The organism is Variovorax sp. 10L421 (assembly GCF_056395365.1).
This window is the reverse complement of record NZ_JBFTJJ010000019.1, coordinates 1-103,324: the sequence shown is the minus strand read 5'-3', so window position 1 is coordinate 103,324 and position 103,324 is coordinate 1. Positions and strand designations below refer to the sequence as shown.

At 67.9% G+C, this 103,324-nt stretch carries 106 protein-coding genes and 1 pseudogene; 50 read left to right on the top strand and 57 right to left on the bottom strand.

The genetic code is table 11. The annotated features are described in order from the left end of the window. The 4 genes from AC1DFC_RS22060 to AC1DFC_RS22045 form a co-directional block, all read left to right on the top strand. A partial coding sequence (locus AC1DFC_RS22060) for an ATP-binding cassette domain-containing protein (protein WP_478179996.1) occupies positions 1-468 on the top strand: 468 nt, incomplete at its 5' end. A 112-nt stretch (positions 469-580) separates the two neighbouring features. Beyond that, positions 581-2,074, top strand: coding sequence for an ABC transporter substrate-binding protein (locus AC1DFC_RS22055; RefSeq protein WP_478179995.1), 1,494 nt, complete (start codon positions 581-583; stop codon positions 2,072-2,074). 214 nt (positions 2,075-2,288) lie between these two features. Next, positions 2,289-3,776 (top strand): ABC transporter substrate-binding protein, encoded by a 1,488-nt coding sequence (locus tag AC1DFC_RS22050; protein WP_413314405.1) that lies wholly within the window; start codon positions 2,289-2,291, stop codon positions 3,774-3,776. Further along, on the top strand, positions 3,767-5,167 hold the full coding sequence (locus AC1DFC_RS22045) for an amidase (RefSeq protein ID WP_413314404.1): 1,401 nt from the start codon (positions 3,767-3,769) through the stop codon (positions 5,165-5,167). The genes AC1DFC_RS22050 and AC1DFC_RS22045 overlap by 10 nt, the downstream gene beginning before the upstream one ends. Positions 5,168-5,176: 9 nt before the next feature. Here AC1DFC_RS22045 and AC1DFC_RS22040 read toward each other — a convergent pair whose 3' ends face one another. Next, the gene (locus tag AC1DFC_RS22040) at positions 5,177-5,803 is read right to left on the bottom strand and encodes a YitT family protein (protein WP_007836291.1); all 627 of its coding nucleotides are present in this window, start codon (positions 5,801-5,803) and stop codon (positions 5,177-5,179) included. Between the two features lie 44 nt (positions 5,804-5,847). After that, positions 5,848-6,708 carry a LysR family transcriptional regulator gene (locus AC1DFC_RS22035; RefSeq protein ID WP_007836293.1) on the bottom strand — a complete coding sequence of 287 codons (861 nt, stop codon included), beginning with the start codon at positions 6,706-6,708 and terminating at the stop codon, positions 5,848-5,850. A gap of 112 nt (positions 6,709-6,820) precedes the next feature. On the opposite strand from AC1DFC_RS22035, the gene AC1DFC_RS22030 reads away from it, so the two are divergent. The 3 genes from AC1DFC_RS22030 (at position 6,821) to AC1DFC_RS22020 (ending at position 10,356) form a co-directional block, all read left to right on the top strand. Further along, positions 6,821-7,219 (top strand): tautomerase family protein, encoded by a 399-nt coding sequence (locus AC1DFC_RS22030; protein ID WP_413333950.1) that lies wholly within the window; start codon positions 6,821-6,823, stop codon positions 7,217-7,219. Positions 7,220-7,264: 45 nt separating this feature from the next. After that, a complete protein-coding gene (locus tag AC1DFC_RS22025; RefSeq protein WP_413333948.1) occupies positions 7,265-8,623 on the top strand; it encodes a tetratricopeptide repeat protein in 1,359 nt (452 codons plus the stop codon). A gap of 137 nt (positions 8,624-8,760) precedes the next feature. Next, positions 8,761-10,356 carry an N-acyl-D-amino-acid deacylase family protein gene (locus AC1DFC_RS22020; protein WP_478179994.1) on the top strand — a complete coding sequence of 532 codons (1,596 nt, stop codon included), beginning with the start codon at positions 8,761-8,763 and terminating at the stop codon, positions 10,354-10,356. A gap of 9 nt (positions 10,357-10,365) precedes the next feature. Here AC1DFC_RS22020 and AC1DFC_RS22015 read toward each other — a convergent pair whose 3' ends face one another. Then, positions 10,366-11,064: a histidine phosphatase family protein gene (locus tag AC1DFC_RS22015; RefSeq protein ID WP_478179993.1), complete on the bottom strand. Its 699-nt coding sequence runs from the start codon at positions 11,062-11,064 to the stop codon at positions 10,366-10,368. 41 nt (positions 11,065-11,105) lie between these two features. On the opposite strand from AC1DFC_RS22015, the gene AC1DFC_RS22010 reads away from it, so the two are divergent. Then, on the top strand, positions 11,106-11,816 hold the full coding sequence (locus tag AC1DFC_RS22010) for an alpha/beta fold hydrolase (protein WP_007836302.1): 711 nt from the start codon (positions 11,106-11,108) through the stop codon (positions 11,814-11,816). Between the two features lie 14 nt (positions 11,817-11,830). On the opposite strand, the gene pcp is transcribed toward AC1DFC_RS22010, so the two are convergent. The 7 genes from pcp to AC1DFC_RS21975 all read right to left on the bottom strand — a co-directional run bounded on the left by pcp (position 11,831) and on the right by AC1DFC_RS21975 (position 16,921). Next, positions 11,831-12,493: a pyroglutamyl-peptidase I gene (pcp, locus tag AC1DFC_RS22005; RefSeq protein WP_007836304.1), complete on the bottom strand. Its 663-nt coding sequence runs from the start codon at positions 12,491-12,493 to the stop codon at positions 11,831-11,833. Between the two features lie 25 nt (positions 12,494-12,518). Beyond that, positions 12,519-13,259, bottom strand: a complete 741-nt coding sequence (gene pxpA, locus AC1DFC_RS22000; RefSeq protein WP_413333942.1) for a 5-oxoprolinase subunit PxpA — start codon at positions 13,257-13,259, stop codon at positions 12,519-12,521. A gap of 35 nt (positions 13,260-13,294) precedes the next feature. Continuing rightward, positions 13,295-14,293, bottom strand: a complete 999-nt coding sequence (locus tag AC1DFC_RS21995; protein WP_413333940.1) for a 5-oxoprolinase subunit C family protein — start codon at positions 14,291-14,293, stop codon at positions 13,295-13,297. Next, on the bottom strand, positions 14,290-14,937 hold the full coding sequence (gene pxpB, locus AC1DFC_RS21990; protein WP_413333984.1) for a 5-oxoprolinase subunit PxpB: 648 nt from the start codon (positions 14,935-14,937) through the stop codon (positions 14,290-14,292). Before pxpB ends, AC1DFC_RS21995 begins: the two co-directional genes overlap by 4 nt. A 113-nt stretch (positions 14,938-15,050) precedes the next feature. Then, a complete protein-coding gene (gene coaD, locus AC1DFC_RS21985; RefSeq protein ID WP_007836315.1) occupies positions 15,051-15,554 on the bottom strand; it encodes a pantetheine-phosphate adenylyltransferase in 504 nt (167 codons plus the stop codon). 43 nt (positions 15,555-15,597) lie between these two features. Beyond that, on the bottom strand, positions 15,598-16,251 hold the full coding sequence (locus AC1DFC_RS21980; protein ID WP_413333938.1) for an RsmD family RNA methyltransferase: 654 nt from the start codon (positions 16,249-16,251) through the stop codon (positions 15,598-15,600). A gap of 34 nt (positions 16,252-16,285) precedes the next feature. Beyond that, the gene (locus AC1DFC_RS21975) at positions 16,286-16,921 is read right to left on the bottom strand and encodes a LysE/ArgO family amino acid transporter (protein WP_007836318.1); all 636 of its coding nucleotides are present in this window, start codon (positions 16,919-16,921) and stop codon (positions 16,286-16,288) included. Between the two features lie 75 nt (positions 16,922-16,996). Here AC1DFC_RS21975 and AC1DFC_RS21970 point away from each other — a divergent pair, with 75 nt between their 5' ends. Beyond that, positions 16,997-17,911: a LysR family transcriptional regulator ArgP gene (locus AC1DFC_RS21970; RefSeq protein ID WP_413333935.1), complete on the top strand. Its 915-nt coding sequence runs from the start codon at positions 16,997-16,999 to the stop codon at positions 17,909-17,911. 10 nt (positions 17,912-17,921) lie between these two features. Here AC1DFC_RS21970 and AC1DFC_RS21965 read toward each other — a convergent pair whose 3' ends face one another. After that, the gene (locus AC1DFC_RS21965) at positions 17,922-19,292 is read right to left on the bottom strand and encodes a M16 family metallopeptidase (protein WP_413333933.1); all 1,371 of its coding nucleotides are present in this window, start codon (positions 19,290-19,292) and stop codon (positions 17,922-17,924) included. Between the two features lie 18 nt (positions 19,293-19,310). Further along, positions 19,311-20,750, bottom strand: coding sequence for a M16 family metallopeptidase (locus tag AC1DFC_RS21960; protein WP_413333930.1), 1,440 nt, complete (start codon positions 20,748-20,750; stop codon positions 19,311-19,313). 29 nt (positions 20,751-20,779) lie between these two features. On the opposite strand from AC1DFC_RS21960, the gene ftsY reads away from it, so the two are divergent. Next, the gene (gene ftsY, locus AC1DFC_RS21955; RefSeq protein WP_413333928.1) at positions 20,780-21,988 is read left to right on the top strand and encodes a signal recognition particle-docking protein FtsY; all 1,209 of its coding nucleotides are present in this window, start codon (positions 20,780-20,782) and stop codon (positions 21,986-21,988) included. A gap of 87 nt (positions 21,989-22,075) precedes the next feature. On the opposite strand, the gene AC1DFC_RS21950 is transcribed toward ftsY, so the two are convergent. The 3 genes from AC1DFC_RS21950 to AC1DFC_RS21940 all read right to left on the bottom strand — a co-directional run bounded on the left by AC1DFC_RS21950 (position 22,076) and on the right by AC1DFC_RS21940 (position 25,837). Beyond that, complete coding sequence (locus tag AC1DFC_RS21950) at positions 22,076-23,116, bottom strand: hypothetical protein (RefSeq protein ID WP_478179992.1); 1,041 nt, start codon at positions 23,114-23,116, stop codon at positions 22,076-22,078. A gap of 169 nt (positions 23,117-23,285) precedes the next feature. Continuing rightward, complete coding sequence (locus AC1DFC_RS21945) at positions 23,286-25,115, bottom strand: ATP-binding response regulator (RefSeq protein WP_413333924.1); 1,830 nt, start codon at positions 25,113-25,115, stop codon at positions 23,286-23,288. 2 nt (positions 25,116-25,117) lie between these two features. After that, entirely contained in the window at positions 25,118-25,837 is a 720-nt protein-coding gene (locus tag AC1DFC_RS21940; protein WP_007836328.1) for a response regulator transcription factor, read from the bottom strand. Between the two features lie 181 nt (positions 25,838-26,018). Here AC1DFC_RS21940 and AC1DFC_RS21935 point away from each other — a divergent pair, with 181 nt between their 5' ends. Together AC1DFC_RS21935 and rpoH are read left to right on the top strand one after the other, a co-directional pair. Then, entirely contained in the window at positions 26,019-26,483 is a 465-nt protein-coding gene (locus tag AC1DFC_RS21935) for an Mpo1 family 2-hydroxy fatty acid dioxygenase (protein WP_007836331.1), read from the top strand. Positions 26,484-26,580: 97 nt separating this feature from the next. Further along, positions 26,581-27,522 (top strand): RNA polymerase sigma factor RpoH, encoded by a 942-nt coding sequence (gene rpoH, locus AC1DFC_RS21930; protein ID WP_007836332.1) that lies wholly within the window; start codon positions 26,581-26,583, stop codon positions 27,520-27,522. A gap of 43 nt (positions 27,523-27,565) precedes the next feature. Here rpoH and AC1DFC_RS21925 read toward each other — a convergent pair whose 3' ends face one another. Genes AC1DFC_RS21925 through AC1DFC_RS21900 form a run of 6 tightly spaced genes read right to left on the bottom strand, consistent with a single transcriptional unit; the run spans position 27,566 to position 32,696 of the window. Then, complete coding sequence (locus AC1DFC_RS21925; RefSeq protein ID WP_237726142.1) at positions 27,566-28,393, bottom strand: DNA alkylation repair protein; 828 nt, start codon at positions 28,391-28,393, stop codon at positions 27,566-27,568. Between the two features lie 10 nt (positions 28,394-28,403). After that, the gene (locus tag AC1DFC_RS21920; protein WP_007836335.1) at positions 28,404-29,021 is read right to left on the bottom strand and encodes an SCO family protein; all 618 of its coding nucleotides are present in this window, start codon (positions 29,019-29,021) and stop codon (positions 28,404-28,406) included. Between the two features lie 10 nt (positions 29,022-29,031). Beyond that, on the bottom strand, positions 29,032-29,937 hold the full coding sequence (gene cyoE, locus AC1DFC_RS21915; protein WP_478179991.1) for a heme o synthase: 906 nt from the start codon (positions 29,935-29,937) through the stop codon (positions 29,032-29,034). After that, positions 29,934-31,154 carry a COX15/CtaA family protein gene (locus AC1DFC_RS21910; protein ID WP_007836346.1) on the bottom strand — a complete coding sequence of 407 codons (1,221 nt, stop codon included), beginning with the start codon at positions 31,152-31,154 and terminating at the stop codon, positions 29,934-29,936. The genes cyoE and AC1DFC_RS21910 overlap by 4 nt, the downstream gene beginning before the upstream one ends. Before the next feature lie 17 nt (positions 31,155-31,171). After that, entirely contained in the window at positions 31,172-31,852 is a 681-nt protein-coding gene (locus AC1DFC_RS21905) for a hypothetical protein (protein ID WP_007836347.1), read from the bottom strand. Beyond that, on the bottom strand, positions 31,839-32,696 hold the full coding sequence (locus AC1DFC_RS21900) for an SURF1 family protein (protein WP_478179990.1): 858 nt from the start codon (positions 32,694-32,696) through the stop codon (positions 31,839-31,841). The genes AC1DFC_RS21905 and AC1DFC_RS21900 overlap by 14 nt, the downstream gene beginning before the upstream one ends. A gap of 27 nt (positions 32,697-32,723) precedes the next feature. Between AC1DFC_RS21900 and AC1DFC_RS21895 the strand changes: the two genes are divergently transcribed. Next, positions 32,724-32,954: a twin transmembrane helix small protein gene (locus AC1DFC_RS21895; protein WP_007836352.1), complete on the top strand. Its 231-nt coding sequence runs from the start codon at positions 32,724-32,726 to the stop codon at positions 32,952-32,954. Positions 32,955-33,034: 80 nt separating this feature from the next. Here AC1DFC_RS21895 and AC1DFC_RS21890 read toward each other — a convergent pair whose 3' ends face one another. From AC1DFC_RS21890 to AC1DFC_RS21855, 8 genes are all read right to left on the bottom strand, one after another. After that, positions 33,035-33,916 carry a cytochrome c oxidase subunit 3 gene (locus tag AC1DFC_RS21890; RefSeq protein ID WP_007836354.1) on the bottom strand — a complete coding sequence of 294 codons (882 nt, stop codon included), beginning with the start codon at positions 33,914-33,916 and terminating at the stop codon, positions 33,035-33,037. A 63-nt stretch (positions 33,917-33,979) separates the two neighbouring features. Further along, positions 33,980-34,195: a DUF2970 domain-containing protein gene (locus tag AC1DFC_RS21885; RefSeq protein WP_007836356.1), complete on the bottom strand. Its 216-nt coding sequence runs from the start codon at positions 34,193-34,195 to the stop codon at positions 33,980-33,982. After that, positions 34,192-34,818: a cytochrome c oxidase assembly protein gene (locus AC1DFC_RS21880; protein WP_478179989.1), complete on the bottom strand. Its 627-nt coding sequence runs from the start codon at positions 34,816-34,818 to the stop codon at positions 34,192-34,194. Before AC1DFC_RS21880 ends, AC1DFC_RS21885 begins: the two co-directional genes overlap by 4 nt. A gap of 29 nt (positions 34,819-34,847) precedes the next feature. Further along, positions 34,848-34,964, bottom strand: a complete 117-nt coding sequence (locus tag AC1DFC_RS21875; protein WP_007836360.1) for a cytochrome oxidase small assembly protein — start codon at positions 34,962-34,964, stop codon at positions 34,848-34,850. Positions 34,965-34,978: 14 nt separating this feature from the next. After that, a complete protein-coding gene (gene ctaD / locus AC1DFC_RS21870; RefSeq protein ID WP_478179988.1) occupies positions 34,979-36,619 on the bottom strand; it encodes a cytochrome c oxidase subunit I in 1,641 nt (546 codons plus the stop codon). A gap of 43 nt (positions 36,620-36,662) precedes the next feature. Further along, positions 36,663-37,841 carry a cytochrome c oxidase subunit II gene (coxB, locus tag AC1DFC_RS21865; protein ID WP_007836364.1) on the bottom strand — a complete coding sequence of 393 codons (1,179 nt, stop codon included), beginning with the start codon at positions 37,839-37,841 and terminating at the stop codon, positions 36,663-36,665. A gap of 59 nt (positions 37,842-37,900) precedes the next feature. After that, positions 37,901-38,377, bottom strand: a complete 477-nt coding sequence (locus AC1DFC_RS21860; RefSeq protein ID WP_042673895.1) for a DUF2244 domain-containing protein — start codon at positions 38,375-38,377, stop codon at positions 37,901-37,903. A 199-nt stretch (positions 38,378-38,576) separates the two neighbouring features. After that, positions 38,577-39,491, bottom strand: a complete 915-nt coding sequence (locus AC1DFC_RS21855; RefSeq protein WP_478179987.1) for a class I SAM-dependent methyltransferase — start codon at positions 39,489-39,491, stop codon at positions 38,577-38,579. A 53-nt stretch (positions 39,492-39,544) separates the two neighbouring features. Between AC1DFC_RS21855 and AC1DFC_RS21850 the strand changes: the two genes are divergently transcribed. Then, entirely contained in the window at positions 39,545-40,240 is a 696-nt protein-coding gene (locus tag AC1DFC_RS21850) for a phosphoribosyltransferase family protein (protein ID WP_478179986.1), read from the top strand. Positions 40,241-40,271: 31 nt separating this feature from the next. Continuing rightward, positions 40,272-40,733, top strand: coding sequence for a tRNA (uridine(34)/cytosine(34)/5-carboxymethylaminomethyluridine(34)-2'-O)-methyltransferase TrmL (gene trmL, locus AC1DFC_RS21845; protein WP_007836375.1), 462 nt, complete (start codon positions 40,272-40,274; stop codon positions 40,731-40,733). A gap of 20 nt (positions 40,734-40,753) precedes the next feature. On the opposite strand, the gene AC1DFC_RS21840 is transcribed toward trmL, so the two are convergent. Together AC1DFC_RS21840 and AC1DFC_RS21835 are read right to left on the bottom strand one after the other, a co-directional pair. Next, a complete protein-coding gene (locus AC1DFC_RS21840) occupies positions 40,754-41,215 on the bottom strand; it encodes a MaoC family dehydratase (RefSeq protein ID WP_007836376.1) in 462 nt (153 codons plus the stop codon). Between the two features lie 80 nt (positions 41,216-41,295). Beyond that, a complete protein-coding gene (locus AC1DFC_RS21835) occupies positions 41,296-41,916 on the bottom strand; it encodes a ParA family protein (RefSeq protein WP_007836377.1) in 621 nt (206 codons plus the stop codon). 93 nt (positions 41,917-42,009) lie between these two features. Here AC1DFC_RS21835 and kefF point away from each other — a divergent pair, with 93 nt between their 5' ends. The 7 genes from kefF to AC1DFC_RS21800 all read left to right on the top strand — a co-directional run bounded on the left by kefF (position 42,010) and on the right by AC1DFC_RS21800 (position 49,390). Continuing rightward, complete coding sequence (kefF, locus tag AC1DFC_RS21830) at positions 42,010-42,729, top strand: glutathione-regulated potassium-efflux system oxidoreductase KefF (protein ID WP_478179985.1); 720 nt, start codon at positions 42,010-42,012, stop codon at positions 42,727-42,729. After that, positions 42,730-44,592: a glutathione-regulated potassium-efflux system protein KefC gene (kefC, locus tag AC1DFC_RS21825; protein ID WP_413333602.1), complete on the top strand. Its 1,863-nt coding sequence runs from the start codon at positions 42,730-42,732 to the stop codon at positions 44,590-44,592. It abuts the gene before it with no gap. 229 nt (positions 44,593-44,821) lie between these two features. Then, positions 44,822-46,159 (top strand): MFS transporter, encoded by a 1,338-nt coding sequence (locus tag AC1DFC_RS21820; protein ID WP_413333604.1) that lies wholly within the window; start codon positions 44,822-44,824, stop codon positions 46,157-46,159. Positions 46,160-46,201: 42 nt separating this feature from the next. Further along, complete coding sequence (locus AC1DFC_RS21815) at positions 46,202-47,257, top strand: aromatic ring-hydroxylating dioxygenase subunit alpha (RefSeq protein ID WP_413314378.1); 1,056 nt, start codon at positions 46,202-46,204, stop codon at positions 47,255-47,257. Continuing rightward, positions 47,254-48,219, top strand: coding sequence for a PDR/VanB family oxidoreductase (locus tag AC1DFC_RS21810; protein WP_007836382.1), 966 nt, complete (start codon positions 47,254-47,256; stop codon positions 48,217-48,219). The genes AC1DFC_RS21815 and AC1DFC_RS21810 overlap by 4 nt, the downstream gene beginning before the upstream one ends. Positions 48,220-48,291: 72 nt before the next feature. Continuing rightward, complete coding sequence (locus AC1DFC_RS21805) at positions 48,292-48,759, top strand: MarR family winged helix-turn-helix transcriptional regulator (protein WP_413333606.1); 468 nt, start codon at positions 48,292-48,294, stop codon at positions 48,757-48,759. Between the two features lie 127 nt (positions 48,760-48,886). After that, complete coding sequence (locus AC1DFC_RS21800; protein WP_007836387.1) at positions 48,887-49,390, top strand: MarR family winged helix-turn-helix transcriptional regulator; 504 nt, start codon at positions 48,887-48,889, stop codon at positions 49,388-49,390. Positions 49,391-49,454: 64 nt separating this feature from the next. Here the strand turns inward: AC1DFC_RS21800 and AC1DFC_RS21795 are convergent, their stop codons facing one another. The 3 genes from AC1DFC_RS21795 to AC1DFC_RS21785 all read right to left on the bottom strand — a co-directional run bounded on the left by AC1DFC_RS21795 (position 49,455) and on the right by AC1DFC_RS21785 (position 53,551). After that, positions 49,455-51,026, bottom strand: a complete 1,572-nt coding sequence (locus tag AC1DFC_RS21795; RefSeq protein WP_007836391.1) for an acyl CoA:acetate/3-ketoacid CoA transferase — start codon at positions 51,024-51,026, stop codon at positions 49,455-49,457. Between the two features lie 62 nt (positions 51,027-51,088). After that, complete coding sequence (locus tag AC1DFC_RS21790; protein ID WP_478179984.1) at positions 51,089-52,336, bottom strand: thiolase family protein; 1,248 nt, start codon at positions 52,334-52,336, stop codon at positions 51,089-51,091. Positions 52,337-52,339: 3 nt separating this feature from the next. Next, positions 52,340-53,551 carry a thiolase family protein gene (locus AC1DFC_RS21785; protein WP_007836393.1) on the bottom strand — a complete coding sequence of 404 codons (1,212 nt, stop codon included), beginning with the start codon at positions 53,549-53,551 and terminating at the stop codon, positions 52,340-52,342. 156 nt (positions 53,552-53,707) lie between these two features. Between AC1DFC_RS21785 and AC1DFC_RS21780 the strand changes: the two genes are divergently transcribed. From AC1DFC_RS21780 to AC1DFC_RS21735, 10 genes are all read left to right on the top strand, one after another. After that, positions 53,708-54,493, top strand: a complete 786-nt coding sequence (locus AC1DFC_RS21780; protein ID WP_007836394.1) for a crotonase/enoyl-CoA hydratase family protein — start codon at positions 53,708-53,710, stop codon at positions 54,491-54,493. A gap of 28 nt (positions 54,494-54,521) precedes the next feature. Further along, the gene (locus tag AC1DFC_RS21775) at positions 54,522-56,390 is read left to right on the top strand and encodes a feruloyl-CoA synthase (protein WP_478179983.1); all 1,869 of its coding nucleotides are present in this window, start codon (positions 54,522-54,524) and stop codon (positions 56,388-56,390) included. 22 nt (positions 56,391-56,412) lie between these two features. After that, positions 56,413-57,177 (top strand): SDR family NAD(P)-dependent oxidoreductase, encoded by a 765-nt coding sequence (locus AC1DFC_RS21770; RefSeq protein WP_007836396.1) that lies wholly within the window; start codon positions 56,413-56,415, stop codon positions 57,175-57,177. Positions 57,178-57,220: 43 nt separating this feature from the next. After that, the gene (locus AC1DFC_RS21765; protein ID WP_478179982.1) at positions 57,221-58,360 is read left to right on the top strand and encodes an ABC transporter substrate-binding protein; all 1,140 of its coding nucleotides are present in this window, start codon (positions 57,221-57,223) and stop codon (positions 58,358-58,360) included. A gap of 25 nt (positions 58,361-58,385) precedes the next feature. Then, positions 58,386-59,426 carry a branched-chain amino acid ABC transporter permease gene (locus AC1DFC_RS21760; RefSeq protein ID WP_478179981.1) on the top strand — a complete coding sequence of 347 codons (1,041 nt, stop codon included), beginning with the start codon at positions 58,386-58,388 and terminating at the stop codon, positions 59,424-59,426. A gap of 333 nt (positions 59,427-59,759) precedes the next feature. Continuing rightward, positions 59,760-61,571 (top strand): branched-chain amino acid ABC transporter ATP-binding protein/permease, encoded by a 1,812-nt coding sequence (locus AC1DFC_RS21755; protein ID WP_478179980.1) that lies wholly within the window; start codon positions 59,760-59,762, stop codon positions 61,569-61,571. Between the two features lies 1 nt (position 61,572). Next, on the top strand, positions 61,573-62,310 hold the full coding sequence (locus AC1DFC_RS21750; RefSeq protein ID WP_478179979.1) for an ABC transporter ATP-binding protein: 738 nt from the start codon (positions 61,573-61,575) through the stop codon (positions 62,308-62,310). A 35-nt stretch (positions 62,311-62,345) separates the two neighbouring features. Further along, complete coding sequence (locus AC1DFC_RS21745; protein ID WP_478179978.1) at positions 62,346-64,085, top strand: tannase/feruloyl esterase family alpha/beta hydrolase; 1,740 nt, start codon at positions 62,346-62,348, stop codon at positions 64,083-64,085. A gap of 14 nt (positions 64,086-64,099) precedes the next feature. Next, positions 64,100-65,824, top strand: a complete 1,725-nt coding sequence (locus AC1DFC_RS21740) for an acyl-CoA dehydrogenase family protein (RefSeq protein ID WP_478179977.1) — start codon at positions 64,100-64,102, stop codon at positions 65,822-65,824. Positions 65,825-65,883: 59 nt separating this feature from the next. After that, entirely contained in the window at positions 65,884-66,375 is a 492-nt protein-coding gene (locus tag AC1DFC_RS21735; RefSeq protein WP_007833157.1) for a MarR family winged helix-turn-helix transcriptional regulator, read from the top strand. A 21-nt stretch (positions 66,376-66,396) separates the two neighbouring features. On the opposite strand, the gene AC1DFC_RS21730 is transcribed toward AC1DFC_RS21735, so the two are convergent. Next, positions 66,397-67,050 carry a TetR/AcrR family transcriptional regulator gene (locus AC1DFC_RS21730; protein WP_007833156.1) on the bottom strand — a complete coding sequence of 218 codons (654 nt, stop codon included), beginning with the start codon at positions 67,048-67,050 and terminating at the stop codon, positions 66,397-66,399. Positions 67,051-67,182: 132 nt separating this feature from the next. Between AC1DFC_RS21730 and AC1DFC_RS21725 the strand changes: the two genes are divergently transcribed. The 5 genes from AC1DFC_RS21725 to AC1DFC_RS21705 all read left to right on the top strand — a co-directional run bounded on the left by AC1DFC_RS21725 (position 67,183) and on the right by AC1DFC_RS21705 (position 70,564). Then, positions 67,183-67,620 carry a VOC family protein gene (locus AC1DFC_RS21725; RefSeq protein WP_007833155.1) on the top strand — a complete coding sequence of 146 codons (438 nt, stop codon included), beginning with the start codon at positions 67,183-67,185 and terminating at the stop codon, positions 67,618-67,620. A 40-nt stretch (positions 67,621-67,660) separates the two neighbouring features. After that, positions 67,661-68,188 (top strand): SRPBCC family protein, encoded by a 528-nt coding sequence (locus tag AC1DFC_RS21720; RefSeq protein ID WP_007833154.1) that lies wholly within the window; start codon positions 67,661-67,663, stop codon positions 68,186-68,188. Positions 68,189-68,206: 18 nt separating this feature from the next. Next, positions 68,207-68,626, top strand: a complete 420-nt coding sequence (locus AC1DFC_RS21715) for a VOC family protein (protein ID WP_007833153.1) — start codon at positions 68,207-68,209, stop codon at positions 68,624-68,626. Positions 68,627-68,661: 35 nt separating this feature from the next. Continuing rightward, positions 68,662-70,131, top strand: a complete 1,470-nt coding sequence (locus AC1DFC_RS21710; protein ID WP_007833152.1) for a DHA2 family efflux MFS transporter permease subunit — start codon at positions 68,662-68,664, stop codon at positions 70,129-70,131. A gap of 73 nt (positions 70,132-70,204) precedes the next feature. Continuing rightward, positions 70,205-70,564: a DUF1428 domain-containing protein gene (locus AC1DFC_RS21705; RefSeq protein ID WP_007833150.1), complete on the top strand. Its 360-nt coding sequence runs from the start codon at positions 70,205-70,207 to the stop codon at positions 70,562-70,564. A 100-nt stretch (positions 70,565-70,664) separates the two neighbouring features. Here the strand turns inward: AC1DFC_RS21705 and AC1DFC_RS21700 are convergent, their stop codons facing one another. Continuing rightward, positions 70,665-71,423, bottom strand: a complete 759-nt coding sequence (locus AC1DFC_RS21700; RefSeq protein WP_007833149.1) for a sulfite exporter TauE/SafE family protein — start codon at positions 71,421-71,423, stop codon at positions 70,665-70,667. 74 nt (positions 71,424-71,497) lie between these two features. Further along, positions 71,498-72,337 carry an intradiol ring-cleavage dioxygenase gene (locus AC1DFC_RS21695; RefSeq protein WP_007833148.1) on the bottom strand — a complete coding sequence of 280 codons (840 nt, stop codon included), beginning with the start codon at positions 72,335-72,337 and terminating at the stop codon, positions 71,498-71,500. 171 nt (positions 72,338-72,508) lie between these two features. Between AC1DFC_RS21695 and AC1DFC_RS21690 the strand changes: the two genes are divergently transcribed. Together AC1DFC_RS21690 and AC1DFC_RS21685 are read left to right on the top strand one after the other, a co-directional pair. Further along, positions 72,509-73,438: a LysR family transcriptional regulator gene (locus AC1DFC_RS21690; protein ID WP_478179976.1), complete on the top strand. Its 930-nt coding sequence runs from the start codon at positions 72,509-72,511 to the stop codon at positions 73,436-73,438. A 115-nt stretch (positions 73,439-73,553) separates the two neighbouring features. Then, the gene (locus tag AC1DFC_RS21685; protein WP_478179975.1) at positions 73,554-74,021 is read left to right on the top strand and encodes a DoxX family protein; all 468 of its coding nucleotides are present in this window, start codon (positions 73,554-73,556) and stop codon (positions 74,019-74,021) included. Between the two features lie 118 nt (positions 74,022-74,139). On the opposite strand, the gene AC1DFC_RS21680 is transcribed toward AC1DFC_RS21685, so the two are convergent. After that, complete coding sequence (locus tag AC1DFC_RS21680) at positions 74,140-74,883, bottom strand: Crp/Fnr family transcriptional regulator (RefSeq protein WP_413315749.1); 744 nt, start codon at positions 74,881-74,883, stop codon at positions 74,140-74,142. A 29-nt stretch (positions 74,884-74,912) separates the two neighbouring features. Between AC1DFC_RS21680 and AC1DFC_RS21675 the strand changes: the two genes are divergently transcribed. Both AC1DFC_RS21675 and AC1DFC_RS21670 read left to right on the top strand, forming a co-directional pair. Further along, positions 74,913-76,571: an adenylate/guanylate cyclase domain-containing protein gene (locus AC1DFC_RS21675; protein ID WP_413333635.1), complete on the top strand. Its 1,659-nt coding sequence runs from the start codon at positions 74,913-74,915 to the stop codon at positions 76,569-76,571. 111 nt (positions 76,572-76,682) lie between these two features. Continuing rightward, entirely contained in the window at positions 76,683-77,039 is a 357-nt protein-coding gene (locus AC1DFC_RS21670) for an alpha/beta hydrolase (RefSeq protein WP_478179974.1), read from the top strand. 27 nt (positions 77,040-77,066) lie between these two features. Here the strand turns inward: AC1DFC_RS21670 and AC1DFC_RS21665 are convergent, their stop codons facing one another. The 7 genes from AC1DFC_RS21665 to AC1DFC_RS21635 all read right to left on the bottom strand — a co-directional run bounded on the left by AC1DFC_RS21665 (position 77,067) and on the right by AC1DFC_RS21635 (position 84,539). Then, positions 77,067-78,128: a maleylacetate reductase gene (locus AC1DFC_RS21665; RefSeq protein WP_413333638.1), complete on the bottom strand. Its 1,062-nt coding sequence runs from the start codon at positions 78,126-78,128 to the stop codon at positions 77,067-77,069. Between the two features lie 136 nt (positions 78,129-78,264). Then, positions 78,265-79,302: an RNA 3'-terminal phosphate cyclase gene (gene rtcA, locus AC1DFC_RS21660; RefSeq protein ID WP_413333640.1), complete on the bottom strand. Its 1,038-nt coding sequence runs from the start codon at positions 79,300-79,302 to the stop codon at positions 78,265-78,267. Further along, positions 79,295-80,143, bottom strand: coding sequence for a nucleotidyltransferase domain-containing protein (locus AC1DFC_RS21655; protein WP_042673864.1), 849 nt, complete (start codon positions 80,141-80,143; stop codon positions 79,295-79,297). Before AC1DFC_RS21655 ends, rtcA begins: the two co-directional genes overlap by 8 nt. A 26-nt stretch (positions 80,144-80,169) precedes the next feature. Beyond that, positions 80,170-81,129 carry a ribonuclease Z gene (locus tag AC1DFC_RS21650; protein WP_478179973.1) on the bottom strand — a complete coding sequence of 320 codons (960 nt, stop codon included), beginning with the start codon at positions 81,127-81,129 and terminating at the stop codon, positions 80,170-80,172. Positions 81,130-81,134: 5 nt separating this feature from the next. Next, positions 81,135-81,776 (bottom strand): zinc-ribbon domain containing protein, encoded by a 642-nt coding sequence (locus tag AC1DFC_RS21645; protein WP_478179972.1) that lies wholly within the window; start codon positions 81,774-81,776, stop codon positions 81,135-81,137. Positions 81,777-81,873: 97 nt separating this feature from the next. Further along, positions 81,874-83,097, bottom strand: a complete 1,224-nt coding sequence (locus tag AC1DFC_RS21640; RefSeq protein WP_007836187.1) for an RtcB family protein — start codon at positions 83,095-83,097, stop codon at positions 81,874-81,876. 290 nt (positions 83,098-83,387) lie between these two features. Then, positions 83,388-84,539: a slipin family protein gene (locus tag AC1DFC_RS21635; RefSeq protein WP_478179971.1), complete on the bottom strand. Its 1,152-nt coding sequence runs from the start codon at positions 84,537-84,539 to the stop codon at positions 83,388-83,390. 704 nt (positions 84,540-85,243) lie between these two features. Between AC1DFC_RS21635 and rtcR the strand changes: the two genes are divergently transcribed. From rtcR to AC1DFC_RS21600, 7 genes and pseudogenes are all read left to right on the top strand, one after another. Then, positions 85,244-86,851 (top strand): RNA repair transcriptional activator RtcR, encoded by a 1,608-nt coding sequence (gene rtcR, locus AC1DFC_RS21630; protein ID WP_478179970.1) that lies wholly within the window; start codon positions 85,244-85,246, stop codon positions 86,849-86,851. Continuing rightward, positions 86,817-87,335, top strand: a pseudogene (locus AC1DFC_RS21625) (2'-5' RNA ligase family protein); the annotation flags it as partial. The gene rtcR and the pseudogene AC1DFC_RS21625, both read left to right, overlap by 35 nt. 60 nt (positions 87,336-87,395) lie before the next feature. Continuing rightward, positions 87,396-87,725 (top strand): low molecular weight protein tyrosine phosphatase family protein, encoded by a 330-nt coding sequence (locus AC1DFC_RS21620; protein ID WP_042673875.1) that lies wholly within the window; start codon positions 87,396-87,398, stop codon positions 87,723-87,725. A 6-nt stretch (positions 87,726-87,731) separates the two neighbouring features. After that, entirely contained in the window at positions 87,732-88,304 is a 573-nt protein-coding gene (locus AC1DFC_RS21615; RefSeq protein WP_478179969.1) for a 3'-5' exonuclease family protein, read from the top strand. Continuing rightward, the gene (locus AC1DFC_RS21610) at positions 88,301-89,161 is read left to right on the top strand and encodes an alpha/beta hydrolase (protein ID WP_478179968.1); all 861 of its coding nucleotides are present in this window, start codon (positions 88,301-88,303) and stop codon (positions 89,159-89,161) included. Before AC1DFC_RS21615 ends, AC1DFC_RS21610 begins: the two co-directional genes overlap by 4 nt. An 8-nt stretch (positions 89,162-89,169) precedes the next feature. Further along, entirely contained in the window at positions 89,170-90,117 is a 948-nt protein-coding gene (gene lhpI, locus AC1DFC_RS21605; RefSeq protein ID WP_478179967.1) for a bifunctional Delta(1)-pyrroline-2-carboxylate/Delta(1)-piperideine-2-carboxylate reductase, read from the top strand. 133 nt (positions 90,118-90,250) lie between these two features. After that, positions 90,251-90,481 (top strand): hypothetical protein, encoded by a 231-nt coding sequence (locus AC1DFC_RS21600; RefSeq protein WP_478179966.1) that lies wholly within the window; start codon positions 90,251-90,253, stop codon positions 90,479-90,481. A 26-nt stretch (positions 90,482-90,507) separates the two neighbouring features. Here the strand turns inward: AC1DFC_RS21600 and AC1DFC_RS21595 are convergent, their stop codons facing one another. Together AC1DFC_RS21595 and AC1DFC_RS21590 are read right to left on the bottom strand one after the other, a co-directional pair. After that, entirely contained in the window at positions 90,508-90,870 is a 363-nt protein-coding gene (locus tag AC1DFC_RS21595; protein WP_007836203.1) for a hypothetical protein, read from the bottom strand. A 12-nt stretch (positions 90,871-90,882) separates the two neighbouring features. After that, positions 90,883-91,584: a TetR/AcrR family transcriptional regulator gene (locus AC1DFC_RS21590; RefSeq protein WP_478179965.1), complete on the bottom strand. Its 702-nt coding sequence runs from the start codon at positions 91,582-91,584 to the stop codon at positions 90,883-90,885. A gap of 102 nt (positions 91,585-91,686) precedes the next feature. Between AC1DFC_RS21590 and AC1DFC_RS21585 the strand changes: the two genes are divergently transcribed. Then, positions 91,687-92,199 (top strand): DinB family protein, encoded by a 513-nt coding sequence (locus AC1DFC_RS21585; protein ID WP_007836206.1) that lies wholly within the window; start codon positions 91,687-91,689, stop codon positions 92,197-92,199. A 42-nt stretch (positions 92,200-92,241) separates the two neighbouring features. Here AC1DFC_RS21585 and pcaF read toward each other — a convergent pair whose 3' ends face one another. The 3 genes from pcaF to AC1DFC_RS21570 are packed head-to-tail and all read right to left on the bottom strand — an operon-like array spanning position 92,242 to position 94,841. Further along, entirely contained in the window at positions 92,242-93,447 is a 1,206-nt protein-coding gene (gene pcaF, locus AC1DFC_RS21580) for a 3-oxoadipyl-CoA thiolase (protein ID WP_007836207.1), read from the bottom strand. Positions 93,448-93,495: 48 nt separating this feature from the next. Then, positions 93,496-94,143 carry a 3-oxoacid CoA-transferase subunit B gene (locus AC1DFC_RS21575; protein ID WP_007836208.1) on the bottom strand — a complete coding sequence of 216 codons (648 nt, stop codon included), beginning with the start codon at positions 94,141-94,143 and terminating at the stop codon, positions 93,496-93,498. Continuing rightward, positions 94,140-94,841 (bottom strand): 3-oxoacid CoA-transferase subunit A, encoded by a 702-nt coding sequence (locus tag AC1DFC_RS21570; RefSeq protein ID WP_007836209.1) that lies wholly within the window; start codon positions 94,839-94,841, stop codon positions 94,140-94,142. Before AC1DFC_RS21570 ends, AC1DFC_RS21575 begins: the two co-directional genes overlap by 4 nt. A 130-nt stretch (positions 94,842-94,971) precedes the next feature. Here AC1DFC_RS21570 and AC1DFC_RS21565 point away from each other — a divergent pair, with 130 nt between their 5' ends. Beyond that, positions 94,972-95,757, top strand: a complete 786-nt coding sequence (locus AC1DFC_RS21565) for an IclR family transcriptional regulator domain-containing protein (protein WP_413333656.1) — start codon at positions 94,972-94,974, stop codon at positions 95,755-95,757. Positions 95,758-95,883: 126 nt separating this feature from the next. Here AC1DFC_RS21565 and AC1DFC_RS21560 read toward each other — a convergent pair whose 3' ends face one another. The 7 genes from AC1DFC_RS21560 to AC1DFC_RS21530 form a co-directional block, all read right to left on the bottom strand. Next, positions 95,884-96,891: a Bug family tripartite tricarboxylate transporter substrate binding protein gene (locus AC1DFC_RS21560; RefSeq protein ID WP_413333658.1), complete on the bottom strand. Its 1,008-nt coding sequence runs from the start codon at positions 96,889-96,891 to the stop codon at positions 95,884-95,886. 147 nt (positions 96,892-97,038) lie between these two features. After that, a complete protein-coding gene (locus AC1DFC_RS21555; RefSeq protein ID WP_237726139.1) occupies positions 97,039-98,052 on the bottom strand; it encodes a branched-chain amino acid ABC transporter permease in 1,014 nt (337 codons plus the stop codon). Between the two features lie 14 nt (positions 98,053-98,066). Then, positions 98,067-98,930, bottom strand: a complete 864-nt coding sequence (locus tag AC1DFC_RS21550) for a branched-chain amino acid ABC transporter permease (protein WP_007836217.1) — start codon at positions 98,928-98,930, stop codon at positions 98,067-98,069. Further along, on the bottom strand, positions 98,923-99,639 hold the full coding sequence (locus tag AC1DFC_RS21545; RefSeq protein WP_478179964.1) for an ABC transporter ATP-binding protein: 717 nt from the start codon (positions 99,637-99,639) through the stop codon (positions 98,923-98,925). Before AC1DFC_RS21545 ends, AC1DFC_RS21550 begins: the two co-directional genes overlap by 8 nt. A gap of 130 nt (positions 99,640-99,769) precedes the next feature. Beyond that, positions 99,770-100,489 carry an ABC transporter ATP-binding protein gene (locus tag AC1DFC_RS21540; protein ID WP_413336330.1) on the bottom strand — a complete coding sequence of 240 codons (720 nt, stop codon included), beginning with the start codon at positions 100,487-100,489 and terminating at the stop codon, positions 99,770-99,772. A 12-nt stretch (positions 100,490-100,501) separates the two neighbouring features. Further along, positions 100,502-101,755, bottom strand: coding sequence for an ABC transporter substrate-binding protein (locus AC1DFC_RS21535; RefSeq protein WP_478179963.1), 1,254 nt, complete (start codon positions 101,753-101,755; stop codon positions 100,502-100,504). 44 nt (positions 101,756-101,799) lie between these two features. Next, positions 101,800-103,263 carry an aldehyde dehydrogenase family protein gene (locus AC1DFC_RS21530; protein WP_413336332.1) on the bottom strand — a complete coding sequence of 488 codons (1,464 nt, stop codon included), beginning with the start codon at positions 103,261-103,263 and terminating at the stop codon, positions 101,800-101,802. Between the last annotated feature and the right edge of the window lie 61 nt (positions 103,264-103,324).

The following is a 103,324-nucleotide window of genomic DNA, read 5'->3' as shown; positions in this document are numbered from 1 at the left end:
GCCGAGCCCCTCGAGGCGCTGGCCGAAACGAGCCGCGCCGTGCAGCGCGAGCGTGCCAACGAGGCGCTCGCCGCAGTCGGCCTGCGCACCACCGACATGGACAAGTACCCGCACGAGTTCTCGGGCGGCCAGCGCCAGCGCATTGCGATTGCACGGGCGCTGATCACGCGCCCCAAGCTCATCGTGGCCGACGAGCCTGTCAGCGCGCTCGACGTTTCGGTGCAGGCCCAGGTGCTCAACCTCATGCAGGACCTGCAGCAGCAGTTCGGCATCAGCTACCTGCTCATCAGCCACGACCTCGCGGTGGTCAACCACCTGTGCGATGAAGTGTGCGTGGTGTGGAAGGGCAAGATCGTCGAGCAGGGTCCGCCCGCCGAACTCTTCCATCACGCGCAGCATCCCTACACGCGCACGCTGCTCGACGCGGTGCCGCGCACGCCCGCGGGCGGCACGCTGCTGGCCGCCTGACACCGAAGCGTCGTCCGCCGCCTCTAGGATGAGTGGGTCATAAGCATCTGGTTGCGCGGACGCACCGGTCTCGCGGATGATGCCTGCCCCCCTGTTCCGAGGACACCGCTTCATGCTCAAACGACGCACCCTGCTCGCCACCGGCGCCGCAGCCCTGGCCCCGCTCGCAGTGCCGATCGACGCCTTCGCGCAAAAGAAGAAGGACGCGCTGGTGCTCGGTCTCACGCTGGAGCCCACGGGGCTCGACCCCACGGCCAAGGCCGGCGCCGAGATCGCCGAGGTGGTGCTCTACACCGTCTTCGAAACGCTCACCAAGATCAACGCCGACGGCAGCGTCACCCCGCTGCTGGCCGAAAGCTGGGAAATTTCGCCTGACCTGAAAACCTACACCTTCAGGCTCAAGCGCGGCGTGAAGTTCCAGAACGGCGAGCCGTTCGACGCGCAGACCGTCAAGTTCTCGTTCGACCGCGCCGCCGCCGCCAACAGCACCAACAAGGACAAGCGCACCTTCGCCAACATCGCGACGCAGGTAGTCGACGAACACACCGTGGTGCTGATCACGAAGGAGGTCGAGCCCGACCTGCTGTTCCTGCTCGGGCAGGCCTCTGCGATCCAGGTCGAGCCGAAAACGATCGAGACCAACGCCACCAAGCCTGTCGGCACCGGCCCCTACAAGCTCGACAGCTGGGCCAAGGGATCGGGCATCGTGCTCGCCAGGTGGAACGGCTGGCGCAATGCCGACACGGTGCAGATCCGCAAGGCCGGCTTCCGCTTCATCTCCGAGCCGGCTGCGCAGACCGCCGCGCTGCTCTCGGGCGACGTCGACCTGTTTCCGCACGCCTCGGTGTCGCGCAGCCTGCCGCAGTTCCAGAACGACAAGCGCTTCCAGGTGGTCTTCAACGCCTCGCGCGGAAAGACCATCCTCGCCATCAACAACAGGCGCAAGCCGCTGGACGACGTGCGCGTGCGCCGCGCCATCGCCGCGGCCATCGACCGCAAGGCTGTGATCGAGGCTGCAGCGGACGGCCGCGGCGTGGCCATCGGCAGCCACTACGTGCCGGGCGCGCCGGGCTATGTCGACACCACCGGCGTCAACCCCTACAACGTCGAGCGCGCAAGGCAGCTGCTGGCCGAAGCCGGCGTGAAGACGCCGCTCGAACTCGAGCTGGTGCTGCCGCCCCCGCCCTATGCGCGCCAGGGCGGCGAGCTGATCGCCGCGCAGCTGGCCAAGGTGGGCATCGTCGCGAAGATCCAGAACGTCGAGTGGGCGCAATGGATCAGCGGCACCTACGGCAACAGGAACTACGACCTCTCGCTGATCCTGCACGTCGAGCCCTTCGACCTCGTGAACTACACCAAGCCCGAGTACTACTGGGGCTACCAGTCGGCGAAGTTCAACGAGATCTTCGACAAGGCGCGCAACGCGGCGCGCCCCGCCGACCGCCTGCGCTACCTCGGCGATGCGCAGCGGCTGCTGGCGGAAGATGCGGCCAATGTCTTCCTGTACCAGCCGCAGTTCATCACCGTCGCCGCGCGCAACCTGCGCGGGCTTTGGAAAGACACGCCGATCTTCGTGAACGACATCGCGGCGCTGTCCTGGGCTTGATCCGGACGGCCTCGCCTACGGGAACGTCCCGAGGAAAAACCGCCTCGCGGACCGCGCGGCGGCGCACCCGCTGCGAGAGAATGACCGGCTGCGCACGTGGCATCTTTCGTGCTGCGTGTCGTGTCTTTCGCGGCGTCGCGCCTCCCTTCGGGGCATGGCACACGCCGGAGCAGTCGTCATTCGAACCTGGCTTGTCTATCCGGAGATCACACGTATGTTGAACCGCCGCACCCTTCTCACCACCGCCGGTGCCACCGTTGCGCTGGCCACCCCGCTCGCCGGCATGGCGCAGGGCCGGAAGGACGCCATCGTGATCGGCATGGCGCTCGAGCCGCCGGGGCTCGACCCGACCACCGGCGCGGCCGCCGCCATCGCCGAGGTCGTGCACTACAACATCCTCGAGACGCTCACCAAGATCAACGCCGACGGCAGCGTCACGCCGCTGCTGGCCGAGAGCTGGGAGGTCTCGCCCGACCTGAAGACCTACACCTTCAAGCTGCGGCGCGGCGTGAAGTACCAGAACGGCGAGCCCTTCAACGCCGCCGCCGTCAAGTTCTCCTTCGACCGCGCCGGCGGCGAGAAGAGCACCAACAAGGACAAGCGCACCTTCGCCAACCTCGCGACGCAGGTGGTGGACGACTACACCGTCGTCGTCATCAACAAGGAGATCGACCCCGACCTGCCCTTCGTGCTGGGCCAGGCCACGGCCGTGATCGTCGAACCCAAGAGCGCCGAGACCAACGCCAGCAAACCGGTCGGCACCGGCCCCTACAAGCTGGACAACTGGGCCAAGGGCTCGTCGCTCACGCTGAGCAAGTGGGAGGGCTTCCGCAGCCCCGCCACCGCGAAGATCAACAAGGTGACGTTCCGCTTCATCTCCGACACGGCCGCGCAGGCCGCCGCCATGCTGTCGGGCGACGTCGACGTGTTCGCGCGCATCGGCACGCGCGTGGTGCCGCAGTTCAAGGCGAACCCGCAGTTCCAGGTCATCCTGGCAGGTTCGCGCGCCAAGACCATCCTGTCGATCAACAACAGGAAGAAGCCGCTCGACGACGTGCGCGTGCGCCGCGCCATCCTTGCGGCCATCGATCGCAAGGCCGTGATCGAAGGCGCGGCCGACGGCTTCGGCGTGCCCATCGGCAGCCACTACGTGCCGGGCGCGGCGGGCTATGTCGACACCACGGGCATCAACCCCTTCGACGTCGAGAAGGCCAAGAAGCTGCTGGCCGAGGCCGGCGTGAAGACGCCGCTCGAACTGACGATGACGCTGCCGCCGCCGCCCTATGCGCGCCAGGGCGGCGAGGTGATCGTGGCCCAGCTCGCCAAGATCGGCATCGTGGTGAAGATTCAGAACGTCGAATGGGCGCAATGGCTCAGCGGCACCTACGGCAACAAGGACTACGACCTGTCGATCATTTCGCACGTCGAGCCCTTCGACCTCGGCAACTATGCCAAGCCGGACTACTACTGGGGCTACCAGTCGAAGGCCTTCAACGCGCTGTTCGACAAGATCAAGTCCACCGGCAATGCGGCCGAGCGCAACAAGCTGCTCGGCGACGCACAGAAGATGCTGGCCACCGACGCGGCCAACGGCTTCCTGTACCAGCCGCAGTTCCCCACTGTCGCGAAGAAGAACGTCAAGGGCATCTGGAAAGAGAACCCGATCTTCGTGAACGACCTGTCGGCACTGTCGTGGGGCTGAGCGACCTGTCCGTCCAGGAGCTTGCCGCTGCCTACCGCAGCCGCGAACTCTCGCCGGTGGAAGTCACGCAGGCCGTGATCGCGCAAGTGGAACGCTGGGAGCCGCACTTGCAGGCCACCTGGCTGTTCCGGCCCGAGGCCGCGCTCGAACAGGCGCGCGCCTCGGAAGCGCGCTGGCAGCGCGGCGATGCGCTCGGCCCGCTCGATGGCGTGCCCGCGACCATCAAGGAAAACATCGCCACGCGCGGCGACCCGATGCCAGCCGGCACCGCCGCGGTCGACCTGAAGCCCGCTGCGGCCGACGCGCCGCCAGCCGCGCGCCTCAAGGAAGCCGGTGCGGTGATCGTGAGCAAGACCACCATGCCGGACTACGGCATGCTGTCCTCGGGGCTGTCGAGCTTTCACACACTGGCGCGCAACCCGTGGGACTTGCGCCTGACGCCGGGCGGCTCCAGCGCAGGAGCTGGCGCCGCGGCGGCTGCCGGCTACGGCCCGCTGCACCTGGGCACGGACATCGGCGGGTCGCTGCGCCTGCCCGCGAGCTGGTGCGGCATCTTCACGCTGAAACCGAGCCTGGGGCGCATTCCGATCGACCCGCCCTACATGGGCCGCGCCGCTGGGCCGATGACCCGCACGGTGGGCGACGCGGCGCTGATGATGCAGGCGCTGTCCCGGCCCGACGCGCGCGACAGCATGAGCCTGCCGCCGCAGGACATCGCCTGGGCAGGCTTCGACGTGGCACCGGACCATCTGCGCGGCCTGCGCATCGGGCTGCTGCTCGACGCGGGCTGCGGACTGGCGGTCGAGCCCGAGATCCAGGCAGCGGTGGAAAACGCCGCGCGGCTGCTCGAGAAGGCCGGCGCGGTGATCGAGCCGATGCAGCCGTTCATGTCGCAGGCCATGCTCGACGGCATGGACCACTTCTGGCGCATGCGCTCGCTGGTGGACATGAAGGGCCTGCGCGCCGACCAGCGCGCGAAGGTGCTGCCGTACATCCGCGAATGGGCGGAGAGTGCGGCCGAGTTCAGCGGCGAGCATGTGTTCCGCGGCTTCAGCCAGTTCCACGCCACGCGCGTCGCCGCCGTGGCTGCATGCGCGCGCTTCGACTACGTGATTTCGCCCGTGTCGCCGAACATGCCCGCGGCAGCCGAAGCGCCCTCACCCACGAACGATCCCCTGCGTCCGCTGGAGCACATCGGGTTCACGGTGCCGTTCAACATGTCGGAGCAACCGGCGGCTTCGGTGAACTGCGGTTACTCGGCGAGTGGATTGCCGATCGGGCTGCAGATTGCCGGCCAGCGCTTCGACGACCTCGGGGTGCTGCGCGTGTCGCGCGCCTTCGAGCAGATCCGCGAACCGCAGCGGCCCTGGCCGTTGCCGCCCGGCCGCTGACGGGAAGCGTCAGGTCGCCGCATACCGCCCCGGCTTGTGGTTGATCCAGAGAAAAAGCCCCATCACCACGGCAGCCAGCACCGACCACCCGACCCGCTGCGGCGGAATCACGAACAGGGCGAGCAGCACCACCGTGCAGTCGATGCCGATCTGCACTTTGCCCGCGGGCCAGCCACGCTTTTCCTGCAGGTACAGCGTGAGCACCGTCGCGCCGCCCAGGCTGGCGCGGTGGCGGGCGAGGAACAGGCAGCCGGTGCCCAGCAGCAGGCCGCCGAGCACGGCCGCGAAGGCCGGGTGCAGGGAGTCGATGGACAGGTAGCGCGGCGCCAGGTCGGTCATCACCGAGAGCAATGCGATGGCCGAGAAGGTCTTGACCGTGAACGCGCGGCCCATGTGGCGCCAGGCGAACCAGTAGAACGGCAGGTTGACCAGGAAGAACAGCTTTCCGAAGCTCAGGCCGGTGGCGTAGTGCAGGAGAAACGCGACGCCGGCCGTGCCGCCTGTAAGCAGCCCCGCCTGGCCGAACAGCATCATCGCGATGGCGACGAACAGCGTGCCCGAGAAAATGGCCTGTGCGTCGTCGAAGCGGGTGTGGCGCAGCAGATTCGGCGCAGTTGTGGGAGGTGGCGCATCCATGACAGGGGCTGACGCAAATCCCGCGCCACCCCTGGAGAGATTCTTCACATCAGGTGGGTTGCCAGCATCTCCCTCGCCCGGGTCACGAATGCGGTTTCGCCCTTGCGCCCCGACAGGAGCTGGAAAGCGACACGCGGCAGGGCCGGCAGACCGTGCGGTGCCGCCAGCCGCGTCACGCCGTCGCTGATCGAGGACTCGTTGAGGCAGGCAACGCCCAGCCCCGCGGCCAGCGCGGACTGCAGGCCCGCGACACCCGACGCGACGTGCGCGAGCGCATAGGGCACGCGCCGGCGCCGCAGCAGCGCCACGGTGAACTGATGCAGCGAGCAGGTGTCGGGCAAGGCCAGCAGCCGCACCGGCTCCCCGCGCGCGAGCCGCATGCCCTCCGCGCCGAGCCACACCAGCGATTCGCGCCGCAGCACCGCGCCCCGGGCCTGCGGCGTGGAAGCCCCCGCGATGTTCATCGCAAGGCCCACGTCGAAATCGCCGTGCGCATAGGCCGCCCGCAGCGCATCGCTCTTCAGGATGCTGACGTGCAGCCGCACCTGCGGATAGCTCTCGCCGAGCCGCCCCAGCAGCCGCGTCAGGTCGCCGGGGCGGAAGTAGTCGGTGACCGCGAGGCGTAGCTCGCCCTGCAGCGTCTCGCCGTGCAGGTCGCGAAATGCTTCGTCGCTCAGCGCGAGGATGCGCCGCGCATAGCCCAGCAGCCGCACACCCGCCTCGGTGGGGGCCACGCCTGCCTTGCTGCGCGTGAGCAGCGACTGCCCTGCCCGCTCTTCCAACTTGCGGATCTGCTCGCTCACCGACGACTGCGAGAGGAAGACGCGCGGCGCGGCCGCCGTGAGGCTGCCAGCGTCGACGACGGCGGCCAGCGTGCGCAGTTGCTCCAGGTCGAATCCCTGCATGGTCAATCCATCCGTTTATCCGATGTAATTCATCATATCTTCCCGCTTTTCCGATGACCAGAAGGCTCCCACAATCACCCCATCGACAACCCATCCATCCAAGGAGCCAGTCATGCCCCACATCGTCGTCCACCTCTCCGGCCAACCCGACGCCGACCTCACCCGCAAGACCGTCGACGCCCTCGCCGAGCTCACCCAGAGCGTGCTGGGCAAGCAATTGCCAGTGATCGCCATCACCGTGCAGTACATCGCCGCCGACGCCTGGTTCATCGGCGGCCAGTCTTTGGCCTCGCTCGGCAAGTCTGCGTTCCACCTCGACATCAGCGTCACCGACGAGACCAACACCAAGGCCGAGAAGGCGCGCTACCTGCGCGAGGTGCATGCGGCCATGGCGAAGATCCGGCCGGACCTGCACGAGGTGTCGTACATCCACGTGATCGATGCACGCGGCGCGGCCTACGGCTACGGCGGCAAGACGCAGGAGTACCGCCACCAGCAGGCCGGCGTCTGACGACGGATCGTTGAAGCATCGCCGGGGGCATGGCACGATGCCGCCATGCCCCCCGGAAAAACGCTCGCCGACAGCCTCGGCAACCCGCTCACCCTCGACGACCCCGCCAGCCTGCCGCTGGTCGACGACTTCGTCATGGGCTTCATCTCGACAGAGGCTCGCGCCGTCAACCTGATCGCGGTGGCCGGCACCGATGCGAGCCCCATCGTGCAGGCGTACTGCGCGACGCTGTACCTTTTCGCCGAATCGCGTGAGGCCGTCGCCAACGCCCGGCCCTTTCTCGACAAGGCCCGCGCCGGCGCCGCGCGCGCCACCCCGCGCGAGCAGCGATACATCGCGTCCGTCGAAGCCTGGGCCGACGGTGACATCGCCCGCGCCATCGCGCTGCACGCCGAGCAGGCCCGCGAGCATCCGCGCGACCTGGTGTCGGTCAAGCTCGGCCAGTACCACTGCTTCAACACTGGCGACTGCCCAGGCATGCTGCGGCTCGCGCTCGCGGTGCTGCCGCACGCGGCCGACGTGCCCTATGTGCACGGCATGGCGGCCTTCGGCTACGAGCAGTGCCACCTGCTGCGCGAGGCCGAGGCCAGTGCCCGCCATGCCATCGCCATGTGCCGCAAGGAGCCGTGGGCGCACCATGCGCTGGCGCACGTGATGCTCACCGAAGGCCGGCTCGCCGAGGGGCTGGCGTTCATGCAGGGCGTGAGCGACACGTGGAGCGGGCTCAACTCGTTCATGGTCACGCACAACTGGTGGCATGTGGCGCTGTTCCTGATCGACCTGGGCCGCGATGCCGAGGCGCTCGCGGTGTACGACGAGCACGCCTGGGGCGTGGTCAAGGACTACTCGCAGGACCAGATCGGCGCCGTCTCGCTGCTCGCGCGGCTCGAGCTCGCGGGCATCGACGTGGGCGCGCGCTGGAACGACGTGGCGGGCTACCTGCGGCAGCGCCAAGCCGACCACGTGCTGCCCTTTCTCGACCTGCAGTACCTCTACGGCCTCGCGCGCGCCGGCAGGCCCGAGGCCGATGTACTGCTGCGCAACATCGAGGCCTTCGCCCCGGCGGCGCCGGTGTCGACGCGCGCCGCCTGGCAGCGCGTCTGCGTGCCGGCCGCGCACGCGCTGGTGGCGCATGCGCGCGGCGACCTGCCTGCGGCCATCGAAGGGCTGGGCACTGCCCTGCCGCGCATGATCGAGATCGGCGGCAGCCACGCGCAGCGCGACCTGTTCGAGCAGGTGTATCTCGATGCGCTGGTGCGCAGCGGCACGGAGGCTTCACTGTCCGCTGCCCAGGGCATCCTGCAGCAGCAGCTCAATGGCCAGCCCGAGTCGCTGCGCCTGCGCCGGCAGACGGCGGCGGTGTACGAGCGCCTCGGCCTCGGGCAGCTTGCGACGCACGCCTGAGCGCATCTGCGAGCACTGCCCGGCAGCCATGCCTTCAGGTCATGGGGCATGGTGCAAAAGGAATTGGCGATGGCCCGGAGGCGGCTCCTAAACTGGCCGCTCCCTATCGACAAGAAGCCTTCAAGGCACCATCGCCCATGCGCAAGTCTCTCGTCACGCTGGCCGCGCTCTCAGCCCTCGCACCCTTCGCACCCACCCTGCATGCCGCCGACGGAACGCCCGTCGCGCTGGACCTGCTGCTGCGCGGCGGCACCGTCTACACGGGCGACTCCGACACGCCGGTGGTGGGCGATGTCGGCATCGCGGGCGATCGCATCGTGTTCGCGGGCAAGGCGGCGCCGGCGCAGTTCACGGCCAGGCGCGTCATCGATGCCACGGGCATGGTGGTGGCGCCGGGCTTCATCGACGCCCACACGCATGCGGATGCCGACCTGCACTCGAACGATCCGAAGAAGCGGCTGAACATCCCGTTCATCACGCAGGGCGTGACCACCGCGGTGATCGGCAACGATGGCTTCGGCGGCTTCGACATCGCGGCGCAGGCGCAGAAGCTGCGCGCCACGCCGGTAGGCACCAACGTGGCCATGTACGTGGGCTTCGGCCCGGTGCGCATGAGCGAGTTGGGCGAGGCCAACCGGGCACCGACGTCCGAGCAGCTCGAGGCGATGAAGAAGCGTGTGAGCCAGGGCATGTGCGAAGGCGCCCTTGGCCTTTCGACCGGGCTCTTCTACACGCCGCAGAACTTCTCGAAGACCGAGGAGGTCATCGAGCTCGCGAAGGTGGCGGCGCGGCACGGCGGCCTGTACGACAGCCACATCCGCGACGAGTCCATGTACAACATCGGCCTCAAGGGCTCCATCGACGAGGCGATCCGCATCGGCCACGAGGCGAAGCTGCCGGTGCACGTGGCGCACATCAAGGCGCTGGGCGTCGACGTGCAGGGCCAGAGCGGCGACATCATCAAGCGCATCGAGAAGGAACGCGCGGGCGGACTGGACATCACGGCCGACCACTATCCGTGGACCGCGTCGAGCACGCGCTTCTCGGCCGCGCTGCTGCCGCCCTGGGCCAACGAGGGCGGCCGTGCGGCGACGCTGCAGCGCTTCGACGACGCCTCGCAGCAGGAGCGCCTGCGCAAGGACATGCGCGAGAACCTGCGGCTGCGCGGCGGCCCCGAGGCCATCCTGTTCTCGGCCGGCAGCACGAAGTACGTGGGCAAGACGCTGGCCGACGTGGCCAAGGCATCGAACGCCGATCCAGTGGAAGCCGCCATCGCGGTGCTGCGCGACGGCGACCTGATGATCGCCTCGTTCAACCAGAGCGACGACGACGTGCGCGCCTTCATGAAGCGGCCCTGGGTCATGACCTCGTCCGACTCGTCGCTGGGCCATCCGCGCGCCTACGGCACCTTCGCGCGCAAGTACGAGCAGTACGTGGTGAAGGAGCACACGATCTCGCTGGCGCAGTTCATCCGCAGCAGCTCTTCGCTCACGGCCGACACGCTGGGGCTGAAGCAGCGCGGGCACCTGCGCCCTGGCTACTACGCGGACGTGGTGGTGTTCGACCCGGCGCGCTATGCGGCGAAAGCCACCTACACGCAGCCTGCGCTGCTGTCGGAGGGCGTCAGCACGGTGCTGGTGAACGGCCAGCTCGCCGTCGATGACGGCAAGCCCACGGGCGTGGGCGCTGGCCAGCCGCTGCTGCGCATGCCGAAGGCCGGCAGCTGTAGCTGAGGGCTCTCCTCAGTCCTTGTCCTTCAGGTGCCGCGTCTGGTCGTAGGTCGGCTGCGCCGGCAGGTCGGCCAGGTGCCGCGTGTCGGCCCATTCCACGATCTCGATCGCCTCGGGCTCGGCCGGATCGGCGATGCGGATGCGGTTGAAGCCCGCGTTGGGAATGTCGCTGCGGCGCGGCCCGCTCAGGCTCAGGCCCCTGGCGGTGCGCCACACCATGTCGAGCACGCCGCCATGCGTGACGACGATCAGGTGCTGTCCCCTGTGCGCGGCGGCGATGCCGCCCAGCGCCGCGATGATGCGCGCGTGGAACTCGCGCGCCGTCTCGCCCTCGGGCATGGCGTGGTCCTCGCGGAACTCCAGCCATTCTTCCCAGGCGCGCGGATGCAGGTTCTGGATTTCGTCGGAGCGCATGCCTTCGACCACGCCGAAGAACTGCTCGCGCAGCGCCGCCGAGGTCACCACCGGCAGCGACAGCTGCGACGCGGCGGGCGCGGCAGTCTGCTGCGCACGCATCAGGTCGCTGCTGATGATGTGCTGCACCGCGCTCTCGCCGGCCAGGCGCAGGCCGATGCGGCGCGCCTGTTCATGGCCAATGTCGTTGAGCGGGACATCCGCGTGCCCCTGGAAGCGCAGTTCGCGATTCCAGGCGGTTTCGCCATGGCGGATGAGGATCAGGTCGGTGGTGGTGTCGGGCTTGGGCGTTGGCATCGGCGTCCATTTTCCACCGCATTCGCGCAGAATCTCTCTCCATGCCCAATCTCATCCTGCTGCCCGGTCTCGCCTGCGACGAGCGCATCTGGGAAGCCCAGTTGCTCGCACTTCCCCCCGCCTTCGGCGCTCGCGTGAGCGACGCCCAGCGGCACCACGACACCATCGAGGGCATGGCCGCCGCCGTGCTGCGCGACAACGACGGACCGCTGGTGCTGTGCGGCGCCTCGATGGGCGGCATGGTCGCCATGGAAGCGGCCCGCCAGGCGCCCGGGCGCATCGCGGGGCTCGCGCTGCTCGGCACCAGCGCGCGGCCCGAGACGCCCGACATGTCCAGGCTGCGCGCAGGCGCCATCGAATACTTCGAGCGCGGCGAGGTGCGCGACGTGATCGAGCCGAACGTCTACTTCGCCTTCCACCCCGCGCAGGCGGCCGATCAGGTGCTGGTGCAGCGCTATCTCGACATCGTGCTCGGCGCGGGCGCGCAGCAGCTCATCAGCCAGAACCGCGCGGTGATGCGCCGGCCCGATGCGCGGCTGCATCTTGCGTCTGTGCGCGTGCCGGTGCTGCTGGTGTGCGGCGACGATGACCGGCTCGCACCGCCCGAGTGCACGCGCGAGATGGCGGCGCTGCTGCCGCAGGCACAAGTCGCGTGGGTGCCTGACTGCGGCCACATGCTGACGATGGAAAAGCCCAAGTTCGTCAACGCCGCGCTCAACGGCTGGTTGGCGAAGCACTTCCCGGGCACCTGAGCCGCCTCGGCGGTTCAGTGCAACTGGCCGCCGGTTTCGGCGATGTCGCGCTTCACCGCGAGCGCGGTGCTCACGGCGATGCGCAGGGCCGCGATCATCGTTTCCAGCGACATGCTCGGCGCCCCCGGAAAGCGCGCCGCCTGCTCGGGCAGGTACGGAATGTGGATGAAGCCGCCGCGCAGCCCCGGCATCGGGTGCATTGCGATGCGGTGCATCAGGCCGTAGAAGATGTGGTTGCAGACGAAGGTGCCGGCGCTGTTCGACACCGAGGCCGGTACGCCGGCCGCGCGCAGTTCGCGCACCATGGCCTTGATCGGCAGCGTCGAGAAGTATGCCGCGGGCGCCCCGGGCACCACGGGCGAGTCGACGGGTTCGCGGCCCTTGTTGTCGGCCACGCGGGCATCGTCGATGTTGATGGCGATGCGCTCCGGCGTCACCTCCGCGCGCCCGCCGGCCTGGCCGACGCACAGCACCAGCTGCGGCTGGAGTTCGTCCATCGCGCTGGCGAGTGCGTCGATGGCCTCGCCGAACACGCAGGGCATCTGGCGCGCATGCACCGTCGCGCGGCCGACCTTCCAGCCGTCGAGCACGCGCACGGCTTCCCACGAGGGGTTGATGGCTTCCCGCTCGAACGGATCGAAACCGGTCAGCAGGACATCGATGGGCTTCGCTGCCACGGCCTGGCGCTCGCGTCCGCGGCCGTCAGGCCAGCGCCCGGACGGCGATGCCTTCCTGCTTCAGCCGTTCGCGGATGCGGCTCGCGAAGGCCAGCGCGTGGGCGCCGTCGCCATGCAGGCAGACGGTCTGCGCATTGACTGGCACGATGCTGCCGTCGATGGCGGTCACCCGGCGGTCGCGCACCAGCGAGAGCGTCTGCGCGATCGACTGCTCCTCGCTCTCGATCAGCGCGCCGGGCTGGCTGCGCGGCACGAGGCTGCCGTCGGGCATGTAGCCGCGGTCGGCGAACACTTCCTCCACGGGCACGAGACCGGCGCGGCGGGCCGCGTCGATCATGTTGCTGCCCGCGAGGCCGAAGAACCTGAGCGATGGATCGAAGCGGCGCACGGCCTCGCACAGCGCCTCGGCGAGCTCGGGCTCCTTCACGGCCTGGTTGTAGAGCTGGCCGTGGGCCTTCACATGCGAGAGCCTGCCGCCCTCGGCCTTCACGATGGCCGCCAGCGCGCCCACCTGGTAGAGCACGTTGGCCACGATCTCCTCGGGCGGCAGGTGCATGGTGCTGCGGCCGAAGTTCTCGCGGTCGGGGAAGCTCGGGTGCGCGCCGATGGCCACGCCGTTGCGCATCGCCCAGCGCACGCACTGCTGCATGGTCTTCGCGTCGCCTGCGTGCCAGCCGCAGGCGATGTTGGCGGAACTCACGAGCGCGAGCAGTGCTTCGTCGTTGCCGGCGCCTTCGCCGAGGTCGGCATTGAGGTCGATTTGCATGGTGGGCTTCCTCTTTTCGCGATTTCCCGCGAAGTCTATGTCGCGCTCGGCCAGCCTGCAGCGGCCAGACCCTGTGCCACCTGCGACAGGTAGCGCTGCTGCGCGGCCCATGCAGCCAGCGCCCTCGGCTGGTCGACCTGCACGAGGCGCAGTTGGCCGTTGAGCGGCGCCTGCGCGAGCTTCCAGAGGTCGGCGCGGATGACCACGCCGATGCGCGGATAGCCGCCTGTGGTCTGCGCATCGCCCATCAGGATGATCGGCTGGCCCGAGGGCGGCACCTGGATCGTGCCGGGAATCACGCCCGACGAGAGCATGTCGCCGCTGTGTTTGCGCTTGAGTTCGGCACCCGCGAGCCGACTGCCCATGCGGTTGCTCTGCGGCGTGATGCGCCAGCGCTCGCCCCACAGCAGCTCGCGCGCGGCCGGCGTGAACAGCTCGAACTCGGGACCGGGCAGCACGCGCAGGACGATGGCACCGTCGTCTTCGTCGGGGCCCCAGTCGGGACCACGCAGGCCGAAGGCACGGCGTTCGCGTTGTGCCGCATCGAGAGAGGAGGCACCCGTCGGGAGCCGGTCGCCCTTGCGCAGCGCACGGCCTTCGAGGCCGCCGAAGCCGGCCTTGAGGTCGGTGCTGCGCGAGCCGAGGACCGGGGGCACGTTGATGCCGCCCGCCACCGCGAGCCAGCTGCGCAGGCCGGTCTTCTTGACGCCGGGCGCGTTGGCACCGGCGAGCCTGAGTGTCTGGCCGGCCGCGACCGGCACGCTCCAGCAGGGCCACAGCGGCACGCCGTCGAGGCTGGCGCCGAAGCCGTCACCGGTGAGGGCGATGCGCGTGGCGGCTTCGAACTGCAGCTCGCAGGCGCCCATCGTGAGTTCGAGGCCCGCCGCACCGTCGGCATTGCCGACGAGCCGGTTGGCCAGCGTGAGCGACAGCATGTCGAGCGCGCCGCCCGGGCAGATGCCCAGCTGGCGATGGCCGTGCCGGCCCAGGTCCTGCACCGAGGCAAGTACGCCGGGCTTGCGTACGGCGATCATGCCTGCACGCTTTCTGCAACGAAGCGCACGCGATCGCCAGGGCGCAGCAAGGTGGGCGGTTCGGCCGCCGGATCGAACAGCTCCAGCGGGGTGCGGCCGATCAGCTGCCAGCCGCCCGGCGACACCAGCGGATAGATGCCGGTCTGCTCGCCGCCGATGCCGACCGAGCGCGCGGGCACGGCGGTGCGCGGCTCGGCCCGGCGCGGCGTGGCCAGTTCGGGCGGCAACCCGCCCATGAAGGCAAAGCCTGGCAGGAAGCCCAGCAGGTAGACGACGTACTCGGCGCCGCTGTGCCGCCGCACCACCTCGGCCGGCGTGAGGCCGGTGTGAGCCGCGACGTCGGCAAGGTCCGGCCCGTGCTCGCCGCCGTAGGCCACCGGGATCTCGACCAGCCGGCCTTCGACGGCACGGCTCGGCAGCCTGGGCCAGGCTTCGAGCACCTGCGCGGTGAGCGTGTCGAGATCGATCACCGTCGGGTCGAATGTGAGCGTGAGGTTGTTCATGCCCGGCAGCGTTTCGCCGACGCCCGGCCATTGCTGCGCCTGCCGGGCCAGCGCCCAGATGCGCTGCTGCTGCACCAGCGTGGCCGGCGCGGGCAGCTCGCACAGCAGCGCTGCATCGCCCAGCAGATGCAGGCGGGGCAAGGGGATGTCGCTCACCTCACGCCGGCCCGCAGTTCAGGCTGGACTTTTCGCGGAACACCGTGGAACCGGCTTTGCCGGGCCACCGGTGTTGCCCCCGGCGAGTGGGGGAGAGCCTATTCACGGCCGAGGCTGCGGACCTTGGCCGCCAGTTGCTGCCCCACATTGGGGGAGACGAACTTGTGGACTTCACCGCCGAGCATGGCGATTTCGCGCACGAAGGTGCTGGAGATGAACTGGTACTTGTCGCTGGGCGTCAGGAACACGGTCTCGACGTCGGGCATCAGCGAGCGGTTCATGCCCGCGAGCTGGAACTCGTAGTCGAAGTCGGTCACGGCACGCAGGCCGCGCACCATGGCCTTGCCGCCGCGCGCCACGACGAAGTCGCGCAGCAGGCCCGAGAAGCTCTCGACGGTGACCTGGTCGCTGTAGGGCTTCACGGCATCGCGGGCCATGTCCATGCGTTCGGAGAGCGTGAACAGCGCCTTCTTGTGGTGGCCCGCGGCGACCGCGACGATCACCTTGGAGAAGAGCTGGGTTGCGCGCCGCACCACGTCCTCGTGACCGAGGGTGATGGGATCGAAAGTGCCGGGGTAAACCGCGATCACGTTGCTGGCCATGGTTGCTTCTTCCTCATGCTGCCGGTGCGGCTTGTCCGGCGGATTATGCAGTCCTATCCGCCGCGCGCCGCAGCAGATGGGCGTGAACGGCGCCGGCCTTGAGGTAACGAAAACCGACAAGGCCGAAGGCGGCAAGTTCTTCGTCGCTCCAGCGGCGCGGCGCTTCGAGGTACACCGAGCCGCCGTCACGCAGCGAGCGCGCGGCGGCGCGCAGCGCCGGCTCGTAGAGCGCCGTGCTGTCGAATGGCGGATCGAGGAACACGGCATCGAGGCTGCCGGCCGGCACCCGTTCGAGCGCGGTCACCCCGCTGCCGCGCTCGATGCGCACGGCCTCGGCGGCCAGCTTGGTCTTCGTGGCCTGCAACTGGGCGGCCAGTGCGGCGTCCTGCTCGCACAGCAGCACGTTCGCGGCGCCGCGCGAGGCGGCCTCGAAGCCAAGCGCCCCGGTGCCCGCGAAGGCGTCGACGCACTGCCAGCCGGGCAGTTCGCCGCCACCGGCGCCGGCCAGGCTTGCGAGCCAGTTGAACAGCGTTTCGCGCACGCGGTCGGGCGTGGGGCGCAGGCCGGGCTTGTCGGCCACGGCGAGGCGGGTGCGCTTCCATTCGCCGCCGATGATGCGCACTTCGCTGGGCCGCGACGGACGCTTGGGTGCAGCAGGTGCGGAAGGACGTTTGGCGGGGGCGGCTTTCTGGGGCATGCGGCGAGCTTAACGCCGCCGTCCGGGCACCTTCTCAGATGCCAGCCAGTGCGCGCCGCGCCAGCATGGCCGCCAGCACGAGCATGGTTCCGCCCACGAGTGCGTCGAGCATCCGCCAGGCGCGCGGACGTGCGAACACCGGCGCGAGAAGCCTTGCGCCGAAGCCCAGCGAGGTGAACCACAATGCACTTGCCGTGGCCGCACCCGCCACGAACCACAGCCTGAGCAGCCCCGCGTACTGCGCCCCCGCGCTGCCCACGAGCAGCACCGTGTCGAGATAGACATGCGGGTTCAACAGCGTGAAGCCGGCCGCCTGCGCCACCACGGCCGCGCGCGACAGCGAAACGCCCCCCGCCGTGGCCTGCAGCGCGGCGGACCGGCGCGAACGCCAGAGCGCCTTCAGTCCGTAGCCGCAAAGAAACGCCGCGCCGAGCCCCGCGAGCACCGTGGCCAGCATCGGCCGCCCCTGCAGTGCCTGCGCCATGCCGGTCACCCCCGCGCCGATCAACACCGCGTCGCTGGCCGCACAGAACAGCACCACCGCGCCCACGTGCTCGCGACGCAAGCCCTGGCGCAGCACATAGGCGTTCTGCGCGCCGATGGCGACGATGAGGACCAGGCTCATGAAGAGCCCATTGGCGAAGGCGGTGGTGGTGTGTACGGCTTGCATGCTTCGAGCTTGCCGCTGGATGCAAGTTAACTCAAACTAAACTTTCTAACGCAAGTTCAGTTTCTCTTCATCACTATGCTCGACTACGCCGCCCTGAACGCCCTTGCCGCCGTCGTGCGCGAAGGCAGCTTCGAACGCGCCGCCCGCGCCCTGAACGTCACGCCCTCGGCGGTGTCGCAGCGCATCAAACAGCTGGAGGAACGCACCGGCGGCGCGCTGCTGGTGCGCGGCCAGCCCTGCGTCGCAACGCAGGCCGGGCTGCAGCTGTGCCGGCATGTCGAACGCGTGGGCATGCTGGAGCACGAGCTGCGCGATGCCCTGCCTGCCCTCGGCATGGCCGGCGACAAGGCGGGCGGCGAGCGCGTCACGGTGCGGGTGGCCGTCAACGCCGACAGCCTTGCGACCTGGTTCATGGCGGCTGCCGCGGCCTTCGCCGCGCAGGAGCCGGCCGCGCTGCTCGACCTCACGGTGGACGACCAGGACCACACGGCCGAACGGCTGCGCAGCGGCGCGGTGCTCGCGGCCGTCACCGCGCTGGCCCAGCCGGTGGCGGGCTGCAACAGCGAGGCGCTCGGCACGATGCACTACGTGGCGGCGGCCAGCCCCGCGTTCGTGCGCGAGTATTTCGCCAAGGGCGTGGGCGCCCGCACGCTGGCGAGCGCGCCGAGCCTGGTGTTCGACCGCAAGGACAGGCTGCAGGCACGCTGGGTGCGCCGCATCTGCCACCGCAACGTGGAGACGCCGCGCCACTGGATTCCCTCGCCCAATGCCTTCGTCGAGGCGGCGTGTGCGGGCATGGGCTGGGGCATGCATCCGGCCAGCATGGTGGCCGATGCCATTCGCGAGGGAAAACTGGTGGAGCTGGTGCCCGGCTCGACGCTGCCGGTGCCGCTCTACTGGCAACAGGCGCGCGCAGTGCCGCGGCTGCTCGAAAGGCTGGGAGCGGCGGTGCGCGCAGCCGCCCGCCGCGGCCCGCACGCCCTGGCGTGACCGGCTACGGCTACGGCTGCGCCTTGGCGGTCTTGGCGTCCTTGCCGCCCACCACCACCGTCACCATGCGCTCGGGCTGCAGCTTGCGCTGGAAGGCCGCCTTGACGTCGGCCGCCGTGACCGCGTTCATGCGCGCGGTCCAGGTGTCGAGATAGTCAAGCGGGAGGTCGTGCCAGGAGATGTTGGCGACGTTGCCGATGAGCTTGCGGTTGCTGTCCAGCAGCAGCGGAAAACCGCCGATCAGGTTGTCCTTCGCAGCCTTGAGTTCGCTGGCGGTCGGGCCCTCGGCCACGAACCTGGCGACCACTTCGCGCGACATCTTCACCGCCTCCTCGGCCTGGTCGGGCCGGGTCTGGAAGCCGACGCGGAAGGCGCCCGCATCGAGCCCCGGCGCGAAGCCGCTGTAGATGCTGTAGGTCAGGCCGCGCTTCTCGCGCACCTCGTTCATCAGGCGCGAGACAAAACCGCCGCCGCCGAGCACGTAGTTGCCCAGCGTGAGGGCGAAGTGGTCCGGGTCCTTGCGCGGATAGCCGGGCTGGCCGACGAAGACGTGGGCCTGGGCCGAGTCGAAGGGAATGCGCTCGTCCTTCGGCGCCGCCAGCGCGGCCACCGGCGCGATGGCCGGCAGCGGTGTGCAGGACTCTGACGCCTGGAGCCGCGACAGCAGCGTGGTCGCCAGCGTTTCGGCTTCGACGCGCGTGACGGCGCCCACGATGCTGAGCTTGGCGCGGCACGGCACGATGAGCTGCTGGTAGCGCTGGCGCATGGCGGCGATGTCGATGCGCGCCAGTGTCTCTTCCGTCACTTCCTGCCCGTAGGGATGTACGCCGTACACCGCGTGCGCGAAGGCGCGGCCCGCAATGGTCGCGGGCTTGGTGTTGGCTTCCTTGATGGCCGCGTTGATGCGTTCGCGTTCGCGCTGCCAAACGTCGTCCGGAAAGGCAGGTTCGCCGATCTCGCGCGACGCCAGCGCGACCGCCTTGTTCAGCAGCGCGGGATCGGACAGCGTGCGCAGCGAGTAGCTGGTGCGGTCGGTGCCCGCGCTCACGTCGAAGCTGGCGCCCAGATCGGCCCAGGCTTCGCCCAGCGCGTTCTGGTCGAGCGCCGGTTCGCCGACCTTGCCGGCGCGCACGCCCTTCTCCACCATGGTCGCGGTGGCGCTGGCCAGGCCGGCCTGCGCCGCGGGGTCGCGGCGGCTGCCGGCGTCGAAATCGACCTGCATGTCGACGATCGGCAGCGCGTTGGTCGACACGAGGTAGATCTTCGCGCCGTTGGCCAGCGTCCATTGCTGGATGGGCAGCGCGGCCCGCGCGCTGGTGATGCCCATGAGGGCCGCGCCTGCGAACAGGGCGCATTGCGCGATCTTCTTGAGAGTTTTCATGGAATCGGGACCTGTCTTTCAGCGCATTTCGCCTGCGGGCGCCGCGAAGCCGCGGCCACGTGGCTTGGCTTCGGGCGGCAGGGGGCGCAGCGTGGCGACCGTGAGCTGGTCGTCGCCGAAATACTTGGCGGCCACCGCCTGCACCTGGGCAGCCGTGACGGATTGCAGCCGGGCGACGATGCGCTCGCTCGCGTCGAGCGGCAGGCCCTGGATCCAGTTGCTGCCGAGTTCGCGCGCCTGGGCCATCACCGAGTCGCGCTTGTAGGTCTCGCTCGCCACCCACTGGGTCTTGACGCGGGCCAGCTCGGCTTCGCCCACGCCGTCCCTGGCGACGCGCGCGACCTGCGCGCGCAGTGCGGCTTCGACCGTCTCGGCGCTCTTGCCGGCGGCCGGCACGCCGTCGAGCATGAAGAGCTGCGGGCCGCGGCCGATGAATCCCGAATAGGCACCCGCCGAATCGGCGACACGGTCGGGGCCTTGGGTCAGGGCGCGGTCGAGCCGGGCGCCGGCGTAGCCGTCGAGCACGGCCGACAGCACCACCAGCGCCCAGGCATCGCTGTTCGCGTCGATGTTGGCGAGCTGCGGTATGCGAAAGGCCAGCGACACATACGCCTGCTCGGCCGGTGCCTTCAGTTCGATGCGGCGGATGCCGCGCTGCGCCGGCTCGGTGCGCGGCTTGCGCACTGGCACGGCGCGAGAGGGAATGCGGCCGTAGTACTTCTCGGCCATGGCGCGCACCTGGGCCACGTCGACATCGCCAGCCACCACGAGCACGGCGTTGGCGGGCACGTACCAGCGCTTGAGGAAGGCGCGTGCGTCCTCGGGCGTCATGGCGTCGAGGTCGCTCATCCAGCCGACCACGGGGCGGTGGTAAGGCGAGGCGGTGAAGACGGCGGCGTTCTGCTGCTCGCCGAGCAGCGCGCGCGGCTGGTCTTCGGTGCGCAGGCGGCGCTCTTCCTTGACGACCTCGATCTCGCGCTTGAACTCGTCGTCGGGCCACTGGTTGTTGGCGAAGCGGTCCGATTCGAGCTTCATCACCTGCTCGAGGCTGCCGACCGGGATCTGCTGGTAGTAGCCGGTGTAGTCGCGGGTGGTGAAGGCGTTTTCCTGGCCACCGAGGGCCGCCACGCGGCGCGAGAACTCGCCGGGCTTGATGTCCTTGGTGCCCTTGAACATCATGTGTTCGAGCGCATGCGCCACGCCCGAGGTGCCGTCGACCTCGTCCATCGAGCCCACGCGGACCCATACCATCTGCACCGCCGTGGGCGAGCGCCGGTCGGGCTGGACGATCAGCGTCATGCCGTTGGCAAGCGTGAGTTGCCGGGGGCCGGGCGCGGCTGCTGCTGCGGCGGCGGGAGTCGAATCAGTCTGGGCCTGCGCAGGCATGGCCCATGGCGCCAGAAGCGCCATCGCCAGCACCGCACCAGACGCAGCACGGCGTGGCGGGAGGTGTTTCATAGAATGGGTCGGATTGTAAAAAGCTCCCGATGTTCAGTTTCTTCAAGAAAAAACCGCCTGCCGAGACCCCCGATACGCCGGCTGCCAACCCGCCGGCCGCGCCGGCGCCCGCCCCGGAGCCCGCACCGGCACGCTCCGTGTTCTCGCCTTCGAGCTGGTTTGGTTCGAAGCCGGCGGCTGAAGAAGCGCCTCCTGCGCCCCCGCCTGCAACGCCACCCGTGCCGTCCCCGGCGCCTGCGCCCATTGCCGCGCCGCCGGTCGCGGCGGCGCCCGTACCGGTCCCCGCACCCGCACCGACTCCTGCGCCAGCGCCAGCGATCGAAGCCGCCGTCGCCACCGAGCGCAAGGGCTGGTTCGACAAGCTCAAGACCGGCCTGCGCAAGACCGGCACTGGCATCCAGGCCGTGTTCGTCAACGCGCAGATCGACGACGCGCTGTACGAAGAGCTCGAATCCGCCCTGCTGATGGCCGACACCGGCGTGAAGGCGACCGAGTACCTGCTCGACGACCTGCGCGGCCGCGTCAAGCGCCAGATGGCCACCGACGCGGCGCAGGTCAAGGTGCTGCTGGCCGAGGCCATCGCCGACCTGCTCCGTCCGCTCGAGAAACCACTGGTCATCGGCCGGTTCACGCCCACCGTCATCATGGTGGCCGGCGTCAACGGCGCGGGCAAGACCACCTCCATCGGCAAGCTCACCAAGCACCTGGCCGACGAAGGCGCCTCGGTGCTGCTGGCCGCGGCCGACACGTTCAGGGCGGCGGCGCGCGAGCAGCTGCTGGTCTGGGCCGACCGCAACACGGTCGAGATCGTCAGCAACGAGGGCGGCGACCCGTCGGCCGTGAGCTTCGATGCGGTGAACGCCGGCAAGGCGCGCGGCAAGGACGTGGTGCTCGTCGACACGGCCGGCCGGCTGCCGACGCAGCTGCACCTGATGGACGAGCTCAAGAAGATCAAGCGCGTCGTCACCAAGGCCGACGCCACGGCGCCGCACGAGGTGCTGCTCGTGATCGACGGCAACACCGGGCAGAACGCGCTCGCACAGGTCAAGGCCTTCGACGAGACACTGGGCCTGACTGGCCTCGTCGTGACCAAGCTCGATGGCACTGCGAAGGGCGGCGTGCTGTGCGCCATTGCGCGCGAACGGCCGATTCCGGTTTATTTCATCGGCGTGGGCGAGAAGCTCGAAGACCTCGAGACCTTCAACGCCCGCGAATTCGCGCAGGCGCTTCTCGGATAGAAAGGAAAAAGCGGCCCCTGCTTGCGCCGGGGCCGCTTTCGCTTTCTATTTTTTCTCTCCCTTGCTCCCTGACCGGCTGCTGGAGGTTCAGAGGCCGAACAGCGACACCGGAACGCACAGCGAGCCGGTTGCGCAGTTGAGCGGCTTGAAATAAAGCGTCTTGATCGCGCCGCTGGGCAGCCCGATGCCGCCGACCAGCCCGCCGCCCTTGGCGCCTTCGGTGTTGGCCTGCTGAATGAAGGCCGTGCTGCCGGGCTGGGGTTCCAGCGTGTAGAAGCTGAAGGTGGCCGACTGCGACAAGTCCTTCGCGTAGATCACGCCCCCGCCGTCGCCGAACAGGTACTCGGTGCGAGAGCGGAAGCCGCGCCCACCGCGCTCGTTGAGCTGGGCGAGGTAGGCGGTGTCGTTGCCGGCGATGTCGCCGATCTCGTAGGCATAGGTGGCGCCGGCGGCCGCATTCCTCTCGTAGATCGACACGGCACTGGGATCGCCCACGAGGAACGCGGGCGCCACGTTGTAGAAGCCCTCCGCGCCCTGCCCGTTGGCCTGGGCCAGGAACCCCGCCTTGTTCGCGGACAGCGGCTCGATCCGGTAGCTGAAGACGCCCGGCGCGCCGTTGTTCTTCCGATAAATGTAGAACTGGTCGCCGTTGATGATGTATGAACCCACCCACTGAAAACCGCGCGCGCCGACTTCATTGGCCTGGGTCAGGAAGGCGGCGTTGTTCGCTGTGATCGGATGGAGCTCGTAGCTGTAGGTGGTGTCGGCGTCGCGCACGTAGCCCTCGACCTGTTCGGCGGTGGTTGGGCTGGTCGTGAAGGCGAAGCCGCTCAGGAAGCGGAAACCGCGTGCGCCCTGCGCATTGAGGTTGGCGGCGAATGCCCCGCGGTCGCCTGCCAGCGGCAGTGCCTCATACATGAAGGTGCGCGTGGCCGGCACGGGAGCCGGCGCTGGCGGCGCGGGAGGCGGTGGTGCCGCAGGCGCAGGCGGTGGCGGGGGTGGCGTGCCGCCGTCACCGGGCGGCAGCGGAAATCCGCCGCCACCGCCACCGCCTCCACCACCACCGCATGCGACCAGGGCAAGTGTGCCCGCCACTGCAAGCGCGACCGCCGCTCGTTTGAATTTCATTGAAGAACCTCCGCTGTCGATTGTTCGAATTGCACCGCTGCGGCCGGGATTGGCATGCCGCAAGGGGACTCCATCGAAGGTAGGGCGAGAGGTTGACTCTCGCCAGTGCCGAAAGTCATTGCATTCGCGGGTCAGGTGCGCGAAGCGGCCTCAGTGCATGGCGATGGATTCAGGCGTCAGGGCGCAGCGGCTGCTTCGCCGTGACGAGCTCCGCCATGGCCTGGAGCAGCGATGCTGCGACCACCGGCTTGAACAAGACCGGCACCCTCGATTCGCGCACCCGCTGCAGCCGATCGGGCGAGGTTTCTCCTGTGATCAGCAGCAGCGGCACTCCGGCGCTGCCGCCCTGCCCCTGGCTCAATCGCAGGCCCGCGTCGAGCCCATCTGCACCGTCGGCCAGGCGGTAGTCGCACAGCAGGAGATCGAAGGGACGGCGCTCGCCGATCGCCTGCCGCAGGGCGGCGGCAGCGCCAGCCTCGTCCGCCACGGCATGGGCGTCGATGGCATGGGAACGCAGCAGGCCGGTCATGGCTTCGCGGATTTCGAGTTCGTCGTCCAGCAGCAGCACGCGGCTGGGCAGGACCGGCGCGGGGCTGCTGCGCTTCTCGGTGGTCGCTCCGGTCATGGCGGCCGGTGCCGGCACCCCTGCCACCGCGCGCTCCGCCGCACTCACGGCCGGCACCACCACGCGAAAGTGCGTGCCCCGCCCCAGCCGCGAACGCATCTGCACCGGATGCCGGAGCAGCAGCGACAGCCGCTGCACGATCGACAGCCCAATGCCGAGCCCCCGCGAGCGGTCGCGGCCCGGATTGTTGATCTGATAGAACTCCTCGAAGATCCGGCCGGACTGCTCGGGCGCGATGCCGATGCCGCTGTCGCGCACCTCGATCCACACCGCGTCGCCGCGCTCGCGGGCCGTGACGGTCACGCCGCCCCGTGCGGTGTACTTGAGCGCGTTGTCCATCAGGTTCGACAGCATGCGATGCAGCAGCTGCGGGTCGCTGTGCACCCACAGGCCGCTGGCGCGCACGCGCAGCTGCAGCTGCTTCTGTTCGGCCCGTGCCGCAAAGGTGTGATTGAGCGGCAGGAACAGCGCGTCGAGCTGCACCGGCTGCGGCACGGGCGTGATCACACCGGCGTCGAGGCGCGAGACGTCGAGCATGGTGTCGAGCGAAGCGCCCAGCGCGTTCACCGCGCGCATCAGGCGCTCGGCGTTGCGGCTTTCGGGGCGGCCGCGCAATTCGTTCTCGAGTGCGGCGCCGAACAGCGCGATGGCGTGCAGCGGCTGGCGCAGGTCATGGCTGGCGGCGCCGAGAAAGCGCGTTTTTTCTTCGCTCGCACGCTCGGTCGCGGCGATCTGCTCGCCGAGCCGCGCGGCCAGCGCCTCGTTCTCGAAGCGCAGCATGAGCGATTCGGTCAGGAGCTTGTGCTGGCCGATGCCCGCGCGCAGCGTCAGCAGCAGGTAGGCCGCGCCGGCCGCAGCCAGGAAAAGATGCAGGCCGTCGCCCTGCCACGCCAGCGCTGTGAGCAGGCCCAGCGACATGGGCAGCGTGTAGCCGAACAGCGCGGCCTTCAGCGGCCACAGCGACTGTGCGGCGCGAGAGCAACTGCCGACGACGACGGCCATCAGCAGCGAGGTCATCGGCAGGTTGTCGTACGGGACGATGAGCCAGGGCACCACCGCCGTGACCATGCTGACGAGTGTGACCATGCGCGAAATCTTGCGGGCCCAGTACGCGCTTTCGCGCGCGGGGCGCGAGGGGTTCCATCGTGGCGTGAAGAAGACGTAGACATCGACCATCAGCAGACCGGCCAGCCAGAACAGCAGGTTCGGGTTCTTCAGCTGCGAATAGATGATGGCGCCGAACACCACCACGAAGGCCATGTGGGTCAGCGTAGAAGTGCGGTAGGTGTCGTAGACCGAGGCGACGTGCTCGCGCAGCACGCGCTGGGCGAGAGCGTGGTCGGGGGGCGGGTCGTTCGGCGCGACGGGCTGCACGCTTAATGCAGGGTGCTGATCAACTGGGCGCGGGAACGCATGCCGAACAGCAGCAGGATGGTGGAGACATGGTTCTTCACCGTGCCCTCGCTCAGGTTTGCGAGCTGTGCGATTTCCTTGTTGGCCTTGCCTTCGAGCACCCATTGCAGCACCTGCATCTGCCGCGGCGTGAGCTCCCGCCAGGCGCTGGCGTGCGCGAATTCCGCATAACCGGCGAGCGATTTGGGCATTGGCGGGGGCGGCAGTTCCGCCGCGTCGGGCGAAGCTGGATCGAGCAGGCCACAGGCGCGGATGAAGCTCACCACCTCCTTCAGGTCGGCCGACTTCGGCAGGAAGGCGGCGGCGCCCAGCGCGAGCACGCCCTGCGCCAGCGCGCTGCTGCCGGTGCCCGAGAGCACCACGATGCGCGCGGCCGGAAAGCGCCGGCGGAACTCCGCCAGCCCGCTCAGGCCGTGCGTGTCGGGCAACGCGAGATCGAGCAGCACCAGGCCGATGGAGGCCTGGTGGGTTTCGTACAGCGCGATCGCATCGGCAGCGTTGGCAGCCTCGAAGACTTCGATGCTCGCGCCGGACGAGGCAGCCTGCGCCTGCACCAGCGCGCAGACGCCCAGACGCAGCAGGTCGTGGTCGTCCACGACAAGGATCGCCCCGGGTGCACGGGTGGAGGCGCCGGCCTCCGCGGCCGGTGACAGAGATGCGGATGGAGAGTCGAAGGACGGCACGTGCCGATCTTAGCGACGGGGCCTTTTGGCGACAGTGCACAAAGTCACGGCGTGCACGGCAGCCGTTGTCCTTGGCGCTACATTTTTTATAGCAATTTCATGGCGGGCGCCTTGCCATCGGGCTTTGCCGTGGGCACCATCGAATATCTCGCCGCATCCCACGGCGTCCCGGAGACCCGCCATGACGCACACCGCCGCCGCCCCCCTTGGATCGAGCGACCGCAAGGTCGACCGGCTGCTCGCCCATTACGAGGAGAGCCACCGCCATCCGACCAACGAACTGATCCATTTCGTGGCCATCCCGGCCATCATGCTGAGCATCGTCGGCTTGCTGTTCGCGCTCCATCCCTGGGTGGCCTACGGTTTCGTGGCCGCCAGCCTCGTCTACTACGCCTTGCTGCGCTCGCCGGCCTTCCTGCTGGCCATGCTCGCCCTGACCGCACTGGCCTTGGCGCTGGTGCATGCGATGGGCGGACTTGCATTGCCGATTTCAGCCGCTATCTTTGTGGTGGCCTGGATCTTCCAGTTCGTGGGCCACAAGATCGAGGGCAAGAAACCTTCGTTCTTCGAAGACCTCCAATATCTCTGGGTCGGACCGTTGTTCGTGCTGTCCAAGCTTTTCCTAAAGCTGGGGGTACGCTGGTAGCCCTGGTCTATCACGACGATAGAAATTCAAGGGAACCCTTGGTTTAGCACTCCCTCTAATCGAGTGCTAATATGGCCCACACAAAGGAGTTTCCCTGATGACAACGCTGTCTGGAGTCTCTGCCAACCAGCTGGCCGTCGCCAACCCATGGTCGATGGTTCCCCCGCTGGGCAACCTGGACGCCTACATTTCGGCCGCCAACCGCCTGCCGCTGCTCACGCTTGAAGAAGAGCAGGGCTTCGCACGCAAGCTGCGCGACCACAACGACCTCGAATCCGCCGGCGCGCTGGTGCTGTCGCATCTGCGCCTCGTGGTGTCCATTTCCCGCCAGTACCTGGGCTACGGGYTGCCGCACGGCGACCTGATCCAGGAAGGCAACGTCGGCCTCATGAAGGCCGTGAAGCGCTTCGACCCCGACCAGGGCGTCCGGCTCGTGAGCTACGCCATGCACTGGATCAAGGCCGAGATCCACGAGTACATCCTGAAGAACTGGCGCATGGTCAAGGTCGCGACGACCAAGGCCCAGCGCAAGCTGTTCTTCAACCTGCGCTCGATGAAGCAAGGCTTCAAGGCCGACTCGGCCGCGGCCGACAACGGCACGCACCGCGAGACGCTGAGCCCCGACGAGGTGTCGCAGATGGCGACCCGGCTGAACGTCAAGCCCGAGGAAGTGCTCGAGATGGAAACCCGCCTGTCGGGCGGCGACGTCATGCTCGATCCGGGCCCCTCCGACGACGGCGACGAAGCCTTCGGCCCGATCGCCTATTTGGCCGACGCCACGCAGGAACCCACCGCACTGCTCGAATCGCAGCAGCGCGACCGCCTGTCGAGCGACGGCATCGCCACCGCACTCGAAGCGCTGGACGACCGCAGCCGCCGCATCGTGGAAGAGCGCTGGCTCAAGGTCAACGACGACGGCTCGGGCGGCATGACGCTGCACGACCTGGCCGCGGTGTACGGCGTGAGTGCCGAGCGCATCCGCCAGATCGAGGTCGCGGCCATGAAGAAGATGAAGAAGGCGCTCGCGGACTACGCGTAAGCCTTGTCCCTTCAGAAGAAAGCCCGGCATTCCCGGGCTTTCTTCATTTGGAGAGCGTTCGCAGCGCCCGCTTCGCGATGTAGCGGGTTTCGGCCGTGTCCGACTCTGCCACCCACCGCGCGCAGAGCTTGTCGACCCACTCGCCCTGGCTCTTGCTTGCGTCGTTGAGCCAGTTGGCGACCGAGTTCTGCACGTAGCGGCTGGAGTCGGCGCGCAGCGGCTCGATCAGCGGCAAGGCCCGCCACGGCTCGGTCTTGAGCGCATCGATCTGCGCGCACCACACGCCGCGCGGCCGCGTGAGTTCGCTCGCAAAGCGGCGGATGTTGGGGTCGGCATCGGAGACCCACGGCTGCAGCAGCGCAAGCGCTTCGTCGAGCGACGCGATGACCTCGTCGCGCACCGCCATCCAGGCGATCTCGCGCACGCCGAAATGCGGATCGGCGGCGAAGCGGCGCACCGCCTCCAGCTGCGCCGCCAGCGGCAGGCCCGACAACGCGACCCATTGCGCGGCCCAGCAGCGGGCCACGTCGCTCGCGTGCGTGGCCAGCCGGTGCGCGACAGCGTCACGCTCGCCGTGCAGTGCCGCCATGTCGTAGAGCGCACGCGCGATGTGCCCGTGCCGCTGCATGGGCTTGAAAGCGCTCAGCATCGCGAGTGTGTCGACCAGCCGCTCGCCCTGCGCGTCGAGCCCGATGTGCCCCGCCACGCTGCGCGCCAGCCGGGGCAGCTCCAGCGCCATGAATTCGTTGAGGTTGACGGTTTCGAGCAGCCCGTCGTTGAGTGCGCTGAGCACCTCGGGCGGGATCAGCGCGATGCGGAAGGCGCCCTTGCGCCCTTTCAGGTGCTCGACCGAGTCCACGGCGGCCAACAAGCGGTCTTCCTCAGGAAGCCAGCAGCGTCTTCAGGTCCGACACCATCGACGGCACGCCCGCGCCATAACGCGCATAGAGCCGCAGCCGCCCCTGCGTGTCGTAGACATAGCTGGCGGCCGAGTGGTCCATCGAATAGCTGGTGGGCGTCTTGCCGTCGACCTTCTTGTAGTAGACCTTGTAGTCCTTCGCGACAGCGGCCAGCTCGTCGGGCGTGGGGATCAGCGCGACGAAGCTCGGGTCGAACGCGCCCATGTAGGCCTTGAGCACCTCTGCCGTGTCGCGCGCCGGATCGACCGTGACGAACAGCACCTGCAGCCTGTCGCCGTCCTTGCCGAGCTGCTGCTTGACCTGCGCCATCTCGGTCATGGTGGTCGGGCAGACGTCGGGGCATTGCGCATAGCCGAAGAACAGCACGACCACCTTGCCCTTGAAGTCGGCCATGGTGCGGACCTTGCCGTCGGCGTCCTTCAGCGAGAAGTCCTTGGCGTAGTCCGCGCCTGTGATGTCGACGGCGTTGAAGTTCTGCCGGGCCTCGCCGCAGCCCGCAAGGCCCAGGCCCAGGGCAGCGGCCACGCCCACCCAGCCGGCGCCCGTGGCCATCAGTCGAAGAGCGTTGCGCTTGTTCATGAAGACTTGGTCAGTGAAGGTAGTGATCGACGAGCAGCGCCAGGAACAGCACGCTCAGGTGGATCAGCGAGAAGCGGAAGGTCTTGCGCGCCAGCGCGTCGGAATAGTTGCGCCACAACGCGAACGCATAACCGGTGAAGCCGGCGCTCACCGCGACGGCCACCGCCAGGTAGAGCCAGCCGCTCATGCCGTAGATGAAGGGCATCATGCAGGCCGCGAACAGAATGAAGGTGTACAGCAGCACCTGCAGCCGCGTGAACTCGTTGCCATGCGTGACCGGCAGCATCGGCAGGCCGGCCTTGCGGTAGTCCTCCACGCGGTAGARCGCCAGCGCCCAGAAGTGTGGCGGCGTCCACAGGAAGATGATGAGGAAAAGAATCCAGGCCCCGGGGTCCAGGGAGCCCGTCATCGCGGCCCAGCCCAGCACCGGCGGCATCGCGCCCGACGCGCCGCCGATCACGATGTTCTGTGGCGTCAGCGGCTTGAGGATCACGGTGTAGATCACCGCGTAGCCGACGAAGGTGGCGAAGGTGAGCCACATGGTGAGCGGATTGACCGTGAACCACAGCAGCGCCGAACCCGCCGCGCACAGCAGCGCCGAGAAAACCAGCGCCTGCCTGTTGCTGAGTTCGCCGCGCGCCGTGGGACGCCACGCGGTGCGCTTCATCTTGGCGTCGATGCCCTTCTCGACGAGGCAATTGAACGCGGCAGCGGCACCGGCCACCAGCCAGATGCCGATGCAGGCCAGCACCGCGCGCTGCACGTCGGCCCACGAAGGCAGACCGGGGACGGCCAGCACCATGCCGATCAGCGCGCAGAACACGATCAGCTGCACCACGCGCGGCTTGGTCAGCGCGTAGAACTGGCGCAGCACGTTCGCGGTGCTGGTTTGCTGAACGGGGATCGGGGTGCTCACGCGGCGGCCTTCCTCTGGCTATTGTTGTTGGCGGACGCATTGTCACCGGCACGCACGATCAGCGCCGCGGGATCGCGCCGGCTCTCGCACAGCGCCCAGGTGAGCACCACGGCGAGCGCAGCGGCGCCGCCGGTGTGCAGCACCGCCGCGGCCAGCGGCCAGCCCAGCAGCACGTTGCCAAGACCCGTGGCGAGCTGAAGCAGCGCCAGCCCCGCGAGCCAGCGCGCCTGCGGACGCAACGCCGCGATGCGGCGCAGGTGCCATGCGAGCACGCCGAGCGCGACGAACACCGCATAGGCCATCAACCGATGCGCATAGTGGATGGCGGTGAGCGCGGAAAAATCGAGCGGCTGGCCCTCGCCGGTCACACCGAGATGGCGCCAGATCTCGAAGCCCTGCGCGAAGTTCATGGCCGGCCACCAGCTGTCCTGGCAGATGGGGAACTGCGTGCAGGCCAGCACCGCATAGTTGGTGCTGACCCAGCCGCCGAGCGCGATCTGAAGCCCCAGCAGCACGGTGGTCGCAATGAGCCCGTTGCGCAGTGCAGGCGCTACGGCGGTGGGCAGCCGCTGCGCAGCCGTCTGCCGGTAGTGCACGGCCTGGATGCAGAGCAGCGCCAGCAACACCACGGCACCGAGCAGATGCAGCGTGACGATGGCGGGGAAGAGCTTCCAAGTCACTGTGAGTGCGCCGAAGGCGCCCTGCAGGCAGACCCAAACCAGGGTAAATGCCGGCCACCACGCGCTGAGCGTGGCGTGGTGCTCGCCGTCTTTCGACGGCGGCGGCGCGCGGCGCTGGCGGCGGCGCGCGATCCAGGTGGCACCCGCGAGCGTGAGGATCAGCACGCCGACACCCGTTGCCAGATAGCGGTGGACCATCTCCACCCATGCCTTGCTGTGCGTGACGGGGCCGGTCGGCTGCGCGGCCTGCGCCATCGCGATCTCATGGCGCGCGCCGGCCGGGCTGGCGTTGCCGTAGCAGCCGGGCCAATCGGGGCAGCCCAGGCCGGAGTCGGTGAGCCGCGTGAAGGCGCCGAACAGCGTGAGATCGAAGGTGAGGAACAGCGTGAGCACGGTCAGCGCATGCAGCCGCCGCGCCGGGCCTGCACCCGCGTTGCGCCGCCAGACCCACACCAGCGGGCCAAGCGCGATCAGGACGCCCGCGGCCATGAGCCAGGCGATGGGCGTCAGATCGTAGAGCGAGGTGGTCGTGTCCATGGGCAAGTCGGAGGCGGTCAGCGGCCCGGTTCGTCCCACGACGCCGAGGCGCGCAGCAGGCGGTCGAGGTCGCGCTTGGCGCGGCTGGCACCGGCCGCGTCCATGCGGGCGGGGAACCGCATCATCCAGTTGCCCATCGGATCGACCACGTAGAGGTGTTCGGCCAGCGAGTGGCCCGGCATGGGAGCAAGCCACTTGGCCAGCTGGTCGGCCGGCACGCGCAGCACCGTCGCGCCATGCAGGCCGTTGTTCAGGCGCTCGGGCACGGGCGCGGCGTCGCTCACGAGCCAGACACGGTCCATGCGGTCTTTCTCGCGGCCCAGGCTCTCGCGCAGCTGGCGCTGCAGGTAGAGCTGCTGCTCGCAAAGCGCATCGCAGGCTGCATCGGCCACGGCCACCAGCAGCCACTGGCCCTTGAGCGTGGCGATGTCCACCGGCGCACCATTGCGGTCGGTGGCCGTCAGCTTCGGCAGCTCGCGCTGCGGCTCGACCAGTTCGCCGTAGACGCTGCGGCCTTCGGGCCGGATCACGTAGTAGGTGAAGTACGAGGCAATGACGGGCGCCGCGCACATCAGCATCACGGCGATCATCTTCCAGCGCCCCATGACCGTGCGCCGGCCTTCCGCGCCGTCGAGCGCCTGGTTGGGCGACGGCATCGAATGCACCGTCAGGCCCAGCGGCTCGTCAGAAGCGGCCATCGCGCGCGCGGCGCCTCGAGCGGCGGAGGGGTGTGATGAATTGGAACCAGACATAGAGGATGACGACGAGGGCCGACAGGCCGAACCACTGGAATGCGTAACCGTAGTGCCTCTCCAGGCCCAGCGCCGGGGCCGGCCAGTCGCGCTGCAGGCCCTCGGAGGCCGGTCCGCTCTGTTGCAGCGACACGTCGGTGCGCAGCGGCAGCTTGGTTTCGGCGCGGAAGGCTTCCAGGTCGAGATTTTGCCGGATGGGCGAATACCCCTCGGCGGCCGATGCCGGAGCGGCCGGTGCGGAGGCCGCCGGGGCAGGCGCCGAAGCAGCCGCGGCCGGTGCGGATGCGGATGCGGGGGTGCCCAATTCCAGCAGATGGCTCGGCGGCGGCTCGACCAGGCCCGTGACCTCGACGATGCCGGCGGGCGTCTCGACCGCGCCCAGCCGCGTGCGGTCGACGAAATTTCGCTGGATCCAGCCGCGTTGCACCATCACCGTCTGTTCGGTGCCTTCCAGGGCGAAGGGCGTCAGCACGTAGAAGCCTGGCGTGCCGTGCATCTGGCGGTTGTCGAGAAATACGGTCTGCGGCGTCAGCCACAGGCCGCGCAGGCGCACCGGGCGATGCATCGCGTAGGAGGGCTTCTCCATCGCCAGGAACTCGGCCTGAGTCAGCGCCGGCTTCAGCTTCTGGGCCTCGATGTCGGCCTGCAGCGCTTCTTTCTGCGCGGCGCGCGACAACTGCCAGCGGCCCAGTGAAACGGTGGCTGCCACCGTCAGCACGGCAGCGATGGTGATGAGCCAGAAACGGCCCGGCCGGCGCCGGTCTTCGGAATACAGGGGTTCAGGAGTCACTGGAGGGAACGGGGCGTGCGGCCGATAATGTGGGTCATGAAATATTTCGTCGCCCTGGTGTTCCTGGGCATCTTCGCGAGCCTCGCGTTTGCCCTGTTCTTCATGCTGAAGGACGGGCGCAATGGGCGCGCCAAGAGCGGCGGCATGGCGCGCGCGCTCACCGTTCGGATCGGCCTTTCGGTGTTTTTGTTCCTCTGCCTGCTGCTGGCCTGGAAACTCGGCTACATCCAGCCCACCGGGCTCCCAGTCGGCAAGTAGATGGTGCTCGTTCCACGAGAACCATGAAAAAGGCGCCTTGCGGCGCCTTTTTTCTGGAATGCCGGGACGAGGTTCTTCGCTCAAAGCCAATAGACCAGCATGTAGAGGCCGAGCCAGACCACGTCCACGAAGTGCCAGTACCAGGCCGCGCCCTCGAAGCCGAAGTGACGTTCCGGCGTGAAGTGGCCCTTGCGCAGGCGCAGCGTGATGAACAGCAGCATCAGCATGCCGATGAACACGTGCAGGCCGTGGAAGCCGGTCAGCATGAAGAAGGTCGAACCGTAGGTGCCCGAGCTGAGCTTGAGGTTCAGCTCGGTGTACAGGTGGTGGTACTCGTAGCCCTGCACACTCAGGAAGATCAGGCCGAGCAGCACGGTAAGCCACATGAAGCGGATCGTCTGTGCGCGGTGGCCGGCACGCAATGCGTGGTGGGCAATGGTGAGCGTCACGCCCGAACTCAGCAGCAGCGCGGTGTTGATCGTCGGCAGCCAGAACGGGCCGACGGTCTGGAAGGGCTCGACGATGCCGGCCGGCGAGCCGGTGGCGCCGGCGGCGGCACTGGGCCACACGGCCTTGAAGTCGGGCCAGAGGATCGCGTTGTCCAGGCCGCCGAGCGACGGCAGCGCGTGGGTGCGGGCCCACCAAAGCGCCGTGAAGAACGCGCCGAAGAACATCACTTCCGAGAAGATGAACCAGCTCATGCTCCAGCGGAACGAGAGGTCGACCTTGTGGCCGTACTGGCCGCTCTCGCTTTCGCCGATGGCGGCGCGGAACCACACGAACAGCGTGCCGAGCCAGACCACCATGCCGGCCAGCAGGGACCATGCGCCCCACTCGTGGCCGTTGATCCATTGCGCGGCGCCCAGGATCACGAAGAACAGGCCGATCGCGGCCGAAACCGGATACGCCGATGGTCCGGGCACGAAGTAGTAGGGCGTGGTGCCGTGGGTGGTTGAACTCATATCAGCTCCTGGCTTTCTTTCTTCTCTCGATTCAATGGATTCTGCTTGTCGCGGGTTTCGCCGTCAGGCTGCTGCGACCACGTGGCGCACCAGCAGCACCAGCCCGACCACGAAGACGATCACGGCGACGAACGCCACCGCGATGATGTGCAGCGGATTCAGCTTGCCCAGGTCTTCCTGGTAGGCGCTGTTCTTGCGAACACCGAAGAACGACCAGCCCACCGCCTTCACCGTGTCCCACAGCGAAGCCTTCGGCCGGTTTGACGAGGGATCGGTCACGAGCGCGGCTCATCGGAAGTCCTGGAAACGGCGGCCACCGGTGCCGCAGGCGTCTTGCCGCCCACCTCGAAGAAGGTATACGACAGCGTGATGGTCTTCACGTCCTTGGAAATCTTGGGATCGATCACGAACGCAACCGGCCACTGCTTCTTCTCGCCCGGATCGAGCGTGTACTGGTTGAAGCAGAAGCACTCGAGCTTGTTGAAGTAGGGTGCAGCCTGCTGCGGCGCGTAGCTCGGGATGGCCTGTGCGGCCATGCGGCGGTTCTGCACGTTCTGGAATTCGTACATCACCGTGTTGAGCTGGCCGGGGTGCACCTGGATGGTCCGCTCCGCGGGCTTGAAGTCCCAGAGGCCGCCGCGCACGTTGGAGTCGAACTCGACCGTGATGGTGCGGGTCATGTCGACCTGCGTGTTGTCGGGCACGCGCACGTTCTTGCCGCCGCTGGCACCGCCCGGCACCTCGAGCTCGGAGAGCGCGAGGATGTTGATGCCGGTCATTTCGCAGATCGCGCGGTACATCGGCACCAGCGCATAGCCGAAGGCGAACATGCCGCAGGCCACGACGGCCAGCTTGCCGACCATGCGCACGTTGGCGCGGCGAACGCGTTGGCCGAGGCTCATGGTGCGTGCTGCTCCCGTTCGGTTGGCGGTCAGCGGCCGCTGAAGAAGACCATGCGGACGATGAAGCCGATGAAGAAGATCACCGCGATGGAGGCCAGCGTGAGCCCCATGCGTCGGTTGTTCTTTCTTTGTTCAGGCGTCGTCATCGTCGTGCGGCCCGTCAGCCGATCACCTTGGTGGCGGTCGCGTCGAGCTTGGGCGGGGTCTCGAAGGTGTGGAACGGCGCCGGCGACGGCACTTCCCACTCGAGGCCTTCAGCGGCTTCCCATGGCTTCTGCAAAGCCTTCTCACCCTTGCCGCGCATGGTGGGCAGCACGATGAAAAGGAAGAAATACAGCTGAGCGAAACCGAAGAAGAAGGCACCGACCGACGCCAGGGCGTTGAAGTCTGCGAACTGCATCGGGTAGTCGGCGTAGCGTCGCGGCATGCCGGCAAGGCCAAGGAAGTGCATCGGGAAGAAGGTCACATTGAACGAGATCAGCGACCACCAGAAGTGCACCTTGCCGCGCGTTTCGTTGTACATCACGCCGGTCCACTTGGGCACCCAGTAGTAGAAGCCCGAGAACATGGCGAACAGCGAGCCGGCCACCAGCACGTAGTGGAAGTGGGCCACCACGTAGTAGGTGTCCTGCAGCTGCGTGTCGATCGGTGCGACCGCGAGGATCAGGCCGGTGAAGCCACCCATCGTGAACACGAAGATGAAGCCGACGGCGAACAGCATGGGCGTCTCGAAGGTCATCGAGCCCTGCCACATCGTCGCGATCCAGTTGAAGATCTTCACCGCCGTGGGCACCGCGATGAGCATGGTCGCGTACATGAAGAACAGCTGGCCGGTGAGCGGCATGCCGGTCGTGAACATGTGGTGCGCCCACACGATGAACGACAGGATGGCGATCGACGAGGTGGCGTACACCATCGAGGCGTAGCCGAACAGGCGCTTGCGGGCGAAGGCCGGCACCACCTGGCTGATGATGCCGAAGGCCGGCAAGATCATGATGTAGACCTCGGGGTGGCCGAAGAACCAGAAGATGTGCTGGTACATCACCGGGTCGCCGCCGCCGGCGGGGTTGAAGAAGCTGGTGCCGAAGTGGCGGTCGGTCAGCGTCATCGTGATGGCGCCTGCGAGCACGGGCATCACCGCGATCAGCAGGTAGGCGGTGATGAGCCAGGTCCAGCAGAACATCGGCATCTTCATCAGCGTCATGCCGGGGGCGCGCATGTTGAGGATGGTCACGATGATGTTGATCGAGCCCATGATCGACGAGGCGCCCATGATGTGCATCGCGAAGATGCCGGCGTCCATCGAGGGGCCCATCTGCAGCGTGAGCGGTGCGTAGAGCGTCCAGCCGGCAGCGGGTGCGCCGCCGGGCATGAAGAACGAACCGACCAGCATCAGCGCCGCGGGAATCAGCAGCCAGAAGCTGAAGTTGTTCATGCGTGCGAACGCCATGTCGGAGGCGCCCACCTGCAGCGGGATCATCCAGTTCGCGAAGCCCACGAAGGCCGGCATGATGGCGCCGAACACCATGATCAGGCCGTGCATGGTGGTGAACTGGTTGAACAGCTCGGGGTTCACCAATTGCAGGCCGGGCTGGAACAGCTCGGCGCGGATCAGCAGCGCGAGCACGCCCCCCACCATCAGCATGGTGAAGCTGAACAGCAAGTAGAGCGTGCCGATGTCCTTGTGGTTGGTCGCGAAGACCCAGCGGCGCCAGCCGGTGGGCGCGTGGTGGTCGTGATGCTCGTCGTGTGCGTGGTCGCCGTGGGCGGCGTGACCGTGGGGGTCGAGGACTGCACTCATTTCGTTGTTCCTTGCAATTTCTTCGTCGCGGGACGCTGTCGCATCACTTGCCGCGCAGGGCCAGCACTTCGGCCGGCTGCACCAGCTGGCCGGTCTTGTTCGACCAGCTGTTCTTGGTGTACGTGGCCACGGCCGCGAGGTCGGTATCGCTCAGCTGCTTCCAGGACGGCATCGCGCCGTTGTTCTGGCCGTTGAGCAGCACATGCAGTTGTACCGAGTGGTCGGCATCGAGCACCTTCGGGTCGCCGTCGAGCGCCTTGATCGGGCCCGCGCCCTTGCCGTTGGCCTGGTGGCAAGCGGCGCAGTTGGCGGCATAGACCTTTTCGCCACGAACGAGCATGTCGGGCAGCGTCCAGACCTTGGTCGGGTCGTCGAGCTTGGCGGCGGCTTCCTTGCGCTTGGCGGCCACCCAGGTCGTGTAGTCGGCCGACGAGACCACCTTCACGTGGATCGGCATGTAGGCGTGTTCCTTGCCGCACAGTTCCTGGCACTGGCCGTAGTAGTCGCCCACGGTCTCGGCACGGAACCAGGTGTCGCGCACGAAGCCGGGAATCGCGTCCTGCTTCAAGCCCAGCTGCGGCACGGCGAAGGCGTGGATCACGTCGTTCGCGGTGGTGATGATGCGGACCTTCTTGTTGACCGGCACCACCAGCGGGTTGTCGACCTTCAGCAGGTAGTCGTCGGGCATCGCGCCCTTGGCGCCGGCGTCGGACATCGCGCGCTGCGAGCTGTCGAGCGTGGAGATGAAGGCCAGGCCCTCGCCTTCGCCGTTCAGGTAGTCGTAGCCCCACTTCCATTGATAGCCGGTGGTCTTGATCGTGAGGTCGGCGTTGGTGGTGTCCTTCTGGGCCACCAGCACCTTGGTGGCGGGCAGCGCCATGACGATCACGATGAGGAAGGGCACGATGGTCCAGATGACCTCGACCACCACCGATTCATGGAAGTTGGCCGCCTTGTGGCCGACCGACTTGCGGTGCTTCCAGATCGAATAGAACATGACCGCGAACACGGCGACGAAGATGACCGTGCACAGGATCATCATGATCGTGTGGAGCAGATGCTGCTCCTGCGCGATCTTGGTCACGCCGACCGGAAGATTCAACTGGCGAACCGAAGGGCCGCCGGGCAGATCGTTGACTGCGTGCGCCGCGCTGCTGAAAGCCGCGCCGGCCGCCAGCAACAGATTCGCCGGCCTGTACTTATTGCGCCAAATGCTCTTCATCGTGTTCACGTTTCTTCAATTTATCGACAACCCAACCGTGCAGCACTGCGCGAGCCCCCTCAGGCGCCACGCAACGCCATGCGAATCTCGCGGGCCAAAGCCGCACGCAACTCCGGGCGTACATAGCGCCCCACCCTGACCGATCGACCCTGCCCCGAGACCTCGATCAGCGAGCGATCGCCGGTCTGCGGTTCGATCCGCACCTGGTGCGGAAGAAATTCCGTGCGTTCGTAGTGCCCGCCGTTCTCGAGCTCCACGACGAGCCGCCCCTCCTGCAGCGCGATCTTCTCGCCGTCGGTCGCATGCCGTGCGTAGACCATGAACGCAAACCCGACAGCGGCCAGCTCGAGCCAGGCAAAAGGCAGCACCAGCGGCGCACCGTGCAGCCAGAACAGGGTGCCGGTGCCGAGCGATACCACGCACAGCGAGGCGTAGAGCCAGCCCAGCTGGCTCGGCGTCACCGAGCAGTTCCGCCTCAGGAACCAGTGGATGCTCTGGCCTGAAACGGTGGCAAATCGAAACACGGAATTCGACACGGGCGAGTTCAGCAAATCGGTGCGTCGATGGTCGCCCAATCCCTCGTACACCTTCGTACAAACAGGATCCGACACCCGTCGATCGCGGGACAATACCCGCGGGTTCCACGCAACGGCGGATTGTAGCGGGTAGATATCTGCGCCCGCGTTGCGTAGAGGACGCCTACGGGTCACTACTAACTAGGCAAAAAGGCCCGTATCAGGCACCCGGGCGGCCGCGCTGGAGCATCGAGCGCATCTCGCGCAGCGACACCGCGCTTTCGGCCGACAGCGACACGCGCGGCACCGGCTTGAACGCGTGGCCGTAGATGACCTCGAAGGTCAGCGCGATGCGCCCGCCGCCCTCTTCGGCCGGGGCGAGTTCGGGCAACGCCTTCTTCAGCGACCGGTGCCAGGCCTTGCCGCGCAGCGCCGGGAAGCGCGCCGGGTGCAGGTTGCGGCCCAGCGTGCGCAGCTCGGCCAGCGCCGCCTCGGGCGTGGCCCAGGTCAGCACGATGCGCTCCATGTCCATCACCGGTTCGGCGAAGCCGGCGTGCACCAGCATGTCGCCCCAGTCGTGCATGTCGGTGAACTCGTGGCCCGCGGCCGGCCAGCCGAGCCGGGCATGCAGCGCGCGCAGCTCGCGCACGGTGTCGGGCCCGAGGCAAGAGAACATCAGGAAGCCGTCGGTCGCCACCAGCTTGTGCCAGTGCGCAATCAGCGCTTCCGGGTCGGCCGCCATGTGCAGCGACATGTTGGCCCATAGCAGGTCGACGCCGTCTTCGGGCGGCGCGTCGAAGCGCGCCTTGCCGGCCTGCCAGCGGCGCGCGCTCCACCATGGGGCGGCCAGCGCCTGGCCGGTGGCGGCCGCGAGCGCGGGCTCCGGCTCGATCACGAAGGAAGCCGCGTCCTTGTAGCGGCGGGCGACGAGTTCATGCGCCTCGAGGCCGCTGCGCAACGGTGCCCAGTCGGCCCATGTGCGGGGCTGGGCCTTGATCCATTGCAGCCGGTCTTCCATCCGGCGGCCGATTTCCTCGTGCAGCCAGGGGGAGCCGTCGGCAGGCGCGAGTTGGCGCCAGCGGGCGGCCGCCGTGGCATCGATGGTCGGCGGTCGTCGTGAGGGGTCGGTGGCCATGGGGCCGTGAGTATATTGAGGCCATGTCCAGCCATCGGGCCTTGTGGCCTTTCATGCCTTTCACCTCGCTGCTCGCACGGCTGCCCAGCCAGTGCGCGGTCTGCCGCGCCTGGCCGTCTCGCCCGGTGTGCGATGCCTGCGTGGCCCGCTTCGCACCGCCGACGGCGCGCTGCTGCAGTTGCGCCCTGCCCGTGCCCGAAGGCGTGAGTCGCTGCGGCGACTGCGTGACGCACCCGCCGCCGCTGGACGCCTGCCTCGCGGCCTGCACCTACGCATGGCCGTGGCCGGACGCCATTACGGCATTCAAGTTCCGGGGCGAGGCCGGCTGGGCCGGCCCGTTCGCCACGCTGCTGCGCAGCACGCCCTGGGTGGAGCCGGCGCTGGAGGCTTGCGACAGCGTGCTGCCGATGCCGCTGGCGCCGGGCCGGTTGCGCGAACGCGGCTTCAATCAGGCGCACGAGTTGGCGCGGCGGCTGTCGCCTGCCAAGACCGACGCCACCCTGCTTCTGCGCACCCGCGAGACGCCCGCACAGAGCGGCCTTTCGCGCGCCGACCGGCTGCACAACCTGCGCGGCGCCTTCGCCGTGGAACCGCTGCGCGCCGAGAAGCTGCGCGGCCAGCGCCTCGTGCTGGTGGACGACGTGATGACCAGCGGCGCCTCGCTGTTCGCGGCCGCCGAAGTGCTGCGGCTGGCGGGCGCGGCCCATATTACGGCCGTCGTGCTGGCCCGGACCGATCCGCCGCGCTGAACCTCCGAGGCGGCCCGCCGACAATCGGCGCATGTTCCATATCGTCCTGGTCCACCCCGAAATCCCGCCGAACACCGGCAACGTGATCCGGCTCGCCGCCAACACCGGCTGCACGCTGCACCTGGTCGAGCCGCTCGGCTTTTCGATGGACGACCGCCTGCTGCGCCGCGCAGGGCTCGACTACCACGAGTACGCCGAAGTGAAGCGCCACGCCGACTGGCAGGCGCTGCTCGCCACGGAGCAACCGGCCGCCGACCGCATGTTCGCCCTCACCACGCGCGGCACGCGGCCCGTGCACGACGTGCGCTTCCAGCCCGGGGACTGGCTGGTGTTCGGCTCGGAGACCAGCGGCCTGCCGCCCGTCGTGCGCGACGGCTTCGCCGAGCCGCAGCGCCTGCGGCTGCCGATGCGCGAGGGCCAGCGCAGCCTGAATCTCTCGAATGCAGTGGCGGTGACGGTGTTCGAGGCCTGGCGGCAGAACGGCTTCGGCTGAAACGAAAAAAGCCCGACGCCTCAGCGGTAGCGGCGCACCACCGACTCGGCCACGCACGCCGGCTTGGCGGCGCCCTCGAGCTCGATGGTGACTTCCCAGGTCATCTGGAAGCCGTCGTCGGCGATCGGCTCCGAACTCAGCAGCTTCATGCGGGCGCGCAGCCTCTTGCCCACCGGCACCGGCGACATGAAGCGAACCCGGTTCATGCCGTAGTTCACGCCCATGCGCGACTCGACCACGTCGATCGCCGTCTCGAAAAAGCGCGGCAGCAGCGACAGCGTGAGGAAACCATGGGCGATCGGTCCGCCGAAGGGGCCGGCCTTGGCCCGCTCGACATCGATATGGATCCACTGGTGGTCGCCCGTCGCCTCGGCGAACTGGTTGACCTGCTCCTGCGTGATGGTGATCCAGTCGCTCACGGCGACCTCCTGGCCAACGCAGGCGGCGAGATCCTGAAGGGTCTGGAATGTCTTTTTGGTCATGCGGGCATTCTGGCGTGCGGGGTGTACGCCCGGCTGTCGGGCTCGCGACAACCGGGCTCAGGGAAAACCGGGAGCCTGGACTAGGTGTCGAGCCATTCGCGGATCGGCTGCCACTGCTCCAGGTCGCGCTGCACGCGGCCGGGCGCGATGTCGAACAGCGTGAGTCCGCGCGCCGCGAGCTGCACGTAGTTCTGCGTGTCGCGCAGTTCGCCGATCACCGGCACGCCGAGCCCGGCGATGAACTCGTGGAGCCGGTCGGCCGCCAGCGTGCGGGCGTTCACGCGCATGCCGACGAGGCCGATCTTCGTCTTTTCGGCGCGGCGGTCTTCCAACAGCCGGTCGAGGAAGTCGCGCGTCGCGTAGATGTCGAAGATGCTCGGCTGCAGCGGCACGATCACCCGGTCGGCCAGCGCCAGCACTTCCTTGAAGCGCCAGCCGTGCAGGCCGGCCGGCGTGTCGAGCACCGCGTGCGTGGTGCCGCGCGGCGGCCGCACCACCGTGCTGTCGCCGATGGCCTCCCAGGTGGCGATGGGCCGGGCCATCGGCGGACGCAGGCCCAGCCAGAGCCGCGAGGATTGCTGGCGATCCACGTCGCCCAGCATCACGGCATGGCCGTGGCTTGCGAAGTAGCCCGCGACGTTGGTCGCGATCGTCGACTTGCCTACGCCACCCTTGGGATTGGCGACCAGAACCACCGGCATAAAAGCTCTCCTCCGGAACAGGGACAGCGGGAATGGTAGCCGCCGGCGCCCTTTCGCCCGGCGAACCGGCCTTGACTGCGCTATGTTCGCGGGATGACGACAACAACATCCACGGGAAATTCCGGCGGCATCTACGTGCTCGCGGCCCACCCGCACTGGCGCGACTCGCGCGTCAACCGCCGCATGCTCGCCGCCGCGCGGGCCGTGCCGGGCATCGACGTCAACGACCTCTACGGCAGCTACCCCGACTTCGCCATCGACGTCGAAGCCGAGCAGGCCCGGCTCGCCAAGGCCGACCTGGTGGTGCTGGTGCACCCGATCCAGTGGTACTCGATGCCAGCGCTGCAAAAACTCTGGGTCGACGACGTGCTCGGCTACGGCTGGGCCTACGGCCCCGGCGGCACGGCGCTGCAGGGCAAGGACCTCTGGCTGGTCGCCACCACCGGCAGCCCCGAAGCCGCGTACCACCCCCAGAACTACCACCGCTATTTCTTCGACGCCTTCCTGCCGCCCTACGAGCAGACCGCCGCGCTGTGCGGCATGCGCTTCCTGCCGCCGCTGATCTTCTACGGCGCGCGCAGCGCCGGCGAGGCGGACGTGGCGTCGCACGTCGCAACCTTTGCCCAGCGCCTCGGCAGCTACCCCGACTGGCCCGAGATCGAGGAGATCGACGCCTGCGTGGCCTGCCCCGTGCCCGAGAGCGACCGGCCAGCCGACACCAACGACATCGGCCAGGTGGTCTCCAGCGCCCTCCAGGCTGCCATGGCCCACGGCCTCGCGGCCACGGCCGCAGACAACGGCAAGGCGGCCTGAATGGAACACGCACCCGCCTGGCTGACCAACAGCCTGATCTACCTTGGCGCCGCCGTGCTGGTGGTGCCGCTGTCGAAGGCCCTGGGCCTCGGCTCGATCATCGGCTACCTCGTGGCCGGCATCGCCATCGGCCCCTGGGGACTGGGCCTCGTGTCCAGCGTCGAGGACGTGCTGCACTTCGCCGAGTTCGGCGTGGTGCTGATGCTGTTCCTCGTGGGCCTCGAACTCGAACCCAGGCGCCTGTGGAACCTGCGCCGCCCCATCTTCGGCTGGGGCGCCGCGCAGGTGCTGAGCTGCGCGACGGTGCTGTTCGCCGCGGGCTGGGCCGTGGGCGCCGAATGGCGCGTGGCGCTGGTGGCAGCGCTGGGCCTCGCCTTGTCGTCCACCGCCATTGCGCTGCAGGTGTTCGGCGAGCGCAACCTGCTGAAGACGCCCAGCGGCCAGGCCGGCTTCTCGATCCTGCTGTTCCAGGACGTGGCCGCGATTCCGATCCTCGCACTGCTGCCGCTGCTCGCGGGCGCCACCACGGCCGAGCAGTCCATCACCGGCCTCGAACGCGCGCTGGAAGCCGCGAAGATCATCGGCGTGATCGGCGGCATCATCCTCGGTGGCCGGCTGCTGCTGCGTCCCATCCTGCGCTGGATCGCGCGCAGCGACACGCCCGAGATCTTCACCGCCGCCGCGCTGCTGCTGGTGGTGGCCATCGCCGCGCTGATGCAGGCAGTCGGCCTGTCGATGGCGCTCGGCGCGTTCCTCGCCGGCGTGCTGCTGGCCGAGAGCGAATACCGGCGCGAGCTCGAGACCGACATCGAGCCCTTCAAGGGCCTGCTGCTGGGCCTGTTCTTCATCGCCGTGGGCATGTCGATCAACTTCGGCGTGCTGATCGCGAGCCCCTGGGTCATGGCGATGCTGGTGGTCGGTTTCATGGCCGTCAAGCTGGTGGTGATCTACGCGCTCGCCAAGGCCATGGGCATTGCCTACCAGGAGCGCCCGGTGTTCACGCTGCTGCTGGCGCAGGGCGGCGAGTTCGCGTTCGTGGTGTTCCAGGCCGCGGGGCCCGACGTGCTGCCGCCCGAGATCACCTCGCTGCTGATCGGCGCGGTCGCGCTGTCGATGCTGCTGTCGCCGCTGCTGCTGGTGCTGCTCGACAAGTTCGTGCTGCCGCGCTACAGCCGCAACGGCGGCACCCAGCTGGAAGAGATTTCGGAGCAGCAGGACGCCAAGGTGCTGATCTGCGGCTTCGGCCGATACGGCCAGATCGTCGGCCGCATGCTGATGTCGCAAGGCCTGCGCGTGACAGTGCTCGACCACGACGCCGACACCGTCGAAGGCTTGCGCCAGTTCGGCTTTCGCGTGTTCTACGGCAATGCCACGCGGCTCGACCTGCTGCGCACCGCAGGCGCCGGCTCGGCCAAGGCCATCGTGGTGGCGGTGGACGACATCGAGCAGTCGCTCGAAATCGTCGACCTGGTGAAGGAGAACTTCCCGCAGGCGCGCATCATCGCGCGGGCTCGCAACGTGACGCACCTGTTCCAGCTGCGCGACCGTGGCGTGATGGACGTGGAGCGCGAGGTGTTCGAGTCATCGCTGCGCAGCGCCCGCACCACGCTCGAAGCACTGGGCTGGCCGGCGCATGAAGCGCGCGAGTCGGCCATGCGCTTTCGCCGCCGGAATATCAAGCTCAGCGACGAGATCTATCCGCACTACAAGGACCGCGCCAAGCTGATCGCGGCCAACAAGGCGGGCCGCCAGCAGTTCGAGGAACAGATGGCGCGCGAGCGCGAGGAGCGACAGCGGCGCTCGGGGCGCGACTGGGATCGGATCGACGAAAACGAGGCAACGAAGGAAGAGGCGGACGCGTAGCGCCCCTCCGCTCGCGCCTTCAGGGGGCCCCGGCATCACGTCGGGCGTGGACCTGCCGCCCCAGCCAAGAAGAGCGGGACGCCATATCGATTTCCATCAGGGTTTCCCCTCAGCAAGCTCCAATCCATCATTCAGTACACTGATTGTCATATTCAGTGTGCTGAATGTCATGTCGCACTCAAAAAAACCTTCGTGCGACTGCGCTTGTATTTCCCTTCAGGAGACAACGATGAAACACGCCTTGCGCCGTGACCTGGACGAAGGTCCCATGAGCAGATTCCAATGGAGCGCGATCGCCATCTGCGTCACGCTCATCATGCTCGACGGCTTCGACGTGCTGGTGATGGCATTCACCGCCGCCAGCGTCTCGGCCGAATGGAAGCTCAGCGGCGCCCAGCTCGGCGTGTTGTTCAGTGCCGGTCTGTTTGGCATGGCCGCCGGTTCGCTGTTTCTCGCGCCCCTTGCCGACCGATTCGGGCGCCAGGCCATCATCCTCCTGTGCCTCGTCGTGATCGCGCTCGGCATGGGGCTTTCGGCGCTGGCGCAGAGCAGCACCCAACTGGCGGCCCTGCGCGCACTCACAGGGCTCGGCATCGGCGGAATGCTGGCCAGCGTCGGCGTCATCACTGCTGAATTCGCCTCGAACAAGTGGCGCAGCACGGCTGTCGCCTTGCAGGCGACGGGCTATCCCATCGGCGCGACGATCGGTGGCAGCATCGCCGCGGTGCTGCTCGAGGCCTACGGGTGGCGCTCGGTCTTCGTCTTCGGCGGCCTCGCCACGGTCGCCATGATTCCGCTGGTGCTCTGGCGGCTGCCGGAATCCGTCGACTTCCTCACTTCGAGGCGCCCGGCTGGCGCGCTGCAAAAGCTCAACGCCCTGCTGCGAAAAATGCAGCGCACCGAACTGGCCGAACTCCCGCCGCTCCCGGCCGTTGGCGAACGCCCTTCCAACACGATCCCGGGCCTGTTCAACGGCGGACTGGCCCGCTCGACGCTGCTGCTCTGGGCCGCATTCTTCCTGCTCATGTTCAGCTTCTACTTCGCGCTCAGCTGGACGCCGAAGCTGCTGGTTTCGGCGGGGCTCTCGGCCCGCCAGGGGATCACGGGCGGCGTGCTGCTGAACATCGGGGGCATCGTTGGCGGCAGCCTGTTCGGGCTGCTGGCCGCCCGGCTGGACCTCGGCCGGCTGACGGCTGCCAGCCTGACGATGACAGCCGTCGCCATGGCCGCCTTCGGCGCCTCGACTGGTCACCTCGGTGCGTCGTTCGCGATTGCCTTCCTGATCGGCGCATTCATCTTCGGCTCGATGGCCGGCCTCTATGCGTTCGCGCCGGTCATCTATCCGGCGGCAGTGCGCACGACCGGCATGGGCTGGGCCATCGGCATCGGCCGCATCGGTGCCATCCTCGCTCCGCTGATTGCCGGCATGCTGCTCGACGGCGGCTGGCAGGCACCGAAGCTGTACTACGCCTATGCGCTGCCGCTGATCGCGGCGATGGCGGCAGTGCTGGCGCTGCGCCAAAGCGCCGCGCGGCAATCCACAGGCGCCGTGATCAGTGCGCACTGAGCCGGTTTCTTTTTCTTTCCCGGAAATCTCAAGGAGACACACATGTTCCCGAAAAATGCCTGGTACGTGGCCTGCACCGCCAACGAAATCGACGACAAGCCGCTGGGCCGGATGATCTGCGGCGAGAAGCTCGTGCTGTACCGTGCGGCTGAGGGCAAGGCTGCGGCGCTGGAGGATTTCTGCCCGCATCGGGGTGCACCGCTCTCGCTCGGCTCGGTCGTCGAAGGCAAGCTCGTGTGCGGCTATCACGGCCTGGAGATGGGCTGCGACGGCAAGACGGTCGCCATGCCCGGCCAGCGCGTGCGTGGATTCCCCGCGATCCGGTCCTTCCCGGTGATCGAGCGCTATGGTTTTGTCTGGGTGTGGCCCGGCGACCCGGCCCTGGCCGACCCGGCCAAGCTGCATCACCTCGAGTGGGCCGAAAGCCCGGATTGGGCCTACGGCGGCGGCCTCTTCCATATCCAGTGCGACTACCGGCTCATGATCGACAACCTGATGGATCTGACGCACGAGACCTACGTGCACGCGACCAGCATCGGCCAGAAGGAAATCGACGAGACGCCGACCAAGACCGTCACCGAAGGCGACACCGTCACCACCGCCCGCCACATGGAAAACATCATGGCGCCCCCTTTCTGGCGCATGGCGCTGCGCGGCAACCACCTGGCCGACGACGTGCCGGTCGACCGCTGGCAAATCTGCCGTTTCACGCCGCCGAGCCACGTGCTGATCGAAGTCGGCGTCGCGCACGCCGGCAAGGGCGGCTATCACGCCGACCCGGCGCACAAGGTGTCGAGCATCGTGGTCGACTTCATCACCCCCGAAACGGAAACCTCGATCTGGTACTTCTGGGGCATGGCACGCAATTTTCAGCCGCACGACAAGGCGCTCACCGCATCGATCCGCGAGGGCCAGGGCAAGATCTTCAGCGAAGACCTCGAGATGCTCGAATCGCAGCAGCGCAACCTGCTCGCGCACCCGCAACGGCAGTTGCTCAAGCTCAACATCGATTCCGGCGGCGTGCAGTCGCGCCGTGTCATCGAACGCCTGATCGCACAGGAAGACGAAGCTTCCAGCAAGCAGGAGGTCGCAGAATGAACGCCTCCGAACTCAACGTGCGCGTTGCACGCAAGCACGTCGAAGCGCTGGACATCTGCACATTCGAACTGGTGCGGGAAGATGGAGGCGCCCTGCCGGCGTTCTCGGCCGGTTCGCACATCGACGTGCACATGCCGAACGGTGTCACGCGCCAGTACTCGCTGTGCAATGACCCGAGCGAGAGCCATCGTTATCTGATCGGCGTGCTGCGCGACCCGAACTCCCGCGGCGGATCGCAAACGATGCACGACCTCGTCAAGGAGGGCGACGCGCTTCGCATCAGCGCACCGAAGAACCACTTCCCGCTGGCGCACGGCGCCGCGCACAGCGTGCTGATTGCCGGCGGAATCGGTGTGACGCCCATTCTGTGCATGGCGGAGCGGCTGGCGGTCGCCAACGCGGCCTTTGAAATGCACTACTGCACGCGTTCGCAGGAACGCACCGCGTTTGTCGAGCGCATCGCGCGAGCGCCATTCGCTTCCCGGGTGCAATTTCACTTCGATGACGGGGATGAAACGCAGAAGTTGTCGCTTCCGGCCGTTGTCCAGGCTCCGAAGACGGGCGTTCATCTGTACGTGTGCGGGCCCAAGGGCTTCATGGACTGGGTGCTCGACGCTGCACGCGCCGCCGGCTGGCCGGTCGACCAGCTCCACTACGAATTCTTCTCGGCCGAGGTGGTCAAGTCGGACGCCGACGCAGCCTTCGAGGTCAAGCTCGCGAGCTCCGGCCGCATCGTTGCGGTGCCCAAGGACAAGACGGTGGTGCAGGCCCTTGCGGCGGCGGGTATCGAGGTCGCCACTTCGTGCGAGCAGGGCGTGTGCGGCACGTGCCTCACGCGCGTGCTCGAAGGCGAACCCGACCACAAGGACATGTATCTGACGCCCGAGGAACAGGCAGCCAACGATCAGTTCACGCCCTGCTGTTCGCGATCGCGTTCGCCGATCCTCGTGCTCGACCTGTAGGGCGCTTGGAGCGGGAGGGGCTCGGTAAGATCGCGGGCTTCTGCGCCGCCGAAGCCGATCTGTTTCTCCATCATGTCCCTCAGCAAGTCCAATACCGCCGCGATCGACATCAACGACCAGCCGGGTCACCTCATCCGGCGCGCCCATCAGATCGCAGTGTCGGTATTCCACGAGACGCTGGGGCGCGACGTCACGCCGGTGCAATATGCCGCGATGCGCGTCTTGCAGGACAAGCCGGGCATCGACCAGATCACCCTGGCCCAGCAGGTGGCCCTCGATACCTCCAGCGCTGCCGACATCGCCGCGCGCCTGGAAACGAAGGGATTGATCACCCGCAAGATGCTGGCGCGCGGACAGCGCGAGTTGCGCCTCACGACCGCCGGCGAGGATTTGCTTGCAGAGATGGTGCCCGCGATGGCACAGATGCAAGACACCCTCCTGGGCTCGCTGAGCGAGAAGGAGCGCGCAGATTTCATGGCGTTGCTCAGAAGGTTCGTCACCGTCAACAACGAGAAGAGCCGCGCGCCGATGCGCGCTTAATGCGGGCGGCGGGTCCCCTCTTCGGGATGGCGGGGTTGTCCACGAGCGCCGTGGTGGCTTCGCAAGCCGACTGTTGTAATCGGACATGGAACGCCGTGCGAACGCGTCGCCTCGGCACAATCACCCCATGCCCAGCGTCCAACCCATCAAGAAAAAGACAGCCCCTGCGGTCGCAGCCACCCCGGCGCCCATGACCGGGTCCGTGGACACCGCCTTCCTTCGCACGCTGGTGGGCTACAACGCGCGCCGCGCCTCGCTGGCCGTGATCGAGGTGTTCATGGAGCGCATGGCGGTGTACGGCCTGAAGGTGGTGGATTTCTCGGTGCTGTCGCTGATGGCGCACAACCCCGGCATCACCTCGCGCCAGCTGTGCGCCACGCTCGATGTGCTGCCGCCCAACCTGGTAGGACTGATCGCCGCGCTGGAGCGGCGCGGGTTGATCGAACGCCGCCCGCACCCGAGCGACGGCCGCGCCCTCGGCCTGCACCTCACGCCGGCAGGGATGGATCTGACCGCGCAGGCCGAGCAGACCGCCGCCGACCTGGAGGTGGACGCCACCGGGCGCCTGACGGCCGCCGAGCGCAAGACGCTGATCCGGCTGCTGCAGAAGGTGTACTCGCGGGGGGAATGAAGTTCCCTGTGGTTCTGCGTCCGCGCGCAGGGCCGAAGACGACGCGGGCGCTATCGGAGGTACTTCACTCGACGCGCGACCTTTCGGCCATGGCCTTGGCCAGGCCACCCCACTGGGCGCGGAACAGCCCTGGGTCCATGGTCTTCACATCGCGCATCAGGGGCCTGAACCCCATGTGCGCCAGCACATCGCGCTCCAGGTCGATGCCCGGCGCGATCTCGATCAGTTCCAGCCCTTCGGTGGTCAGGTGGAACACCGCGCGTTCGGTGACGAACAGCACGTTCTGCTGGCGCCGCGCGGCATCCAGCCCATTGAAGGTGATCTGCTCCACCTTCTCGATGAACTTGCGGGACTTGCCTTCCTTGACGATGGTGAGCTGCCCGTCGGCCACCTTCACCTGCAGGCCCCCGGCGGTGAAGGTGCCGCAGAACACCAGATTCTTCGTGGAGCACGTGATGTTCACGAAGCCGCCGCAGCCCACGGGGCGGCCGTTGAATTTGCTCACGTTCACGTTGCCGTGGTTGTCCACCTGGGCCAGGCCCAGGAAGCTGGCGTCCAGGCCGCCGCCGTCGTAGAAGTCGAACTGCAGCGACTGCTCGATGATGGCGTCGGCGTTGTAGGCCACGCCGAAGTCGCCGCCCTGCGCGGGAATGCCGCCGGTGATGCCGCTCTCGACACTCAGGGTCAGCTGGTCGGCCACGCCCTCCTCCGCTGCCACCGAGGGCACGCCGGCCGGGATGCCGATGCCCAGGTTGGTGATCGCGCCGGGCGCAAGCTCCAGCGCCGAGCGGCGGGCAATCACCTTGCGCTCGTCCAGCGGCATGGGCTCCAGCGAGTTCACGGGCACGCGCACGTCGCCGCACAGCGCGGGGCTGAACTGCGTGGTGATGGTCTGCATGTGGTTCTCGGGCTGGCTGACCACCACGTAGTCCACCGACACGCCCGGCACCTTCACCGACTTGGGGTGCAGGCTGCCGGCCTGGACGATGCGCTCCACCTGCGCGATGACGATGCCGCCGCAGGCCTTGGCCGCATGGGCAATGTTGATCTGCTCCAGCAGCATGCCTTCCTTGTCCAGCGTGATGTTGCCGTTCTCGTCGGCCAGGGTGCCGCGGATGATGGCCACGTCGATCTTGGGCGAGGGGTAGAACAACCATTCCTCGCCGTTGAATTCGACCAGCCTGACCAGGTCTTCGGTGGACTTGCCGTTGAGCTTGCCGCCCTCGATGCGCGGATCGACGAACGTGCCCAGGCCCACCTTGGTCAGCAGGCCCGGGCTGCGGCTGGCGATGTGCCGTGTGAGGTGCGACAGGCTGCCCTGCGGGAAGTTGTAGGCCTCGACCTCGCCTTCGAACACCATCTTCATCATCTCGGCGCCGGTCTGGCCGAAGTGGCCGGCCACGGTGCGCTTGATCATGCCGGGGTGGGCGAAGTGCACCATGCCCGCGTCCTTGCTGTTGCCGATGGCGCCGCAGGCCCAAGTGGTCACGTTGCGCGGGTGGCCTGTGTCCAGAAAGGTTTGCTCCACGCCCTTGAGCACTTCCTCGGGCAGGCTGGTGACGGCCAGGCCGCCCAGGAAGATGGTGGCGTCGTCGGGGATGAGGGCCCCGGCTTGGGCGGCGGTGATGATTTTCATGGCGTGTGGTTTTGTTGTCGGGAACGGGTTCGGTCGTTCTGGCGTCTTGAGTCCGGCAGCTCTCAGGCTTCGGGGTTTTCGATAAGCAACGCCATGCCCTGCCCGCCGCCCACGCAGGCGCTGGAAATGCCGTAGCGCAGGCCGCGGCGGCGCAGTTCGCGCGCCAGCGTCACCGTGAGGCGCACGCCGGTGGCGGCAAGCGGGTGGCCCAGCGCGATGGCGCCGCCGTTCACGTTGAGCTTGTCGCGGTCGAGGCCCAGCTCGCGCTCCACCGCGATGGTCTGGGCGCCCTGGGCCTCGTTGATTTCGAACAGGCCGATGTCGTCCAGCGCGAGCCCGGTGCGCGCCAGCAGCGCGCGGATGGCGGGGGCCGGGCCGATGCCCATGTACTCGGGCGCCACGCCCACCGCCGCCGCACCGCGCAGACGCGCCAGGGGCTTGAGGCCGCGCTGCTGCACATACGCATCGCCGGCCACCACCGCGCCCACGGCGCCATCGACCAGGGCCGAGCTGTTGCCGGCCGTCTGCACGCCACCGGGATAGACGGTGCGCAAGCCCGCCAGGGCCTCGATGGGCGAGGGGCGCGGGTGGCTGTCGCGGTCGAGCTGCGCCACCTTGCGCGGCAGCGTGATGCCCCGCGTGGCATAGCCTTCGAGCGCGAATTTTTCGCTCGTCACCGGCACGATCTCGCCGGCCAGGAAGCCATCGGCCTGGGCCTTGAGCGCTCGCTCGAACGAGCGGGCGGCGTAGGCGTCCACGTCTTCGCGGGTGATGCCGTATTTCTTCGCCAGGTTCTCGGCGGTCTCGATCATCGTGACCGGGCCCGCGGTGTCGATCAGCGCTTCCATCAGGAAGTCCTTGAACTCCACCGGCGCGCCCAGCTTGAAGCCCGTGCGGTGCGTGTAGGCGGCAATCGGGTTGCGCGTCATGGACTCGGTGCCCACCACCAGCGCCACGTCGGCATAGCCCAGCGCGATCTGGTCGGCCGCCTGGCGGAGCAGCTCGAACCCCGTGCCGCAGATGCGCTGCACCAGGATGGCCGGCACGCTCTGCGGCACGCCCGCGTACAGGCCGATGTGGCGCGGCAGCACGAAGGCGTCGAAATCGGCCTGCGCCATCGATCCGGTGATGACCGAGTTCACGTCGGCGGCGGACACGCCGCTGCGCTCCAGCACCGCACGGGCGACCTTGATGCCCATGTCGGTGGGCGACACATGGCCCAGGGGACCGCAGTAGTCGACCATCGGCGTGCGCACGCCGTCGATCAGCCAGGCATTCAGGGGAGCGGAAAAGGAATGTTCAGTGGTCATGGATCAAGCTTTCTGGGTTCTGCTGTCGGTCACGCGCAGCACGGTGGCATAGCCGCTGTCGCCTGCGGCGCAGCCGGTGAACAGGCCCACGCCGCCACCGCGCAGCACCAGCTCTTCGATGAGTTCGATGATGGCGCGCAGTCCCGTGGGCGCCTGCGGGTGGCCCCAGATGATGGAGCTGCCGTAGTTGTTCATGCGCTCCCACGCGAAGCCGGTGTCGCGCGCCAGGGCGATGTCGTTCACGGCGAACGGGTTGTGGGTCTTGACGGCGTCCACGTCCTTCATGGCGAGGCCCGCGTGCTTCAGCGCATTGAAGGTGGCGGGCACCGGCGCCATGGGCATGTAGCCCGCCTCCACGCGCGCCATGCCGAAGCCCAGGATCTCGATCTCGATGCCGGGATCGATGGACGCAGCGCGCGCCCGGTCGCGCGTGGTGACGATGGCGCCCGCGTTGCCGTCGGCCGGATGGGTCTGCCCGCCGAAGGTGACGGTGCCGCCCTCCTTCACGGGCTTGAGCCTGGCCAGGCCTTCGGCCGTGGTCGGGAAGATGCCTTCGTCGGTGCCGAGCGTGCCGGTCTGCTTGCGGAATTTCGAGTCGGAGAGCGGTACGTCGGCCATGTAGCGCTTCTGGAACGCGCGGTCATCGGCCAGCGCCTGCTGGTACTGGGTGTAGCGGTGCAGCTTCAGCGCGTGCTGTTCCTCGGTGCTGATGCCATAGCGCGCGGCCACGTTCTCGCCCGTCTGCAGCATCGCGTTCTTGGCGTAGGGGTCGTGCGCCATGTTGTCGGGCACCCAGTGCTCGGTGATGCCGTAGCCGCCGGTGCCACTCGAATCCGGGTAGTACACGACCGGCCCGTTGGACTGCCGATCGGCCATCACCAGCAGCGCGCTACCGGCCGTGCCGCAGGCCACTTCCTGCGCGGCCATCTGCAGTGCGCGCACGCTGGTGGCGCAGGCCTGCTGCACGGTGGGGCCGGCCACGCGATCGATGCCCATGAGCCCCGTGACCCACGGCAGTCCGTAGAAGCTGCCCTTCTGCGGATTGGTGATGCCCAGGATGGCCAGGTCCACCGCCGCGAGGTCGTAGCCGCGCGCCGCCAGCGCCTGCCGGCCCACCTTGGCCGCCAGCGGCAGTGCATTGAGGTTGGCCAGCGAGCCCTGCCACTTGGCAAAGGGAGACGACCAGTAGATACCGTAGGGGATGAAGGCGTTCATGGCGGGCTCCTTGTTCCTGAAGGCTGCATTTAGTTATTTATCATAACCATATGATCCACTGGAAAAGCTAGGGAAAGCACCTAGAAAAGAGCCCGGCTTCGACCTTGTTTTAGTTATTTTCAATAACCATAATTCCGCCAACTCACCCACATCACCATGACCCAGTCCACCGACATCTCCCTGGAAATTCGCGGCGAACGCGAGGAAATCGCGGTCATCCGCCTGACCCGCCCCGCCAAGCGCAACGCCTTGAACGATGGCCTGATCCTCGCGCTGCGCGATTTGATGGAAAGCCTGCCCGCCACTGTGGCCGCCGCGGTGATCGACGGCCAGGGCGAGCACTTCTGCTCGGGGCTGGACCTCAGCGAACTCAAGGAGCGCGATGCCGGCCAGGGCCTGCACCACTCGCGCATGTGGCATGCAGCGCTCGATCGCGTCCAGTTCGGCCCCGTGCCCGTGGTGGCCGCGCTGCACGGTGCCGTGGTGGGCGGCGGGCTGGAGCTGGCCAGCGCGTGCCACATCCGCGTGGCCGACGAATCGACCTTCTACGCGCTGCCCGAAGGCTCGCGCGGCATCTTCGTGGGCGGTGGCGGCGCGGTGCGCATCCCGCGCCTGATCGGCACGGCCCGCATGACCGACATGATGATGACCGGCCGCGTCTACAACGCCGTGGACGGCGAGAAGGTCGGCTTTGCGCAGTACCTCGTGCCCGCTGGCACCGCGTTCGACAAGGCCTTCGAGCTGGCCCAGCGCATCGCCCAGAACGCGCCGCTGACCAACTACGCGCTGATGCACGCGCTGCCCCGCATTGCCGAGCAGCCGTCCGACCAGGGCCTGATGACCGAAGCCATGATGGCCGCCATCGCACAGAGCGCACCCGAAGCCAAGGCCCGCGTGCGCGCCTTCCTCGACGGCAAGGCGGCCAAGGTCAAGAAGGACTGATGCACGTCGCGCGCACGGAAAGCCCCTGATGACTGCAACCCCCTCCACACCTCGCTACCGCCCCCTGCGTTTCGGTGTCACCGAAGTGCGCACCCGCGCAGCGGACAACGGCGTGGTCTATGTCGAAGCCGCGCAGGCCCTGCAGCCGCACCCCGTGCGCCTCACCGAGCGGCTGGCGCACTGGGCGCAGGTGGCGCCCGAGCGCACGTGGATGGCGCAACGCGTGAAGAACGCCGATGGCAGCCTGGGCGAATGGCGCCACATCAGCTACAGCCAGGCGTGGGCCGCGGCCCGCAGCATTGCGCAGGCGCTGCTGGGCATGAACCTGGGCACCGAGCGGCCCGTGGCCATCCTGAGCGAGAACGACCTGGACCACGCGCTGCTGTCGCTGGGCTGCCTGGTGGCCGGCGTGCCGCAGTGCACGGTGTCCACCGCGTATTCCACGATCAGCCAGGACTACGACAAGCTGCGCCACGTGCTGGACACGCTGACGCCGGGCCTGGTGTTCGCAAGCGACGCCAGGCGCTTTGCCCGCGCCATCGGCGCCACGGTGGCCTCCGATGTGCATGTGGTGCTGGGCAGTGGCAGCATCGAAGGGCGTCGCACCACGCCGTTCAGCGAGCTGCTGGCCACCCCCGCCACGCCCGCCGTGGATGCGGCGCACAGCGCGATCACCGCGGACAGCATCGCCAAGTTCATGTTCACCTCGGGCTCCACCAAGCTGCCCAAGGCCGTGATCGTCACGCATGGCATGTGGGCCGCCAACCTGCAGCAGATGAACCAGTCCATGCCCGTGCTGGCCGAAGAGCCGCTGGTGCTGGTGGACTGGCTGCCGTGGAACCACACGTTCGGCGGCAACCACAATTTCGGCATCGTCATCTACAACGGCGGCACGCTCTACCTGGACGAGGGCAAGCCCACGCCCACGGGCATGGCCGAGACCATCCGCAACCTGCGCGAGATCGCGCCCACGGTGTACTTCAACGTGCCCACGGGCTTCGAGGTGATCGCGCAGACCATGAAGACCGATGACCAGCTGCGCAGGAACCTGCTCAGCCGCGTGAAGATGTTCTTCTTTGCGGCGGCCGCGCTCTCGCAGCCCATCTGGGATTCTCTGTTTGAAAGCGCCGAGCGCGAGGTGGGCGAGCGCATCGTCATGAACACGGGCCTGGGCATGACCGAGGGCTGCCCCTTCTGCGTGGCCGTGAACAGCCCCAACGTGCAAGCGGGCGATATCGGCGTGCCCACGCCCGGGCTGCAGCTCAAGCTGGTGCCGGTGGACGGAAAAATCGAGGTGCGCTACCGCGGCCCCAACATCATGCCCGGCTATTGGCGCAACCCCGGGGCCACGCGCGAGGCCTTCGACGAAGAGGGCTTCTACTGCTCGGGCGATGCGGTGAAGTGGATCGACGAGAACGATCTGAACAAGGGCCTGAAGTTCGACGGCCGCATCGCCGAGGACTTCAAGCTCAGCACCGGCACCTTCGTGAGCGTGGGCCCCATGCGCGCCAAGATCATCGCGGCCTGCGCGCCCTACGTGCAGGACGCCGTGCTCACCGGCATCAACCTCAAGGAAGTCGGTGCGCTTCTGCTGCCCACGGCCGCCTGCCGCACCCTGAGCGGCCTGCCCGCCACCGCCGGCCTGCAGGAAGTGGTGCAGAGCGCGCCCGTGCAGCAGCATTTCCAGAAGGTGCTGAACCAGCTTGCGGCGCAGGCCACCGGCAGCGCCACGCGCGTGGCACGGGCCCACCTGATGGCCGAGCCACCATCGCTCGACAAGGGCGAGATCACCGACAAAGGCTCCATCAACCAGCGCGCCGTGCTTCAGCACCGTGCGCATCTGGTGAACGCGCTGCACGACGGCAGCCTGCCTTTCACCATCGTTCCCCAACACTGAATTTCACCGGAAGGAATCCACCATGCACATCCAAGGACAAGCCGCCATCGTGACCGGCGGCGCATCCGGCCTCGGCGAAGCCACCGCACGCGAACTGGCGCGCCTGGGCGCCAAGGTGGCCGTGCTCGACCGCAATGCCGAACAGGCCGAGAAGATCGCCGCCGAGATCGGCGGCGTGGCGTGCGCCTGCGACATCACCGACGCCGCCAGCGTGACCGCCGCGCTGGACAAGGCCGCCGCCGCCCATGGCCCCGCACGCATCCTCATGAACGTGGCCGGCATCGGCAGCGCCAAGCGCATCGTGCAGCGCGACGGCAGTGCCGCGCCGCTGGAAGACTTCACGCGCGTGGTCACCATCAACCTGATCGGCAGCTACAACGTGAGCCGCCTGTTCGCCGCCGCCTGCGCCAAGCTGCCCGCGCTGGACAACGGCGAACGCGGCGTGATGATGTTCACCGCCTCGGCCGCCGCGTTCGACGGCCAGGTGGGCCAGCAGGCCTACAGCGCCTCCAAGGGCGGGCTCGTGGGCATGACGCTGCCCATGGCGCGCGACCTGGCCCAGCACGGCATCCGCGTGTGCACCGTGGCGCCCGGCCTGTTCGCCACGCCGCTCATGAAGGAGCTGCCCGAAGCCGTGCAGCAGTCGCTGGCCGCGTCGATCCCGTTCCCGCCACGCCTTGGAAAGCCCTCGGAGTTCGCCGAGCTGGCCTGCCACATCGTCACCAACGGCCATCTCAACGGCGAAGTGATCCGCCTCGACGGTGCATTGCGCATGGCGCCGCGCTGACTCTTCAAACCCGCTTCCATCCCGCTTCCTTCAGGAGACATCGATGACATTCAAGAAAAAGACCACCCTCGCCGCCGTGCTGGCGCTCATGGCCGTGGGCATGGCCCATGCCGACATCACCATCGGCGTGGTGCAGCCCCTCACCGGCCCGGCCTCCGGCCTCGGCATTCCGGTGAAGAACGGCATCATGATCTGGCCCAAGACGATCGCGGGCGAGACGCTCAAGGTGGTGGTGCTCGACGACGCCACCGACCCGACCACCGGCGTGAAAGACACGCAGCGCCTGGTGACGGAAGACAAGGCCGACGTGATCATCGGCTCCAGCGCCACGCCGGTCGCCATTCCGATGGCCGACGTGACCGCCGAAGCCGGCACGCCGCAGATCGCGACCTCGCCCGCCAGCCTGCCGCCGGGCAAGGACAAGTGGTTCTTCCGCATGCCGCAGTCGAACGACGTGATGGCCTACGCAGTGGTCGCGCACATGAAGAAGCAGAACGTGAAGACGATCGGCTTCCTCGGCTACACCGACGCGTATGGCGAGCTGTGGCTCAAGGCGCTGACCGCCGAGGCCGCCAAGAACGGCATCAAGATCGTCGCGACCGAGCGCTTCGCGCGCTCCGACACCAGCGTGACCGGCCAGGTGCTGAAACTCACGTCGGCCAACCCCGACGCGATCCTGATCGTGGCCTCGGGCAGCGGCGCAGGCATGCCGCAGAAGGCGGTGATGGAGCGCGGCTACAAGGGCAAGGTCTACCAGACGCACGCCGCCGCCACGCAGGACCTGATGCGCACCGCCGGCAAGGACGCCGAAGGCACCTTCGTGGTGTCCGGCCCCGCCACCGTGGCCGAGCAGTTGCCCGACAGCCATCCGTCGAAGGCCGCCGCAGTGGCCTTCGTGCAGGGCTACGAGAAGGTCTACGGCCCCGGCTCGCGCAACCAGTTCGCCGGCCACTCGGCCGACGCGCTCACGGTGCTCGAGAAGGCCGTGCCGGTTGCACTCAAGAAGGCCAAGCCCGGCACGCCGGAGTTCCGTGCCGCGCTGCGCGATGCGCTCGAAGGCATGGGCCGCACGGTGCTCGCGCACGGCGTGCTCAACTGGACGGCACAGGACCACTGGGGCTACACGACCGAGACCGGCGTGATGCTCAAGGTGGTGAACGGCGCGTTCAAGGTCGAGCAGTAACCTTCTTCAATCGCAGCCTCACGCCATGGACTTATCAATCGCCAGCATCCTGACGCTGGACGGCCTCACCAATGGCGCGATCTATGCCCTGCTGGGCATGGGCATCGTGCTCGTCTTCACGGTGACCCGCGTCATCTTCATCCCGCAGGGCGAATTCGTGGCGTACGGCGCGCTGACGCTGGCGATCTTCCAGACCGGCAAGACGCCGGGCACGGTGTGGCTGCTGCTCATACTGGCCGGTGTTGCCGCGCTGATGGATCTGGTCACGACCTGGCGCCACAGCGGCAGCGCGGCGGGCGGGCTGAAGGCGGCAGCGCGCACCTTCGTCCTGCCGGCCATCATCTGCGCGGTGTCGGCGTGGGCCGGCCCGCGCAACCTGCCGATCGGCGTGCAGGCTCTGCTCACGGTGTTCATCGTGACGGCCTTCGGGCCGCTGGTGTACCGCGTGGCGTACCAGTCGCTGGCCGGCGCGAGTTCGCTGGTGCTGCTGATCGTCTCGGTCGGCGTGCACTTCGCGATGACGGGACTGGGCCTGCTGTTCTTCGGCGCTGAAGGTTTTCGCAACCCGCCGTTCTGGGACGAGCGCATGGCGCTGGGCCCGCTGAACGTGAGCGGGCAGGCGCTGATCATCTTTGCCATGTCGGCCGCGCTGATCGTGCTGCTGTACCTGATGTTCGAGCGCAGCCTGTATGGCAAGGCGCTGCGGGCAACGGCCGTGAACCGGCTGGGTGCGCGGCTCATGGGCATTTCCACCCAGGCGGCGGGGCAGCTCACTTTCGCGATGACGGCACTCATCGGTGCGCTCTCGGGCCTGCTGATCGGGCCGACCACGACCGTGTTCTACGACTCGGGATTTCTCATCGGCCTGAAAGGCTTCGTGGCTGCCGTGGTTGGCGGGCTTGCAAGCTACCCGGGTGCACTGCTCGGTGCGTTGGCAGTGGGCGTGATCGAGTCCTTCGGTTCTTTCTGGGCGAGCTCGTTCAAGGAAGTGATCGTGTTCACCATCATCCTGCCGGTGCTGCTGTGGCGCTCGTTGCGCAGCGGGCATTCGGATGAGGAGAATTGATGAGCACACGTTCTTCTTGCCGCTCCAGGGGTCGTTCGGGGTGCGCTCACGCCGACGGGGTACCTTGCTCCGCGAATGTCCCCCGGCCTGCGGCCTCCTCCTTTATTTCGCTGCGCAAGGCACCCCATCGGCGTGAGCGTCCAGCAGAGCGGTTGAACTGCCTGCACAAGCAGAGCGCCCATCGTGCACAGGGCACCGGGTGCTCCCCGCAGCGAAATAAAGGAGGAGCCGAAGGCGGGGGACATTCGCGGAGGGGAGTACCCGGTGGCCTGTGCACGCGCCCCGAACAAGCGCACCTGAAACAAAACAAACAACCCGCGATGGATCACTGAGATGGAAGCGCTTCTGAATCCTTCTTCGACCCCTGCGCCGGACAAGAGCCTGCTGCGCACCTGGGGCCCGCTCGCACTGATCCTGGTGCTCGTCGCGCTGCCATTCCTGCCGCTGCCCGACTTCTGGATCATCCAGCTCAACTACATCGGCATCTACACCCTGCCCGTGCTCGGCCTCGTGCTGCTCACCGGCGTCGGCGGCCTCACCTCCTTCGGGCAGGCGGCCTTCGTGGGCATCGGCGCGTACACCACCGCCTACCTCACGGTGAACACCGGCCTGTCGCCGTGGGTCACGCTGTTCATCGGCCTGGCGCTCACCGGCCTCAGCGCCGCGTTCATCGGCGCGATCACGCTGCGGATGTCAGGCCACTACCTGCCGCTGGCGACCATCGCGTGGGCGCTGTCGCTGTACTACCTCATGGGCAACCTCGATGCGCTCGGCAAGTACGACGGCATCCTGGGCGTGAAGGGGCTGTCGCTGTTCGGTTTCGAGTTCGGCCAGCAGCGGCTGTTCTACGGCGTGGTCTGGGCTTTCGCGATCCTCGCTGCGTTCGCGGTGATCCGCCTGCTCGATTCGCGCAGCGGCCGCGCCATCCGTTCGCTGGCCGGCGGCTCGCAGATGGCCGAGGCCATGGGCGTGAACACGCTGCGCTTCAAGATCGGCATCTTCGTGCTGGCGGCCATGCTCGCATCGATCTCGGGCTGGCTGTTCGCGCACTTCCAGCGCACGGTGAACCCGTCGCCCTTCGGCCTGAAGATGGGCATCGAATACCTGTTCATGGCGGTGCTCGGCGGCGCGGCCCACGTGTGGGGTGCCATTGCCGGTGCCGGCGTGGTCAAGCTGCTGGAAGACCAATTGCAGGTGCTGCTGCCCAAGCTGATCGGCACGGCCGGCAGCTACGAGCTGATCGTGTTCGGCATCATGATCGTGCTGGTGCTCAAGTACCTGCCCAGCGGGCTGTGGGCCTTCGTCGACCGGCGCCTGCCGCGTCCGCGCCGCAGCGTCGACTGGCAGAACGCCAAGGACCTGCCCGCACGCGCCAAGCCGGCCGCCGGCGAGGTGGTGCTCGACGTGCAGGCCATCCGCAAGATCTTCGGCGGGCTGGTGGCGGTGAACGACATCAGCTTCCAGACACGCGCCGGCCAGATCGTCGGCCTCATCGGGCCGAACGGCGCGGGCAAGTCGACCACCTTCAATCTCGTGACCGGCGTGCTCGGGCTTTCGGGCGGCGCGGTGCGCTTCCGTGGCGAGGCCATCGGCGGGCTGGGCGCGCGGCAGATCGCGCAGCGCGGCGTGTCGCGCACCTTCCAGCACGTGAAGATGGTGGCCGACATGACGGTGCTCGAGAACGTGGCGCTGGGCGCCCATCTGCGCGGCCACAAGGGCGCCGTCGCCGCCATGCTGCGCATCGACCGCACGGAAGAGCGCGCACTGTTCCGCGAGGCCGAGCGCCAGCTGCAGCGCGTGGGCATGGGCGACTACCTGCACGAGATCGCGGGCAACCTCGCCATGGGCCAGCAGCGCCTGCTGGAGATTGCGCGCGCACTGTGCGCCGACCCGGCCCTGCTGCTGCTCGACGAGCCCGCGGCCGGCCTGCGCCACAAGGAAAAGGAAGCGCTGGGCAGGGTGCTGCGGCAGCTGCGCAGCGAAGGCATGAGCATCCTGCTGGTGGAGCACGACATGGGGCTGGTGATGGACATCTGCGACCACATCGTGGTGATGGAATTCGGCACGCACCTGATGGAGGGCACGCCTGCCGAGGTGCAGAACAGCGACAAGGTGCGCGCGGCTTACCTCGGAACGGAGCATTGAGATGACCACACCCCCCCTGCTCCACATCCGCGACCYGCACGCCGGCTACGGCCGTGCCGAAGTGCTGCACGGCATCGACCTGAAGGCCGGCCAGGGCAGCGTCGTCACCGTGATCGGCCCGAACGGTGCCGGCAAATCCACGCTGCTCAATGCGCTGATGGGCGTGCTGCCTTCGAAGGGCGTCATCGAGTTCAAGGGCCAGCCCATCTCCACGATGACGCTCGAAGAGCGCGTGATGCTCGGCATCGCGCTCGTGCCCGAGAAGCGCGAGCTGTTCGGCACCATGCCGGTGGAAGACAACCTCGTGCTCGGCGGTTTTCGCCAGGTGCGGCTGCGCAACAAGCAGTGGCGCGACCGCATCGACGAGGTCTACACGCTGTTCCCGCGCCTGAAGGAGCGCCGCACGCAACTGGCCGGCACGCTGTCGGGCGGCGAGCGGCAGATGCTGGCGGTGGGCCGCGCGCTGATGTCGCGCCCCACGCTGCTGATGCTCGACGAACCCAGCCTGGGCCTTGCGCCGCTGGTGGTGCAGGAAATCTTCCGCACGGTCGATGCGCTGCGCGCCACGGGCGTCACCATCCTGCTGGTCGAGCAGAACGCACGCGCCGCGCTCGAAGTGGCCGACCACGGCTATGTGCTCGAGATGGGCAGCGTGAGCCTCGAAGGCGAAGCGAAGAAGCTGGCAGTCGATTCGCGCGTGATCGACACCTACCTGGGCGCGGCAAGAAAAGCCGCCTGAAGAAAGTGCCGCGGCCTGCACGGCAAGGAGACAACATGAACCGACAGCAGCGCCCCCTTTCCCTCGGCCTGTGCGCGACCGCGATCGGCGTTGCCGCCTTGCTTGTGGCCTGTGCGGGGCGTCCACCCGCAGCGCACGCACCGCTGGCCGCCGCGCGTCCCGGCACGCTGCAGGCCTGCACCGACCTCGCCGCGCGTGCCGCGCTGCCGGGCACGGTCTACACCTCGGCCACCGAGGTGCCTGCGGGCGCCGTCACGGTCGGCGGCGTCGCGATGAGCGCTCCCGCGCACTGCCTCGTGCAGGGCCGCATGAACGAACGCACGAGCCCGGTCGATAACCAGCGCTACGCCGTCGGCTTCGAGATGCGGCTGCCCGTGGCATGGAACGGCCGCTTCTTCTACCAGGCCAATGGCGGGCTCGACGGCGTGGTGGTGCCCGCGATCGGCGGCATCGGTGGTGGCGGCCCGCGCAGCAGCGCGCTGCAGATGGGCTTTGCCGTCATCAGTTCCGACGCCGGCCACGCGGGATCGATGGGGCCGCGCTTCGGGCTCGACCCGCAGGCACGGCTCGACTACGGCTACAACGCCGTCGCGCAGCTCACGCCGATGGCGAAGAACCTGATCGCCAAGGCCTACGGGCGCGGACCCGACCGCTCGTACTTCGGCGGCTGCTCCAACGGCGGCCGGCATGCGATGGTGGCCGCGGTGCGTTCGGCGCAGCAGTACGACGGCATCCTCGCGGGCGACCCCGGCTTCAACCTGCCGAAGGCGGCGGTGGCACAGCTCTACGGCGCGCAGCAATACGCGGCCGTGGCCAGCGCGAAGACGCCGGCCGGCCAGCCCGATCTGCAGAGCGCCTTCACCCCGGCCGAGATGAAGCTCGTGGCCGACAAGGTGCTGCAGCGCTGCGATGCACTCGATGGATTGGCCGACGGCATCGTGTCGAACGTGCAGGCCTGCCAGGCACGCTTCGACATCCAGGCGGACGTGCCCACCTGCGCCGCCGGCACGCGCGATGGCATGTGCCTGAGCGCGCCGCAGAAGAACGCACTCGCCAACGTGTTCGTCAAGGGTGCGCGCAACAGCGCAGGCCAGCCGCTCTACAGCAGCTTCCCGTTCGACGCGGGCGTGAGCGGCAGCAACTGGCGCGAGTGGAAGTTCGCAAGTCCGCCGACGCGCGACGCGGGTGCCGTGGGCTTCATCTTCACCACGCCACCGCTGGCCGAGCGGCCGCAGGGCCTGCCCTTCGCGCTGGGCTTCGACATGGACCGCGACGCACCGCGCATCGCGGCCACCGACGGTGTGTTCCACGAGTCGGCGCTATCGTTCATGACGCCGCCGGACGCGGCCAACCTGGGCGCGCTGCGCGACAGGGGCGGCCGCATGATCGTCTACCACGGCACCAGCGACCCGGTGTTCTCGTCCGGCGACACCGCCGCCTGGTACGAGCGCGTGCAGGCCGCGAACGGCGGCGATGCCTCTTCGTTCGCGCGCTACTTCCCGGTGCCCGGCATGAACCACTGCGCAGGCGGCCCGGCCACCGACCAGTTCGACATGCTGAGCGCGCTGGTCGACTGGGTCGAGCAGGGCAAGGCGCCCGCATCGGTCACGGCCGCCGCGCGCGGTGCGGGCACGCCGGTGCCCAACGCCGAAGTGCCCGCCAACTGGTCGGCGCAGCGCACGCGGCCGCTGTGCCCCTACCCACAGGTCGCCACCTACACCGGCGGCGACACGGAGCGCGCGAGCAGCTTCGCCTGCAAGCCCCCTGCCCCTTAGATTTCCGCTCCCCGATGGACTATCAACCCCGCCCCGAAGACGTTCGTTTTCTGCTCAATGCCGTGCTCGATGCGCCCGCGCGCCTGGCCGCGCTCGCGCCCTTTGCAGAAGTCGACGAGGCGCTGCAGTCGCAGGTGCTCGAAGAAGCGGGCCGCTTCGTCGGCGAAGTGGTGGCGCCCATCAACCGTGGCGGCGACGAAATCGGATGCCGCTTTGCCGATGGCGAAGTGACCTGCCCGCCCGGTTTTCGCGAGGCGTACCAGGCCTTCGTCGATGGCGGCTGGCCTGCGTTGTCGGCCGCGCCAGAAGACGGCGGCCAGGGCCTGCCCGCGGTGCTCGAAGCCGTGCTCTACGAATGGCTGGCCGCCGCCAACCACGGCCTGACGATGGCGCCCGGCCTGTTGCACGGCGCGTATGCCTGCCTCAAGCACCATGGCAGCGACGAACTGAAGCAACGCTACCTGCCGAAGATCGCCACCGGCGAATGGCTCGCCACGATGTGCCTCACCGAGGCGCATGCGGGCAGCGACCTGGGCCAGGTGCGCACGCGCGCCTGGCCGCAGGCCGATGGCAGCCTGCGGGTGAACGGCGGCAAGATCTTCATTTCCGGCGGCGAACACGACCTGACGCCAAACATCGTGCACCTCGTGCTGTGCCGCTTGCCCGATGCGCCTGCCGGCCCCAAGGGACTGTCGCTGGTGCTCGTGCCCAAGCTGCTGCCCGACGGCTCCCGCAATGCGGTGCACTGCGAGCGCATCGAGGAAAAGATGGGCCTGCACGGCAGCCCCACCTGCACGATGCGCTTCGACGATGCCGTCGGCTGGCTGGTCGGCGGGCCCGGCCGCGGTTTGGCCGCGATGTTCGTGATGATGAATTCCGCGCGCCTGCACGTGGCGCTGCAGGGCATCGGCCTGCTCGACGCCGCATGGCAGAAGGCCGACACCTACGCCGCCGAACGCCGCCAGATGCGTGCGCCCGGCCCCGTGCCTGCCAGCCGCGGCGGCGAGCCGGCCGACCTGATCGCCGAGCACCCCGCGGTGCGCCGCATCCTCGACACGCAGCGCGCCTGGATCGACGGCGCGCGCACCCTCGCCTACCGCAGCGCGCTGATGCTCGACGTGGCCACGCACGACGCCGATCCCAAGGCCCGCGAACAAGCGCAGCGCTGGTGCACGTTCGTCACGCCGGTGCTCAAGGCCGCATGCACCCAGCAAGCCTTCCACGGCGCGAGCGAATGCCTGCAGGTGTTCGGCGGCCACGGCTACGTTCGCGAATGGGGCATCGAGCAGATCGTGCGCGATGCGCGCGTGACCATGATCTACGAGGGCACCAACGAGATCCAGGCCATCGATCTGTTGGTGCGCAAGGTGCTGCCCGACGGCGGCGCCGCCATGTCGGCCGTGCTGCTCGAACTGCGCGACATGCTCGATGCCTCGCGTGAAGCCGATGCCGACGCGCAGCGCCGGCTGGCGCAGCTGCGCTACCTGGGCACCACGGTGGCGATTGCGGCGCAAGCCGACACCGTGCTGCCGTACGAAATAGCCGACGACTACTTGCGCGTGACGATGCTCGCGATGATGGCGTGGGCCTGGGCCCGCATCGAGGCCGCCGCCCCGCAAGACGCCGCACGGGCGCGCACGGCCGGCGCCTTCCGCCGCTGGGTGCTGCCCGAGTTCGAGATGCGGCTGGGCATCGTCAAGCGGGCCTGCGAGGCCGTGGCGCACACCCAAGCGGCGTAAACGCAAGGTGTCGCACGGTAGGCACCCCGTACGCACGCAGGCGGTTACGCTCTAGTCCCATGGCTTCCTCCTCGAAATCCGTCTCCGCGAAAGGCGAGCAGGCCGCGGCGCCGCAGGGCAGGCCTGAGCGGCTCGATGCCCGCATGCTCGAAACGCTGGTCGGCTACAACGCCCGCCGCGCATGGCTGATCGTCAGCGCCTTCTTCGCGGAGCGCATGGCGCCCTACGGCCTCAAGCAGATCGATTTCTCGGTGCTCTCGCTGCTGGCGCACAACCCGGGCGCCACGTCGCGGCAGCTGTGCAACACGCTGGACATCCTGCCGCCGAACCTCGTGAGCCTGGTAGCCACGCTGGACAGCCGGGGCCTCATCGAACGCCGCCCCCACCCGCACGACGGCCGCGCCGTCGGCCTGCACCTCACGGCCGCCGGCGAAACGCTGATCCGCGAGGCCGAACAGACCGTGGTGCAACTGGAAGCCGACGCCAGCGCCAGGCTCACCTCCCGCGAGCGCGAGACGCTGATCAGGCTGCTGCAGAAGATCTATCTCTAGGCTTCCAAGGCCTCCGAGGCTTCAGAGACCTCGCCCGACCATATCGATCACTTGCTGTCCGAGCGCATGGGCCGCCTCGGCATCCATGCCGCGCAGCGGCCCGTCGATGATGAGCAGCGCCAGCCCATGCACCGCGCTCCATGCGAGGTATTCGGCATTCGGGCGCCGCGCCGGGTCGAGCACGCCCGCGTCCGCCAGCCGGTCGATGGCCTTGCCCAGCAGCTGGAACGGGTCCAGCCCGCTCGCGCCGGCTTTCCCGGCGCCGAGTTCACCGCTGCCTTCATCGGAAAACACGAATGCCGTGCGGAACAAACCGGGCTCGGCCTGCGCGAAGCGCAGATAGGCCGTGCCGATGGCGCGCAGCTGTGCGCGCGCGAAATCGGCCGGAGGCTGATCGCAAGGCAGCACTGCCAGTTCTTTCTCCATCGCGATCGCAGCCGCGGCCAGCGCGGCCGCGCGCACCGCCAGCAAAAGCTCCTGCCGGCTGCCGAAGTGCCGGTACGCCGCGTTCGGCACGACCCCCGCACGCCGCGTGGCTTCGCGCAGCACCACCGCACCCGGGCCGCCGTCGCGCGCCAGTTCGATGCCTGCGTCGAGCAGCGCCCGCCGCAGGTCGCCGTGCCGGTAGGTGCTGCGGGCGGGAGGCAGGCTCTCGGGGACGTTGTTGAGCTTCATTTCATTTCCATGTGGACACTGTCCATTATCCCTGCTATTCTTTGTGGACGGTGTACACAAAGTAATCCGATTGTTTGCGGCCCATGACACCGGGGGCTTTCCGAATCACCTCTCCAGTTCAAAGGAACCGCCATGAAAGTCCAGTCTTACCTCTCGTTCGAAGGCCGATGCGACGAAGCGCTCGGCTTCTACAAGAAGGCGCTCGGCGCCGAGGTCGTGCAGCTCATGCGCTACAGCGAAGCGCCTGCCGGAGCCCCTTCGGGCAACGCGGACGCCAGTTGCGGCGGCGCGATGCCCGACGCCAGCAAGGTGATGCACGCGGTGTTCCGCATCGGCGACACCGAGCTGATGGCCTCGGACGGCCGCTGCTCCGGCCAGGCGAAGTTCGAGGGCATCATGCTCGCGCTCACCGCCAAGACCGACGCCGAAGCCGTCAAGTGGTTCAACGCGCTGTCCGAGGGCGGGCAGGTCACGCAGCCGCTGATCCCGACCTTCTTCACCTCGAACTTCGGCATGCTGACCGACCGCTTCGGCGTGGGCTGGCTGCTGGTCGTCGCGCACCCTGCCTGATCGCACTCGCTCGCACAGCCAATCTCCCGAAAGCCCCGCCATGCTCAAGAAAATCGCCCTCGTCGTCGTGCTCGCGATCGCCGCGCTGCTGATCTTCGCGGCCACCCGGCCCGACACCTTCCGCGTCGAGCGCACCGCGCGCATCGAGGCACCGGCCGAGAAGATCTTTCCGCTGATCGACGACTTCCACCGCTGGAACGCATGGTCGCCCTACGAGAAGCTCGACCCCGCCATGAAGCGCAGCTTCGGCGGCAGTGCGAACGGCAAGGGCGCGACCTATGCCTGGGAGGGCAACGACAAGGCCGGCGCGGGCCGCATGGAGATCGTGGAGTCGGCGCCTTCGTCGAAGGTCGCGATCAAGCTCGACTTCATCAAGCCCTTCGAGGGCCACAACACCGCTGAATTCACGCTGCAGCCCCAGGGCAATGCAACGCAGGTCGCCTGGGCCATGTACGGTCCGAGCCCCTATGTCGCCAAGCTCATGGGCATCTTCTTCAACATGGACCAGATGATCGGCAAGGACTTCGAGACGGGCCTCGCCAACCTGAAGACCGCCACCGAAAAGTAATTCCCGAAAGGAAAAATCATGCCCCACATCCACGCCTACCTCACCTTCGACGGCAATGCAGCCGAGGCCATGCGCTTCTACGAGAAGACGCTGGGCGGCACCATGCAGATGATGATGACCGTCGGCGAAGCGCCCGACACGGAGCAGTTCCCGCCCGAGGCGAAGAAGCGCATCATGCATGCCTCGCTCGCCTACGGCCAGGGCATCCTCATGGCCTCCGACTCCATGCCCGGCCAGCCGTACGAAGGCATGAAGGGCTTCGGCGTCGCGCTGACCATCGAGACCGTGGCCGAGGCCCGCCGCGTATTCGACGCCTTCGCCGAAGGCGGCCACGTCGGAATGCCCTTCGAGAAGACCTTCTGGGTCGAAGGCTTCGGCATGGTGACCGACCGCTTCGGCACTCCGTGGCTCATCAACGGCGGCAAGCCGCTGGTCTGAGCCGTCCCCTTCCTACTTCAAGAAACCCGCTTCCCATGACCAACCAACTCGACAGCCGCAAGCGCTGGCTCGCATTGATGGTGCTGTGCCTCGGCGTCCTGATGATCGTGCTCGACACCACCATCGTGAACGTGGCACTGCCCTCGATCCGCACCGACCTCGGCTTCACCGAGACCTCGCTGGTCTGGGTGGTGAATGCCTACATGCTGACCTTCGGCGGCTTCCTGCTGCTGGGCGGCCGGCTCGGCGACCTGTACGGCCACCGCCGCGTGTTCCTCGCGGGCCTGGTGCTGTTCACGCTGGCATCGCTGGCCTGCGGGGTCTCGACCTCGCAGGGCCTGCTGGTGGCGTCGCGCGCGGTGCAGGGCCTGGGCGGCGCGGTGGTCTCGGCGGTGTCGCTCTCGCTGATCATGAATCTCTTCACCGAGCCGGCCGACCGCGCCAAGGCAATGGGCGTGTACGGCTTCGTCTGCGCGGGCGGCGGCAGCATCGGCGTGCTGCTGGGCGGGCTGCTCACAAGCACGCTGAGCTGGCACTGGATCTTCCTGGTCAACCTGCCGATCGGCGTGGCCGTGTACGCGCTGTGCGTGGCGCTGCTGCCCAGCGCGCGCGGCCATGCGCACGGCGAGAAGCTCGACGTGGCCGGCGCCGTCACCGTCACGCTGTCGCTGATGCTCGCCGTGTACGGCGTGGTCAACGGCAACGAGGCGGGCTGGGGTTCCACGCAGACGCTCGGCCTGCTCGGCGCGGCCGTGGTGCTGCTCGCGATCTTCATCGCCATCGAGTCGCGCGTGCAGCATCCGCTGATGCCGCTGGGCCTGTTCAAGCTGCGCAGCGTGTCGGTGGCCAACGTGGTCGGCGTGCTGTGGGCCGCGGCCATGTTCGCGTGGTTCTTCATCTCGGCGCTCTACATGCAGCTGGTGCTGAACTACACGCCGATGCAGATCGGGCTGGCCTTCCTGCCGGCCAACGTGATCATGGCGGTGTTCTCGCTCGGCCTCTCCGCGAAGATCGTGATGCGCTTCGGCATCCGCAAACCGCTGGCGGCCGGGCTCTGGCTCGCGGCCGTCGGGCTGGCGCTGTTCGCGCGCGCGCCGGTCAACGGCAGCTTCGTGGTCGACGTGCTGCCCGGCATGATGCTGCTGGGCCTCGGCGCGGGCATGGCCTTCAACCCGGTGCTGCTGGCGGCCATGAGCGAGGTGAGCCCGGCCGATTCGGGCCTGGCCTCGGGCGTGGTCAACACCTCGTTCATGATGGGCGGCGCGCTGGGCCTGGCCGTGCTGGCCAGCGCCGCGGCCGCGCGCTCCGCATCGATGGAAGCCGCCGGTGCGCAGATGCCGCTGGCACTCACCGGGGGCTACAACCTTGCGTTTCTCGTCGGTGCCGTGTTCGCGGCGGCGGCGGGTTTGATCGGGGCCCTGCTGCTTCGCACCACCATGCCGGGGCAGGCGCAGAACAACGAAGAAGCAGCACCCCGTGGCACCGCGGGCGGCACGGCGTCGTGAACATCCGCATGCCATGCCGCAACCGCCGGTTTTCTTTCTCCAACGCTTCCACTCTTTGTTCAGGAGAACACTCATGGCTCGTTATGTAGACGGCTTCATCGTCGCCGTTCCCACCGCGAACGTAGAGGCCTACCGCAAGCTCGCGCGCAAGGCCGGCAAGGTCTGGATGGAATACGGCGCGCTCGAATACGTGGAATGCATCGCCGACGACGTGAAGCCCGGCAAGCTGACCTCGTTTCCGCAGAGCGTGAAACAGAAGCCCGATGAGACGGTGGCCTTCTCGTGGATCACCTACAAATCGCGCAAGCACCGCGACACGGTGAACGCGAAGGTGATGGCCGACCCGCGCATCACGGCGATGGACCCGAAGACGATGCCCTTCGACGCGAAGCGGATGATCTTCGGCGGCTTCAAGTCCATAGTCGAGTTTTGACCCCTTTCGGGAACACCGCGGAACCGGCTTTGCCGGGCCGCAGGTGTTGCCCCCTGCAAGGGGGGTGGCGCAGCGACACGAAGTGCGCGAAGCCTGGGGGTTAGCCAATGAACCCGTCATAGACGAGCTTCAGGCCCGTCAGCAGCATCCCCAGGTACACGAAGCGATAGAACCACGTCGCATCGATGCGCCGCGCAATGCGGATGCCGACCCACACGCCCAAGGGAGCGATCGGCATCAGCACCAGCGACGTGGCCAGCGTGCGGAAGTCGAGCAGGCCGAGCCACGCATAGGGAATCCACTTGCTGAGATTCACCACGAAGAAGAAATAGGCCATGGTGGCCGTGAAGATCACCGGAGAGAGCCGCAGCGGGATGACGTAAGCGTTGATAGGCGGCCCGCCCGCATGCGCGATGAAGCTGGTGAAGCCCGACACCGTGGTCAGCACCGCACCCACGCCGCGCGAAGGCAGCGGGTCGTCGGGCTTCGGCGGAAACAGCAGCCGCTGCGCCAGGAACAGCAGCGTGAACACGCCCACGATGCCCGCCACCGTGTGCGCCGGCAGCGCGCGAAACAACAGCGTGCCGATCACCGTGCCCAGCAGCCCGAACGGAATCAGGAACTTGAGCAGCGAACGGTCGAAGTCGCGCCTGAATGCGGCAATGCCCAGCACGTCCATCAGCAGCAACAGCGGCATCAGGATGGCCGCTGCCTGCGGCACCGTGACGGCCAGCGCCATCATCGGCACCGCGAGCGAGCCGAAGCCCGCGCCGAAGCCGCTCTTGCTGATGCCGAGCAGCAGCACGGCGGGAATGGCGACCGCGTAGAAATGCGGGTCGGTGATCAGGGGAAAGGCCATGGGAAGGGAAAGCGCAGAAAAAAGCCTGCCGGGTGGCAGGCTTCGCGAGCGTAGCAGGACGGGGCGCAGCCTGGTCAGGCGGGCTGCTTCAGCGGGTTGAGAACGAAATCGAAATCGAGCCGCCAGCGGCCGTTGGCCTGCTTCGTCCATGGCGCCACCAGCGACTGGCGCACCGCGAACACCGCGTCGGAGTCGAGCCACTCGTCGCCGTCGCGGAACACATGGGTGATGAGCCGCTCGTAGCCCGGTGCCTCGATCTTGAAATGCAGGTGCGCGGGCCGCCACGGGTGGCGCCTGGTGGCACGCAGCAGGTCGCCCACGGGGCCGTCGACCGGGATCGGATACGCCACCGCCACCACGCTGCGGAAATGCAGCGAGCCATCGGGCCCGGTGCGCAGCGTGCCGCGGTTCTCGGCGTGGTCGAGTCCGGGGTGCTGCACGTCGTAGTGGCCGCCCGCGTCGGCCTGCCACACGTCGACCACGGCGTTGGGCACCGGCTCGCCATCGAGGCCGCGCACCGTGGCGAACACATCGCAGGGTTCGCCCTCGGCGCCGTTGGCCACGTCGTCGCCGTGCTCGTACTCTGGCGCGCCGTCGAAGTAGAAGGGGCCGAACACGGTGGCCTCGGTGCAGCCCGCCGGCTTGTCGTTGTTCATCGCGATGGTGAGCATCGACAGGCCCAGCACATCCGACAGCAGGATGAACTCCTGCCGCTTGTCGTCGCACTTCTGGCCGGTGGCGGTCAGGTACTGGATGCCCTGGAACCATTCTTCCTCGGTGAGCTTCACCTCGCGCGCGAAGGCGTGCAGGTGCTGCACAAGGCTGGTCATGATCTCGTGCAGGCGCGGGTCGGGCGTGTCGGCGAAGCGCGCGAGCACGGCCTGGGTGATGTTGTCCTGGTCGAGGTTGCGCATCGTGGTTGTCTCCATGGGGTCTGGTCGTCGGATACGACGCACTGTAGGCCGCGCACCGCTGCGCTGAAAGCATCTGGGCGCAAATGATTTTTCCGGCCAGCGGAACGGTCGCGCCCGCCCTGCGCCAAAATCGCCCGGCCCGACCAAAGACAAGCCCCGGAAACAACGCCCATGGACCGCTGGACCGAAATCGCCCTGCTCGTGCAGATCGCCGATGCCGGCAGCCTGAGCCGCGCGGCCGAGGCGCTGGGCCTGTCGAACGCCGCCGCGAGCCGCCACCTGGGCGCGCTCGAAGCCCGGCTCGGCGCGCGGCTGGTCGAGCGCAATACCCGCCGCCTGTACCTGACCGACACCGGCCGCGAGTTCTGCGCCCGCGCCCGCACTATCCTGGCCGACCTGTCGGATGCCGAATCGACGGTGAACGCCACCGCGCTCAACCCGACGGGCACGCTGCGCGTCACGGCCTCGCTCTCGTTCTCGGTCCACCACATCGCGCCGCTGCTGCGCGAGTACACCGAGCGCTACCCCGGCGTGAGGGTGCACGTGGAAGCCGCCAACCGCTACTTCGACCTGATCGACAACAACATCGACGTGGCGATCCGCACGCGCGAGTACGAACCCGACTCCAACGTGACGATTCGCCGGCTCGGCGAGACGCGGCGCATCCTCGCGGCCTCGCCGCGCTACTTCGCGCAGCATGGCTTTCCGAAGACGCTGGACGAGCTGAAGCAGCACAAGCTGCTGATCTACACCCACGCCAACAACCCGAACGAGCTGCGCTTCAGCCGGGACGGGGAAACGCACACGGTGCCGGTCACGGGGCTGCTCGAATCGAACGACGGCCAGGTGCTGCGCGCCGCTGCGCTCGACGGCATGGGCATCCTCGTGCAGCCGACCTACATCGTGTACGAAGACATCGTGGCCGGCCGGCTGGTACCTACGCTGGAAGACTGGGACCTGCCGCACCTGACGATCAACCTCGCGTATCCCAGCCGCAAGCACCTGTCGGCGAAGGTGCGCAGCTTCATCGACTTCATGGCCGCGCACTTCGCAAAGATGGAGTACGAGCGGAAATGGACCGGGCACTTCGGCATGCGCTGACGGGCCTTTCCGCCAAAACATGTGCGTAAACGCACATCCGGGTTTTCGGCAGCTCCGCACACTGGAACCGCAACCGTCGCATTCCGCGGCGGTCCTCCATTTCCAAGGACCAGCCATGAACACCCAGGCCACCAACACAGCGCATGCGCCGATCGCATCGCCGCTGTCTGCTCTCTCTCCCTCCACGCTGGACGATTCCGGCAAGCTGCTGATCCGCGTGACGGTCGGCTTCCTGGTGCTGCTGCACGGCATCTTCAAGCTGTCGGCCGGCGTGGGTTTCATCGGCGGCATGCTGGCCAAGGCCGGCCTGCCGGGCGGGCTGGCCTACCTCGTGTACGTGGGCGAGATCGCCGCGCCGCTGCTGATGATTGCCGGCGTCTTCACTCGCGCTGCGGCCGCCGTGGTGGTCATCAACATGCTGGTGGCCTTCGGCCTCGTGCACATGGCCGACCTGTTCGCAATGACCAAGCAGGGCGGCTGGGCACTGGAACTGCAAGGCCTGTACCTGTTCGGCGCGCTGACGGTGGTGCTGCTGGGCGCCGGCAGCTTCTCCGTCGGCGGACGCAACGGCCGCTGGAACTGAGCAAACCCGCGAATCATTCGTGGAATACCGCGGAACCGGCTTTGCCGGGCCGCCGGTATTGCCCCCGGAAGGGGGTTGGCGCTGCGGCACAAAGTGCGCGAAGCCCTGGGAGAGAGCACTAATCGCCCCTGACCTGCGAGACCATGGCTTCGAGGCGGGCCACGTCGGCCACCAGCAGCGCCTTGTCGTCCTTGCGCAGCACGCCGCTGCGCACCAGCACGTTGAGCTCGCGCGTCACCTGCTCGCGGTTGGTACTGATCTGGCTGGCCAGCGCCGCATGCCTGGGCGCCGGGTCGAGCCGAGCCTGGTTGTCCTCGACACCGGCTGCGCGGGCCAGGCGCAGCAGTTCGGCATGCAGCCGGTTCTGCACGCCGAGGGTGCTCAGGTCGATGACGCGCTCCGACAGCTGGCGCACCAATGACGCCAGCCTCAGCATCACCCGCTCGGCCACCAGCGGCTCATCGCGCAGCAGGGCCATGAAGGCGGCGCGGTCGAGGCTGGCGACCACGCTGGGCTCCAGCGTGACCACATCGGCGGAGCGCGGGCCGCCGTCGATGGCGGCGATATCGCCGAAGTGCTCGCCGGCTTCGGAATCGCGGAAGGTGACCTGCCGGCCGTTGGCCGAATAGGTCGTCACCCGCACCCGGCCCGACACCAGCAGGAACACCTCGCCCTGCTGCTCGGCGCGCAGCAGCAAGGGCTTGCCGGCCTCCACGCTGTGCCACAGGCATTGCTGGGCCAGCAGGTCCAGGCGCCGGTCGGAAAGGCCTCCGAGCAGTGCGATCTGGCGCAGTGCAAGGCTGGAGCGGGGAGAGGAAGGTTCAGGTTTGGCCATGCCGGGGGTCGGTGGGGGCGCGCGCATTATGCTCGGGTGCCGCTTCGAACCCGTTCATGGACAGACGTTCCCTCCGCACCCCTTCGGGCCCCATTTTTCCGCTGAGACCGCCGACACGGCGCAATCTCCGCTGGGCGAGCGGGCTGGTGCTGATGGCCTACGTCACGGCGCACCTGCTGAACCATTCGCTGGGCATCTATTCCTTTGCCGCGGCCGAGACCGTGCTGCGTGGCGTGCAGAAGTTCTGGCACAGCCTGCCGGGCACGGTACTGCTGTATGGCGCGGCCGCCGTGCACCTGGCGCTGGCCGTGGTCGCCCTGTGGGAGCGCCGCACGCTGCGCATGCCGCCGCTCGAAGGCCTGCGCGTGCTGCTCGGCTTCGCACTGCCGCTGCTGCTGGCCACGCACCTCACGGCCATGCGCGGCGCCTACCTGGCCTATGGCATCGAAGGCTCGTACGTGCGTGTGGTCTGGGGGTTGTGGGACTGGCAAGGCGCGGCCGCACAGCTCGTGATGATGCTCGCGGCCTGGGTCCACGGCTGCCTGGGCCTGCACTTCGCGCTGCGGGTGAAACCGGCCTGGCGGCGCTTCTCCCATCTGCTGCTGGCCGTTGCGGTGGCGCTGCCGCTGACGGCGGCGATGGGCTTCGTGTCGATGGGGCGCGAGTTCCAGTGGACCGGCGTGCCGCCGGTCACGCTGCCGACGCCCGCGCAGGGCAGGGCGCTCAATGCGGCCGAAGGCGGCATCAAGTGGTTCTACGGCCTGGCGTTGGTCGCGCTGCTCGCGGCGCGCTGGGGACGCAACGGCTTGGCACGCTGGTCGCGGCAGCCGTCCGTGGCGCTGCGCTATCCCGGTCGCACGGTGCAGGTGCCGCGCGGCTGGAGCGTGCTGGAGGCAAGCCGCTCACACGGCATCGCGCACGTCTCGATCTGCGGCGGACGTGCGCGCTGCTCGACCTGCCGCGTGCGCGTGGCCGGCCAGGCCGAGCACATCGGCGAGCCCGGCCGCGACGAGCAGCGCACGCTCGAACGCGTGCGCGCACCGGCCGACGTGCGCCTGGCCTGCCAGCTGCGCCCACGCGGCGACATCGAGGTCACGCCGCTGTTCGCGCCGCTGCCCAACGAAGGCCGGCCCGCGCCGGTCGGCAGCTTCGGGCGCGAGCGCGACGTGGCGATCCTGTTCGTCGACCTGCGGCGCTGGTCGGGCCTGTCGGAGCGGCAGTGGCCCTTCGACCTGGCCTATGTGCTCGACCGCTACTTCGCCACCGTGGGTGCAGCCGTGCGCGAGAGCGGCGGCGTGCCCAACCAGTTCATCGGCGACAGCGTGATGGCGATCTTCGGGCTCGAGTGCGACCTTCCCACCGCCTGCAGGCAGGCGCTGCGCGCCACCGAACTGATCGGCCAGCGCATGGACGCATGGAGCGAAGGCTTCGAGGCGCAATTCGGCCAACGGCTGGAGTTCGGCATGGGGCTGCATGCAGGCCGGGCCGCGGTGGGTGAAGTGGGCTACCTGGAGACCACGACCTTCACCGCCATCGGCGAAGTGGTCAACACCGCGAGCCGGCTGCAGGACCACTCGAAGACCGCGGCATCGCGCCTCGTCGTGTCGCTGTTCGCGGCCGAGCAAGCCGGCGCAGCGGATGCGATGGGCGCAGTCGAAACGCTCACCGTGCGCGGCCGCTCCGAACCGCTCGAAGTGCTCCGCGCACCTGCTTGATCGCCGAAAGCGGTGCGCAAACGCACAGCGCGAACCACGATGCGGTTTCACACTGCATCTCGTGGCAACGACGAATGTCCGCCGCCCACACAGACATCCAAAGGGACTCTCATGAACACCAGGCAACTCATCGCCGCTTCCGCCGCCGCTCTCGCCCTGCTGGGCGCTGCCGGCGCACATGCCGAAAGCTACGAAGGCGTGCAGGCCATCATCCCGTTCGCCAGCCGTGCCGACGTGAAGGCCGAAGCCATTGCCGCCGCGCGCGAGGGCAACCCCTACTCGGACAGCGCCGCCGAAGGCACCGTGGCCGTCAACTCCACGCTCGACCGCAGCGCCGTGCGCGACCAGGCCGTGGCCGCCGCACACAACCCGCTGCAAAGCCTCGATCGCCGCGCCTTCTACCGCGACGAAGTGCCCTCGGCCTACAAGAAGCCGACGGTTTCGTTCACGCGCCAGGCCGGCCTGTAAACAGCAGCGCGGCCCTGCTCCGCCGGCTCAGGGCCGCGCACCTTCCCAGGCGTCCTGCAGCAAGGAGCGGATCGCAGCGCGCTCCAGCGGGCGCGGATTGGGATATTGGTTCTTGAGCGCGTGCTCGCAGGCCAGGTCGAGGTCCGATTCCTTCATGCCGATGTCGCGCAGCGCGACCGGCGCGCCGTTGTCGCGCGCGAGGTCGTACACGGCCTGCGCGGCGCTGCTCCCCCCCAGTGCCTTCGCGATGCGCGCCATGGCCTGCGGCGCCGCCTCGGCGTTGTAGGCAAGTGCGTGCGGCAGCACGATGGTGTGGGTCTCGGCGTGCGGCAGGTTGAAGCTGCCCCCCAGCGTGTGGCACAGCTTGTGGTGCAGCGCCATGCCGACGTTGCCGAGCACCGTGCCGCAGAGCCATGCGCCGTAAAGCGCATCGCTGCGGGCGCCCGGATCGTGTGGCGTGGCGCGGATGGCGGGCAACGCGCGGCCCAGTGCGGCAATGCCTTCCTGCGCCATCAGGTGCATGATCGGATTCGAATCGACCGCGTAGAGCCCTTCTGCCGCATGCGCGATGGCGTTGATGCCGCTGGTCACGCTGATGCCCACGGGCAGGCTCGAAGACAGCTCGGGATCGTAGATCACCGTGCGCGGCAGCACCCTGAAGTCCTTGCCCGTCTTCTTCATGCCGGCTTCCGTGATGCCGTAGATCGGCGTCATCTCGGAGCCCGCGTAGGTGGTTGGGATGGCGAGGATCGGCAGGCCCGAATCGAGCGCAATGGCCTTGCCCAGCCCGGTGGTCGAACCACCGCCGATGGCCACGGCGCAATCCGCGCCCAGCCGGGCCGCCACCTCGCGCGCCTCGCGCGCGGTCTCGATGGGCACGTGCATCACGGCGCGATCGAACACACCGGCCGCATGGCTGCCGAGCATATCGGCCACGCGCTCGGCCTGCGGGCGCTGCTCGGGCGTGGACAGCACGAGCGCCCGGCGCGCACCGAGCGCATCGATCTCGCGCGCCAGGTGCTGCAGCGAACCGGCGCCGAACACCACGCGCTGCGGCACGCTGTTGTAGACGAACGAGGGGATGGTCATGGCTTTGCTGTCTCTCGAATGTTCATGAGGCAACCGGTGCCGGCTGCCCATCGCGCGAGTATCCCGCCGGGCCGCTCCTCATTCAACAACAGGAGTGGAAAGGACTTTTCCGCTTACCCGATCGAGAAGCTCCTCCTCAGGCCGGCGAGACCCGCACCGTGCAGATCTGGCGGCTTTCGTCGATCGCGAAGCGCACCGGCAGGAAGCGCTCGATCACCGCGCAGTTGGTGCGCGTGTGCTCCGTCACCTCGCTGCAGGTGAAGGCGCAGGCCTTCTTGCCCTGCCAAGCGGCGAGCGCCAGCAGCAGCGCCAGCTGATCCGCGAGATGCGGGCCGACCGCGGCCTCGCTCTTCTGGAATTCGCGCAGCTCCTTCACCAAGCCATGCGCCACCTGCTCGGCGCTCAGCGACTTCTCCCCGAAGGCCGTGAACACCTCGGTGACGTGCTCGTACGCCAGCGTCGCCAGCAACGCGTTGCCGGGGCCTTCGTTCTGGCGCGCAGTGCCGAAACGCAGCTGCTCGCCGGACCAGCCCATCGCGCCGCCCAGCGTGTCGAGCTCGCGCGTCGGCACATGGCGCGGCAGCCCGGGCGCCAGGCATTCGGCATGGCTCGACCGATGTTCGCCGCGCGCCATCAGGTCGAAGGGCTGCAGCGCGCCGGCCGCAGGAACGATCGTCGCCTCTGCCTCGCCACCACCGGCCGGATAGAAGCCGCAGCGGCGCAGCGTCAGCTGCAGGTCGGCGCCCAGCCGGCGCACCAATGGCGCGAAGGCACGCTCCAGGAAATGGAACGGCGGTGCCATCGGGTTGTGCGTGCCACCGCTCAGGTGCACGCGGCTGGCCGCACCGGCGAGCAGCAGCGGCGGCAGCACGGTCTGCAGCACCAGCATGCAGCTGCCCGCGCTGGCGATCGAAAAGCGGTACTCGCCCGCGCGCACCGGGCCGGGCGCGAAGCGCAGCGACTGCGAGCCGAGCTGCGCGCCCTCCACCTTCGCGCCGCTGATTTCAGCGGCCGCGTTCACGCACGCGAGGTGCTGGCGCATCAGGCCCGGCTTGGCGCGGCCGGCACGGATCTTCTCGATGGACAGCGGCTGGCCCGTGGCCGCCGACAGCGCGAGGCTGGTGCGCAGGATCTGGCCGCCGCCCTCGCCCAGCGAGCCGTCGAGGTCAACCATGCGCAGCCCCCTGTTCTTGTTTGTCGAAGCGCAGCACCGTCTCGTGCAGGAACGCGTCGAGGCCGGCCTCTTCGGCCTGCGGCAGCGGCGTGACCGGCTCGGCCGCGTTGGCCGCCAGCTCCGACTCGATGAACGCATGGATGCCGGGCCAGCGCGGGCTGGTCGCGGCCTCTGCGGCGCGCATCTTCACCTCGAGCAGCGCGTTGATCTCGTCGATCAGCGTGGCGTCACGTGCCGCATCGAGCGTGCGCTGCGCCAGGTCGGCGAAGCGCATCGGCGGCACGCCGGGCTGCGAGCGGATCCAGCGCGCGGCCAGCAGCGGGCGCAGCACGTAGAGATACTTCTTGTAGCGCACCTCGCCGGCCTGCAGATGCTCGCGGAAATTCTTCTTCGCCATCGAGCTGTAGTGGTGCCAGCCGCGCGCGTTGGAGAACACCGCCTCCGACAGCGCGCGGAAACGCGGCATCGCCACCATGTCGTCGCGGTACACGATGGGCGAGCGCAGCCACTCGAGCAGCGTCGGGTTCGACTCGCGCATCAGGCCCAGCGCCTTGCGCAGGTCCCAGCCGTTGATGTCGAGGTCGCCGCTGATCGGCACCTCGATCACGTCGCGGCGCGGCCGCACCGTGAGGTACCACGGCAGCCGGTTGACGTAGATGAAGCGCACGTCGTAGTCGCTGTCGGGCGAGGCGAAGCCCCAGCCGCGGCTGCCGGATTCACAGGCGAACAGCACGCTCACGTCGTTCTTCGCTTCGATGTCGCGCAGGGCGTCCATGATCTGCGCGCGCATGGCGGGCTCGATGGGGTGGGCGGAGCGCAGGAATTCCTTTTCGGTGTTCATGACTTTCTTCTTTTCTTCTTCTCTCATCAGGCTCGGGTGACGGCCACGTTGCCGGCACTGTCGAGTTCGTAAACGTCCAGGTCGTTGGCCAGGAACGCATGCCCGCGGTAATGCACCTGCGTCTCCCCCATCAGCGCCGCCATGCCCTCTTCGTTCTGGTGGCGTGCGCTGAAATGCGTGAGGACCAGGTTCGGCACCTCCACGGCTTGCGCGAACTCGGCCAGCATGCGCGCGGAACTGTGCATCGGCCCGGGGCCGACCTTGTCGAGCGCATCCTGCGTGAAGGTGGCCTCGTGGACCAGCAGCTGAGCACCCTGGCAGGCGTCGCGCAGCAGCGCGGGCTCTGCGTTGTCGCCGCCCAGCACGGCGACGGCCGTGTCGACCTGCGTTTCCGTGTAGTCGGCACTGCGCAGCACATCGCCGTTGAAGGGCACGTCCTCGCCGGTCTGCAGCGCGCGCCATGCGGCGCCGGGCGGAAGGCCGGCGGCCCGCAGCGCATCGGCCTTCAGCCGCACGCGCCGCGTCTCGACCTGCACGCGATAGGCGTGGCTCGGTACGCGATGCCGCAGCAGGTGGCGCTCGATGCGCACGCCAGGCGCTTCGTACACCAGCGCCTGGTTCTCCAGATCGACGTGCTCCACCTCGTAGGGCAGGTGCAGGTCGGTCAGTTGGCGCGTGGCTTCGAACCACTCCCACACCGGCAGCGGCGCGATCAGCTTCAGCGGCTTCGTGCGCTTGTTCATGCCCGCGCTCGCGAGCAACCCCGGCAGGCCATAGCAGTGGTCGCCGTGCACATGCGTGATGCAGACGGCGGCCAGGTCGTTCAGCGACAGCGGCGTTTGCAGCACGCGATGCTGGGTGCCCTCGCCGCAGTCGACCAGGAACCAGTCGGCGCCGAGCACCGTCTGCACCGCGAGGCCCGAGACGTTGCGGTGGCGCGTGGGGGTGCCGGAGGAGGTTCCCAGGAAAGTCAGCTTCATCATCATCTCAATCACTCCCTGCGCATCAATGCGCTCTTCGCGGCGTCCGCGGCGACCCGTGCCCAACTGAAGTACCGGCGCCCGCCTTCCGGACGGGCCGCCATGAATGCGTTGAGCCTTTCGAGATTCTCCGCGCCTCCCCAGCGGCCCATCGTCTGGATCGCCACGACGCGCAGGCTCCACCATTTGCTTTCAAGCGCGGCATCGACTTCGGCCACGGCTCGCGCATTCGGTTTCACCGCGCCCAACGCGCGAAGACGATCCGTCTGCTCGCGCAGGAGGTTGGCACCCGGTGCCGCATTCAACAGGCGCTCGCGCCGCGCGCGGCGGCATGCCAGGCATCGCACGGCGCGGCTGTCGATATGTCCGTGCACCACTTCGTACCACCACTTCTGCTGCTTCGCCGTCCACAGTTCTTCGGCCCCGCAATCGCGGCAGGTGAAGGGACGCGCAACATAGAAGTCCGGCAGCAATCCGTAGGTGTTGTTGTACTTCCGCAGGACGAGCCGATCCGCCGGCTCGCAGCCGATCGCAAATGCGAAGGCCGGCCGCGGGCGGACATCCGGCAAGCGCAGACGTGCAGCCGACGCAGCCGCGCGTTCGAGGCGACGCGCCTTGATTTCGGCGCGGCGTTGCTTGTTGCTTTTCTTCATCTTTCAAACCTTCGCAATACGTACGGTGTTGCGAAAGCGGACCCAGACCCTTCCTCCTACAACACCGCCCCCACGAGGCCGCCGATCGGCCTCGTTCTCACCCCTTCACGCATACGACCTGCTTGAGCGTGTAGACCACCTCCACCAGGTCCTTCTGCGCCTCCATCACCGCGTCGATGTCCTTGTAGGCCATCGGGATCTCGTCGATCACGTCGGCGTCCTTTCGGCATTCCACGCCTTCGGTCGCGGCGATCTGGTCGGCGATGGTGAAGAGCTTCTTCGCTTTGGTACGGCTCATCTTCCGACCGGCGCCGTGGCTGCAGCTCATGAAGCTCTCGGGGTTGCCCTTTCCGCGCACGATGAAGCTCTTCGCGCCCATGCTGCCGGGGATGATCCCCAGCTCGCCGGCTTTCGCGCTCACCGCGCCCTTGCGGGTCACGAGCACGTCTTCGCCGAAGTGCGTCTCGCGGCTCACGTAGTTGTGGTGGCAGTTCACCGCTTCCACGTGTGCCTCGAAGGGCTTGGTGATGACCCTGCGCACGGCCGCGACCACGCGCTGCATCATCACTTCGCGGTTCGCTCGCGCGAACTTCTGGGCCCAGCCCACCGCACGCACGTAGTCGCCGAAGTACCTGGCGCCTTCCTCGAAGTACGCCAGATCCTGGTCGGGCAGGTTGCGCTGGTGCAGCTCGGCATCCTTCTTCGCGAGTTCGATGAAGTGCGTGCCGATGGCATTGCCCACGCCGCGCGAACCCGAGTGCAGCATGAACCACACGGACCCAGCCTCGTCCAGGCATACCTCGATGAAGTGGTTGCCCGTACCCAGCGTTCCCAGGTGCTTGTGGTTGTTGGTGTTCTTCAGGCGCGGGTAGTCCTCGCAGATCGCGTCGAACTCGTCCACCAGCCCGGCCCAGGCCGCGTCGGTTTCGTTGGGAGGCGTCTCCCACGAGCCCTTGTCGCGGCCCATGCGCTTGGGGTTCGAGCCGTGCGGCACGGCCTTCTCGATCGCCGAACGCAGCGGGCCCAGGTTATCGGGCAGGTCGTTGGCGTGCAGCGTGGTCTTGCACGCCATCATTCCGCAGCCGATGTCCACGCCCACCGCGGCCGGGATGATGGCCTTGAAGGTCGGGATCACCGAGCCCACGGTCGCGCCGATGCCGTAGTGCACGTCGGGCATGGCCGCGATGTGCTTGAACACGATGGGCAGGCGGGCCGCATTCTCGAGCTGCTTGCGCGCCTCGTCTTCCACGGGCACGCCGCGGGTCCACATCTTCACGGGCACGCCATTCTCGACTTCGTGCAGGTTGTAGTTCTTTTCCATTTCCAACTCTCTTTCTCTCTCTGTACTTTCTCACCAATGGTGGACACGGCGGGATTCGAACCCGCATCAATACGGCGACCGTGGTGTTTCAATCCAGCGGCCCAGTCGACGATTGGAAACGCGCGCCAGTGACAGACCCGTCGTCGGAGCCAGCACCTGCATCCTCAACCTTGCTCGTCGACCGACTTTCCCGCCGCATCCGGTGCTACCCGGACTGCCGGCAATATCAACATTTTTGGCAGTGGCGCTCCCTTCTGTGCCTGCGTGCCCATATCCCTTTCCTTCAGAACTCAAGAACCGTTCGGCCGAAGCGTCACCAGTCCATTGAGCACCTGGTCCAGACCGCCAACCACCGAGATCTTGTCGATCCGCTCGGCCACGCGTTCCAGCGTTTCGAGTTCCTTCATCCGCAAGGCGACGGGGTTGCCCTCCATCACCTTGGCGGTGTTCAACAGCGAGCGCGTGGCCGCGGTTTCCTCGCGGCGGCGGATCACGTTGGCCTGGGCCGATTTCTCGGCTTCCACCACCTGGGCGAGGATGGTCTTCATCTCGCCCGGCAGGATGATGTCCTTCACGCCCACGCTCTCCAGCGCAATGCCCGAACCCTCCAGCCGCTCGCGCACCTGCGCCAGCACCGTCTGGTCGATGGCTGCCTTGTTCTCCAGCAGCGCGTCGAGCGTTTGCTCGCCGACCGCGGCGCGCAGGCCGAACTGCAGCTCGCGGTACACGTGCTCGGCCGGCTTCGGCATCTGCGCCATGGCTCGCCGCACATCGGTGAAGTGCCACACCGCCGACAGGTTCAGCCGCAGCCCCACCTTGTCGCGAGTCAGGATTTCCTGGCCGCTCACTTCGGCGATCTGCGAACGCAGGTCCACGCAGGTCACCGCCACCTGACGGTTGAAGCGCCAGAAGCCGTGGTTCCCCGGCGCCAGCAGCGCCTGCATCTGCCCTTCGAGCATCAGCACGCCGGCATGGAACTCGGGCACCTGCACCAGCAGCACGCCGTCGAGCCCCTGCACCGCACGCGGACGCAGGGCCACGCTCTGCAGCTTCGCCAGCAGGTCGGCCGGCAGGCGCGCATCGGCGGACACATCGATCACGTCGATGCGCTGCTCACGCAGCCCGCGCCAGTACAGCTTGCGGGTCGAAGGCGGCAGGATCTGCACCAGCACGCCATCTTCATGACGCAGGCCGACTTGGGTTTCGCCCAGCGACACGTGCACGAACTCACGCTCGATCAGCTCAGGCTCACGTGCCAGGAAGTAGTCGGCCAGCTCGTGCTCGAACACCGGCTCGGCGAGCGAGAAGCGTTGCAGCTGGATGGTGTCGAAGCCCGCGAACACGCGGTGCTTTCCCGGGCCGAGCAGTTGCTCGAAATCGCCGTTGCGCAGCAGCAGCGCGCGTTCGTTCTTCTTGATGGTGTATTGGTTGAAGCCCAGCATTCTTTTTCTCCTTGTTGTCCGGTTCGGCTATTCGTTTCGTTCGTTCAGACGGTCATTCGATCCAGGCCCTCGAAAGGGCAGGCGGCGGACACTGCGGCGGCCAAGGCCTGTCGTGCAGCGGTCGCGCGGTCCGGCGGGTGCCTCCCTCGTTGCACTTGCAACGCCCTCACCTTTCCGGCCGTCGATGGCTGCACGCAATTCCTTGCCACGCACGCGGTGCGCAAGCCGCCTGCGCTTGGCACTGTGTCGCGCGCCGCAAGGTTTCAGGGCCTTGCGCCATCGCTCCGGTGTGCCGGGGCGGGGGGCTTTCGCCCCATCAGATGGCGATGCAAGCACCGCCAGGGTTTTTCGCGGGAATCGAACCCACAACGCCGCGTGGTCAGCACGGTGCTCAACCATGAGCAGAACTGAAACAAGTTCAGTTGCCAGCCAGTTCAACAGCGGCATACCGCGAGCCCAAGACAGGATCTGGCCTGCGGCACCGGACCGCATTCACGCGGCACCTGCGAGCGGATGAACTGCATCCGACGGGTTGTCTATTGCAGGCGCTGTGCCAGGCCGCGCAAGACGAAGAAGAAACACGCGGTGGTAGCTCGCAAGCTGTTGATATAACTAGCGAAATTCTTTTTTCGACCTGCAGGTGCATGCCGTGCTCGACCTGCTAGCATTCATCTTCTTTTATAAATTTAGCTAGCCTTTTATCCATGAAGCCAATAGTTGTCATCGGCTTCCTAGGCACCCAGCTCGACGCCGGCCAGGGCGCGGGCCGCTGGAACAAGTGGCGCCCTACGGTCTCGCTCGCGCAGCACGAGGACATGGTCGTCTCGCGCCTGGAGTTGCTCTACACGCTGCGGCACAAGGCGCTGGCCGAGGTGGTGAAGGCCGACATCGCCGCGGTGTCGCCCGAGACCACCGTCAACCTCGTGCCAATCGATCTCGCGGACCCGTGGGATTTCGGCGAGGTCTACACGCGCCTGTACGACTGGGCGCGCGGCTATCCCTTCGATACCGAGCGCGAGCAGTACTGGACGCACATCACCACCGGCACGCACGTGGCGCAGATCTGCATGTTCCTGCTGTCCGAATCGCGCGTGGTGCCCGGCGTGCTGGCGCAGACCTCGCCGCCCAAAAAGCAGCGCGAAGGCGAGGCCGGCAAGTGCACGCTGATCGACCTCGACCTGTCGCGCTACGACGTGATCGCGCGGCGCTTCGATGCGGAGCAGCGCGATGCGGTTGCGTTCCTGAAGAGCGGGATCGCCACGCGCAATGCGCGCTTCAATGCGCTGATCGACGAGATCGAGCGCGTGGCCGTGCGCTCGCGCGCGCCGATCCTGCTGGTGGGGCCCACCGGTGCGGGCAAGTCGTTCCTGGCGCGGCGCATGTTCGAACTGAAGCAGGCGCGGCACCAGATGACGGGGCCGTTCGTGGAGGTGAACTGCGCGACGCTGCGCGGCGACGGTGCGGCCTCGACACTGTTCGGCCACAGGAAGGGCTCATTCACCGGCGCCGCGGCCGACCGCGCGGGCCTGCTGCGCACTGCGCACCAGGGCGCCCTCTTCCTCGACGAGATCGGCGAGCTCGGGCCTGATGAGCAGGCAATGCTGCTGAAGGCGATCGAGGAGAAGCGCTTCTTCCCCGTGGGGGCCGACAAGGAGGTGGAAAGCGACTTCCAGCTGATCGCCGGCACCAACCGCGACCTGCGCAGCGACGTGGCCGAGGGGCGCTTCCGCGAAGACCTGTTCGCGCGCATCAACCTCTGGACCTATGACCTGCCGGGCCTCGCGCAGCGGCCCGAGGACATCGAGCCCAACGTCGACCACCTGCTGGCGATTCACGCGGCGGAGAACCATCGCGTGGTGCGCTTCAACGCCGAGGCGCGCGCGGCCTACCTGCGCTTTGCGCAGAGCGGCGAGGCGATCTGGAGCGGCAATTTCCGCGATCTCTCCGCGAGCGTGACGCGGCTGGCGACGCTGGCCGATGGCGGACGCATTCCGGTGGCGCTGGTCGAGGCGGAGATTGCTCGGCTGCGGTGGCTGTGGAAGCATGCCGGTGCCGCTGCACCGGTCGAGGGCAACGACGTCGACCTGGATGTGCTGCTCGGCGAGGAACGCGCGGGGGCGCTCGACCTGTTCGATCGGTTGCAGCTCGAAGCGGTGGTGCGCGTGTGCCGGCAGTCGCGCAGCCTGTCGGATGCGGGCCGCCAGCTGTTCCAGGCCTCACGCGCGCAGCGCAGCGTGGTGAACGACGCAGACAGGCTGCGCAAGTACCTCGCCAAGCATGGGCTCGAGTGGGGCCGGATCGCCGACGCCTGAGCTATCCTCCGCCGCGATGGCCATCTCTGCATTCGCCGTGAAAGTCCCCGCCGCCGAGCCTCTCGTCGGGGACTTGCGCCGCCGCTACGACGCGACCGTCGCATTGGGCGTACCGGCGCACGTCACGGTGCTCGTTCCTTTCATGGACCCTGCGCTGATCACACCCGAAGTGCTGGAGCACGCGCGGCAGGCTCTGAATCGGACGCCTTCGTTTGACTTCTCCCTGGGCAAGGTCGGGCGCTTTCCCGAAACCGCGTACCTCGCACCGGAACCGGCTGCGCCCTTCATCGAAATGACACTGGCGCTCGCGGATGCATTTCCCGATTTCCCGCCGTATGGCGGCGAGCACGAAGGTGTCATTCCGCATCTGTCGGTGGCGCACGGCAACGCGCTCGATGCCGACGCGGCGGCTGCCGAATTGGAGGCACGCCTTCTCGCATCGGGCGCCGTGCATGCGAACTGCACCGAAGTCACGCTGATCGAAAACTCGTCGGGACGCTGGCAGGACATGCACGTCTTTCGACTGCCAAAAGAACCGGCACCCATGCGCAACGTCCTCTTCATCTGCAGCCGCAACCAGTGGCGCAGCCCGACCGCAGAACGCATCTGGCGCAAGCACCCGCTGATCTCCACGCGCTCCGCCGGCACCAGTCCGAATGCGCGGCATGCAGTTTCCGTCGACGACATCGAATGGGCCGACGTCATCCTTGTGATGGAAGAAAAACACAAGTCGCGGCTGGTGGCCGAGTTCACGCGGATGCTCGAAGGCAAGCCGATCCACGTGCTCGACATTCCCGACGACTACAAGTACATGGACCCGGAGCTGGTCGAGGAGCTCGAACGCTCGGTAGGGTCCATCCTTGAAATCGACTAGCGCCCCATGTCGGAAATCTACATAAGCACGGACGTCGAATCCGACGGCCCCATTCCCGGGCCGAACTCGATGCTCAGCTTCGGCTCGGCCGCCTACACGGCCGGCAAGCAGCTCATTTCCACCTTCAGCGCCAACTTGCACACCCTGCCGGGCGCCGAGGCCGATCCGAAGACTGCCGCATGGTGGAAGACCCAGCCCGAGGCCTGGGCTGCCTGCCGCGCCGACCTGCAGGACCCGGCCCACGCCATGAAGAACTACGTGAGCTGGCTCAAGGCCCTGCCGGCGCGGCCGGTGTTCGTCGCCTACCCGGCAGGCTTCGACTTCCTGTTCATCTACTGGTACCTGATGCGCTTCGCCGGCGAGAGCCCGTTCAGCCACTCGGCGCTCGACGTCAAGTCGTTCGCGATGGCGATGCTCGGGCTCGACTACCGCGAAAGCACCAAGCGCGCGATGCCACGCCGCTGGTTCGACAGGCTGCCGCACACACACGTCGCGCTCGACGACGCCATCGAGCAGGGCGCCCTCTTCTGCAACATGCTCGCGGAAAATCGCGCGGCCGCCTCGGGCAAACAGCCATGACGAACCACTCAGTCCGCCGATGGTGCAAAAGGCTGGCGCTGTGTGCGCTGCCGCTCATGCTGGCGGGCTGCGTCCAGTCGCTGTTCTATTACCCCGACAGCGTGCGCTACGAAACACCCGACGTGCTGGGCCTGCGCTACGAGAGCGTGCAGTTCGCCAGTGCCGACGGCACGCGCCTGAGCGGCTGGTTCCTGCCCGCGGAGAACCGCCAGAACCCGAAGGAAGCCAAGGGCACGGTGGTGCACTTCCATGGCAACGCGCAGAACATGAGCACGCACTGGCGCTTCGTGGCCTGGCTGCCGAAGCAGGACTACAACGTGTTCGTGTTCGACTACCGCGGCTACGGCCAGTCCGAAGGCAAGCCGGAGCCCAGGGGTGTGTTCGAGGACTCCCATGCCGCGCTGAACTATGTGCGCTCACGCGGCGACATCGACCCCGGGCGGCTGTTTCTCTTCGGGCAGAGCCTGGGCGGCACCAACGCGATCGCGGTGATGGGCTCGGGCAACAGGGCGGGCGTGAAAGCGGTGGCCGTCGAGTCGACCTTCTATTCCTATTCGTCGATTGCCAACGAAAAGCTGTGGGGCGCGGGCATGCTGGTGAGCGACGAGTACGCGGCGTCGAAGTACGTGGCGGCCATTTCGCCCGTTCCGCTGTTGCTGATCCATGGCACGGCCGACCAGGTGATTCCGCTCGCGCATTCGAGGCGCCTGCTGGCCGATGCGCGCGAGCCCCGCCGGCTGATCGAAGTACCGGGCGCGGGCCACCTCGAACCGATGACAGCCCTGCGCTACGGCGGCGCCTACCGGAAGGCGCTGACCGCATTCTTCGAGGCCGCACAACACCCGCTGCAGCAATGACAACCACCATGAAACACTTCGACGAGGCCGCCACCCGCGCTCCCCTGAGCTTCGAGCGGCTGGTGCCCGCACTGCACGCGGCCTTCGTTGCCGGAGCGCAGGTGCCGCCGCGCCATGTGCATGGCATCGAGACCGCCTCGGGCGGCGGGAACAGGGGCACGGTGCTCATCATGCCGGCATGGAGCGATGCGGGCTTCCTGGGCATCAAGACCATCAACATCTTTCCGGGCAACAGCGCGCGCGGCCTGCCTGGGCTGCATGCGACCTATGTGCTGTACGACGCGCACACCGGCGTGCCGCTGGCGATGATGGACGGCAACGAGATCACTGCGCGCCGCACTGCGGCGGCCTCGGCGCTGGGCGCGTCGTTCCTGGCGCGCGAGGACGCACGCCAGTTGCTGGTGCTGGGCACCGGCCGCATCGCGCGCATGCTTCCCGCCGCGCATGCGAGCGTGCGGCCCATCGACGAATTGTGGGTGTGGAACCACCGGGCCGAAGGCGCCGAGACGCTGGCCGCACAGTGGCGCGCCGAGGGCCGGAACGCGCGAGCCGTCACCGACCTGGAAGCGGCCGTGCGCCAAGCCGACATTGTGAGTTGCGCCACGCTGGCCACCTCGCCATTGGTGCGCGGCGAATGGCTGGCACCGGGCTCGCACCTGGACTTGATCGGCAGTTTCACTCCGGCCATGCGCGAGGCCGATGCGCAGTGCTTTGCGGGTGCCCGCACCTTCGTCGACACCGACGAGGCGCTGCAGAAATCCGGCGACCTGCTCGATGCGATCGCCGCCGGCACGCTGCGGGCGGAAGGCGTCGGCGGCACCCTCGCCGCCCTTTGCCGCGCAGAGCGCCCGGGCCGCTCCGGCGCCGAGGAGCGCACCGTGTTCAAGGCCGTCGGAAGCGCGCTCGAAGACCTGGCCGCCGCCACCCTGGTGTGGCAATCGAGAGACATGGCCTAATCCTTATGGCTTAGTCTTTGGCGAAAAAACCCCTGTCAGGACGGATTTTTCCAACATCCGGATACGACTTGTAGCCAATAGTAAATATTGTGCATTGCGGCTATCGTGCTCCTGAACTACCGACGGGGGCCACATGCTCAGCACCCAACACAAAGCCAACATCCTCCGCAAGGCCGGATACACCGTGCCGGCCGAACCGGGGAGTGCCGACTGCATCCACCAGACGGCCCAATGCTGGGAGAAGGCGATCGACACGCTCTACGTGTCGTACTCCGCCAGCCGCGCCGCCAAGAGCCTGCGGGACGCGGAGGAGGCGCGGATGCTGGCCTTGCTGCAGTTGCGCTCAGCCAAGGCCTGCGCCTGACGGCCCGGCCAGGCACCCGCTCAGCTTCAGGGCTTTTTCTGCTTTTCCGGCGCGTCGTTGCTGCCGCCGCGCGAGAGCTGACCCGCCTTCATCGCTTCGCGGTTCGCCGCGCGACGCTTGGCCGCCGCGGCGCGGCGCTCTTCCCTCGACATCGTCGGCGCGGTCGTCGGGCGGACCTCGCCTTCCTGCATCTGCGGTCCGCGTGCGGCAGCGGCGCCGTCCGCGCGGCGTTCCTTGCGGGCCTCGGCGCGTTCCGCCTTGGTGGTGGGCGCAGTGGGCCGCGCCTTGCCCTGCGCCGGGTCGACTTCGCCGGAAGACTGGGCGGACGCCACCTGCACGACCATCATCTGAGCCAGGGCCAGGCAAACCGGCACGAGCATATTTTTCATTGCGATGACCTTTCAGCACCCGCGAAGGCGCGGGGTCGGGGCATTGTGGTCAGGGTCCGAGGCTGTGTCCACACCGGCAACCCGCATGCCGATGGAGCCTCGGCCCGCACGCTGGCGGTCGCTCAGGTAGGCGAGAACCAGCCTGACGAGCTCGGTCTTCATCACGGGGGTCTCCAGGTCACCACGCTGTGCTGCCGCATGAACCGCGCCTTCGACCGCGGACGAGAGCATGCGGGCCGCGACCTCGGTATCGGCGCTTTCTCCCGGTCCCCGGCTTTCGGCGACAAGGGCCCGGTAGCGCCGCTGGTATTGCGCCTCGAACTCGGGGTAGCTCGAACGCGCGGCGAGCGGCACCTCGCCCATCAGCACGCGGTGCAGCGCCTGATCGACCGAGTGGGCGGCGATGACGCCGTCGACGAAGCGCTCCACCCGACGCGGCAGCATGGCCACTGCATCGCCCTCTTGCTCGACTTCATCGTCGGTGCCGGACAGCGCCACGAGCACTTCGTCGAGGTGGCGCTGCCGGATCGCCTCGGCGATGGCCAGCTTGTCCGGGAAGTACTGATAGAGCGAGCCGACGCTGACACCGGCCACCGCCGCGATCTCGTTGGTGGTGAACCGCGCCCATCCGCGGTGCGCCAGAACGCGAGTTGCGGCCTCGATGATCGCGTCCACCGTGACGCGCGAACGCTGCTGCCGGGGCGCTTTGCGCATGGTCCTGCGCTGTGGGGGAATGCGAGTACCCAAGTTCGAGGCTCCACTCAAGAATAGGACCGCACGCAACGCGTGCATTCAACCGTTCAAGGGGAGATTGTGATGAGTACGCAGACGCTTCTGGCTTCGCTGTTCCGGTACAAGGCCTGGGCCGACGAAGGGCTCCTGGCAGGTCTCGCAGGCCTGGCCGCGAAGGGCCCGGCCGACGAGTACCGCTGCGCAATGCGCGTGTTCAACCACGCCTGCATCGTCGACCGCATCTTCGTTGCGAATCTCCAGCGCAAGGCGCACGCATACACGGCGACGGGCTCGCGCGAGCCGCCAGCCCTGGAAGCGCTGGCCGAATCGGTCAGGGAAACGGACCGCTGGTACGTCGACTACGTCGCGCGCCTGAGTCCGGAGGAGCTTGCGGAAAGCATCGAGTTCACGTTCACCGACGGCAGCCCGGGCCGCATGTCACGCGAGGAGATGCTGGGCCACGTGGTGGCCCATGGCGGCTATCACCGGGGCGAGGCCGGCCAGATCATGACCCGGCTCACGGGGTCGTCGCCACCCGACACATTCACCGGCTATCTGCACCAGGCCGAGCCCGCGCGCCGCGAGCGGAATGCGTAGCGGCGCGGGATCGGGGCATCGCGTCCGCGGTGGGGTTGCCGGTCAGACGCGTTCGAGAATCACCGCAATGCCCTGCCCCACGCCGATGCACATCGTGCACAGCGCATAGCGGCCACCGCCCTTGTGCAGCTGGTTGACTGCGGTGGTGGCCAGGCGCGCACCGCTGGCACCCAGCGGATGGCCCAGCGCGATGGCGCCACCGTTGATGTTGACGCGCGCGTCGTCGTCCTTCAGGCCCAGCAGGCGCAGCACGGCAAGGCCTTGTGCGGCGAAGGCTTCGTTGAGTTCGATGACGTCGATCTGGTCGATGGTGAGGCCGGTCAGCGCCAGCACCTTCTGCGTGGCGGGCGCGGGGCCGATGCCCATCACGCGCGGCGCAACGCCGGCGGTGGCCATGCCGACCACGCGGGCGCGCGGCGTCAGGCCGTGCTTGGCGGCACTGGCTTCGTCGGCCAGCAGCAGCGCGCAGGCGCCGTCGTTCACGCCGCTGGCGTTGCCGGCGGTGACGGTGCCGTCGGGGCGCACCACGCCCTTGAGCTTGGCGAGCGATTCGAGGCTGGTCTCGCGCGGATGCTCGTCCTTGTTGACGATGATCGCGTCGCCCTTCTTCTGCGGCACGGTCACGGGCACGATCTCGGCGTCGAAGAAGCCGGACTTCTGCGAGGCCACGGCGCGCAGCTGCGAGTTCAGCGCCATCAGGTCCTGCGCCTCGCGCTCGATCTTGTAGTCGGTGGCCACGTTCTCGGCCGTCTCGGGCATGGAGTCGACGCCGTACTGCGCCTTCATGAGCTTGTTGACGAAGCGCCAGCCGATGGTGGTGTCGTACACGGCGTTGTTGCGGCTGAAGGCGCTCTCGGCCTTGGGCATGACGAAGGGCGCGCGGCTCATGCTTTCCACGCCGCCGGCGATCATCAGGCCGGCTTCACCGGCGCGGATGGCGCGGGCCGCGGTGCCCACGGCGTCGAGGCCCGAGCCGCACAGGCGGTTGATGGTGCCGCCGCCGATTTCGAGCGGCAGGCCCGCCAGCAGCGCCGACATGCGCGCGACGTTGCGGTTGTCTTCGCCGGCCTGGTTGGCGCAGCCGTAGAGCACGTCGCTCACGGCTTGCCAGTCGACGTTCTTGTTGCGTTCCATCAGCGCGCGCAGGGGCACGGCGCCGAGGTCGTCGGCACGCACGCTGCTGAGCGAGCCGCCGTAGCGGCCGAAGGGGGTGCGGACTGCGTCGCAGATGAAGGCGTGGTTGGTCATGGTCTGTCTCTTTTGGAAGGATGTTGATTCGGGTACCGGAAGTCCGCCTCAGGCGGCGATCGGCAAGCCCACGAGCTTCTCGAGTTCCTCGCGGCTCAGGCCATCGACCAGGTCGACGAGCTTCAGGCCCTCGGGCGTGCATTCGAGCGTGGCCAGGTCGGAGTACACGCGCTTGACGCAGCCGATGCCGGTCAGCGGATAGGTGCACTCCTTCACCAGCTTGCTCGCGCCCTGCTTCGTGAGCAGGTCCATCATGACCCAAGTCTGCTTGGCGCCGATAGCCAAGTCCATCGCGCCGCCCACCGCGGGAATGGCGTCTTTCTCGCCGGTGTGCCAGTTGGCGAGGTCACCGGTGGCCGACACCTGGAACGCGCCGAGCACGCAGATGTCGAGGTGGCCGCCGCGCATCATCGCGAAGCTGTCGGAGTGGTGGAAGAACGAGCCGCCCGGCAGCAGCGTGACGGGCTGCTTGCCGGCGTTGATGAGGTCGTAGTCTTCCTCGCCGGCCTCGGGCGCAGGACCCATGCCGAGGATGCCGTTCTCGCTCTGCAGGATGACCTCGCGGCCCTGGGGCAGGTGGTTGGCCACCAGCGTGGGCTGGCCAATCCCGAGGTTGACGACGGCGCCGTCGAAGATGTCTTGTGCCACTCGCGCTGCGAGCTGGTCCTTGGTGCGACGTGTGTAGCTCATGGTCATGCTGCCTTCTTGAAGCCGCCGGCCTGCGTGGCCACGCGTTCGATGCGCACCACCTGGTGCACGAAGATGCCCGGGGTCACGATGGTCTCCGGGTCGAGGGTGCCGAGTTCGGCGATGTCGTGCACGGTGGCGATGGTCTTCTTCGAGGCCATGGCCATCACCGGGCCGAAGTTGCGCGCGGCCTTGCGGTAGACCAGGTTGCCCCAGCGGTCGCCGCGCTCGGCCTTGATGAGCGCCACGTCGCCGCGGATGGGGTACTCGAGCACGTACTGCACGCCGTCGATCTCGCGGGTTTCGCGGTTGCCGGCGAGTTGCGTGCCGTAGCCGGTGGGGCAGAAGAAGGCGCCGACGCCGGCGCCCGCGGCGCGGATGCGCTCGGCCAGGTTGCCCTGGGGCACCAGTTCGAGCTCGATCTTGCCGCTGCGGTAGAGGCCGTCGAACACCTGGCTGTCGGCCTGGCGCGGGAAGCTGCAGATGATCTTGCGCACGCGCCCGGCCTTGAGCAGCGCCGCGAGGCCGGTCTCGCCGTTGCCAGCGTTGTTGTTGACGACGGTGAGGTCCTTGGCGCCCTGTTCGACGAGGCCCTCGATGAGTTCGTTGGGAATGCCGGCGGTGCCGAAACCGCCGATGAGAACCGTGGCGCCGTCTTGGATGCCTGCCAGGGCATCGGCGACCGAGCGCGCGATCTTGTTGATCATGAAGCTTGTCTCCGGGAGTGAGGAAAAGAAACCGAACCACCTGAACACGCCGATCGATTCTGCGAACCGCCGATTTGTTCGTCTAAAGAACATTTGTTCGTATAATGAATTCTAAAGAGGATCGACCACCATGGCAACCCACCCCGCACAAACCGACACACCCGCGCCCGGCGACAGCTACGTCCAGTCTTTTGCGCGGGGGCTGCAGGTGATCCGTTCATTCAGCGCGAAAGCGCCGCACCAGACGCTCAGTGAGGTGGCGGCCGGCAGCGGGCTCACGCGCGCGGGGGCGCGGCGCATCCTGCTCACGCTGCAGACGCTGGGCTACGTGGTGACGGACGGCAAGCTCTTCACGCTCACGCCGCGCATCCTCGACCTCGGCTTCGCGTACCTGTCGTCGATGCCGATCTGGAACCGCGCCGAGCCGGTGATGGAGGCGCTGGTGCAGCAAGTGCAGGAGTCATGCTCGGCCGCCGTGCTCGATGCAACGGACATCGTCTACGTGCTGCGCGTGCCCACGCAGAAGATCATGCGCATCAGCCTGGGCGTGGGCTCCCGCCTGCCGGCCTACTGCACGTCGCTGGGCCGGCTGCTGCTGGCCGACCTGGAAGACGACGAGGTGCGCGCACGGCTCGAAGCCTCCGACATCCAGGCGCTGACCAAGCACACGGTGACCGACATCGAGGTGCTCATGGCCAAGGTGGCGCAAGCGCGCAGGCAGCAGTGGTGCCTGGTGAACCAGGAACTGGAAGAAGGCCTGATCTCGGTGGCCGCCCCCATCGTCGACCGGCACGGCCGCATGGTGGCCGCACTCAACATCAGCGGGCAGGCGAACCGCACCAGCGCGAAGGTGATGCAGGAGACGATGCTGCCGGCCCTGGTCGATGCCGCGAAGAAAGTCTCGCAGCTTCTTTAGGCAACCGCACGCAGCCGTTGGCCCTTTCCAGGAACACCGCGGAACCGGCTTCGCCGGGCCGCTGGTGTTGCCCCCGGTGAGGGGGTAGGAGAAGCGACACGAAGTGCGCGAAGCCTGGGGGCGAGCTCAGCCCTCGGAGTGAATGCCCTTCATGAGGATCACCCCGCCCAGGCGCGTGGTGTCGGCGCGCATGCGCTTGGCCAGCGTGTCGGGCGAGCCGGGCTGCGCCTGCCAGCCGGTCTTGAGCAGGGCCTGGCTCACGTCGGTCGAGCTGATCACCTCGACCAGCGCCGCGTTGAGCTTGGTGACGGCCGCGGGCTTCATGCCCGCGGGCGCGGCCAGCGCGGTCCAGATCTCGAGGTCGGCGCCGCGCACGTCGGCGTCGCGGATGCTGGGCAGTTCACCGGCCAGCGGACTGCGCTCGGGCGAGGTCACGCCGATGGCCTTCACCTTGCCCGACTTGATGTGCGGCAAGGCCAGGCCGGGCGGCAGCAGCGCCAGCTGGATCTCGTTGGCCAGCAGGCCCGCAATGACCTGCGGGTTGCCGGTGTAGGGCTTGTGCTGCGCGGTGATGGCGGCGCGGCTCTTCAGCAGCTCCATGCCCAGGTGGCCCACCGTGCCCACGCCCGGCGTGCCGTACCTGGCGCCGGTGCCGAGGTTGCGCACCCACAGCAGTTGTTCGGCCGCGGTCTTGCCGGAGGCGCTGCCCGACACCACGAGCACCAGCGGTGCGGTGCCGATGAGGCCGATCGGCGCGAAGTCTTTCTCGGGGTCGAAAGGCAGCGACGGATTGAGCAGCTTCGCGATGGTGAGGTTGCCGTTGATCAGCGCGCCGACGGTGTGGTCGTCGGTGGCCTTGGCCACCAGGTCGGCCACGGTGTTGCCGCTGGCGCCGGGCTTGTTTTCGACCACCACCGGCTGGCGCAGGATTTTCGACAGGGGTTCGGCGATGGCGCGGGCCGCGAGGTCGGGCGACGCGCCGGCGGGAAATCCCACGAGGATGTGCACGGGCTTGGTCGGCCAGGCGGCTTCGCCGGCGGGAGCGGTGCGTTGGGCCCACGAAGCTTTCGCGAAGAACGAGGCGGCAACGGCTGCCGCGCCGCCCTCGAGGAGGCGGCGTTTGGTGATTGTCAAGGTGACTCCAGAGAGAGTGAAAACCAGGAAATGCGGAACGCTGTCTGAACGCCAGCTGACCATCGCATTTACAACACGTTACAGGACCGGGCTGCGTTGCGCAAGTCCCAACGGACACGACGCTGGGGTTTTCACATCGGATGGCGTCTATCGCGCGGGCTTGCCGGGCGCGTGCAGCAGCTTGCGCTGCGTGGGAAACAGCGACCAGCCCCAGCGGTGCTGCGCGTAGCCCCAGAGTCCCTGCTTGAAGAACAGGGTCACGAGAATGGCCATCAGGCCGAGTCCGAGCAGATACCACGTGCCGTAGTCGCTCAGGAACTTGTTGAGCGCCCAGAAGATGAGCGCTCCCACCAGCGGCCCTTCGATGCGGCCAATGCCGCCGATCACCACCATGAAGATGGCGAAGGCGGTCCAGTTGACGCTGAAGGCAGCATCGGGGCTGATGCGCAGGTTGCCCACGAAGTACAGCGCCCCCGCGAGGCCCGCGCCGAAGGCCGCGACCACGTACACCGCGAGCTTCATGCGCGCGACCGGAATGCCCTGCGACTCGGCTGCCACTTCGTTGTCGCGAATCGCCAGCAGCGCCAGCCCGCGCTTGCTGCGCAGGAACAGATACACCAGCGCGACCGCCGCAACCACGCAGGCCAGCGCCATCCAGTAGGTGGTGCTTTCGCGTGTCGCCTTGTCGATGCCGCGCAGCGCGGTGAGCGTGGTGCCCGAGCCGCCGCCCACCGCCGACACGTTGGCGAAGCTCAACCGGAACACCTCCGCGATGACCCAGGTGCCGATGGCGAAGTAGCCGCCCGAAAGCCGGAACGCGACGAAGGACACCGGTATCGCCACAAGCCCCGCCGCCAGCGCCCCCAGCGGTATCGCCACGAAAGGATTGACGCCCGCGAAGTTGCCGAGCATCAGCATCACGTAGCCGCCGAAACCGAAGAAGGCCTGCTGCCCGATGCTCACCATGCCGCCGTAGCCCGCGAGCAGGTTCCACATCATCGCGAAGATGAAGTAGCAGGCGATCTCGACGAACTCGCGCATCCAGCTCGACTCGCCCCACCACGGCAGGCTGGCGGCGACGAGCACGAGGGCGATGCCGGCGAAGAGTGCAGCGCGGCTCGCAGCGGTGGCGCGCTCGACGGCAATGAGGGGTGGGGGCATGTTCGTCATCCGCTTCATCCACGTGTCTTGGGGAAAAGGCCTTGCGGCCGCAGCACCAGCACGACCAGGAACACGATGTGCCCGAACCAGATGCCCCAGCCCGGGTCGAGCCGGAAGCCGATCTGCTGCGTGACGCCGAGGATCATCGCGCCGGCCAGCGTGCCCCAGAAGGAGCCCATGCCGCCGATGATCACGGCCTCGAATGCGAAGAGCAGCAGCAGCGGGCCGTCCGAAGGAGAAACCGTGGTGCGCATGCCCTGCAGCGCACCTGCGATGGCGATGAGCACGAAGGCAATCGCCGTTGCCAGCGCATAGACCTTCTTCGCATTGAGCCCCATGAGCTCCGCGATCTCGCGGTCGTCGGACACGGCGCGGAACGAACGCCCCAGCGCCGTGCGCGCGAACAGCCACTGCAGCGCCCCCGTCGCACCGACCGCGATGGCCAGCACGATCAGCGGCAGCACGCCCAGCGACATTGCATCGCCCAGCGCAATGCCCTGCGTATTGAGCCCGCCGGTCTCTATGGCGCGCGGATCGGCCGAGAACAGTTCGAGCAACAGGTTCTGGATCACGATCGACAAACCGAAGGTGACGACCAGCGAAGGCAGCGGGTCCTTCCCCAGCGTGCCGTTGAGCACGTAGCGCTGCAGCGCGTAGCCGAAGCCGAAGGCCACCGGCAGCACCGCGAGCGCGACCAGCCACGGCGCCGCATCTCCCGTCAGCGACACGCCCGCGATGACCGCGAAGGCGCCGAGGATGATGAAGTCGCCCTGCGCCGTGTTGGTGAGCCGCATCACGCCGAACATCAGCGACTGCCCCAGCGCGAAGAGCGTGTAGAGGCCGCCGAGCAGCACGCCCTGAACGAGGGTCTCAAGCATGGGCAGCCTCCATGCCGAAGTAGGCCTGCGATATCTGCTCGCGCGTGAGGTCGGCGGAGTTGCCTTCGAGCGACACGCGGCCTTCCTGGAAGCAGTAGATGCGCCGCGAGACCTGCCGCGCCATGGTCACGTCCTGCTCGACGATCACGACGGTCATGCCTTCCGCGGTGATGGCCGGCATGGCGGCGTAGATCTCGCGGATGACGATGGGCGCGAGGCCGAGCGACAGCTCGTCGCACAGCAGCACCTCGGGGTTGCTCATGAGCGCGCGGCCGAGCGCGACCATCTGCTGCTGGCCACCCGACAGCGAGGTGCCCGGCTGGTGGCGTTTTTCGGCGAGGATGGGGAACAGGGCGTAGAGGCGCGGCAGGTTCCACGGCCCCTTGCGCGCGGCGGTGGCGCCCATGAGCAGGTTCTCCTCGACGCTGAGGCTCGGAAACAGCCTGCGGCCCTCGGGGACCATGGCAAGGCCGCGGCGCACGATATCGCCGGGAGGGAGCCCGCCGATGGGCTCGCCCTTGAAGCGGATCGCCTCACCGGGCGCACGCACCAGGCCCGTCAGGCTCTTGAGGAAGGTCGACTTGCCGGCGCCGTTGGCGCCGATGATGGCGACGAGCTCGCCCTGGGTCAGCGAGAAGTCGATGCCGAACAGGGCCTGGGCGTCGCCGTAGAAGGCCGCGAGGGCGTGGGTGGAGAGCAGCGCGCTCATGGTCTTTGCTCCCTCCCCCTCTGGGGGAGGGTTGGGGTGGGGGCAAGCTGCGTTGAAATGGTGGCGCCGTCATGCCCCCATCCCGGCCTTCCCCCAGAGGGGGAAGGAGCAATACAAAGTCGACGCGCACTCATGCTTCCATCCCCATGTACACCCGCCGCACCTCCGGGTCGTTCATCACCGCGCGCGGCGCGCCCTCGGCCAGCTTCTGCCCGAAGTTGATGACGAACAACCGGTCCGCCAGCGACAGCAGCGCATGCACCACATGCTCGATCCAGATCATCGTCACGCCGCGCGCCTTGATGCGCTGGAGCTCGCCGACCAGCAGCGCGGCCTCGGGCTCCGTCAACCCGCCCGCGATCTCGTCGAGCAGCAGCAGCTGCGGCCGCGTCGCCAGCGCGCGCGCCAGTTCCAGCCGCTTGCGGTCGAGCAGGGTCAGCCCGCCCGCCGGCTTGTTCGCATGCGCCATCAGGCCCGTCTGCTCCAGCACCTCGTGCGCCGTGTGCCAGGCCTCGCGCTCCGTCTGCTGTCCGCCGAAGCAGGCAGCGGTCACCAGGTTCTCGAACACGCTCATGTTGCCGAAGGGCTGCGGCACCTGGTAGCTGCGGCCGATGCCCGCATGGCAGCGCTGGTGCGGCTTCAGTCGCGTCACGTCGCGGCCCGCGTACTCCACGCGCCCCGCGTCGACACGTACGTCGCCCGAGATCAGGTTGAACAGCGTGGTCTTGCCCGCGCCGTTGGGCCCGAGAATGCCCAGTGTCTCGCCCTCGGTCACTGACAGCGTGATGTCGTCGGTGACCTTGAGCGCGCCGTAGGACTTGCTCACGGCATGCAGTGCCAGCAGCGTCATTGCGTTCGCTCTTCAGAGCAGCCGCAGCTTGCCGCCGGTGGGAATGTTCGTCGCCGCCTCGTTGTTCACGATGGTCAGCTCCACCTTGTACCTGCTGCCCTTGCCCCACTGGCCGAGCACCAGCGGTGTCTTGCTGACATTCTTGAACGGCCCCTGCCCGCCCCACTTCACCGGGCCGACCACCGAGTTGATCGAGGTCGACGCCACCGCATCGCGCACATCCGATGCCTTCAGCGACTTCGCACGGCCCAGCGCATTCGCCGCCACTTCGAACAGCGCGTGCGCGAAGCCGATAGGCTGTGTCCATTGCTTCTTCGTGCCGGCCTCGTAGGCCTCGGCCAGCGCCTTCGCGCTCTGCTGCGTGAGGCTCGAAGTGAAGGGATGCGAAGGGCTCCACCACACCTCGGTCGAGAGGCCGTCGCCCAGGTCGCCCAGCGCCTCGATCGCGCCCGGGAACAGCAGCGCCTTGCCCAGCGTGATGACCTTCGGCCTGAAGCCCTGTTGCCGCGCCTGCGTGAGGAAAGTCTTGGCGTCGGGCGGAATCACCACGCCGGTGACGATCTCGACACCCTCCTTCTTGAAGGCCGCGATCTGCGCGCTGAAGTCCTGCGTGCCGTTCTGGAAGCGGCCCGGGTCGGTGAGCGTGAAGCCCATTGCCGCGAGCGGCTTCGGAAAGCCCAGCTCCTTGTCGCCCCATGCATTGCCGTCGCCATCGTTGGGGAACAGGCCGCCGACCTTCTTGTTGGTGGCGAGCGTCTTCCAGCCGTTGGTGAAGTTGGCGATGACGTCCTCCAGCCCCCAGAACATGTGGTACGTCCAGTTGAAGCCCTTCGCCGGATCGCCCTTGCGGCCGAAGAACCAGGGCTGCCACGGCACCACGCTGGAGATGCAGGGCACCTCGTTGAGTTCGCAGGCATCGCTCACCGGGTTGGCGGTTTCGGGCGTTCCGGCGGTGAGCACCAGCGCCACCTTGTCCTTCAGGATCAGGTCGTTCGCCACCTCGCCCGCGCGGTTGGGGTTCGACTGGCCGTCCTTCAGCACGATCTGCACGGCGTACTTCTTTCCATCGAGGCTGATGCCGTCCTTGAAGGCGGTCTTCATCTGCTCGATCACCCATTTGTCGGCCTCGCCGAAGGGTGCGAGCGGGCCGGTCTGCGGCGAGACATAGCCTATCTTGAGCGTGTCGGCCGCGAACACCAACGGGCTTGCGCCCGAGGCGACCAGCGCGGCCGTGGCCTGCGTGAACTGTCTGCGATTGAATGCCATGGTTGTCTCCGTCTCTTGTGTTTGTATTGCCGCAACGACCGGGGTCAGCGCACGAAATGCGGCGGTATCTGCGCGTCGACATTCACCCACACGCTCTTGACCTGCGTGTATTCGCGCATCGCGTCGAAGCCCATCTCGCGGCCGTAGCCGCTCTGACCCACGCCGCCGAAGGGCGAGCCGGGATTCACGCGCTTGTAGCTGTTGATCCAGACCATGCCGGCGTGCAGGTCGCGCGCCACCTTGTGGGCGCGCTGCAGGTCGTTGGTCCACAGGCCGCTGCCGAGGCCGTAGTCGGTGCCGTTGGCGATCTGCATCGCCTCTTCGTCGTTCTTGAAGGTGAGCACGGTGACGAAAGGGCCGAAGACTTCTTCCTGCGCGACGCGGTCCCTGTAGGACTTCGCACGCATCACGGTCGGCTCGACGTAGCAGCCCTTCGCGAGATCGCCGCCAGGCGATTTGCCGCCAGCGAGCAGTTCACCGCCCTCGCCTTGCGCCACTTCCACATAGCTCAGCACGCGCTCGCGATGCTGCGCGCTGGTGAGCGGGCCCATCTCCGTCGCCTCGTCCAGCGGGTTGCCCAGGCGGATCGACTTCGCAAGCGGAATGAACTGCTCGAGGAAGGCATCGGCGATCTTCTCGTGCAGCATCAGCCGCGAGCCCGCAATACAGGCCTGCCCCTGGTTGTGGAAGATGGCCCACGCGCTGCCGTTGACTGCGGCCTGCAGGTTCGCATCTTCGAACACGATGTTCGGCCCCTTGCCGCCGAGTTCGAGCTGCACCTTCTTCAGGTTGCCCGCACTGGCCTGCACGATGCGCCGCCCGGTGGCGGTGCTGCCGGTGAAGGCGATCTTCGCGATCTCCGGATGTTCGGCGATGTACTGGCCCGCCACGCTGCCCAGGCCCGGCAGCATGTTGACCACGCCGGGCGGCAGGCCCGCCTCGGCCATCAGCTCGGCAATGCGCAGCGAACTCAGCGGCGTGATCTCGGCCGGCTTCATCACCATGCAGTTGCCGGCCGCGAGCGCGGGCGCCATCTTCCAGCTCGTGAACATCAGCGGGAAATTCCACGGCACCACCTGGCCGACGATGCCGACCGGCTCGCGCAGCGTGTAGTTGAGGAAGCCTTCTTCGACCGGAATGGTTTCGCCCTGGAACTTGTCGGCCATGCCGCCGAAGTAGCGGAAGCACGCGGCGGTGCGCGGCACGTCGAGCCGGCGCGAATCGCGGATCGGGTGGCCGGTGTCGAGCGATTCGAGGCGCGCGAGTTCTTCGCCGTTGGCCTCGATGAGGTCGGCGAGTTTCAGCAGGATGCGGCCGCGGTCTGCGGCGGCCATGCGGCTCCATTTGGGGAAAGCGCGCTTCGCAGCCGCAACCGCTTTGTCGACGTCGGCCTGGCCTGCGAGCGCGACGTTGGCGATGGGCGTGTTGTCGTGCGGGTTCAGCGTGGCGAGGGTTTCGCCGGACTCGGCGTCGACGAAGCGGCCGTCGATGAAGAGCTGGTGGCGGATGGTAGAGGCAGGCATGGGTTTCCTCTCCCTCCCCCGCTGGGGGAGGGTTGGGGTGGGGGCT

What these genes read in the sequence shown, in the direction of transcription:
- AC1DFC_RS22055 (WP_478179995.1), top strand. Translation starts at nt 581, where the DNA reads ATGCTCAAACGACGCACCCTGCTCGCCACCGGCGCCGCAGCCCTGGCC.
- AC1DFC_RS22050 (WP_413314405.1), top strand. Translation starts at nt 2,289, where the DNA reads ATGTTGAACCGCCGCACCCTTCTCACCACCGCCGGTGCCACCGTTGCG.
- AC1DFC_RS22040 (WP_007836291.1), bottom strand. Translation starts at nt 5,803, where the DNA reads ATGGATGCGCCACCTCCCACAACTGCGCCGAATCTGCTGCGCCACACC.
- AC1DFC_RS22035 (WP_007836293.1), bottom strand. Translation starts at nt 6,708, where the DNA reads ATGCAGGGATTCGACCTGGAGCAACTGCGCACGCTGGCCGCCGTCGTC.
- AC1DFC_RS22030 (WP_413333950.1), top strand. Translation starts at nt 6,821, where the DNA reads ATGCCCCACATCGTCGTCCACCTCTCCGGCCAACCCGACGCCGACCTC.
- AC1DFC_RS22025 (WP_413333948.1), top strand. Translation starts at nt 7,265, where the DNA reads ATGCCCCCCGGAAAAACGCTCGCCGACAGCCTCGGCAACCCGCTCACC.
- AC1DFC_RS22020 (WP_478179994.1), top strand. Translation starts at nt 8,761, where the DNA reads ATGCGCAAGTCTCTCGTCACGCTGGCCGCGCTCTCAGCCCTCGCACCC.
- AC1DFC_RS22015 (WP_478179993.1), bottom strand. Translation starts at nt 11,064, where the DNA reads ATGCCAACGCCCAAGCCCGACACCACCACCGACCTGATCCTCATCCGC.
- AC1DFC_RS22010 (WP_007836302.1), top strand. Translation starts at nt 11,106, where the DNA reads ATGCCCAATCTCATCCTGCTGCCCGGTCTCGCCTGCGACGAGCGCATC.
- pxpA (WP_413333942.1), bottom strand. Translation starts at nt 13,259, where the DNA reads ATGCAAATCGACCTCAATGCCGACCTCGGCGAAGGCGCCGGCAACGAC.
- AC1DFC_RS21995 (WP_413333940.1), bottom strand. Translation starts at nt 14,293, where the DNA reads ATGATCGCCGTACGCAAGCCCGGCGTACTTGCCTCGGTGCAGGACCTG.
- coaD (WP_007836315.1), bottom strand. Translation starts at nt 15,554, where the DNA reads ATGGCCAGCAACGTGATCGCGGTTTACCCCGGCACTTTCGATCCCATC.
- AC1DFC_RS21980 (WP_413333938.1), bottom strand. Translation starts at nt 16,251, where the DNA reads ATGCCCCAGAAAGCCGCCCCCGCCAAACGTCCTTCCGCACCTGCTGCA.
- AC1DFC_RS21975 (WP_007836318.1), bottom strand. Translation starts at nt 16,921, where the DNA reads ATGCAAGCCGTACACACCACCACCGCCTTCGCCAATGGGCTCTTCATG.
- AC1DFC_RS21970 (WP_413333935.1), top strand. Translation starts at nt 16,997, where the DNA reads ATGCTCGACTACGCCGCCCTGAACGCCCTTGCCGCCGTCGTGCGCGAA.
- AC1DFC_RS21965 (WP_413333933.1), bottom strand. Translation starts at nt 19,292, where the DNA reads ATGAAAACTCTCAAGAAGATCGCGCAATGCGCCCTGTTCGCAGGCGCG.
- AC1DFC_RS21960 (WP_413333930.1), bottom strand. Translation starts at nt 20,750, where the DNA reads ATGAAACACCTCCCGCCACGCCGTGCTGCGTCTGGTGCGGTGCTGGCG.
- ftsY (WP_413333928.1), top strand. Translation starts at nt 20,780, where the DNA reads ATGTTCAGTTTCTTCAAGAAAAAACCGCCTGCCGAGACCCCCGATACG.
- AC1DFC_RS21950 (WP_478179992.1), bottom strand. Translation starts at nt 23,116, where the DNA reads ATGAAATTCAAACGAGCGGCGGTCGCGCTTGCAGTGGCGGGCACACTT.
- AC1DFC_RS21935 (WP_007836331.1), top strand. Translation starts at nt 26,019, where the DNA reads ATGACGCACACCGCCGCCGCCCCCCTTGGATCGAGCGACCGCAAGGTC.
- AC1DFC_RS21920 (WP_007836335.1), bottom strand. Translation starts at nt 29,021, where the DNA reads ATGAACAAGCGCAACGCTCTTCGACTGATGGCCACGGGCGCCGGCTGG.
- AC1DFC_RS21910 (WP_007836346.1), bottom strand. Translation starts at nt 31,154, where the DNA reads ATGGACACGACCACCTCGCTCTACGATCTGACGCCCATCGCCTGGCTC.
- AC1DFC_RS21905 (WP_007836347.1), bottom strand. Translation starts at nt 31,852, where the DNA reads ATGGCCGCTTCTGACGAGCCGCTGGGCCTGACGGTGCATTCGATGCCG.
- AC1DFC_RS21895 (WP_007836352.1), top strand. Translation starts at nt 32,724, where the DNA reads ATGTGGGTCATGAAATATTTCGTCGCCCTGGTGTTCCTGGGCATCTTC.
- AC1DFC_RS21890 (WP_007836354.1), bottom strand. Translation starts at nt 33,916, where the DNA reads ATGAGTTCAACCACCCACGGCACCACGCCCTACTACTTCGTGCCCGGA.
- AC1DFC_RS21880 (WP_478179989.1), bottom strand. Translation starts at nt 34,818, where the DNA reads ATGAGCCTCGGCCAACGCGTTCGCCGCGCCAACGTGCGCATGGTCGGC.
- AC1DFC_RS21875 (WP_007836360.1), bottom strand. Translation starts at nt 34,964, where the DNA reads ATGACGACGCCTGAACAAAGAAAGAACAACCGACGCATGGGGCTCACG.
- ctaD (WP_478179988.1), bottom strand. Translation starts at nt 36,619, where the DNA reads ATGAGTGCAGTCCTCGACCCCCACGGTCACGCCGCCCACGGCGACCAC.
- coxB (WP_007836364.1), bottom strand. Translation starts at nt 37,841, where the DNA reads ATGAAGAGCATTTGGCGCAATAAGTACAGGCCGGCGAATCTGTTGCTG.
- AC1DFC_RS21855 (WP_478179987.1), bottom strand. Translation starts at nt 39,491, where the DNA reads ATGGCCACCGACCCCTCACGACGACCGCCGACCATCGATGCCACGGCG.
- AC1DFC_RS21850 (WP_478179986.1), top strand. Translation starts at nt 39,545, where the DNA reads ATGCCTTTCACCTCGCTGCTCGCACGGCTGCCCAGCCAGTGCGCGGTC.
- trmL (WP_007836375.1), top strand. Translation starts at nt 40,272, where the DNA reads ATGTTCCATATCGTCCTGGTCCACCCCGAAATCCCGCCGAACACCGGC.
- AC1DFC_RS21840 (WP_007836376.1), bottom strand. Translation starts at nt 41,215, where the DNA reads ATGACCAAAAAGACATTCCAGACCCTTCAGGATCTCGCCGCCTGCGTT.
- AC1DFC_RS21835 (WP_007836377.1), bottom strand. Translation starts at nt 41,916, where the DNA reads ATGCCGGTGGTTCTGGTCGCCAATCCCAAGGGTGGCGTAGGCAAGTCG.
- kefF (WP_478179985.1), top strand. Translation starts at nt 42,010, where the DNA reads ATGACGACAACAACATCCACGGGAAATTCCGGCGGCATCTACGTGCTC.
- kefC (WP_413333602.1), top strand. Translation starts at nt 42,730, where the DNA reads ATGGAACACGCACCCGCCTGGCTGACCAACAGCCTGATCTACCTTGGC.
- AC1DFC_RS21820 (WP_413333604.1), top strand. Translation starts at nt 44,822, where the DNA reads ATGAAACACGCCTTGCGCCGTGACCTGGACGAAGGTCCCATGAGCAGA.
- AC1DFC_RS21815 (WP_413314378.1), top strand. Translation starts at nt 46,202, where the DNA reads ATGTTCCCGAAAAATGCCTGGTACGTGGCCTGCACCGCCAACGAAATC.
- AC1DFC_RS21810 (WP_007836382.1), top strand. Translation starts at nt 47,254, where the DNA reads ATGAACGCCTCCGAACTCAACGTGCGCGTTGCACGCAAGCACGTCGAA.
- AC1DFC_RS21805 (WP_413333606.1), top strand. Translation starts at nt 48,292, where the DNA reads ATGTCCCTCAGCAAGTCCAATACCGCCGCGATCGACATCAACGACCAG.
- AC1DFC_RS21800 (WP_007836387.1), top strand. Translation starts at nt 48,887, where the DNA reads ATGCCCAGCGTCCAACCCATCAAGAAAAAGACAGCCCCTGCGGTCGCA.
- AC1DFC_RS21795 (WP_007836391.1), bottom strand. Translation starts at nt 51,026, where the DNA reads ATGAAAATCATCACCGCCGCCCAAGCCGGGGCCCTCATCCCCGACGAC.
- AC1DFC_RS21790 (WP_478179984.1), bottom strand. Translation starts at nt 52,336, where the DNA reads ATGACCACTGAACATTCCTTTTCCGCTCCCCTGAATGCCTGGCTGATC.
- AC1DFC_RS21785 (WP_007836393.1), bottom strand. Translation starts at nt 53,551, where the DNA reads ATGAACGCCTTCATCCCCTACGGTATCTACTGGTCGTCTCCCTTTGCC.
- AC1DFC_RS21780 (WP_007836394.1), top strand. Translation starts at nt 53,708, where the DNA reads ATGACCCAGTCCACCGACATCTCCCTGGAAATTCGCGGCGAACGCGAG.
- AC1DFC_RS21775 (WP_478179983.1), top strand. Translation starts at nt 54,522, where the DNA reads ATGACTGCAACCCCCTCCACACCTCGCTACCGCCCCCTGCGTTTCGGT.
- AC1DFC_RS21770 (WP_007836396.1), top strand. Translation starts at nt 56,413, where the DNA reads ATGCACATCCAAGGACAAGCCGCCATCGTGACCGGCGGCGCATCCGGC.
- AC1DFC_RS21765 (WP_478179982.1), top strand. Translation starts at nt 57,221, where the DNA reads ATGACATTCAAGAAAAAGACCACCCTCGCCGCCGTGCTGGCGCTCATG.
- AC1DFC_RS21760 (WP_478179981.1), top strand. Translation starts at nt 58,386, where the DNA reads ATGGACTTATCAATCGCCAGCATCCTGACGCTGGACGGCCTCACCAAT.
- AC1DFC_RS21755 (WP_478179980.1), top strand. Translation starts at nt 59,760, where the DNA reads ATGGAAGCGCTTCTGAATCCTTCTTCGACCCCTGCGCCGGACAAGAGC.
- AC1DFC_RS21745 (WP_478179978.1), top strand. Translation starts at nt 62,346, where the DNA reads ATGAACCGACAGCAGCGCCCCCTTTCCCTCGGCCTGTGCGCGACCGCG.
- AC1DFC_RS21740 (WP_478179977.1), top strand. Translation starts at nt 64,100, where the DNA reads ATGGACTATCAACCCCGCCCCGAAGACGTTCGTTTTCTGCTCAATGCC.
- AC1DFC_RS21735 (WP_007833157.1), top strand. Translation starts at nt 65,884, where the DNA reads ATGGCTTCCTCCTCGAAATCCGTCTCCGCGAAAGGCGAGCAGGCCGCG.
- AC1DFC_RS21730 (WP_007833156.1), bottom strand. Translation starts at nt 67,050, where the DNA reads ATGAAGCTCAACAACGTCCCCGAGAGCCTGCCTCCCGCCCGCAGCACC.
- AC1DFC_RS21725 (WP_007833155.1), top strand. Translation starts at nt 67,183, where the DNA reads ATGAAAGTCCAGTCTTACCTCTCGTTCGAAGGCCGATGCGACGAAGCG.
- AC1DFC_RS21720 (WP_007833154.1), top strand. Translation starts at nt 67,661, where the DNA reads ATGCTCAAGAAAATCGCCCTCGTCGTCGTGCTCGCGATCGCCGCGCTG.
- AC1DFC_RS21715 (WP_007833153.1), top strand. Translation starts at nt 68,207, where the DNA reads ATGCCCCACATCCACGCCTACCTCACCTTCGACGGCAATGCAGCCGAG.
- AC1DFC_RS21710 (WP_007833152.1), top strand. Translation starts at nt 68,662, where the DNA reads ATGACCAACCAACTCGACAGCCGCAAGCGCTGGCTCGCATTGATGGTG.
- AC1DFC_RS21705 (WP_007833150.1), top strand. Translation starts at nt 70,205, where the DNA reads ATGGCTCGTTATGTAGACGGCTTCATCGTCGCCGTTCCCACCGCGAAC.
- AC1DFC_RS21700 (WP_007833149.1), bottom strand. Translation starts at nt 71,423, where the DNA reads ATGGCCTTTCCCCTGATCACCGACCCGCATTTCTACGCGGTCGCCATT.
- AC1DFC_RS21695 (WP_007833148.1), bottom strand. Translation starts at nt 72,337, where the DNA reads ATGCGCAACCTCGACCAGGACAACATCACCCAGGCCGTGCTCGCGCGC.
- AC1DFC_RS21690 (WP_478179976.1), top strand. Translation starts at nt 72,509, where the DNA reads ATGGACCGCTGGACCGAAATCGCCCTGCTCGTGCAGATCGCCGATGCC.
- AC1DFC_RS21685 (WP_478179975.1), top strand. Translation starts at nt 73,554, where the DNA reads ATGAACACCCAGGCCACCAACACAGCGCATGCGCCGATCGCATCGCCG.
- AC1DFC_RS21680 (WP_413315749.1), bottom strand. Translation starts at nt 74,883, where the DNA reads ATGCGCGCGCCCCCACCGACCCCCGGCATGGCCAAACCTGAACCTTCC.
- AC1DFC_RS21675 (WP_413333635.1), top strand. Translation starts at nt 74,913, where the DNA reads ATGGACAGACGTTCCCTCCGCACCCCTTCGGGCCCCATTTTTCCGCTG.
- AC1DFC_RS21670 (WP_478179974.1), top strand. Translation starts at nt 76,683, where the DNA reads ATGAACACCAGGCAACTCATCGCCGCTTCCGCCGCCGCTCTCGCCCTG.
- AC1DFC_RS21665 (WP_413333638.1), bottom strand. Translation starts at nt 78,128, where the DNA reads ATGACCATCCCCTCGTTCGTCTACAACAGCGTGCCGCAGCGCGTGGTG.
- rtcA (WP_413333640.1), bottom strand. Translation starts at nt 79,302, where the DNA reads ATGGTTGACCTCGACGGCTCGCTGGGCGAGGGCGGCGGCCAGATCCTG.
- AC1DFC_RS21655 (WP_042673864.1), bottom strand. Translation starts at nt 80,143, where the DNA reads ATGAACACCGAAAAGGAATTCCTGCGCTCCGCCCACCCCATCGAGCCC.
- AC1DFC_RS21650 (WP_478179973.1), bottom strand. Translation starts at nt 81,129, where the DNA reads ATGATGATGAAGCTGACTTTCCTGGGAACCTCCTCCGGCACCCCCACG.
- AC1DFC_RS21645 (WP_478179972.1), bottom strand. Translation starts at nt 81,776, where the DNA reads ATGAAGAAAAGCAACAAGCAACGCCGCGCCGAAATCAAGGCGCGTCGC.
- AC1DFC_RS21640 (WP_007836187.1), bottom strand. Translation starts at nt 83,097, where the DNA reads ATGGAAAAGAACTACAACCTGCACGAAGTCGAGAATGGCGTGCCCGTG.
- AC1DFC_RS21635 (WP_478179971.1), bottom strand. Translation starts at nt 84,539, where the DNA reads ATGCTGGGCTTCAACCAATACACCATCAAGAAGAACGAACGCGCGCTG.
- rtcR (WP_478179970.1), top strand. Translation starts at nt 85,244, where the DNA reads ATGAAGCCAATAGTTGTCATCGGCTTCCTAGGCACCCAGCTCGACGCC.
- AC1DFC_RS21620 (WP_042673875.1), top strand. Translation starts at nt 87,396, where the DNA reads ATGCGCAACGTCCTCTTCATCTGCAGCCGCAACCAGTGGCGCAGCCCG.
- AC1DFC_RS21615 (WP_478179969.1), top strand. Translation starts at nt 87,732, where the DNA reads ATGTCGGAAATCTACATAAGCACGGACGTCGAATCCGACGGCCCCATT.
- AC1DFC_RS21610 (WP_478179968.1), top strand. Translation starts at nt 88,301, where the DNA reads ATGACGAACCACTCAGTCCGCCGATGGTGCAAAAGGCTGGCGCTGTGT.
- lhpI (WP_478179967.1), top strand. Translation starts at nt 89,170, where the DNA reads ATGAAACACTTCGACGAGGCCGCCACCCGCGCTCCCCTGAGCTTCGAG.
- AC1DFC_RS21600 (WP_478179966.1), top strand. Translation starts at nt 90,251, where the DNA reads ATGCTCAGCACCCAACACAAAGCCAACATCCTCCGCAAGGCCGGATAC.
- AC1DFC_RS21595 (WP_007836203.1), bottom strand. Translation starts at nt 90,870, where the DNA reads ATGAAAAATATGCTCGTGCCGGTTTGCCTGGCCCTGGCTCAGATGATG.
- AC1DFC_RS21590 (WP_478179965.1), bottom strand. Translation starts at nt 91,584, where the DNA reads ATGCGCAAAGCGCCCCGGCAGCAGCGTTCGCGCGTCACGGTGGACGCG.
- AC1DFC_RS21585 (WP_007836206.1), top strand. Translation starts at nt 91,687, where the DNA reads ATGAGTACGCAGACGCTTCTGGCTTCGCTGTTCCGGTACAAGGCCTGG.
- pcaF (WP_007836207.1), bottom strand. Translation starts at nt 93,447, where the DNA reads ATGACCAACCACGCCTTCATCTGCGACGCAGTCCGCACCCCCTTCGGC.
- AC1DFC_RS21575 (WP_007836208.1), bottom strand. Translation starts at nt 94,143, where the DNA reads ATGACCATGAGCTACACACGTCGCACCAAGGACCAGCTCGCAGCGCGA.
- AC1DFC_RS21570 (WP_007836209.1), bottom strand. Translation starts at nt 94,841, where the DNA reads ATGATCAACAAGATCGCGCGCTCGGTCGCCGATGCCCTGGCAGGCATC.
- AC1DFC_RS21565 (WP_413333656.1), top strand. Translation starts at nt 94,972, where the DNA reads ATGGCAACCCACCCCGCACAAACCGACACACCCGCGCCCGGCGACAGC.
- AC1DFC_RS21555 (WP_237726139.1), bottom strand. Translation starts at nt 98,052, where the DNA reads ATGCCCCCACCCCTCATTGCCGTCGAGCGCGCCACCGCTGCGAGCCGC.
- AC1DFC_RS21550 (WP_007836217.1), bottom strand. Translation starts at nt 98,930, where the DNA reads ATGCTTGAGACCCTCGTTCAGGGCGTGCTGCTCGGCGGCCTCTACACG.
- AC1DFC_RS21545 (WP_478179964.1), bottom strand. Translation starts at nt 99,639, where the DNA reads ATGAGCGCGCTGCTCTCCACCCACGCCCTCGCGGCCTTCTACGGCGAC.
- AC1DFC_RS21540 (WP_413336330.1), bottom strand. Translation starts at nt 100,489, where the DNA reads ATGACGCTGCTGGCACTGCATGCCGTGAGCAAGTCCTACGGCGCGCTC.
- AC1DFC_RS21535 (WP_478179963.1), bottom strand. Translation starts at nt 101,755, where the DNA reads ATGGCATTCAATCGCAGACAGTTCACGCAGGCCACGGCCGCGCTGGTC.